The following is a 95,723-nucleotide window of genomic DNA, read 5'->3' on the forward strand; positions in this document are numbered from 1 at the left end:
TCCTCCCGGAAGTAAAAAGATTGTCAATGACGGAATTGTTTTGCAGATATCCAAAAGCTGTTTTTTTACTTTTTTCTTTTCTTTGGCATCCAAATCTCTGGTTGTAGAATAAGCCAAAAGTACCATCAATTCTTTGCTCTGAACAATTTCTTTTACTAGTCGGTTTTTGTTTCTGATAATCAGTTTTACAACTGTATGTGTCATTTGGTCATAAAAATGCTTTACCGGATTTGAATAATTGAAATACGGGATTTTCTTTTTATGAGTTGTAATGAATGTGTTGGTCGTTTCAATGCTTTTTGTAACAAAATCATCCGAAGTATTCATCATCGAACCTAACGAATACAAGAAATAAGCTTCTTCATTTTCTACGACACCATCACTCCATAAAGCCATTCCGGCCATATCGATTAAATAATAGTGCTCTAGCGTATTACTGAAATAATCCAAAGATAACGTTTCGAGAGTTTCAACAGTAACTTTTGAAAATTTAGAATAACGAATAGAAGCTTCAAAAAGTTTAATCAATAAATCGTCGTGCTGTGATTTGACTGTTTTTGTTTTTAATGCAAGCCCTACAATTCCTAAAACGGTTTCTTCAATACGTTTTAAATATTTTTCAGGAATTGAGCCGTGTTCCAAATATTGCCTAAAAGCCAAAACATCAATAAACAATAAAGCATTGGTAACTAAATGCGAAAAGTTTTTGCTAATGATGCTGTCATTAGTTTGGACTCTTTGATCGATTATGTTTTCTAATGAAAGGGAAGGAGTGTCTTTTGGAAGCAAAATTTTAAACAAATTAAATCCTTCTGGATTCATTTGGTTGTAGAATTTTAAAGCTTCGGAAATAAAATTGTTTGGTTCAGAATTTCTTTTTTCTAAACAAAAAACATGATATAATGTATTAAGTAGCGCTACTTTAGAAATTTCGGTTTTAAACCAGCCTTTTATCGGAATTGGGATTTGCGAATCAATAGAAATGATATGACCGTAAATGAAACCAGTTTCTCTTACTTTATAGTAAAAAGAATCTGTTGTTTCAAAAGGAATAGCTTCTGAAAATTTTTGTTCGCTAAAAAACTTATCTATCCAGCCTGGTGCCGATGCGTTGATCATTAACTTTAATTTGAAAATGCAAAGCTAATTTTTTTTCTTGTTTTAGGATTCATTTAAAATGAAATAACCACTAGATTTTGTGAAAAAATAGTGGTTATTGCAATTTTTTATTATTTGATGATTCCTGCACAAGCAACTCTACCACCTGCATTTCCAGTAGGTTGAGTGGTGAAGTCATCTGTTCCTTGGTGCACGATCAAACCTTTTCCTAAAACATCTTTGGTAGCATCGCCACAACCCACGCACCATTCGTCTGTAGTCAAAGTTATTGTTCCGTTCCCTTTTGCATCTGCAGTAAAGTTCCCGATATCGCCTTTATGGTATTCGCCAACTCCCCATTTTCCATGTTTTTTGAAAGTTGGATTCCAGTGTCCTCCAGCTGAGCTTCCATCAGCAGCAGAACAATCTGATTTTTCATGAATGTGGATTGCGTGAACGCCAGGCTGTAATCCTGCAACTTTTGCAACAAAGGTCACTTTTCCATTTTTCTCCGTAAAAGTTGCAGTTCCGCTAACGGTACTGTTGCTTTTTGGCTCCAAATTTACAGTCAAAGTTTTGGCGTCATTTGATTTTGTATTGGTCTTACAGCCAATGATTAAGGCAGTAATTATAGCGAAAGAAACAATTGCTTTTTTCATATAAGAGGCATTTAAATTAATAATTAAGTAAATTTAACATAAAAAAGCCGATATAATTTACTCTAAAAGTTAAATAAATCTAAAACTATTCAGCGTAAATTAATGACAGTTTGCACTGAGAACAAAAAATATTGCTTAATTTCGTATAGGTTTTTAACGAAAAATTTCCCAAGTCTCGTTTTATAATTCATTAATTTTTAATGCTTAACGTTATGATGAAGAATTTTTTTACGCTTGTTTTCTTTGCTGCTATACTAATTTCATGCAAATGCCAAAAAACAGATTCGGTTTCTAAACTTGATGGAAACTGGGAACTCAATTACATTACTGGTCCCCGAATAACTTTTGATGGTTTGTATCCAAATAAAAAGCCTACAATCAATTTTAGTACGAAAGAAAATCAGGTTTCAGGAAACAACAGTTGCAACTCTTTTACAGGAAAATTAGTTGTTGACGGAAATAAAATTGATTTTACACAACCAATGGCAGTCACAAAAATGATGTGTATGGATGGGCAAGGCGAGCAAGTATTTATGAGTACGCTTTCAAAAATCACATCTTACGATGTTACCGATGACGGAAAAACTTTGAATTTTATTTCTGGAGATATTGCCATGATGCGATTTACCAAAAAATAAAACCATTTTATTTTAACTCTTAAATTTATATTTTATGCCAGTTAAATTACCCATTTTATTAGTGTTATCCTGTTTCTTGAGTTTTTCTGTTTTAGCACAGGAAAAATCCAAAAAAGAACTTAAAGCAGAACGCGAATTGCAAAAACAAAAAGAAATTGAAGCCTTAATTGATTCTAAAAATTTTGTTTTTGAAGCCCAAAAAGCTACTCCGCAAGGAGGAAGACTTTTAAATCTAGATTACAATACTTATTTTTTGAAATTCAATGAAACAAAAACAACCTGCGACCTTCCATTTTTTGGACGCGCTTACAATGTAGCTTATGGAGGCGATGGCGGAATTAAATTCGAAGGAGTTCCTGAAAATATCAAAATAGATAAAAGCAAAAAAAAGGTTATTGTGAAAGCTACCGTAAAAGGCAAAGATGATGTTTTCGATCTTTTGTTTACTATTTTTTCTGATGGAGGAGCTTCTTTAGCGATCAGCAGTAACAATAGGGCTCCAATTTCTTATGATGGTGAAGTGCATCCACCTAAAACTGATGAAATTAAAAAGTAAGAGTTATAATTTAACGGTTTCGCCAATTCTTTAATTTATGCCAAAAAAATACTGTTCTGTTTTTCCGAAAAAAATCTTCTATACAGCACTTTTTTTATTTACAATTATAAGCTATGGCCAAGATTTGGAACCAAGAGCTTATGCTAATGTGCCCAAAAAACTAAATGTAGCAGCGATTGGATATGTCTTCATGGATGGAAATGTTGTTACTGAACCCTCTTTACCCATTTCCGATTTTAAAATTCAGAGTCATAATATTGCGGCGAGTTATATTAGAACTTTTGGTTTGGCAAATAAGTTGGCGCGTATTCAAGTTTCGCTTCCGTTTACTTTCATGGATGGTTCTGCTTTAGTTGCCGGCGATATGGTGACGGGTTCAAGAACTGGTTTTGCAGATACAAAAGTGCGCTTTGGTGTGAATTTATTAGGTTCTCCTGCCCTTGATAAAAGTGAATTTAGGTCTTTTCAGCAAAAAACGATTTTAGGGGTCAGTTTGGTAACTTCAATTCCAACAGGGAGATATTACGATGATAAGCGAGTTAATATTGGCACAAACCGTTGGGGAATAAAACCCGAAATAGGTATTTCGAAACGATTCGCACATGTATATGCAGAAGCTTATGGAGGAGTTTGGTTTTACACTGATAATAGTGATTTTTTAGGAAAAAAAATGGAACAAAAGCCTACGTACAGTTTGCAGGCACATGCTAGTTATTATTTTAAAAATCAAATGTGGATTGGTTTTAATACAACTTGGTTTTTTGGCGGAAAAACAATAATTGATGGTGTTCCTGAAGCTAGCCAAATTGATAATTGGAGGGTAGGAGGTACATTTTCGACGCCAATTGCAAAAGGGCAATCTATTCGATTTCAATATCATGTTGGGGCTTTTACCAATAACGGACTGGATTATTATGCCTTATCAGCAGTGTATCAATATTCCTTTTTTTAGAAGACAACTTAATGGAAAGTCTAAAATCAATATAATTTAAGAGTGCATAATTTTTTAAAAACAAATTAAAAATCAAAACTATGAAAAAGTTAAGTCTTATTTTTATTATGGCCATTGCCACGTTTTCAGTTCATGCGCAGTCTTCATTCAAGGAAGATGTAGAGGTATTGCAAAGTCTTTACGGAAAATCTAAAAGTGATTTAGTAAAACAATATATGAATTTGTCGGATACTCAAGCTGCAGCATTTACTAAAGTTTATGATAATTACGAAACAGAGCGAAAAGCTTTAGGCCAAACAAAATTTCAGCTTATTAATGATTATGCGGCAAATTATGCAACTTTGACAGATGCCAAAGCAGATGAATTGGCAAAAGGGACTCTGAAAAATCATATCGCTTACGAGAAATTATATGAAAAGACATATAATCAAGCGAAGAAAGCAATTGGTGCTATAAATGCAGCAAAGTTTATTCAGCTTGAAGTTTATTTGCAGACTATTATCAGAAGCGAAATTTTAGAAGCAATTCCGTTTATCGGAGAATTGGATAAAACAAAGGTTCAATAAAGGATCTCTAAATAATCTTCTTAAATAAAAAAAAACGGCAGCTATTTTGAATAACTGCCGTTTTTTTAAATTATTTTGTTTTTATGACTTCGTAAATAGCATTAACCATTCCGTCACGCGTTTTATCTAAAGTCAGTTCCCAAAACATAATGCCTCCCAGTTTTTTTTGTTTTGCATATTCTGATTTGGCTTTTATCGATTTAAGATCATCAGATGTTGCAAAAGTTTTGGTTTGTGCATTGTACCAGTAAGGAGCTTTTGCTTTATCATCCCAGAAATATTTCCAACCATTAGCTTCTGTATAAGTTGTATCAAAGTTTTTAAAATCAACTCCTTGTGTGTGTTCTCCAGCTTGATACAAACCGTTATTGATATTTTCTACATTTTTCCATGTTCTGGTGTAAAAAGCACCTCCTATAACTAATTTTTCCGCTGGAACTCCTTGTTTTATTAAATAAGTAACCGCTCTGTCTGTTGATTCTTCTTTCGGATTTGTGCTGTATAATGGTGTATGATGCCCAGTAACTTTAGAATATCCGTTTACCAAATCGTAGCTCATAATATTAATGCGATTTACGTATGGTGCTACGCCTTTCCAGTCTATTGATTCATCCAAACATTTTTGAAAACCTCCCGCAGCAAAACTTAGCTCGTATTTTTTTCCTAATGTTGAACGCAAAATTTTAAGAAGATCGGTAAAATTTGGTTTATCAGCAGCTTGATACAAATGCCCTGGAAGACCTTCTATTGAAGGGTATTCCCAATCCAAATCTAATCCATCAACTTTAAAATAATCACTTACTTCTTTTACTGATTTTGCAAATTTCAAACGACCTTCTGGAGTTGAAAAAGCAGCTGAACAAGGTTCACAGCCTCCCCATCCACCAAGTGAAAGGACAATTTTTAGTTGCGGATTTTTTGCTTTTAATGCAACTAAATGTTTAATTGTTAAAGAATCTTTAGGAGAATCGACGCCTAATTTCCCATCTCTTAAGTGGCAAAAGCTGAATATAATTTGGTCTAATTTATTGACTTCGTACTGATCAATAAGATTAGAATCGCCTGTGTAATAAGCGATAATGTCCAGTTTTTTGTTTTTCTGCGCGAATGAATTTGTGGATAGCACCAGAAAAAATAAAATTGTAATTAGGTTAAGTTGTTTCATATTTTAGTTTTTTAGAATGCTAAATATACTGGAATGTATTTAATATTCAACTATACTAAATCGTTTTAATTTGAATTTTAACGAATTATTTGCAAATCACTGCAAAAATATTGCGTTTTTCAAGCTCTTTCTTTCAGATGAAAACAAAAAAATAAACCCGCACAGTTTCGGACTTGTGCGGGTTTATAACAAATTAAAAGCTAAAAACTATCTTTATATTAGAAGCAGTAAGTATCTTCTGCTACTAATTTTGCTGCGATTTTTTCTCTAAGCGCCACAACATTTGGCAGGTTAGTATATTTAGTGAAACGTTTAAGTCCCATTAACATCATGCGTTGCTCATCACCTTCAGCGAAAGAAGCGATTCCTTCTTTTCCTCTTAAGTTTACAATATCTACAGCTTTGTATAAGTATAATTTTGCCATAGCGATTTGCTCTTGAACTTTATCTTCGCCTTGAGCTTTTGCTAATTTTTCAGTTCTCAAAATAGTACTTTCAGCCATGTAGATTTCAATCAGGATATCAGAAGCTGCCATTAATAATTGTTGATGAGCATCTAATTCTGGACCGTATTTTTGAACAGCGCTTCCCGCAACCATCAAGAATACTTTCTTAAGGTTAGCAATAATTCCTTTTTCTTCAGAGAATAATTCAGAGAAATCTGGAGTGTCAAAAGATGGAATTCCCATTAATTCTTCTTGAACTTTCATTGCTGGTCCAAGCAAATCAACGTGTCCTTTCATTGCTTTTTTGATCAACATACCTACAGAAAGCATTCTGTTGATTTCGTTCGTTCCTTCGTAAATACGAGCGATACGAGCATCTCTCCAAGCACTTTCCATTGGAGTATCTTCAGAGAATCCCATTCCACCAAAAATCTGAATTCCTTCGTCAGAACAAGATTGAACGTCTTCAGAAACGGCTACTTTCAAGATAGAACACTCGATAGCATATTCTTCAACACCTTTCAATTCTGCTTCTTGGTGACTTGTTCCTTCTGCTTCACGAGCTGCGATTCTGTCTTCGATATCTTTTGCAGCGCGGTAAGAAGCACTTTCTCCAGCGTAAGCATTAGTTGCCATTTCAGCTAATTTAGCACGGATAGCGCCAAAAGATGAAATAGAAGTATTGAACTGAATTCTTTCGTTAGCATATTTTACAGCGCCAGAAGTAACTCTTCTTTGAGCATCAAGACATGCTGCAGCCAATTTAATACGACCAACGTTTAAAGCATTCATTGCAATTTTGAAACCGTTTCCTCTTTCAGATAACATGTTTTCAACTGGAACTTTCGTTTCGTTGAAGAAAACCTGACGAGTAGAAGAAGCACGGATTCCTAATTTATGCTCTTCTTCATTCATAGAAATTCCGTTTGCTGGATCGTTTTCTACGATGAAACCTGTAATATTTTTATCATCTCCAATACGAGCAAAAACGATGAAAACGCTGCAGAAACCTGCATTCGAAATCCACATTTTTTGTCCTGTGATAGAGTAGTATTTTCCATCTTCCGATAAAACCGCTTTAGTTTTTCCTGAGTTAGCATCAGATCCTGCGCCTGGTTCAGTTAAGCAATAAGCTCCAAACCATTCTCCAGAAGCTAATAACGGAACGTATTTTTTCTTTTGTTCTTCAGTACCGTAAAGTGTAATTGGCATAGTTCCAATTCCTGTATGTGCACCAAAAGCAGTTGAGAACGAACCTGTTGCTCCAGAAATGTAGTCACAAACCAACATTGTAGAAACAAATCCCATTCCTAATCCGCCGTATTCTTCCGGAACTGCAACTCCTAGAAGTCCAAGTTCACCTGCTTTACGCATAGATGATTCTGTATACGCATAATCTTTTTTCTCAAAACGATCTTTGTGCGCCCATAATTCTTTGTCAACGAACTCTTTTACAGAGTCACGCATCATTAACTGCTCTTCAGAGAAATCTTCTGGTGTGAAGATGTCCTCGCATTTTGTTTCTTTAACTAAAAACTGACCACCACGAGTCACGTTTTTTTGGATTGTATCTGCCATTTTGTTTTTGTTTTTATAAAAGATGAAAGAAGCAAGAAGCAAGATTTTTAATCTAACTTATTTATGAAGCCTGTGGTCATCTTTTGAAATTCAATTATTTTGTTTTCTATTTCTTCTGTTTTTGTCTTGGATAGATAGTCATTTTGAAAAGCTATCAGTAATTGTGTTTGTAATTCAAATGACGAACCTAAACTAATATTCAAATAATGCTGAAAGTGATTATTTCTTCTGTTAGAGCCTTCAGCAATATTAGAAGGCATTGAAACAGAACATCTATTCATTTGACTTGTCAAACTATAGGTTTCTGATTTTGGAAAAGATGCAGTTAGTTTATAGATATCATTAGTGATTTCCATAGCTAAAATCCAAATTTTCAAATTCTTAAAATTGTGTCTCATGTTTTTTGAGGCAAGATAAGAAGAAAAAATAAAAGTAAGTTTTTTACTACTTTCAGAAATCTTGTTTTCAGAACATTTTCATCCCAAAATTAAGTCTTGCTTCTTGCTTCTTTCCTCTCAAAAAACTACAACACCTCGTAAATCCCCGCAGAACCTTGTCCAGTTCCAACACACATCGAAACTATTCCGTATTTATTACCTCTACGTTTCATCTCATCAAATAACTGAACAGAAAGTTTAGCTCCTGTACATCCTAGAGGGTGACCTAAAGCGATCGCTCCTCCGTTTACGTTTACGATTTCTGGGTTAATGTTTAACTCGCGAGTAACTGCTAAAGCTTGTGAAGCAAAAGCCTCGTTTAACTCAATTAAATCAATATCGTTTAATGTTAATCCCGCTTGTTTCAAGGCTTTCGGAATTGCTTTTACAGGTCCGATACCCATAATTCTTGGCTCAACACCAGAAGAAGCAAAATTTACTAATCTGGCAATTGGCTCAAGATTTAATTCTTTAACCATGTCCTCACTCATGATTAAAACGAATGCTGCACCGTCGCTCATTTGAGAAGAGTTACCAGCAGTTACGCTTCCGTCAGCAGCAAAAACGGGTCTTAAACCTGCTAAAGCTTCTTTAGAAGTTCCTGCTCTTGGTCCTTCGTCTTTGTTAACAACGTATGATTTTGTTTCTTTTTTACCATTTTCATTGATGAAAGTCTGCTCAACAGTAATTGGAACTATTTGTTTGTCAAATTTTCCTTCTGCCTGTGCTTTTAAGGCTTTCATATGAGAGTTGTACGCAAACTCATCCTGATCTTCTCTAGAGATTTTGTATTGGTTAGCCACCGCTTCAGCAGTTAAACCCATTCCCCAGTAGTAATCTTCGTGACCTGCAGCCGCAACTTTATAATCTGGAGTTGGTTTGTAACCTCCCATCGGAATATAACTCATACTTTCTGCACCACCGGCAATGATACAATCTGCCATTCCTGATTGGATTTTAGCAGTCGCCATTCCGATAGTTTCTAATCCAGATGCGCAGTAACGGTTAACTGTAACACCAGGAACGTCTTCTACTTTTAATCCCATCAAAGAGATTAAACGTCCAACGTTAAGACCTTGTTCTGCCTCTGGCATGGCATTTCCTACCATAACGTCGTCGATACGTTTTTTATCGAAATTAGGCAGTTCGTCCATCATAAACTGAATGGTTTCTGCAGCTAATTCATCAGGTCTTTTAAATCTAAAAACACCTTTTGGAGCTTTTCCAACTGCTGTTCTATATGCTTTTACTATATATGCTGTTTTCATTTGTTTTTGTTTTTTTAAGATTTAGAGAAGCAAGAGCCAAGAGAAAAGACAAAACTTTGTTTTGAAATCTTGCTTCTTGCATCTTTCTTCTACTTTTCTAGTTACGAAGCGGTTTTCCTTTAGTCAACATGTATTGAATTCTCTCTAAAGTCTTACGCTCTGTACATAAACTCAAGAAAGCTTCACGTTCGATATCTAATAAATATTGTTCAGATACTAAAGTAGCTTCAGATAAATCACCACCAGCCATTACATAAGCCAGTTTGTTAGCGATTTTCTTGTCGTGCTCAGAAATGTATTTTCCAGCCTGCATTTGGTCAGTTCCAACTAAGAACATACCCAAAGCTTGTTTTCCTAGAACTTTAATATCATTTCTTCTGATTGGCTGAGTATAACCTGCTTCTGCCATTAACAATGCATGTTTTTTAGCTTCAGCAATCTGACGATCTTTGTTTACTACAATAATGTCTTTTCCATGTTGAAGAAGTCCAGTGTCAAAAGCTTCATAACCAGAAGTTGAAACTTTAGCCATTGCGATTGTCAAGAAATACTCTTGAAGAACATTCAATTCCACGTCGTTTTTGCGGAATAAATCTGAAGCTCTTAAAGTCATTTCTTTAGAACCACCACCACCAGGGATAACTCCAACACCAAATTCAACTAGTCCCATGTACGTTTCTGCAGCAGCAACCACTTTATCAGCGTGTAAGCTCATTTCGCATCCACCGCCGAAAGTCATTCCGTGAGGCGCTACTACAACTGGAATAGAAGAATAACGAACACGCATCATAGTGTCTTGGAACAGTTTAATTGCCATGTTCAATTCGTCATATTCCTGCTCAACCGCCATCATGAAAATCATTCCGATATTAGCTCCAACAGAGAAATTAGCTGCTTGATTACCAATAACTAAACCTTGATATTCTTTTTCAGATAAGTCGATTGCTTTATTGATAGCTTGTAGAACGTCGCCACCAATTGTATTCATTTTAGATTGGAATTCTAAGTTCAAGATTCCGTCTCCTAAATCCTGAATGATTGCACCACTATTGCTCCAAACTTTTTTACTTTCGCGAATGTTGTTTAGAATAATGAATGAATCTTGTCCAGGAACTTTTACTTGTGATTTTGTCGGAATGTTATAGAAATAAGTCGCTCCTTCTTTTACAGTATAGAAACTGTCGCTTCCAGAAGCCAACATTTCAGTAACCCATGCAGCAGGCGCTAAACCTTCTGCTTTCATGATTTCAATTCCTTTGGCAACACCAATGGCATCCCAGATTTCGAATGGACCATTTTCCCATCCAAAACCAGCTTTCATGGCATCGTCAATTTTATATAATTCGTCTGAGATTTCAGGAACTCTGTTTGAAACATAAGCAAACATTCCGGCGAAACTCTTACGGTAGAATTCTCCCGCTTTATCTGTTCCTTTTACTAAAACTTTAAAACGATTGATTGGTTTATCGATAGTTTTTGTTAGTTCAAGAGTAGCAAAATTTGCTTTTTTTGCAGCGCGGTATTCTAATGTATTTAAGTCTAAAGAAAGAATATCTTTATCTACTTTTTTGTAGAAACCTTGTCCAGTTTTGCTTCCTAACCAATTATTTTCCATCATTTTGTTGATGAAATCAGGAAGTTTGAACAATTCGTGTTGTTCGTCATTTGGGCAGTTTTCGTAAATACCATTAGCAACGTGTACCAAAGTATCCAATCCAACAACGTCAACCGTACGGAAAGTAGCCGATTTTGGACGACCAATTACTGGACCAGTCAATTTATCAACTTCTTCGATTGTTAATCCCATTTCTTTAACCAAGTGGAATAAACTTTGGATTCCGTAAATACCAATTCTGTTTCCAATAAACGCCGGAGTATCTTTAGCAACAACCGAAGTTTTTCCTAAGAATTTAGATCCGTATTCGTTTAAGAAATCCAATACTTCAATTGAAGTTTTTGGACCAGGAATAATTTCAAATAATTTTAAGTAACGCGCAGGGTTAAAAAAGTGAGTTCCGCAGAAGTGCTGTTGGAAATCTTCGCTTCTTCCTTCACTCATAAAGTGAATTGGAATACCAGAAGTGTTTGAAGTAACTAAAGTTCCAGGTTTACGGAATTTCTCGATTTGTTCAAAAACCAATTTTTTGATATCCAAACGCTCTACAACAACCTCAATAATCCAATCAACATTGGCAATTTTTGCCATATCATCAGTCGTATTTCCGGTTGTAATTCGGTTTGCGAATTTCTGACTGTAAATAGGAGATGGTTTTGATTTCAATGAATTCGCTAAGTGCTCATTTACAACTCTGTTGCGAACAGCTTTGCTTTCAAGAGTTAAACCTTTTTTAGCTTCAGCGTCGGTCAGTTCGCGAGGTACAATGTCCAGAAGTAAAACTTCGACACCAATGTTAGCAAAATGACAAGCTATACCTGAACCCATAATTCCGGATCCAATTACAGCAACTTTTTTAATTGTGCGTTTCATATTAGTTATTATTTGTTTTTTTACAGAATTTGGACAACCAAAATTGATTATTTTTCTTCTGCGTTTTCTGTTTGATTAAATATGTTTTTATCCTGAATTAATTCGTTGATGATTTCAGCAACTTCGATAAAATGATTCAGTTTTTCATCCGAAACATGTTTTCTTACTGATTCATTAAATTTCAGAACTGTATTTTTAGATAAATCTCTTTTTTCTTTTCCAAATTCGGTCAGATAGATCAAAACGCCACGACCGTCACTTGGGTTTTTTTTGCGAACGATTAAACCTTTTTCTTCCATAGATTTTAAAGTTCTGGTCAAGCTCGTTGCTTCCATGCCCATTCTTGGACCTAAAGCGGTTGATGGCGTTCCTTCTTCTTTGTCCATACTTAAAAGTGCAAATCCGGTGGCCATTGTTGCGTCGTATTTAGCCGCTTCTTCGTTATACATTCTTGAAACAGCTTGCCATGTCGCTCTCAAAATATAATCTATCGTTTTGTCTTTCATAGGTAACTATATCGATTTCAAATATAATTAAAAAATACTATGCATGCATATTATTTTTAAATAAATTTTTGGTTAATTAAAAAATGTCTTTGGTTTTCAGTGTTTTGTGGTTAAATTTTAACTGAAATATACTATTCTTTTTTGAGATTTTAACATTTTAGATACTTTAAAAATAGGTTTCTCATTTTTAAAATAGCTTTATTTCGGTTTTCTGTAATGAATTACGGATTTAATTCTGATTTATTTTCTGTTTCGTATTTATTAAGTGCCTTTTGCAGAATCCTTTTCATCGTATTTCTCAAGTTTTCGGGTCGTAGTACTTCGATTCCGTCTCCAAAGCCTAAGAGAATGCGCTCCATTTCGTAATTAGGCAAAAGAAAAATATGTATAATAATGCTTTGATCTTCATTTTTCTTAATTAAGCGCTGTGATGAGTGCAACGGTTTTGTAAGTACATAAGGAGCGTTTTTGGCATCAACCCAAAGCTCAATCCGCCTTGGCTGTAAACCTGAATTGACCGTAACGCCAATTACATTCTTATAATAGGTATCGGCATCAAAATCTTCTTCTATATAAGGAAGGCTGAAATCGTAGTCAATTGAAATGATTCTGTCCAAAGCCAAATTGGTTATAGGCTGTGAGGCTTTTTTCTTTCCAATCAAAAACCAGCGATTATTAAACTCCTTTAATATAAAAGGATGAAAATGAAATTTGGTTTCTTCTCGCGATTTAAACGATTTATAGGTAATTATCAAAACCATCTTTTTAATAATCGCCTGATAAATTTCATCTAAATAATGAAGCCCTTTTAGGTTTTCGTTTTTATCCAAATAAATAACAGGTTTGGTATGTGATTTCTCAGCGTAGATTTTATCTTCCAAACGCTGCAGAATATCCGATACATCATTAAATAAAGAGAAATCTTTAAACTGTTTCAGCATCGAAACCGTTTCGGTTAAAACATTCATATCGGTTTCCGTCAGCGGAATATCGGTTATCGAAAAATCTTCGTCTTCATATTTATAATACTTTTTATCGTAAACCACAATTGGTGCATTATAACCCAGCTTTTCACTACGCATCAACTGAATATCCATTTGGATCGTTCGTTTACTTATCGGATTTTGTCGTCCTTCATATTCAAATAAAGCCTCTGAACATTCTTCTATTAAATCTTCGAGTGTCCATTGCCGGTATTTATTCTGAAGGCATTTATCGATTGTCTTGTACCTAATTAAGGCGTTTTTGTTTTGTGACATTGCTGTATGTGTTTTTTGCTTGCAAAGTCGCAAAGTTTTTTAATTCAATGATTATTAAGATTTGTTTCACGCAGATTAAAAATGATTTAGGCAGATTCAGCAGATTATTTTAAAAATAAAATCTTTTTAGATCTGCTCAAATCTGTAAAATCTGCGTGAAACAAAAAACTTTGCGCCTTAGCGTCTTTGCGAGATTCAATTTTTAGCTTAATAACTTTATTTCTCTTTCAATATTAGTTCGGGCTTTTTCTTCATACAAACCTCTAAATTCATCAGTCTGAAAAATAAATTCATTCTCCAAAAAATGCTTTAACGCTTTGGCGCGTCCGGGTTTGTATAGAAAATCAGGATAAATGCGGTATTCTTTTCTAATTTGTTCAAAATAGATTTTATAATCTTCCCAATCTTTAGCGAGGATTTTCAAATCAAAGTCTATTAACCAATTAATGTCTTCAATTTCATTTTGTTGATGTTGTTGTGTAGCGCAGATTGCGTCAAAAACCAAGTGACGATCAAATTCCGAAAACCCGACAGGTTTTAAAAACCTGTCGGGTTTAACATCTGTAAAAATAGACAAAGCATATTCGGCACTTTTAAGTTCGTTATCTTTTTTGGAAGCCGAATACACAAAATCATGATAGAAAATAGAAAATAATATTTCGTCAGGATTTTGAAGTTCGTCTTTATAAATTTCAAAACTTTCAATCATTTCTTTTAAATGCGTGAGATTGTGATAATGCCTTGATTTTTTGGAATATGCCTTTTCTAAATCCAGCCAGTTTTGCTGAATTTCATTTGCTGAAAAGCCAATATTAGAGAGTAATTCAGAATATATTTTTTCTAAATTCATGTTGTTTTTTACTCAAATTTAAAATTCTTTTTTTACTGCGCAAAATAATTGCGTAGTGGTTTTGAAATCTTTGCTCAAGAAATAAAACAATAACCATTGTCTAATTTTAAAAACCAGAAATTATGAAATTTAATTTTTTAGCAAAAGAGAAAAACAATATAGTTAATCACGAAAATGCACCGGCTTTTTCTTTAACATCAGAATACGAATTATATGCAGCAGTTGTAACAACAAGCTTAAGCGCTTCATTTTATGAAAAAGATACAACTCGTTTAGAGCGAATAAAAAACTTGATTAAAAAATGTAATCCAGTATTTGTGGCAAAATTGGCAGTTTATGCACGTAACGAAATGCACATGCGTTCAGTGCCATTAGTTTTGATTGTAGAATTGGCTAAAATTTATTCTGGCGATTCATTAATCAGTAAAATGATAATCAATGTAATTCAGCGTGCAGATGAAATCGCAGAATTATTGGCTTATTATCAAATGGCAAACGAACGTAATGGCGTTAAGAAATTAAACCGTTTATCAAAACAAATCCAAAAAGGTTTAGCGGTTTCATTCAATAAATTTGACGAATACCAATTCGCAAAATACAATCGCGATGGTGCTGTAAAATTAAAAGATGCTTTGTTTTTGGTTCACCCAAAAGCAAAAGACGAAGCACAACAAGCCATTTTTAATAAAGTTGTGAGTAACACTTTGCAAACGCCATATACTTGGGAAACTGAATTGTCGCAATTAGGTCAGATCAAGTTTTACAACGAATTTGAAAAACAAAAAGCATTTACTCAAAAATGGGAAGAATTGATTGATAGCGGTAAAGTAGGTTACATGGCTTTGTTGCGTAACTTACGAAATATCTTAGAAGCGAATGTTTCTGGTTTTCATATCCAAAAAGTATGCGATTATCTTTCTAACGAAAAAGCAGTCGCAAACTCAAAACAATTGCCATTCCGATTTTTAGCCGCTTATCGTGAAGTGAAAGATTTGAATTTCAAATACACTTCAATGGTTTTAGATGCCTTAGAAGATGCTGTTATGGCAAGTTCGCAAAACATAAAAGGTTTTGATGTAAACACATCGGTCGTAATTGCTTGTGACGTTTCGGGTTCGATGCAACAGCCAATTTCACCAAAAAGTAAAGTATTGCTTTATGATATTGGTTTGATGTTGGGTATGTTGATGCAAAGCCGTTGTAAAAATGTGGTAAGCGGTATGTTTGGTGATCGTTGGAAAATAATCAATATGCCAAAACGAAGCATATTGGCCAACGTCAACGAATATTACAAACGCGAAGGTGAAGTAGGTTACGCTACAAACGGTCATTTGGTTTTGGAAGATTTAATTGCCCGAAAAGAAATTGTAGATAAAGTAATGTTGTTTACCGATGTTCAAATGTGGAATAATGCTTACACAAAAGACTCATTTGCAAATTCATGGAATCGATATAAAAGTATCGCTCCGAATGCAAAATTGTATTTGTTTGATTTAGCGGGTTACGGTCAGTCGCCAATAAACATCGAAAAAAACGATGTATATTTAATAGCCGGTTGGTCAGATAAAGTGTTTGATGTTTTGAATGCTTTAGAGGATAAAAACAGCGCTTTGAATTACATTAACCGAATAGAATTGTAAATTTTAATCTACTGCGCAAAATAATTGCGCAGTATGATTTGAATATTTGTAAAAGAAATAAGTTCATTGAAAATAAGAATAAAAAGCAAGTGTCGTAGATAAGTGTTACTTCGCTGTTAACGACGTGGTCGCGGGTTCGAGCCCCGCCACTTCCGCAAGAAAAAAAATATAAAAGGAAGTGTAGCTCAGTGGTAGAGCACGTAAATTTCACTTATCGTTTGTTGCCTTGTTTTAAAAATAAAAAAGAATGTCGTAAATGAGAGTTACTTCGTCACCATTTAGGGGAGGAATAGCGAAGTTGTAAAATCAGCAAGGTTATCCAGTTCGACTCTGGCAAGACAAGCCCCGTTTCTCTTATTGCTTTTTACTTCTTTTTAAAAACTGAAAAATGTCGTGTATAAGAGTTACTTCGTTTAGGTTGAATATTAACTCTTATAAATTATTACTTTTTCAAAAAATAAGATGCCGTCTATAAAGCGCTACTTCGCGGCATGATAATATTAGGTTCGAATCCTAAAAGTCGCTTATAGAATATTGCTCTTAAAAAAAAGAGTGTCGTCAGGAAATGGTTACTTCGTTCCAAGAAAATTAAACCATTCCTAAGTGTTACCTCTTTTAAAATTAAAAAATGAATGTTGAACATCATATAAATAAAATTAAACACAAAGTTTGTCATTTCGACTGAAAGGAGAAATCACACGCGGGATTCGACAAAGATTGGCGACGTTCTGTGCGGAGTTTCTAGTGTGATTTCTCCTTTCAGTCGAAATGACAAAAAAAAAGAGAAAATCATTTTAATCCTCATAATCTGTGACTTAAAAAGAAAAACCTTTGCGCCTTTGTCACTTTGAACCTATGCCCCTTAAAAAAGAGAAAAAATGAAAACACAAATAAACGGTACAGATATATTAGAATTAGGATTCCCAGAAGGAAAAATAATTGGGATTGCCTTAAAAATAAACAGCAAAAGAAACGGATTCACAAGAGACGAAATGATCACAAATTTCAAAAACGTCTTAGAAACTCCAGAGAATTATATAGACGATAAAATCTTCAGCAAACTGGCTGTGGCTTTAATTGAAAAATCGAATGAAAAACCAGAAGATTTCATTGCTTTAAATCAAAATCCGAATGCGTATTCGGCTTACGGATTGGATCATATCGAAGACGGAGCCAGAAAACAAATGGAAGTCGCCATGAAACTGTCTGTTACGGTTGCCGGAGCTTTAATGCCTGACGCGCACCAAGGTTACGGATTACCGATTGGCGGAGTTCTAGCCACAAAAAATGCCATTATTCCGTATGGCGTTGGAGTTGATATTGGATGTAGAATGGCGTTGTCGGTTTATGATATTCCAGAAGATTTTTACTTTGAAAACGAAGCTAAATTCAAAAGGGAATTAATTGCGAATTCTATTTTTGGAGCGGGTCACGGATTTCACGGTCAGTACAAATCAGATCATGCGGTTTTGGAGAACGAAGCGTTCAATATGAATCCATTTGTGAAGAATTTGAAAGATAAAGCCTGGTCGCAATTAGGATCTTCGGGTGGTGGAAATCACTTTGTCGAATTCGGAATCATGGAATTTGCCCAAGACGATGCGGTTCTAAATATTCCAAAAGGAAAATATGTCGCTTTGTTAACGCATTCTGGTTCACGCGGAATGGGTGCAACAATTGCCGGACATTATACCAAAATTGCCAAAGACGAATGCAAACTTCCTGAAGTCGCCAAAAACTTAGCGTATTTAGATATGAATTCACAATTGGGGCAAGAATACTGGCTGGCGATGAATTTGGCGGGAGATTACGCTTCGGCTTGTCACGAGATTATCCATAACAAAATGGAACGCGCTCTAGGTGCGACGATTTTAGCGAAAGTCGAAAACCACCATAATTTCGCTTGGAAAGAAATCTGGAACGGCGAAGAAGTGATCGTACATAGAAAAGGAGCAACCCCAGCCGGAAAAGGCGTTATGGGAATTATTCCGGGAAGTATGACTGCACCGGGATTTTTGGTGAGAGGAAAAGGCGAGGAGAACGCCATTAATTCGGCTTCGCATGGAGCAGGAAGACAAATGAGCAGAACTCAAGCCATAAAAAACATCACCCAAACCGAAATGAAATCGATCCTGAGCCATCATGGCGTTACACTTATCGGAGCAGGTCTTGACGAAGCTCCAATGGCGTATAAAGATATCAATCAGGTGATGGAAGCGCAACAGGATTTAGTGGATGTTGTAGCGAAGTTTACGCCGAAATTAGTTAGAATGGCGGATGACGGGAGCCGAGAAGATTAGTTTCTTTAGAGGTTCAAAGTGACAGAGGGACAAAGGTTCAAAGGTTTTTCCGCATTTTATGTCATTTCGAGGAACGAGACTCGAGCGATAGTGAACAGGCGAAGCAAATCACACGTGGGATTCGACAAAGATTGGCGACATTCTTTGCAGAGTTTCTAGTGCGATTTCTCCCTTAGGTCGAAATGACAAACTTTGTCCCTTTGTCCCTCTGAACCTTTGCAACTAAAAAAAAAACAAACAAAAAGACTCAAAGAGAAGAAACCTTTGTCCCTCTGTCCCTTTGAGCCTTTGTAACTTTAAAAATATGAATTACATAGATATCGGAATTAATTTAACCAACAAACAATTCCAAAACGACATAGACGATGTCGTACAAGACGCGCTCGACGCCGACGTATCGCAAATGATACTCACCGGCACCAGCGTACGAAATAGTGAAGAATCTGCTAAGATCGCGAGGCAGTATCCGGGCGTGTTGTACGCTACGGCGGGCATACATCCGCATGATGCAAAGAGTTTTGATACGCAGAGCATTTCGAAACTCAGGAAATTATTAGAACTGAAACAAGTCGTTTCGGTTGGCGAATGCGGACTCGATTTTGATCGTGATTTTTCGCCCCGAAACAAACAGGAAGAATGTTATAAAGCCCAATTAGAACTGGCGATTGAAGTACAGAAACCTTTGTTTTTGCACGAAAGAAGCGCTTTTAATTCTTTTATGAATATTACCAAAGACTATTTACCGCAATTGCCAAAAGCCGTTGTGCATTGTTTTACGGGAACGTTGCAAGAAGCCAAAACCTATCTCGATAACGGATTTTATCTGGGTTTTACGGGAGCAATTTCCGATGCTAAGCGTTTTAGCCATTTAAAAGAAGTCATTCAGTACGTACCGCTCGACCGAATGATGATTGAAACCGATGCGCCGTTTATGCTTCCTAAAAATGTCCCGAACAGCCTTTTAAAGAAATACCACGAACGCCGTTGCGAACCTGCTTTTCTGCCGTATGTAGCCGGAACAATTGCACAGTTTAAAGGAATTACTTTAGCTAAAGTGGCGGAGGAAACCACAAGGAATTCTAAAAGCTTTTTTGGGATTTAGATTTGTTTTCCTAAAAGGTTTTTTTTAAACGGGTTAGGTATTTATTAGCTTTAAAATCACGTGTTATTACTTGGTTTTAAGCTTTTTTGTTTAATTACATTTGAAACTATCATGAAAGAAAAAATACTAGAAAAATTAAAACAAATAGAACTAGAAAAAGATGTAGAGATACTTTTTGCCGTAGAATCAGGAAGTCGTGCTTGGGGATTTGCTTCTCCAGACAGCGATTATGATATTCGATTTATATATAAACACAAACTTGATTATTATTTATCACTTTGGGAAAAACCAGATGTAATAGAATTCATGACCGAAGAAGATCTTGACGGTTCTGGCTGGGACGTACGGAAATCCGTAAGGTTGTTAGCAAAATCTAATGCACCTTTGATCGAGTGGTTGTTTTCGCCAATTGTATATTTTCAAAATGATGATTTTGTAAAACAAATGCAAGACTTAGCCGTAGAATGTTTCTCGTCAATAGCGGTTTTACATCACTATTTAGGAACAACAAAAAATTTTATGGAAGTATGTGAAATGAAAGAAGTAAAATTAAAGAGTTATTTCTATGCTTTGCGAACTGCCTTAGCCGGAAAATGGATTATTGAAAAGAATACTTTTCCACCAGTTGCTTTTGCCGATTTATTACCAATTGCACCGAAAAACATACAGGAGAAAATAAAAGAATTACAACAAATAAAGGCTAGCCAAGATGAAAAATACCTGCACCCAAAAGAAGTTTTGATAACTGATTTTTTATCTGAAACGATAAAATTTAATCAGGAAAATGCAAGTAAATTAGAAAGCGGGAAGAAGTTGAGTGAGGAGTTGGATTTGTTTTTTAGAAGATACATTCAGGAATAATTAATTTACACGAAATTGAAAAATGAAACAAAATGTAATTCCTCTATTTTATAATAAAGAGCCCTTGTCATTTATAAATGATTTTGAAAAAATTAAGAAAGGGATGTTTATAAAATTAAACTCTTCCTTAGATGCTATTGATGACGTAGAATTATCATGTGACAAAAAAGAATTTAGAGTTGAGTTTAATTTTAATAAATTTTATAAAGGAGAAAAAAATTTCGGAATAGGTAAACAAATCGAAAGGGTAAAATTTAATTATGGAGAGAAAACAATTGTTTTCAAAAGTCTTTATATTGATAGATTTTCAAATGAAAATTTAGAAGGTTCAATTAAGCAATTGTATAGTGAGGGATTTTCACGATCCAAGAAGCAATATTTTAAATTGGTAATACCTTATTCTAACTCATTGAATATGCATTTTCAAATAGAAAGTATATTATTTTCAAATGATTCTGGAACCAATTCAAGTTTAGGTACCAAGATTAAATTAGATAACGAAGAAATTTTTATTTTAATAGATAAAGATAAGTTCAAAAATAGCTGTGTAATAATTGAATCAACGAAAAAACAAACTTTTGATGAGTTCAATAATAAAACTTTTTCTATTAGAACTGCTCTTGGTTATGTGACGGGGTATTTTCCTGGAAACAAAGGTTACTTTTTTTCATATTCAAATCAAAAGAGAGAAAAATTTGGCGGTTTTTATTTTTCAACTTTAAGAGAGGATATTAAAACAATAATGAATCCAATTAATACCAATGCATATGCTAGGTTATATGAAAGACCTAAACAGGCTGAAAAGTATTATAAATCAGGAATATTAAAAAAACTTGAAATAAAAAGTTTTTCTATTTTGTGCAATAAACTATTAAATGATGATAATTTTTTAGCAACCATTCTATTAATTATTGAATCTACGGATGCTAGTCTCATTTTTCGACCAGGTGGATATTCAATTGCTTTAGAAACTTTGTCTGATATTATAATTGGAAATGAAAAAGTAAAAATTGCTCCTATAAGTTCTAAAAAAGATTTTAAGGAACTAAGAAATGAACTTATTGAAGTTTTAAATAAACATTCAAACAAAGAGTCTTTTGAGGATGTAAATACTTTGAAAGTAAGAATAGAAAATCTTAATCAAATAACAAATTTAGAAAGCCTAAAAAAGCCGTTTTCTATTTTAAATATTAATTTATTGGATGAAGATATCAAAGTAATTAAATCTAGAAATGACTTTTTGCATGGAAGAGTACCTGATTTCAAAAATGCAGGAGAAAATCGTTCCATAGAATTAAAAGATTATGATTTATTTTATGCGAGTGTGAGGTTATATACTTTGTTAAATGTTTTGATCTTTAAAATGATTGGTTTCGATAATTATGTTTTGAATTACCCTAAAATTTATGAAAAGAATACAAAATATAAAGTAAAAGAAGCTTGCTATAGAAAAGTTTAGAAAGATAAAAAATGTTTTAAAGAAAGAATAAATGACGATCCAAAACCTAAAATCCCAAAACTTAATTCTTTTCGAAGTCATTTCGGGAAGTAAATCCTTTGGGTTAAATACACCAACATCAGATACGGATATTAAAGGTGTTTATTATTTGCCAAAAGATAAATTCTTTGGGTTAGATTATATTCCACAGATAAGTAATGAAACCAATGATGAAGTATATTATGAAATTGGTCGTTTTGTTGAATTGTTGTTGAAGAACAATCCAAATATCTTGGAGATTTTGGCTTCGCCTGATGATTGTGTTTTGTACAAACATCCTTTGATGGAATGCTTAAAAACAGAAGATTTTTTATCTAAACTTTGTAAAGATTCTTTTGCAGGTTATGCTGTAACACAGATAAAAAAGGCAAGAGGTTTAAATAAGAAAATTGTAAATCCATTGCCACAGGAAAAGAAAAGTCTTTTGGATTTTTGTTATGTTTTAAAAGGTTACGAAACCGTTTCTTTAGTAGAATTTCTGAAAGAAAATAATTGGAATCAGGAACAAATTGGGTTGGTAAATCTTCCCAATTCAAAAGGAATGTTTGCCATGTTTTATGATGAAAACAACACTTTCGGTTACAAAGGAATTATTAAGAAAGAAAGTTCGAATGAAGTTTCACTTTCATCAATTCCAAAAAATGAAAAGCTGATAGGTTATTTATTCTACAATCAGGATGGTTATTCAAAATATTGTAAAGAATATTCAGAATACTGGAGCTGGATTGAAAAACGAAACGAAGATCGTTACAATACAAATCAGCAACATGGAAAGAATTACGACAGCAAAAATATGATGCATACTATTCGTCTTTTGCAAACCGCAGAACAAATTCTTTCGACAGGAAAATTGAATATTAGAGTTTCAAATCGAGAAGAATTATTAGTAATAAAAGAAGGAAACAAAGAATATGATGATTTAATGGAAATGGCAGATAATTTAATTGTTTCAATTGAAAGTCATTACTTAACTTCAAATCTTCCTAAAAAACCAAATGAGCAAAAGGCAATTCAGACTTTGATTGAAATAAGAGAGCAATTATATCAATAAAAAATGCAAATATCAATTTTATATGTTTTGTTATAAAAATTTTATTTTAATCAAAATTTGTTAAATTATCGCAAAATATACTACATTTGTATCTGTAATTAAAAACAATAAAAAACACAAATGATACTTTCAGTAAACCAAAATTTTGAAACTTTAGCCGGAGATTCTCCAGCTATAAGCTCAGGATGCGTATGTATTTTTGTGAAATTGAAATGTAAGATTTAGAGTCAAACTCATCATAAAACAGAAAAGCGTCCTCATTTTAGGACGCTTTTTTTGTTTAAAATAGTTTTTGCGAGTGTTTTGACTTCGCTCAACATGGCAAAAAGATGTTCAAAATGATAGAAAACCAAACCATAACTAAAAAAAACTAAAAAAATAATTGACCAAATGTTTAATGCGTAATCAAAATAGGAAAATATAGTCTTGGAAAGTAATCTGATGAGCGACAGTCATTTGCTAAAAAGATAAATCTGCACCAGTTTGCGGACAGGGATTTCTTTGCTTTTATTTTTATTTAACTAATTGATAATCAGAAAATTATTCTTAAAAAATATTTGGAAATATGATTTTTTCTATCATATCTTTGCCCAACAAAATTGAAACATAGCGTTTCATAAAACAACAACAACAATTAAAAAAATAAATAAAATGAGTTTTAAATTATACATACACAACGCAGGATTAGTAGCCTCGACTTCAGGTCGTGAATGCTTTTACATGTCGGTGCATCAATATAGGCAATAGGATAGAAATATCGTATTTGTTATGAAGCACCTTTAATCGGGTGCTTTTTTTTTGTCTTAGGGACAAAGGTTCAAAGGAACAAAGGGACAGAGGTAAAAAAACTTAGTGTCTCAGCATCTTAGAACCTCAGAAGCTTAATAAAAAACAATAAAAATTTAAGGATGAATCAAAAAATAGGACTTAGGTCAGACGATAGTAGTCAAACAGATAAAGTGGAATTTAATGAGCCTCCATTTGCCTCGAGCGGAAAAATGGATTTAAAACTTATTAACCTATGGAATGGAAAGGTGAATTTTAGGAAAATTATATATATCATTTAGAGATATTTCTCTGGTAAAGCAATGGTGCTTTTGAACTTGTGTGATATTGGATTTCTTAGAAAAGCCTTCGATTTCCTGAGATTCCCAAGAATTACAAAACCAAAAATACCATGCAAAACAATACATTACAACAATATAAAAACGCAATTAGAAAAAAATACGAAATCGAAAAAGAAGGGAAATACTTTGATTATTTGTACAAGCCTTCTCGTGGAAAACTTCGTGATTTGTGCTGGTTGATTTTCGAAAATAACCCAACAAAAGAGGATTTGAATGTCTTCAGTAATCTTTTGGGCTTAGATTTCGATCATACGAAAAAGAATAAGTTTAAGGAGAAAAAAGATAAGTTCAGACCTATCGAAACGTTCTTCAAAGGCGAAACAGATCCGTCAAACATTGACGCTATCAATATGGCTGCAATTTTGGTTGATTTTGAATTGCGTCCTTTCAAAAAGTTTTACGAAAATTCTAAAACGGAGAAAGCAAAACCAATCAAGCAATTGGAGGTAACTAAAACAGTTTTCGATAAAAAGAACTCTGAAAAAAAGTCTAAGAAAAGAAGTTTCTTTCTAGATTTTAAAAGCTTGTTCTTCTAATGGTTTGCCACAAAGACGCTAAGACACAAAGTTTTTTTTAGCCACAGATTAAAGGATTAAAAGGATTGTTATAAAAAATCTGCTAAATCTGCGAGAAACAAATCTTAGCGTTCCTTTGCGTAAATCTTTGTGCTCTTTGCGGTTAAAAAAACAATTATTTAAAAATTAAAACAATGAAAACAACAGATAAAATTATTATTATCGATTTAGAAGCCACGTGTTGGCAAGGTGCGGTCCCGAAGGGCCAGGAAAATGAAATTATTGAAATTGGTTTGGCTGTATTGGATACAGAAACCGGCGAAATTTCCAAGAATAAAGGAATATTAATAAAGCCACAACGCTCAAGCGTAAGTGAGTTTTGTACCGAATTGACAACCATAACTCAGGATTTGCTGGATAAAAACGGAGTTTCTTTCGAAGAAGCGATTAATGAGTTGATAGACGAATATAATCCAGATTTATATACTTGGGCAAGTTACGGACAATACGATTTGAATATGCTTAAAAAACAGTGTAAATCATTCGGTATTTCATATCCAATGGGAGATGAGCATATTAATGTGAAAACTCATTTTGCCGAGAAATTTGGTTTAGTTAAACCAACTGGAATGAATGGTGCTTTGGCACTGCTTAATATTCCGTTGGAAGGAACGCATCACCGCGGAATTGATGATGCTAAAAACATTGCCAAGATTCTGTACTGGTGTCTAAAAAACTAGAATGGTTTAAATCCACTCTCCAATTGCATTATAATCATCTGGAAGATACGTAAGATATTGAACCATTCGCGGTTTTTTTCCTCTGTTTGGAGTAGCACAGTGTGGAAGTGCTTGATTCCAAATAATAAAATCTCCGGCTTCTCCCGTAATTGGTTTTGGTTGCAATGTCAGCAATGCTTTCTCTCTTGGATTTTCATAGGGTTCTAGTTCGTCAAGCCATTGACCAATTTGGTTATGAAAACCCGGAACACAATGAAATGCACCATCGTCTGGTCCACAATCGGTTAAATAAAGCAATCCCTGCAGGCCAAAAGTTAAAGGTTTTTTTAAACTCATATCCCAATGAAGCGAACTTCCTATAAATTTAAAATTCTCTGTTTCAGGAGGATTGAAGCTTACCTTGTCAATCGTTTTGTAAATTTTAGAGGTTTTATAGAGCTGTTCATATGCTTTTTTAATTCTTGGAGAAAAGCGGTTTTGGTTTAAAGTTTCATGATTAGAAAAATTAAGCATAAGCCCTTTTTGATTTTCATGACGATTGTACCAGCTTTCTTGGTTCTCAGGATCCATTTTCAAATATTCCCAAATGGCTTTTTGTGTGTTTTCGCAAGCTTCTTTTGAGATTGCATTTTTAACTACTACATAACCATTTTGATTCCAGAAGTCAAGATCTTCTTCTGATAAAACATTTTCTGTTAAGTCGTCAGTTTCGGCAACAACCTCTTGCTTTCTGTTATAAATCCATGCTTTGAAAGATTCAAAATCTGGTTTTTCTGAATGTAAAAACTGTAAAGCATCTTCCATGCCAATACCTAACAGATATAAGGCTTTAATTTCGTTGTTCCAGTTTGAATGGCTTAAATCAGCATTTTTAGGGTCAACAGCACATTTCCATAATTGTTCAAGGATTGTCCAAGGCATGGTTTTGTATTTAGGATCAATCAAAAATAATGGATTTATAAATTGATATTCAAAGTAGAAATACCTGTTTTTACTACTAAAAAAGGCTGTCTAAAATTTAGACAGCCTTTTCCTTTGGTTAACTATTTTGGAATTTTAATTATGACCATAGATTTTAGCGTAAAGATCTTTGTAAATTTCTTTAATGATTTTACGTTTTAATTTTAGGGTAGGAGTAAGCTGTCCGCCATCAATCGACCAAACATCTGGAGTAAGTTCAAATCGCTTCACTTGTTCCCAGTGTCCAAATTTCTTGTTGATGCTTTCTACTTCTTCGTCGATACGTTTGATAACGTCTGCATTCTGACTGATTTCTTTGTCAGTACTTCCTAAAGTTATTTTATGGATTTTTGCCCATTCTTTTACAAATTCAAAGTTTGGCTGAATAAAAGCGCCAGGCATTTTTTCGCCTTCACCAATAACCATAATCTGCTCAATAAAACGAGATTGTTTCATGGCATTTTCGATCATTTGCGGCGCAATATATTTACCTCCAGAAGTCTTGAACATTTCTTTTTTACGATCAGTAATTTTCAAGAAACCTTCGTTGTCGATTTCTCCAATATCTCCCGTGTGGAAATATCCGTCTTGTAAAGCTTCAGCAGTTTTTTCTGGATCTTTGTAATAACCTAGCATTACGTTTGGTCCTTTGCAAAGAATTTCTCCGTCTTCGGCAATTTTAACTTCTACATTGCGAATTACTTTTCCAACAGTTCCAATTTTGAAACCTCTGTTTCTTTGATCGTTTACTGCAATTACAGGTGAAGTTTCAGATAATCCGTAACCTTCCATAACTGGAATTTCTGCAGCAGCAAAAACTCTGGTCAAACGTGGCTGTAAAGCAGCACTTCCAGAAACCATTAAATCTAAATTTCCTCCTAAACCTTCTTTCCATTTGCTGAAAATCAGTTTACGGGCAATTTTTAATTGGAATTCATACCAAGCTCCATTTGCTCCGTATGGTTCGTATTTTAAGCCTAAATCAATAGCCCAGAAAAATAGTTTTTTCTTGATGCCAGTCAATTCAGCTCCTTTTGCGTAAATTTTATCGTAAACTTTTTCTAAAAGCCTTGGTACCGCCGTAATTACAGTTGGACGAACTTCTTTTAAGTTATCGCTGATTTTGTCAATTGATTCTCCAAAATAAACCGAAACACCATAGTATTGATAGATGTATAAAATCATTCTTTCAAAAATATGGCAGATAGGCAAGAAGCTCAACGCAGTACTTTTTCCTGGATCAAACGGAATTCTTGGAGCACTGTCCAAAACATTTGAAACAATATTTTTATGCGAAAGCATAACACCTTTAGGTCTTCCTGTTGTCCCAGAAGTATAAATAATGGTTGCTAAATCATCTGTTTGAATACTGTCTTTTCTGGCTTCAACTTCGTTTTGATTGCTTTCGTCTTCTCCTAATAAAAGTAAATCTGTCCAGTGTTTGCAACCTGGAATTTCGTTAAAAGAATAAACCTCTTTTAAAGTCGGTACGTTTGCTTTAATGAGATTTACTTTGTGAAGCACTTCTTCATCAGAAACAAAGCAGTACATACTGCCACTGTGATTCAATATATATTCGTAATCTTCTTCAGAAATTGTTGGGTAAATTGGAACAGTTTGAGCACCAGTTTGTAGAATACCAATGTCCATAATATTCCATTCTGTGCGGTTGTTTGATGTAATCAGGGCGATTTTGTCATCTTTTTGAATGCCCATGCGCAATAATGCTCTCGAAACAGCATTTGCTTTTGCAATATATTCTTGGCTAGATGTTTTTTCCCAGACTCCGTTTTTCTTTGTTGCTAAGGCAACCGGAAGGTTGTAAGTTTCTTGTTGATAATAGGGAAAATCAAAAAGGCGTGTGATTGAAACCATGTTTAATATCTTGAATTTTATCGCAAATTAAATAAAAAATAGGTATAATTTTTAATTTTGTGGAATTTTATGGGAAAATTTATATGGACTCTTAAAAATCAACGAAAACGTTTTCTTTTTTGTAGTAAATTTTCGAAAAAACTAGAAATTATTTAATTAAAAAAATATATTATTTTTTAGAGATTATTGCACATTAAAATCCTCATATTCTTTGACTCTTTCTCCCATCAGAAACATTTTTTTCTTCGCAAAATGAATCGAGAATTGAGAATATACCCATTCTTCACTGTCATTAGGTCTGTACCAAAAAGTGTACGATTTGCTATTGAATCCTTCCTTGAAAACAGGAATTCCCTCTTCTGTACATTCGATTCCCCAGTTAATTTTCTTTTTGCTCAAATCAGGTGCTTGGATAAATCCTGTTCCGTCTGGATTTAATTGGCTAATTGGTTCTTTTTGGCCAATTGGCGCATAAGTTCCAGAAACTGGAAAACCAATCGTGGTTGTAATATAGCGCTCTTTAGAATTATGAGTAATTGTGTTTACTTCAACTTGTGAATACGATTTTGCAGTAAAAAATAATAAGGCAATAATTAATAAACGAATAGCTTTCATTCTATGTAGGATTAAGTGTTTTTGGGATTCTAAAAAATTCTGTGGCAGGAACTTTTGGCGAATATAGTTCAAATTTCAATAAAAAATAAATCCCAATTATAAGAATGATGTTTTTTGTTTATTGACGATCCGGAATTTGTGCTAAACTAAAAATAACCGCAAATTTCACAAATTAGCACAAATTAAATCTTTGAAAAACAGAAATAGCGTTTGCGCAAATTTGTGAAATTTGCGGTTACTTTTTTAGTCCGTTTAGCTGACAGTTTTTTTTAGTTTGTAAAAAGATTACTCAGCTGAAAACTGATTCTCTAATAGTTTTTCTTTAAAATCAGATTTAAAAGTATAAGCAAAAGTGACCATCAAAGCGCGAGTGTCGGATTTATTGGTTCTTTGATTGTAAAAAAGTGCCGTGTTGTTTTTGTAGCCACTTTCAAGTGTATTAAACATATCGGTGACAACCAAACCTAAACGTGCATTTCCTTTTCCTAATTTTTGCTGAAATCCCATATCGACATTATAAACTGGAATACGTTTTCCTTGTGCTGTTGTTAATGCCGAATTATAATTCCCAATAATTTGCAGTTTTCCGCCTTTCCAAGGAACAAAATTATTGATGATTTTTCCATACCAGTTAAAAGCATTTTTTACCACATTTTCTGTCAGATTTGAAGCGTCTATTTTTTGCTCAAAAGCGGTAATACTGATGTTTGCATCATAAAAAGATGCTGGTTTTAAGGTAAAGATAGTTTCTAGGCCGTACGTGATTGTGCTTCCGATATTTTGGGGTTGCAATAAAATTACGCCATTATCCAAAAGTTGAGCATATTGTCTGATGGCATCTGTTGCATTTCTGTAAAAAGCATTTGTAGAAAACGAATAATTCTGCCAATTTTTATTGTAACTCACTTCAGCAATGTGAATAATTTCCGGTTTCAAATACGGATTTCCTCCATGCGGATTCAGGGCATCGGTAATATCAATAAACGGATTCAGATCATCTAAATCTGGACGATTGATTCTTTTGCTGTAATTGAATTTCACAAAAGATTCCGGGTTCAGATTCAATTGCAAATAAGCTGATGGGAAAAATTTCAAATAATTATTGCTGAAACGGTCACTATTGTTTTGCGTTGCGCCTGTATTCGAAACATTTTCTGTTCGCAAACCTAAATTGTATTTCCATTTCGGATTTTCTTTTTCGCCTATATAGGAATTCAACATACCGTAAACGGCATTTATTTGCTCGTTAAATTTAAAAATATTACTCGCTAACGGATTTATGACATATTCACCATTTACAAGATCTGCGCTTTCAAAATCGGAATTAAAAAATCTAAAAGTTCCTTTATAGCCTGTTTCTACAATTGATTTTTCTGAAACAGGAAAAGTATAATTTACGATTGCATTCGAAATATTTTGGTTTTCATAATTATGTGTTCTTTGCCAAAGCACATCGCCAATCTGTTGCTGATATTCGTCGTAATTATAAGTATCAATATCTGTATTTTCTCTATGTTTTCCGAAAGAAGAAGTAATCGATGTATTCAAACTTTTTCTTTCATCATCAAATTTTCGGTCATAAGTAAAAGCAAGTTCTCCTACTTTTGAACGTTCAAGTTCTAAAGAATGTCTTTTGCTGTTAGAGAAAAATGCATTCGTGTTTGTATTTACCTGCGTGTACAAAGTTTCATCGTTATCTTGATTTTCTATATTGCCTAAAGCTTCAAACGAAAAACTGTTTTTGTCATTTGGAGAAAAATCAACATTGAATTTCAAATTCTGCAAACCTTCAGTACGTTGATCACTTCTGTTTTGATGAATATAATGCTCATCGTCAATAAAATAATTCGTTCTGTCCGCATTTATTTTTTTCGTTCGGCCAGCAAAACGGTTGTCGTAACCTAAACCAAAATTCCATTTTTCAGTTTTATGATTTAAAAGCACAGAACTGTTGATTCTGCCTTTCGCACCAAAACCCGCGCCCAAAGCAACTGCACCATTTGTACCGCTTTGATTGTTCTTTTTAAGTTTTATGTTGATGATGCCACTTTCTGCATTCGCGTCATATTTAGCCGTTGGATTACTGATTATTTCAATGCTTTCAATACTGCTCGCCGCAATCTGATCCATGTTGGTAATTGCAGAATTTTTTCCGTTAATCAAAATCATTGGCGATTTTCCTCTTAGGGTAATGCCACCTTCGGCATCAACCGCAACAGTCGGGATACTTTTTAGCATATCGGTAGCCGTTCCGCCAATTTGTGAAATGTTTGAAACAGCATTAAAAATAAATCCTTCGTCGGTTTTCTGGATTTGTTTTTTCTGAGATTTCACCACAACGTCATTTAGTAAATTAGCGTCATTTTGTAATTCGATAGTTCCAAGAGAAATCGGACTTTCAGAAACTTTTATTTTTTGATTGATGGTTTTAAAACCAATTAATTTAAATTGAAGCTGATAATCTCCGGAAGCAATATTTTCTAAAGCAAAATTCCCAGAAACATCCGTCACAGCATAACTAACAGTTTTAGTAGAATCAGATGCTTGTTTTAAAATAACATCAACAAATTCGATAGGAAGCTTTCCATCAGAAATGGTTCCTTTTACAGAAGAAGTTTTTTGACCAAAAGAAAATTGGCAAATAGCAAATAAAGTAAACAGTAGGGATATTTTTTGGATCATATTTTTCATGAGACAAAGATATTTATCCGAATATTTTTACTTGCTTAAGCTGTCTTAAGATACAATTAAATTAATCTTAGAATAGTTTTAAATAGTTTTTTATAGCCACGACCCGAGCGACAGCGAACAGGCGAAGCAATTGCGCGAATTTCCACGAATTAATTATAAATCCACATACAGTTTGTCAATCCGAGAAACGAGGAATCTCCGCAAGTAGCTCCGTAAAGCAATAACTACAATATTTGTCATTTCGACTGAAAGGAGAAATCACACTAGAAACTCCACAACGCATTTCGCCAATCTTTGTCGATTCCCGAGTGTGATTCCTCGTTTCTCGGAATGACAAGATTGTGGGAAACTATCTAAAAATAATTCGTGGAAATTCGTTGCTATCAAAAAAAAACGCCCGATAAATTCGGGCGCTTTTAATAAAAATATATTTCTTAGTTTTTCTCAATCCATTTTCTTGCATTGACAAAAGCTTCGTGCCAAGGCGTAACCTCGTCATTTCTATTTTTTGGATAATGAGCCCAGTTCCATTGGAAAGTAGAACGCTCAATGTGAGGCATCATAACCAAGTGTCTTCCTGTTTTGTCACACATCATTGCTGTGTTATAATCAGAACCGTTAGGGTTTGCAGGATAACCTTCGTATGCATATTTAGAAACAATGTTGTATTGATCTTCTGCATAAGGTAATTTGAATTTACCTTCTCCGTGAGAAACCCAAACTCCTAAAGTACTTCCCGCTAAAGTAGATAACATTACAGAATTGTTTTCCTGAACCGTTACAGAAGTAAAGATACTTTCGTGTTTCTGGCTTTCGTTATGGTGCATTTTTCCGTGAACTTCGTGTTCTGGATTAATCACTTCCAATTCCATAAACAATTGGCATCCGTTACAGATTCCAACAGAAAGCGTGTCTTCTCTTTTGAAGAAATTATCTAAAGCTGTTTTTGCTTTTTCGTTGTATAAGAAAGCTCCAGCCCAACCTTTAGCAGAACCTAAAACGTCAGAGTTAGAGAATCCTCCAACAGCTCCAATAAACTGAATATCTTCAAGTGTTTCACGTCCAGAAATTAAATCCGTCATGTGAACGTCTTTTACGTCGAAACCTGCCAAGTACATAGCATTTGCCATTTCACGCTCAGAATTACTTCCTTTTTCACGAATAATAGCCGCTTTTGGTCGTGGTTTAGAATTGTCGATTTCTGGTTTCTTTCCTGTAAAGTGTGCAGGGAAAGTATAATTTAAAACCTGATTTTTATAGTTTTCAAAACGTGCTTGAGCTCTTCCGTTTTTAGACTGTTTTTGATCTAATAAATAAGAAGTCTCAAACCAAGTATCTCTGTAAGTTGGAATATCCAATTTCCAGTTTCCAACTTCTAAAGATGCTGTAGAAGTTACAGAACCAATTTTGAAGAATTCAACATTATTAGCTTTCAATTTAGCTTCAACAGCTGCATCAGATTTAGCTTGGAATACGATTCCGATGTTTTCTGCGAAAAGGATTTTTAATAAGTCTTTTTCCGCGAAAGTGCTGAAATCAATTTTAGCTCCCAAATTCACATCAGCAAAACACAATTCTAATAAAGTAGTGATTAAACCACCGCTTCCGATATCGTGACCTGCTAAGATTTGGCTTTCGCCGATTAATTCTTGAATTGTGTTGAAAGCATTTTTAAAGAAAGAAGCGTCTTTAATGGTAGAAGTTTCATTTCCAATTGTATTTCTAATTTGTGCAAAAGACGAACCTCCTAATTTGAAATCATCTTGAGACAAATTGATATAATAGATTGAATCTCCGTTTTTCTGTAAAACTGGCTCAACTACTTTTCTAATATCGGTACAGTTTCCAGCCGCAGAAATAATAACCGTTCCAGGCGCAATTACTTCGTCGTTTGGATATTTTTGTTTCATTGAAAGTGAATCTTTTCCTGTCGGAATATTGATTCCTAATTCAATTGCAAATTCTGAACAGCCTTCAACAGCAGCGTATAAACGAGCGTCTTCACCTTCATTTTTACAAGCCCACATCCAGTTTGCTGATAATGAAACTCCTTTTAACTGCTCTTTAATTGGCGCCCAAATTAAGTTTGATAACGATTCTGCAATTGCATTTCTAGATCCCGCAACCGGATCAATCAAAGCTGCGATAGGAGCGTGCCCGATAGAAGTTGCAATACCTTCTTTTCCTAAATAATCCAGAGCCATAACCCCAACATTATTTAAAGGCAATTGTAACGGTCCTGCATTTTGTTGTTTAGCTACTTTTCCTCCAACACAACGGTCAACTTTGTTTGTTAACCAGTCTTTTGAAGCAACAGCTTCTAAACGTAAAACATCTTTTAAATAGCTTTCAAAATCTGCAGCATTGTAAGCAACATCAGCATATTTTCTGTCAACAGTTTTATCTGTCATAACCGTTTTTGGAGAACTTCCGAAGAAATCTTCTAAAGCATAATCCATCGGTTTTGAACCGTTAGTTTTAGATTCGAATGTAAAACGGTGATCTCCCGTTACATCTCCAACTTGATACATTGGCGAACGCTCTCTATCGGCAATTCTTTGTAATGTATCAATATCTTTTTGGCCAATAACCAATCCCATTCTTTCTTGAGATTCGTTACCGATAATTTCTTTTGCAGAAAGTGTTGGATCTCCAACTGGTAATTTGTCTAAATCGATCAAACCTCCAGTTTCTTCCACCAATTCAGAAAGACAGTTTAAGTGTCCACCAGCTCCGTGATCGTGAATAGAAACAATTGGGTTATTGTCGCTTTCTACTAAACCACGAATTGCATTTGCAGCACGTTTTTGCATTTCTGGATTTGAACGCTGAATCGCATTTAACTCAATTCCTGAACCGAAAGCGCCAGTATCTGCAGAAGAAACTGCAGCACCACCCATTCCGATTCTATAATTTTCTCCTCCAAGAATAACGATTTTATCGCCTTCTTGTGGTTTCTTTTTAATTGATTGATCCAGTTTTCCGTATCCAATTCCACCCGCTTGCATGATTACTTTATCGTAACCAATTTTACGGTCGTTTTCTGAATGTTCGAAAGTTAAAACAGAACCTGTAATAAGCGGCTGACCAAATTTATTTCCGAAATCAGAAGCTCCGTTTGAAGCTTTGATCAAAATGTCCATTGGAGTTTGGTACAACCATTTTCTTTCTTCAACTGCATTTTCCCATTTTCTGTCTTCTTTCAAACGAGAGTAAGATGTCATGTAAACCGCAGTTCCTGCTAATGGCAACGATCCTTGACCTCCAGCTAAACGGTCACGAATTTCTCCTCCAGATCCTGTTGCAGCTCCGTTGAAAGGCTCAACTGTTGTTGGGAAATTGTGTGTTTCGGCTTTTAATGAGATAACCGAATCAAATTCTTTTATTTCGTAAAAATCAGGTTTGTCTGCCGATTTTGGTGCAAATTGCTGCACTTTTGGTCCTTTTACAAAAGCAACGTTGTCTTTGTAAGCAGAAACAATATCGTTAGGATTTTCCTGAGATGTTTTTTTGATTAATTTGAAAAGAGATGTTTCTTTTTCTTCACCGTCAATTACAAATGTTCCATTGAAAATTTTATGACGGCAGTGTTCTGAGTTTGCTTGTGAGAAAGCAAAAATCTCAGAATCCGTTAATTTTCTTCCAAGTTTAGTCGAAAGATTGTTTAAGTAATCAACTTCTTCTTCGCTTAAAGCTAAACCTTCCACTTTGTTGTAAGCAGCGATATCATCAATTTCTAAAATTGGTTCTGGCTGAATATTGATAGTGAAGATTTCTTGATCTAATTCGTTGAATTTTTGAGAAAGCATTGGGTCAAAATCAGTAAAATCTTCCGTTGCAGGATGAAATTCCTCGATTCTGATAATGCCAGAAATCCCCATGTTTTGAGTAATTTCTACAGCATTTGTACTCCAAGGTGTAATCATGGTAGCGCGAGGACCAACAAAAAAACCTGTCAATGCAGATTTTTCAATCTTATTCGCGTCGGCAAAAAGCCAGTTTAATTTTGAAATGTCTTGAGCTGAAATTTCGTTTTGCGTTTGTACGGCAAAAACAGTTTTGCTTTGGTTTTCAAAGAAATGGATCATTTGTGTAGTTTGTTGTATTGAGCTGCAAATTTAATGTAAATAAATAGTAAGCGCAAATTTGGAAACGATCTCTTTTCAAAAAAAATGAAATTGCTTTTTTCTTGCATTTTTTCTACCAAAAAGACGCAAAATCAAGAGGTTTCGGTCTTTGATGAAATTTAATGTTTTAGTAAAATTTCTTTTTTGATATGTTCTGTAATATTAAACTTTTAGAAAGGAAAATATCAAAAATGAAACTTTAGATTTTTAGCATTTGCGGAAAAATGATTTTGCAAAATTTACGAAATCTTGAAATGGATGAAAATGACAATTTTTGTAAAAATCATCGTGTCGAGATAAAAAAAAGCGGCAATTAGCCGCTTTTTAGTGAATGAAAAAGTATTTTTAGTTGATAATTATTCTTTTGAATGTTGTTTTTTCACCTTTCACAATTTTGATAAAATAGATTCCTGCTGATAAATTTTGAACAGAAATTTTAGAAGAAGTTGTGTTTTGCTTTTCGAAAACTTTTTGTCCAGAAAACGAAATTATTTCTATTGAATAAGGAGTTGAAAAATCATTTTGGCCCACATTGAAATTCCCATCAGAAGGATTTGGATAAATTACAATTTCATCAGATAGTTCAACAATTTCTTCATCTTCTACAGGCAATGCTTTTTTGCTCGCTAAGTTGTTGCAAGTATCTGTTGTATAAGAATCCCATTGTGCACTTAAATTGAAAGTCGTGCTTGGAGAAGTTACAGTAGATTTTCTTCTTAAAGTTACATCAATAGCAAAATTGGCTGTTCCGCCGTTGAAAGTTCCAATAATATCAATTAAAACACCATTTTTGAATAAGCCTACAGCGTCATTTCCGTTGAAAGTCAATTCGGTTGCAGTTGTTGAAATATTTGCTGCGCTTGTAGAAAAACAAGTAGAAGAGATTGAGCTGTTTACAATTACAAATTTGCTTCCTGTTGCCAAAGTGCCAGTCAATGCTAAACCTGTGCTCCAAGAGCCTGCACCGTTTGTTTGTTTTTTAATGGTATATGCCGATAAATTTACAGAAGCTCCTGTGTTGTTTGCAATCTCCAAAGCCTTATTGTTTCCAGAGCCTTCAATGTATTCAGAGAAAAGAAGATCTGTTGCAGTTCCTGTTCCACTGCTGTTGGTTGTAACCGAAATGGTATTGCTTGATGCAGAAGTATTTCCAGCCGCATCTTTTGCTTTTACATAAATAGAATATGCTGTGGAAGCTGTCAAGCCCGTAATTGTAGCTGTTGTGCTAGAAACGGTTGTTTTTAAAACACTATTCGCATAAACATCATAACCTGTAACGGCTACATTATCTGAAGAAGCTGTCCATGAAAGCGAAATTGAAGTTGCTGTTTTTGATGTTGAAGCTAAACTCGTTGGTGCAGTTGGTGCCTGAGTATCTCCAGAAGGTGTTCCGCCCCAAATTTGATTTACATATTCTGGATGATCTATAAACGGATTTCGATTGTTTTGTCTTGCATAAACGGCATTGTTTCTAGCGATTTCTCTCGCACTTACAGGATCTTGGGCGTGCCAAGCCAAAAGCATATTCAAAAAAGCAGTTGTGAAAACTTGGTTGCTTGTGCCATTAAACATAGCATAGGAATAACCTGCAACAGTATTTTCGTAACGTGTTGCAAAATAGAAATACATTCGGGCAATATCACCTTTAAAATCATTGATTGGTTCGAAAACGGTTCCTGTATATCCAGAAACGGCACTTGAACCTAATTTGCTTCCGTTTTGAGAAGTGTATGTAGCCGAACTTACATTTCCGTGTGGATAATTGGAACGGATTCCGTTTACTTTTCCATCTGTTGGCGTAATAAAATGTGCATCGGCAACCATTGGTGATTGTTCGCTAAAAACAGATTGCGGAATAATATGCTCTCTATTATAACAATCGCCTTCTACGGAATAATTGCCACATCGTTGTGTGCTTCCGGTGCCATAATTGTAAGGATCTGTTCCTGATGGATTTTCAGAATACATGTCGAGAACAGTTCCGTCGTTTTCATAAAAATTATCTACGTCTGATGTTTGATAGGTTGTGTACAATCCTGCATATCCGTTGTCGGTATGACCTTTAATAATATTATACAATTGTGTTTTTAAAGTATAACCCGTTCCGGTTGCAGCGCTGTAATATCCAGAAGGAATTTGGGCGAAACCAATTGTGGTAAGAAATAATAACAGTAAAAAGTAGTTTTTTTTCATAAGTAATAGTTTTAAGATTTGGTTTAAAATAAATTTTTAAAAACTTGATTGCTAGATTTTTAAAAAGATATTGTAACAAAACTACTACTTTTTTGAATGTGAAATGTTATGGAAAGTTTAATTTTAGATACATTTTCTTACGAGCTCGCTGATTAAGTTTTTTAATCTCGCAAAGACGCAAAGTCGCCAAGTTTAATCTTTTAAGTAAAAAAGCTTAGCGACTTTGCGTCTTTGCGAGCAAAAATCATTTTGAGTTAAAAAAATCCTTACTTTGGAAAATCCTGACTCTGATAAGCGCCCAAATCTGGTGGAGAAGTTCTCGTAATTCCTAAAATATCTGTCGGAATTATATAGGCCTGATTTCCTTTCGCGAAAGCGGAAGAAGTTTTATCAATATTGAATTTATTCTGCGAAACATTATAAAATTTCGGGTTTTCATTCAAAATGATATTGTTATAATGTTGTGTGTCAGTTTTGAATTGATAATCCGGATTTGTTGTAGAACTGCTGAATTTTAAAAGACAATTATTTAATTGATACACAAACGCTGTGTTTGCATTTTTGCTCAAATTAAATTCGTTTGTATTTGAGCCGTAAATAATGCAATTATTGAAAGTTGCCTGTGTAAGCGGATTTGTTTCTGGCGTTGCCCCAGCCAAACTATTGCTCAAATTAACTGCAAAATGCGAACTGTTTTGCCAATTGTTATTAAAAGTGCAATGCGCAAAACTGTAATTTCCGCCATAAACACAAGACAAACTCGCAACGCCGGCATAATTTATAACTAAATTTTCTCCGTTGATTCGGCCATTTTTTGCTAAAATTCCGTGTTCAACAAAATTATAAAACTGACTATTTTTGATCTGAATCGTATTTGCTGTGTTTCTGATTTCCAAACCTGTAACGGCATTTTTTAATGTCAAATGATTGATGGAATGTGTGCCGCTTTGATTTTCAAGAATAACCGAATTCCATTGTCCAGGAATATCAGAGTAAAGCGATTCTAAACGATCGCCTTCAAAAATAACTTCATTTTCAAGTTTGTCAGTTGTTGAGGTTGTTCCGTTAATCTGAAGCGAAGCATTTTTGGCAACATACAGCCCAGAATTGACATGAAAATAAACTCGTGTACCAGCTTCAAAAGTCACGGTTTTGTTTTCGGGAACTCCGGCGTAACCGTAAATCACATATGGTTTTTGTTTGGTGAAAAGAAGTTCATTTCCGTTTGCAGGATCATTTTCACTCAGATAAAAACCGTCAACATCTTTGCCGTCAATTTTTATTTTTTCTTTTGTTCCGTCAGGATTTTGGTTTGGATATAGAAAAACAGCATCCTGAATTAAAGTAACCAGCGCTACTTTTTGAAGATTGGCGCCACTGTCGAATTCAATTTCATCAGTATATAAAAAATCAGTTGGATTAGCGTCTGTAATATCTGCGGTAGTTTCTATAAAAATGTAAAGACTATCTTTTGCTAAAAGCGTAACATCTTTGAAAATCTTTCCATTGTTGCCGGCCATTCCGTCAACCGTCATGCGGTATTTAGAATTTAAGCCTTTTTTGAGCTGGATAATCGGGATCGAAATGTCGTTTTTACTTTTATTATACACTTTCAATTGATAAGTGCTTGAACCAATGTTTTTAAAAACAGTATCCAAATAAACAGTGTCTTTTGAGAATTTTAAATCTCCGGAACTGGCAACAGTATCAAAGTCAGTTCGACAAGAACTAAATGCTAGAATTATTCCGAAAATAAAAAGTACAAAGTATTGACGCATTTGAATGTTTTTTTTCGCCACGACCCGAGCGACAGCGAACAGGCGAAGCAATTACACAAATTTCCACGAATTAAATTGAAATAAAATTCGTGGAAATTTGTGTAATTCGTGGCGACATAATTTTTAAAATCCTTTTAATCTGTGTAATCTGTGGCTAAAAAAAAGCCAAAGATTGATTTTGATTGTTTTTGTAAAAATAGCAAAAAACTGACAAGTTCATAAATGATTTTTAATTTTAGAATCTGATTTTTCGATTTGTGTCTTATCTTTCTTTAATTTTACGTTTTTAAAGTTTATTTTAATGAATTATACAAAAGAGCAGATTTTGGCGCGCTGTAATGAGTTTTCTAAAAATACATTAATGGAAACGCTGAAAATAGAATATATCGACGCCGGAGAAGATTTTTTAACTGCAAAAATGCCTGTAAATCCAAGTGTTCATCAACCAATGGGATTATTGCACGGAGGTGCTTCTGTAGCTTTGGCAGAAAGTGTTGGAAGTGCAGCTTCTTTCTTTTTTATTAATCCGAAAGAGCAGGAGGTGAGAGGCATCGAAATCTCGGCAAATCATCTAAAAAGTATTCGTGAAGGCTATGTTTTCGGAACAGCCAGAATTATTCACAAAGGAAGAAGCCTTCATCTTTGGGAAATTAAAATTACCGATGAAGAAGGGAACTTGGTTTCGCTTTGCAAATTGACGAATATGGTTTTGGATAGAAAGAAAAGTGAATAAATTATGAATGCATTTTTCTTAAAAATTAAAAATCATAAAGAGCAAAATTTGCCTTTTGTGCTTTATTCCAAACCCAATACAACAAACTATGTTGGGATTTTACAACAAAACAATGTTTTAAATACCGTTTCAGATTATAGTGAAAAAGGGTTTGTTTTTGCTTCTTTTGATGAAAAACAATTAATCCTGATTCCTGAAAACGAATCGGAAATTATTACTGCTGAAAAAGAACCGACTTTATTTGATCCAATAGAAATTGACGACATGAATTTTGATTCTGAAGCTAAATTTCAATATGAATATTTAGTAGCTCAGGGAATTCAAGCGATCAAAAATGAGGAATTCAAAAAAGTAGTTTTATCACGAAGTGAAGAAGTGCCTTTGTCTGAATTTGATTTCATCGAAACGTTTCAGCATCTGGCTCAGCTATATCCAGCGACTTTTTGTTATTGTTTTTTTCATCCAAAAATTGGACTTTGGATGGGGGCAACGCCGGAGAAACTTTTAAAAGCAAACGGAAATGTTTTTGAAACAATGGCTTTGGCGGGAACGCAGAAAGATAATCAGCAAACTGAAATTGTCTGGCAACAAAAAGAAAAAGACGAACAGCAATTTGTGACTGATTTTATTGTGAAAAGACTCCGAGAATTTACGGCTTCGGTGGTAGTTTCTGAACCTTATAGTTTGAAAGCTGGGTCGATTTGGCATATTAAAACGGATATTTCGGGTGTTTTAAAAGACAACTCAACTTTAGAAGAAGTTATTGATACACTTCATCCAACGCCAGCCGTTTGCGGACTTCCAAAAAAGAAATCGAAAGCATTTATTTTAGAAAACGAAAATTATGATAGAACTTTCTATACTGGTTTTCTAGGCGAACTGAACAGCACTTTTGCAGAAAATAAGGCAAGTTCTGATTTATTTGTAAATTTACGATGCATGCAGATTCAAGAAAATAAAGCGATTTTGTATATGGGATGCGGCGTCACAAAAGAAAGTGTTCCTGAAAAAGAATGGGAAGAAAGCGTCAATAAATCAATGACGATGAAAAGAGTCTTGAGAGTTATGAGTTATGAGTTATGAGTTTTCAGTCGCAGTCACAGTTTGCAGTTACTGAGACTGAATACTGTGACTGCGACTAAACCTGAAACCTGAAACAAAACAAACAAAAAGAAAAAATGAAATTAGACATATTAGCCTTTGGTGCACATCCAGACGACGTAGAATTAGGTTGCGCTGGAACAATTTTAAAAGAAGTTTCCCTTGGGAAAAAAGTTGGTATTGTCGATTTGACTCGTGGCGAATTAGGAACGCGCGGTACGGCAGAAATTAGAGATCAGGAAGCAAAAGATGCGGCAAAGATTTTAGGAGTTCTTGTACGTGAAAATCTGGCAATGCGTGATGGATTTTTTGTTAATGATGAAAAACATCAGTTAGAAGTCATTAAAATGATTCGTAAATATAAACCCGAAATCGTATTGTGTAATGCAATCGATGATCGCCATATCGATCACGGGAAAGGGAGCAAATTAGTTTCTGATGCGTGCTTTTTATCAGGTTTAATGAAAATTGAAACTTCGATCGATGGCGAGCCACAAGAAGCTTGGCGACCAAAAGTAGTTTATCACTATATTCAATGGAAAAATATCACTCCAGATTTCGTTGTAGACATTACAGGATTCGAAGAAAAGAAAGTTGAAGCGATTATGGCTTATAAAACCCAATTTTATGATCCAAATTCAAGTGAACCTGCAACACCTATTACGAGCAAAAACTTCTTTGAAAGCTTGAATTATCGTGCGCAAGATTTAGGAAGACTTGTTGGAAAAGATTTTGCTGAAGGTTTTACAGTTGAAAGATGTTTGGCAGTCAATAGTTTAGAAAATTTGATATAATTTTTATGAAAATTTTTCATTTTTTTCTTTGTAGAACTCAACCTTTGTTCTATATTTGCACTCGCTAAGCAAAAATGGTGGTTGTAGCTCAGCTGGTTAGAGTAGCGGTTTGTGGTGCCGCGGGTCGCCGGTTCGAACCCGGTCAGCCACCCAGATTTAAAGCCTTGAAGAAATTCAAGGCTTTTTTTGTGCTTTTTTTTAAACCATATAAGCAATGTAAGGTCATTTTAGATTAAGTCTGAGTATTGCTAAGATTAAAGAGTATAAAACTTAGATCGAAAAAACGAATATTACAATATAACCCGCGGTTTCAATCGCGGGGACACTAGGGATTGGGAAATATTGTGATATGCTTTATGTTTCCAGCGGTTTAAACCGCTGGCTATGTTTTCTAATATGTCTTATAATTGATTTTTTTAAATATAGACAAAATCTAAAATAACCTTATATCACTTATATAGTTCAAAAAAATAAAAAAAAGCATGATGGTTACATCATGCTTTCTTGCGGTTATTATATTTGGTTTATGTATTATTGAATTTCCTCAAAGGTTGTACCTTGCTTAATATCTCCAGTTTTAAAACCCTTTTTAAACCAGTACATTCTTTGTTCAGACGATCCATGCGTAAAGGAATCTGGAACGACGTGTCCCTGCATTTTGCTTTGAATTGCATCATCACCTACAGCATTTGCTGCACTCAATGCCTCGTCAATGTCCCCAGTTTCAAGTTCTTGCTGGTGATCATGAGCCCAAACTCCCGCGTAAAAGTCAGCTTGAAGTTCTAAAGCAACAGAGAGTTTATTTGCTTCTGCCTCGCTTTTTCCTTCTTGCGCCTCACGCATTTTTGCCGAAGTGCCAAGTAAGGTTTGGACGTGATGACCAATTTCATGCGCAATAACGTATGCAATGGCAAAGTCGCCTCCTTTGGCGCCAAACTTATTTTTAAGTTCTTCAAAGAACCCCAAATCCATATAAACTTTTTGGTCTCCGGGACAATAAAAGGGACCCGATGCAGATGATGCTCCACCACAGGCTGTTTGAACAGAACCTCTAAAAAGGACTAATTTTGGATTTTTGTATGTCATTCCATGTTCCTCAAAAATTTTGTTCCAAGTATCTTCATTGTATGCAAGCATTGTTCTTACAAAATTCCCCATTTCCTCATCTTCCTTGCTTAACGGTGCTGCTGCTTCTGTTTGCTGCTGTCCACCTTGCATTTGTTCTAAAACTGGTGCTATTTGTTTGCCAGTTTCGCCACCAAAAACGTTCAATAACAAAATAATGATTCCGATAACTCCTCCGCCAATAGCGACTTTTCCGCCAGATATACCTCTTCGGTCTTCTACATTATCACTTTGTCTTCTACCTTGCCATTTCATAAGTATGCTAGATTTAAACTTATTATGTTTTTATTAATACGAATTTATATATTTTTCAGCAATATTGAGGCAGTAAGGCCTATTAAGTTTTGAATTATTTTAGCCATTTTCGCAATGCTTCTTCTACAGTGCCTCTAATAATAGGTTTTGAAATATAATCGTTCATTCCGGCAGCGATGCATTTATTTTTTTCTTCTTTTTCTGCACCTGCTGTTACAGCAATGATTGGAATGTTTTTGCCAATTTCTGTAATTCGTATGGCTTTTGTCGCTTCATAGCCATTCATGATTGGCATTTGAATGTCCATGAAAACTAAATCTGGATTGATATTTTCGATTTGTTTTACGGCTTCGTAGCCATTTTCGCATTCAAAAATAATTGAATTCATATTTAGATTTTTGACAATGGTTTTCAAAAGAAGCATGTTTACTTTATTGTCTTCAACAATCAAAATGGTTATTTTCCTGACATTTGAATTGTAACTCAGTACATATTCGGGCTCATGTCCGTTTGATAGCGCTTTTAGTTTCTCGCTTACTGTATTTTCGCTCGTTTTCAAATTCAAATCAAAATAAAAGGTACTTCCTTCGTCGATCTTGCTTTTCAGCTGTAAACGACTTTCCATTAACGCTAATAATTGATTTGAAATTGTAAGTCCCAATCCTGTTCCTCCAAATTTTCTCGTTGTTGAGCTATCTTCTTGCGAAAATGCTTTGAAAATTTTCTTCTGATTTTTTTCCAATATTCCAATTCCGGTATCAATAACCGAAAAACGAATCAGATATTGATCGTCGTATTTTTGGTCGAGTACTGAAACATTTAGTTTGATGGATCCTTCATTGGTAAATTTCACAGCATTTGACAGCAGATTGATCAAAATTTGTTTTAAACGAACAATGTCGGTCCAGATGTATTTTGGTACATTAGGATCAACGTTTAATTCCAATAGAAGGTTTTTTTGATTTGATTCATATATAATCAAATCGAATATTTGCCCCAGAATTTTTTGAAGATCATATAAATCAATATAAAGCTCCAATTTTCCAGCTTCAATTTTTGAGAAATCAAGAATGTCATTAATAATCTCAAGCAACGAATGCGCTGATTGATTAATGGTTGTCATGTATTTTTCCTGAATTTCTTCGAGATTGGTTTTCATCAACAAATGCGTAAATCCAATGATTCCATTTAATGGAGTTCGGATTTCATGGGACATATTAGCCAAGAAATCAGATTTTGACTTGTTTGCGGCTTCGGCAAGTTCTTTTGCTTTGATTGCGTCTTCACTTTCTTTGATTTTAGCCTGATTTCGATGTCGGTCTAAAGCCGATGAAATATTATTGGCCAAAGTTTGGTAGATGTAAATTTCATCATCAGTCCATCTTCGTTCTTTTGTGCAATCATCAAAACCAATAAAGCCAGAAAAGACATCATTTGAAAATAATGGAAGAATTAAAATTGATTTAATATCATTTGCAACGAGCAATTTCTTGAAAAATGTTTCTTCAAGGTTTTTAGTCAGCATGCTTAAGACCCTTTTGCTTTGCGAATGAAAAATAATTTCTTTCAGATTTTCGTCTGTGAATTTTTGAAGTTCTGTTATTTGGTGAACAACGCCTTCTCTTGACCATTTATATTGCTGGCTAATGGTGTTGGTTTCAAAATCTTTTTCATAATAAAAAATATGATCTGCTTTTGAGGCCCTTCCAATAATATCATAGGTTTCCTGAAACATTTTTTGCGGTCCTTTGCTCGATAAAAACTTTTCTGTACAAAGCGCCATTGCCGAAAGCAAATCGGTTTTCAGTTCTAGTTTTTTCTCGGCCTTGAGCCTCATTTGTGAAGAAATTGCGAGTGAAATTACATCAGAGATGGTTCTGGCATAATTGATATCTTCATTGTCCCATTCTCTTTTTTCGCCTGTACTTTCAAAACAAGCAACTCCTGCCAATTGTCCGTTAAGGAAAATTGGAACGTCAAGCATTGATTTTATTTTGTTTTTTGTGAAATAAACTTCCTGAAATTCTGAAGTCTCTAATTTGTCAAAAACATCAGGAGCATTTATAATGGCTTTGTTTTTAAGCGTTTCAAAATAGATTGGATAAGATTCTTTATCGAGAATATTTTTGTCGCTTAAAGTCTGATTGTCTCGACTAAATAAATTTTTGCAAGTAATTACGTCATTAGAAAATCTCCAAAAACTAACTCTGTTGGCATTTGACACTAAAGCAGCCTCTTTGATTATATAATCAATTACGGTTTGCATATTGTCGTAATCGGTAAAGTTTGTTGTTGAAAGTTTTTTTGTCGAATTGTTATAAGATTCGATTTTTTCTAAACGTCTTTTTTTCTCATTTTCGACATTTTTTAATTCGGTAATATCTCGCGCAATTCCCGCAAAACCAATTGTTGTTCCTAAATCATTTTTGCGCACAATAACTTTTTGAGAAATCCATAATTCCTCTCCGTTTTTCTTCAAAATCGGAATTTCTATTGTAGGATAATTAAGCTCGTTTTTCTCTAAATTCTCATAAAAATCAACAGCATTTCGAATGTAATCTTCATGTATGAAATTCGAATAATGCTGCATCATAACTTCGCTTTCGGTATATCCTAAAATCGAATAGCCAAATTCATTGATGAAAGTAAAATGACCATTGCGGCTGATTTCAAAAATAATGTCGGTAGCGGTCTGAATAAGGTTTTTGTATTGGTCCTGAACAATAATTTGTTCAGTAACGTCTTGGCCGATGCTAATAATCAGATTTTTAGAAAACTTTTTGTCTTTCCACTGAATGTACTTGTACTCGCCGTTTTTGCTTTTTAATTTTCGGATATATAACTTATTGTCGATATAATTTTTGTAATAATTATCCTTGTTGAATTCTGAATCTTCGGTGACTTTCCAAAATTCCAGCGCCATGACATCATCAGGATGATAGCCTAAAATTGAGGTGATTGTTTCGCTGCAAAACAATAGTTCTCCATTTTCGTTTGTTGCAATTGTAAGCGAATTTCCTTTATGAACAATTTCGTTGGTAAATCTGTAATTGTCTTTATTGTTTTGTAAAACAGCATATTTTACTTGGTTTATGATAAAAATAACGATGCTGAAATTGATCAACAATACCGATGATTTTATTGGAATTAATTGAAAAACAACGGTTGTGATCAAATAAAGAAAAGTTAGGCCAACAAAAGCCCAATATATTTTTATAGGTTTTAATACGCTGTAGGAAAAGAAAAAAGATATTAAAAAAGTAAGAATAGGCAAAACATCATCTGGAAGATTAATGATATTGTGCATTACATAAGCAATGTAAAAAAAGAAAGAAACAATAAATATGTTCTGAATTCGGTCGCGAAAATATTTGATTTTATCAGTAAGGACATAAATAGCCAAAACACTGAAACCGATAATTAAGTTTATAATCAAGAGGCTTTTCGGCCTTATCTTGAAAATTTCATTGATAATCTCGATAACAATAACAGCGATTCCAAAAAAGAGAATGTATAGTTGGTATTCTTTAGTAAGTGTTTCAGTCTCTTTTTTCTTCTCAATAAAATAACCAATTCTAGCTTTGATTCTGAAAAACTGATAAACTAAGATTCCTAAAAAAGCAAATAGGGAGAATCCTAAAACAATAAGTTTAGGATTATTATAGAAAATGACTTCCGGGCTGAAAACAAACCAGTTTGTTATAATTGATTTCAGGGTATTGCCAATAAAAGCAATTCCTGAATTCAATGTACTATAATAAAAACTGTAGTTTTCTACCATAAATTTGGGAATGTACGGTTTAGTTAATAGCATTTTGTGATTTTCTGAAAGAGTAGGTCAGGCTCTTTTTTGTTCAGAAATTCAATTTCATATTTGATCCGATTGACCAATAGAGTCAATTGAATCTTGTTCTTGCTCCATGTCAAAAATGGAATAATATGTTGCGTAATTCAAAGACGTATTAAAAACGTATGTAAATAGAAAACCTATACCGCAAGCAAACACACCAACAATTGAGCCTACGATTCCGATAATAAATACACCGAAAATTAATAAAGGATTTTTAGCTACTAGTGTAATGCTTCCTTTAATTGCATCGATTGCGTTTAAATTTCCAAACACAATCAACGGAACAGCAAAATACATGAAAAAGTTTATAGCTATAGAAACTGCTACGCCAATGAATACAAAGCCAGCAATTTCGAATGTGTTGGCAATTGCATTATTGATTGCTGTGATAATTAAAGTTGAAACAAATAATGGAGCAAAATAAGGTGTTTTGTAATAACTGAACATGAATGAAGCTTTGAATTCATTGTTTTTGTCAGCAGCATCGGCCATTTTGAAGAAACCAGCGCTAAATGGTGCAAGAACAGCGCTTAAAAGTGATACTCCAACAGTAGAAATTAATGCTTCATCTAAAGTCAATTTAGTAGGTTTTAAGCTCTCTTGCACTATTTTTGGCACATGTTCAAAACCATAAATGTTTCCTAAAACCAGTACTGCTGCAATTGCTGCTATAAATGAAAAAACTAGTAGAATAAGTGCTGAATAAAGTGTTATTTTTTTAAAGTTTTCGAAAGCGTGGTCAAAGACAGTAGAAAAATCTATGGTATAGCCATTTTTTTTAATGTTCTCGATTTTGGCAAGTGTAGATTTCATTTTGATATGGAATTGTTTGTATTTTTAGAATTTACGGTCATTTTTGAAACGTAAATATAGTATTTTTAATCAATTACATATGATATTCTACAAAATTAACAGAGACATTTTTTTGATATTTAAAGCCAATCTAATAAACGTTTAAGCGACGTCAGTTTATCCTTATAAGGAGCATATCGCATAGGAAGATCAAGCCAGTTTGCTTTTTTTACTACAGCCTTGTGATGCGAGAAAATATCAAAGCTTAATTGGCCGTGATATGCACCGATGCCGCTATGGCCGACACCGCCAAAAGGAAGTCTTTTATTAGAGAAATGAACTACTGTATCGTTAATGCATCCGCCTCCAAATGAGTAGTTTGTAATTAGTTTTTTTGCAAAATTGTTATTTTCGCTGAAAACATAGAATGCCAAAGGTTTTTCATATCGACTAACAACGTTTTCAATATCGGCCTCGCTTTCATAAGTGAGAATCGGTAAAATTGGTCCGAAAATTTCTTCTCTCATTACAGGGCTATCTAATGCTGGGTCTTCGATTAAAGTAGGAGATATGTATAATTTTTCGGCATCAGTTTCTCCACCAAAAATCACCTTTTCTCGTTCTATCATACTGTCCAGACGCAACCAATTTTTAGTATTTATGATTCGCGCAAAATCAGGCGATTTGTCTATCTTTTTTCCGTATGCATTTAAGATCTCGTCAATTAAAAAACTAACAAAATTGACTTTCATATTTTTTTGAATCAGAATATAATCTGGTGCAATGCAAGTTTGTCCGGCATTAATGAATTTTCCCCAAACGATTCGTTTTGCGGCTAATTTCAAATTAGCGGTTTCATCAATAATACACGGATTTTTTCCTCCCAATTCTAATGTGACCGGCGTCAGATTTTCGGCAGCCGCTTTTGCTATAATTTTTCCAACGGAAACACTTCCGGTAAAAAAAATATAATCCCAACGTTTTGCGAGCAGTTTGTTTGATGCTTCAATACCACCTTCTACAACTTCAACATGTTTGACATGGAATGTTTTGGAAATGATTTTGGAAATAATTGCTGAAGTATGAGGTGTGAGTTCTGATGGTTTTAAAACGACTCTATTTCCTGCTGCAACCGCGGCAATCAAAGGGCATAATGCCAATTGAAATGGATAATTCCAAGGAGCAATGACTAGAACTTTTCCGTAAGGTTCTTTGTAGATATAATCAGTAGATGGGAAATTGAGAAGTGATGGAAGAATATTTTTGGGTTTTGCCCACGAATAAATGTTTTTGATCGTATCTTTTAGTTCCGAAATGACATAATTGGTTTCAGTTAAAACAGCTTCAAATTCGGGTTTTTTAAAATCATCGTATAAAGCTTGAACAATCAAATCTTCGCTTTTTTGAATGTTGTATAACAACTTTTTAAGCGTTTCTTTTCTGTATCCGATGTCGTTTTTGTAGTCCATTTTATGATCAGCTTGTTTTTTATGTCTATGCAAGTTAATCGATAAAATTTAAAAAATTAACAATTATATCATAAAAAATTATACCGCGTTCCAAATTGTTTCGTCTGGAGTTGGTGCTATAATCGTGATGTTTTCTTTTGAAACGGGATGTATAAAAACCAGTTTTCTGGCGTGAAGATGAATCCCTCCATCAGGATTGCTGCGATCTGCACCATATTTCAAATCGCCTTTTATTGGAGAACCAATTGCGGCTAATTGCGCTCTGATTTGGTGATGACGACCTGTATGAAGATTGATTTCAAGAGCAGTATAATTTTGAAGCTCTTTAATAATTTTGTAGTCCAGACTTGCGAGTTTGCTATCAGGGACTTCTTTTAAATGGGCTTTAGAAGTATTGTTTTTTTCGTTTCTTTTTAAATAATGAACCAATTTGGCACTAGCTTCTAAAGGTTTATTTTTTACAACCGCCCAATATGTTTTTTTAGTTTCACGATTACTAAAAAGTTCGTTCATTCGAGATAGAGCTTTGCTAGTTCTGGCAAAAACAACAATTCCGGTAGTTGGCCTATCCAAACGATGAATGACACCCAAAAAAACATCACCAGGTTTGTTGTATTTGGCTTTAATGTATTCCTTCACAACATCAGACAAAGGTTTATCCCCAGTTTTATCTCCCTGCACAATATCACCCACACGTTTGTTGATCACAATAATGTGATTATCTTCATGAAGGATTTGGAGATTGTTTTTATCTGAAATAATTTTCATTTTAAGTTGAAATTTAGATTGAGAAAGTTTGGCTAAAGCCTTCCACTAGCCTTAAAAATGAACCTCCAGCTAAAGCTGGAGGCAATTGAGTTTTAACTTTTATTTTTGAGCTCTTTGAACCTTTGTTACTTTGAACCTTTGTGCCTAAAATCTTAGTACCTTAGCAACTTAGCGTCTTAGTATCTTAGAAAATTAATATTGTTCTTTCTCGTTAGGGAAATCTTTTGACTTCACGTCAGCGGCATATTGACCAATAGCTTTCGTCATTGATTCATAAAGATTCAAGTAACGGCGCAAGAAACGCGGGCTGAATTCATTGTTCATACCTAACATGTCATGAATTACTAAAACTTGTCCGTCAACACCGCCTCCTGCACCAATCCCGATAACAGGAATTGAAATGCTGTCAGCTACTTTTTTGGCAAGTTCAGCTGGAATTTTTTCAAGAACTACAGCAAAACATCCTACTTTTTCAAGCATTTTAGCATCTTCAATTAATTTTTCAGCTTCTTCTTCTTCTTTAGCTCTTACAGTGTAAGTTCCAAATTTATAAATCGACTGAGGAGTCAATCCCAAATGTCCCATAACAGGAATTCCGGCGTTTAATATCTTTTTGATTGATTCTTTGATTTCTTTTCCGCCTTCTAATTTTACAGCATGTCCGCCACTTTCTTTCATAATTCTGATAGAAGAACGCAAAGCTTCTTTAGGATCAGATTGATAACTTCCAAAAGGCAAATCTACCACAACTAAAGCTCTCTCGACAGCGCGAACAACAGATGAAGCATGATAAATCATCTGGTCTAAAGTGATTGGCAAAGTTGTTTCGTGTCCCGCCATCACATTTGAAGCAGAATCTCCTACTAAAATGACATCGACACCTGCAGTATCAACAATTTTAGCCATTGTGTAATCATATGCAGTAAGCATAGAGATTTTCTCTCCATTGCTTTTCATTTCAATCAACGATTTGGTAGTGATTCTTTTATAATCTTTTTTAGCAACTGACATTATGAGTAAGTTTTAGTTTTTTTAATTATTTTAAAAGTTATTTATGCTTTTAAAACGTGAATTTTAGTTTGCAAAATTAAGTAATAAATTCTAACAATCGGCCATATTTACCGCAATTGCCAATCCGCCTTCAGAGGTTTCTTTGTATTTGGAATTCATATCTTTTGCTGTTTCCCACATCGTATTGATTACTTTGTCTAATGGAACTTTAGCATTTTTAGAATCGGTTTCAAGAGCTAATTCTGCAGCATTTATGGCTTTTATGGCGCCCATTGTATTTCTTTCAATACATGGAATTTGAACTAAACCACCAATTGGATCACAAGTTAACCCCAGGTGATGTTCCATCGCAATTTCGGCAGCCATTAAAACCTGCGCAGGAGTTCCGCCCATTAATTCGCAAAGCGCCGCCGCTGCCATTGATGAAGAGACACCAATTTCAGCCTGACAACCTCCCATTGCAGCAGAAATTGTAGAACCTTTTTTGAAGATACTTCCAATTTCTCCGGCAACCATCAAAAATTGTTTGATTTCTTTTTCGCCCGCATTGTGGTTTTCGATTACCATATAATACATTAAAACTGCTGGAATTACGCCGGCACTTCCGTTTGTTGGTGCAGTAACTACACGCCCTAAAGAAGCATTTACTTCATTAACCGCCAATGCAAAACAGCTAACCCATTTCAAAATTTGACGGAATTTAACTTCGGTTTTTCTAATTTCTTCCAACCAAGATTGCGGATCTGTATAATTGGATAACCCGATTAAATTTTGGTGCATATCAAAAGCTCTTCTGCGCACATGAAGTCCGCCAGGCAGGATTCCTTCAGAATGGCAACCAATGTACATGCATTCCAACATGGTATTCCAAATGCGCATCAATTCAGAATGAATTTCATTTTCAGAACGCATTGATTTTTCGTTTTCATAAACAATCTCAGAAATCGATTTGTTTTCAGAAACCGTATAATTTAAAAGCTCAACAGCATTTTGAATTGGGAAAGGAAAAGCGCATTTGATAACTTCTTTAATTTTGGCATTTTCGCGTTCTTCTTTCACCACAAAACCACCGCCAATAGAATAAAAAGTCGATTCATATTCGGAATCATCATTTTTATAGGCCGTAAATTTCAATCCATTAGCATGAAAAGGCAAGAATTCTTTGTTGAAAACAATGTCTTGAAGAAAATAAAACGGAATTATATATTGATTAGCCAAAATAATTTCGTTTTTGTCTTCAATCTTTTTGATAATTCCAGCAATATCTTCAACCGGAATATATTCAGGATCTTGGCCACTCAAACCGAGCATTACGGCCAAATCTGTGGCATGACCCTTTCCTGTTAAGGAAAGCGAGCCATACAAATCGACTTTTACGCGCTTGATTTGGTCTAAAATAGATTCGTTTTTTAGCTCTTCCAAAAAACGTTCTGCGGCTCTCCAAGGACCCAAAGTATGTGAGGATGAAGGTCCAACACCAATTTTAAGCATATCAAAAACAGAGATACATTCTTCCATTGTTACAGTTTTGTTATTACAAAGATAATTGAATAATGCAACGATAGTTATATTTTGATCGTTAATCTTGCGCTTTTGTTAAAAATGGTATTAAATTTTAATAATTTGGCAACAAAATAAATTTAATTGTTTAATATGCAGTTTGCGTAGAAAGTTGGCTATTTTTCGGTATTTTTGTGGAGAGCCTTTCATTAAAACCGCTTATTTATTTGGTATAATTACGAAATCACTTCAAGGGATTTTATTTTAATTATAAAAAAATGTCTTTTTACGATTACAATACCACAAAGCATAAAATTACAATATGATAGAATTTTTCAGGCATTTTTTACACGAATTCGAATTACCGCTCACGAATCCAGTATTGATTTTTTCTTTAATACTTTTTATAATTCTGCTTTCGCCGATTTTATTAAAAAAAATCAATATTCCTGGAATCATCGGATTGATTATTTCTGGAGTTATTATTGGGCCACATGGTTTGCATCTTTTAGAAAAAAACTCGGCAGTTACTTTATTTTCAACGATCGGGCTTTTGTACATCATGTTTATTGCTGGACTTGAACTCGATATGAATGAATTCAAAGCGAATCGAAACAAGAGTTTGTTATTTGGATTTTTCACTTTTATAATTCCGCTTTCCATAGGTTTTCCAGTTTGTTATTATTTGTTGCATTATGAATTTAATGCCAGTTTTTTAACGGCAAGCATGTTTGCAACGCATACTTTGGTTGCTTACCCAATTGTAAGCAAATTAGGGATTGCTAAAAATCAGGCTGTTGCAATAACCGTTGGAGGAACAATTTTGACGGATACTGCTGTTTTGATTATTTTGGCCGTTATTATGGGAAGCAGTCAAGGGAGCTTAAATCAAGCTTTTTGGATAAAATTGACAGTTTCATTGGCTATTTTTTCGGCAATTATGTTTTTGGTTATCCCAAGAATTGCCAAATGGTTTTTCAAGAAACTAGAAAGTGAGAAACATGCACATTATATCTTTGTTCTTTCGGTGGTTTTCTTTGCGGCCTTTTTGGCCGAAGTAGCAGGAGTAGAGCCTATTATTGGTGCATTCGTTGCGGGTTTGGCATTAAATCCTTTGATTCCGCATTCATCTGCTTTGATGAACCGAATTGAATTTATTGGTAACTCATTGTTTATTCCTTTTTTCCTAATTTCTGTTGGAATGTTGGTTGATGTAAGCGTAATTTTAAGCGGACCAACAGCTTTAATTGTAGCGGCAACTTTGAGTGTTGTGGCTATTTTTGGAAAATGGGCGGCAGCCTTTTTTACACAAATTGTTTTTAGATATACCAAAACCGAAAGACAATTGATTTTTGGATTAAGCAGTGCGCATGCGGCGGCAACTTTGGCTGTAATTTTGGTTGGTTACAAAGCAAAAATTCTAGATGAAAATATTCTAAACGGAACTATTATTCTGATTTTGATTACTTGTATTGTGGCTTCTTTTGCAACTGAAAAAGCGGCTAAAAAAATTGCGATTTGTGAAGAAGAAATCTCGCACGAAGATGCCGAACATGGTCAAATTTTAGACGAACATATTTTGATTCCATTAGCAAAAACGTCAGCTACAGCAAGTTTGCTGGATTTTGCACTTTTGATTAAAGACAAAAAATCAGCTAATCCGGTGACTTTATTGACTATTGTTCCAAATAACGATCAAGCCGAAAAAAATATTCTGAAGTATAAAAAAGCAGTTGATAAATTTGTTATTCAAGGATCTGCCTCAGAAGTGAAAATTAATACGATTGCCAGAATCGACCATAATCCGGCGAGTGGAATTGCTAGAACTTCTAAAGAAATCATGTCGGATATTGTCATTATTGGCTGGCCGAAAAAAACGGGATTCTTGGATAAAATTTTTGGCGAAAACGTTGATTCCATTATCAATAATGTGGATAAAAGCTTATTCATTTGCCGATTTCCAACTAATTTTATTGAAGAAAAAAGACTGGTTTTTATTTGTCCGCCATTTTCTGAAAGAGGAATTGGCTTCCATCTTTTATTACAGAAAATTTGTAGATTATCTCAAGAATTAAGTATTCCGATTGTACTTTATGCCGATTACAAAACGCACCAAGCCATTCAGGCAATTGCGAATAATTTGAGATTGAATGCAAAACTTGGCTTTAAAAGCGTAATGGAATGGGACAGTTTCGAATCAATTTCAGATGAAATAAAACCAACTGATTTCATTGTTTTCAATTTATCTAGAAAAGGTTCGGTTTCGTATCAATCTATTTTTGACAGACTTCCTCAAAAATTTGATAAATTCTTTGAAGACAATAATATTCTTTTGGTTTATCCGCAAGACGATCGTAAAGAAAGCTCAATGGATGCCTATGAAGATTTTACAGCAACACCTTTAACCAAAGGTCTTGAAGCTATTGAACAGATTGGTCGCGGTTTGGGAAGCATTTTGAAAAAAGGATAAAAACAGTAATTAAATGAACCACAATATAAAATCAATTCGTCCCTTTATTGGAGCTAAAAATTTCGAAGTTTCAAGAAGTTTTTATCGTGATTTAGGATTTGAAGAAGGAATCTTAGGATCTAATTTTTCTGTTTTTAAAAGCGGCGAATTTGCATTTTATCTTCAAGATTATTATGCAAAAGAATGGATTGAAAATACTATGATTTTTCTTGAGGTTGATGATACAGAACGATACTACAACGAACTTTTAGCTTTAAATCTTCCCGAAAAATACGAAGGTGTAAAACTAACTCCGATAAAATATTTAGATTGGGGAAGTGAATGTTTTCTGCATGATCCTTCTGGAGTTCTGTGGCATTTTGGGAAATTTAAATAAGAACATTATCTCAAACCAAAATTTCCCAAAACTCGGGTAGTACTTTTACGTTGATACCAATCATTATAAACAAGCTCTAGGTTTTTTACATCAAGTTCTCCAAAATCAAAATCGCGAAATTTATCTGCAATTTCAATTAATTTTTTTGGATTTTGAAGCGGTTCCTGAAAACGCATAACAGTTGAATGCGCGGTAGAAATTGTATATCTGCTGTCTATAGTTTGTTGCAATTCAGAGTTTTTAAAGTTCTCACGAAGTTTATTTCTTAAATTATCCAAAGTTTCATCTGTTGGAAAACCTTGAATCATAAGAGCAGAAGGCGAAGCCGTAATGCCTTTAAAATGAATTTTGATTTTATCTGCATCGACCATGCTTTTGCAGATGAGCTGAATATAATCGTTTGGAGAAATCTGATTTAATTGAAATTCCTCCGAACAAGAAATAATCGACATTACAGTAATATGAATATCTGAATCTGGATAAAAATATTGTTCGGGTTCAGCTTCTTTCAATTCCTTTAAAAAAAGCTTGATATTGGCTTTTATTTCATCATTTGGACGAATAAGCAAGGTGATTCCAAATCGAGAATCTGACTCGTTTTTGAGTTCTGAATCGATTGAATATTTTCCCGCCGAAATTGCTTCGGCAGCTGTTTTATAAAGTTGATTGTAATGTTCAGTTAAATTCATTGTTCTATTATTGTGCTTCAAAAATCGATTTTAATTGTTGCTGTAAATCGTGTTTATTGTTTTCTCCACTGCCTTTCCATTTTCCAATAATAATTCCATTTTTGTCAATTAAAACTTTATGCGGAATACCATTAACAAAATAATCTTTATCGACGGTACTTTGATTTTCTAAAATAGAAATATGTTTCCAGGATTCGATTTTTTCTTTGGCAATCGCATTTTTCCAAAGATCGGATTTTTCATCTTTAGTAATACTAATAATTTCTAAACCTTGTTGCTGATACTTCTTATATAATTCTTTAACATATGGCAATTCTTCTCTGCAAGGAGCACACCAGCTGGCCCAAAAATCAATCAAGATGTATTTTTTGCTTTTAAAATCGGCAAGGGAAATAGTTTTGTTATTGATATCTTTTAAACTAAAATTGGGAGCAATGCTTCCCACTTTGCTTTGTTTAAAATAGTGTAGTTTCTCGGCCATTTCTTTTCCCTCTTCTGAATTTTTAATTTCGGGAGAAAAGTTTTGGAAAACCTCTACGAAAGTGTCATAAAAGTTCATTCCCACAAAACGGCCTACCGAAATTCTAATTAGATGCAAGGCTCTTTGTGAATTAGGATGTTTTCGGGCAAAATCAAAATCAAGTTTTAATTCATTAATGCCATTCTGATCCAATGCATTCCATAATGTATCTAAACGTATAGTAAGCTGGTTTCGTTTAACGGAATCTTTTTCTGATTCTATTTCTAAATTTACTTTTTTCATTAAGTTTGAAATGGAATCGTGAATTATTTTTGTTGGTTTATGCAATTCCATAATTTCTTTTTCAATTGAAGCTTCGTCTTGCGCACTACAAAAACAGCTTATAAGAAAGATAGAAATGATAAAAAGAAAATTTATTTTTTTCATGGAATATGCTTTGTTAATGAAGAAATTGATTTTATCTAGAGCTATTTCTTTTTTGCTTTTTCAAGATTTTCTTTTACTCTGAATTTTACAATTCGGGTAATCAAATCATAAGGCATTTTGTCTTTTAACGGAAACTGGACAGAACCTTTGCCTGATTTATATTTTGAAAGTTCAGCTTTAAATTCTTCATGTCCGCTTGGCAAAGCATAAAGGCCAATATGATTTTTAAAGGCCGCAAAATAAACTACAATTCCGTTTTGCTCAAAAGCTGGCATTGAATAACTAATTTTCTCTTTGGCTTCTGGTGCCGCTTTTTGAATCGTCATTCTCACTTTCTCTAAAATTTCCTGAACATCGTTTGGAAATCCACCAATGTACTCGTCGATATTTTCGGGTTTTTTAACTTCCATGATTTTTTTAGTTTCAGGTTTCAAGTTTCAGGTTGCTGAACTTGTACTACGATCAAAACATATCTGTTATTTTAACGCAAAGTGCGCTAAGTATTTTTAATTGCTGGAGTAAGCAGAATCTATATTAAGTTCGCAAAGCTTTGTCTACCATTTTTCTGCACAAAGCTTTGTGGGCTTTTCACTTTAGTGATTCTCAAAAAACCTTGCGTTCTTCGCGTAAATCTTTGTGACCTTTTGCGGTTAAAATACTATCAGGCAAGGCCTTTCGGGAATCTATCTAGAACTAAATTCAGCTTTAAATTATGTTCTAAATACGCTTTTGCTCCTGCTAATACCAAAGTGAAACCTTCAGTAGAATTACGAACCTGATCAATTATTTTGTCAGCATCGCCTTTTAAGCCCGAATTTGTAATGCTCACAAAGGTCTCATTTTCATTCAGCGGACTAAAAATCCATTCAACTAAAGTGATTTCGTCTGGATTTCCCCATTCAATCACAATTTTTTTATTTTCCTGCAATACTAATGTAGTGACCGTCAATGAAAAACCATACATTTCCCAAGTCCACTCGGTTTTTTGGTTTTCTTCTAATTTTCCGGAGCCTTTTGTAAACCAAAATTTACGAGTAATTTCCGGATCTATAAAAGCCTGAAAAACTTCTGAAACAGGTTTCCTGATCAGCATTTCGGCTTTTGCAAATTTGTTGTTTTCTGTTTTCATTTTATTGAAAGTTAGAAGTTATAAGTTGTAGGTTATGAGTTTTGGGCAAATGTAAATATAACTCATTTTTTTTACTTCTAACGCTTTACAAATAACCCTTAACATTCAACTCATAACTCTTTCTTGTCAATCCATTTTCCGACTGTAGGCGGTATATAATTTCTCATTTTTTCTAGTAAATCATCGATATTGTCACTAACCAAAAGCATTTTTTGATTGACGTCTTTCAGCAAGCCTTTTTCAACCATTGTTTCTGTCAATTCAATTAACGAATCATAAAACCCGTTTGTATTTAAAATTGCAATTGGTTTTTTATGAAGTCCTAATTGTGCCCAAGTCAGCATTTCAAAAAGCTCTTCTAATGTTCCAAAACCGCCCGGGAGAGCGATTACACCATCGCATAAATCGTTCATTTTAGTTTTTCGTTCATGCATGCTTTCCACTACAATTAATTCGGTCAAGCCTAAATGTGCAATTTCTTTAGATCTAAGGAAATTTGGAAGAACGCCAATTACGCTTCCGTTTTCGCTCAATGCGCCATCCGCGACAGCGCCCATTAAACCTACATTTGCACCTCCGTAAACTAAACCTATATTTTGTTTGGCTAAAGTTTTTCCTAGCAGTTCTGCTTGTTCTCTAAATATTTCATCAATGCCAAAACTGGATCCGCAGAAAACGGTTATATTTTTCATTTTTTCTATTTTTTTATTCTGTAAACAAAATTGTGACGAGAAGGTTCGTTATAATAAGCCACATGGATTTCGTCTATTTTTTCGGCGCCTAATTTTTCAATTGCTTTTTGTGAGCGGAAATTTTCTGCTCCAATATGAAACTGAACTTTTTCTACAAATTGAAAAGCGTAATCGAGCATCATTTTTTTTACTTGAGTATTGAAACCAGTTCCCCAAAATTTTCTTCCATAAAAAGTATATCCTATAAAAATGCTATTGTTTTCAGGATCGTATTCATAAAATCGTGTACTGCCAGCAATTTCATTTGTGGTTTTATCCAAAATGACAAAAGCGCCTTTGCTTTCCATCGCACCTTCAAAAAAGTTTTGGAAAACTGCTCTTTCATAACGGTTTTTATTGGGATGTTGTTCCCAAACCAAAGGATCTGAGGCAACTGCATAAAGTTCTTCAAAATGATTTTCTTCGAGCGGAATCAATTTTATGATTTCATTTTCCAAGAAATTGGGCTGTAAATCGAAATTATTTGCTGACATAATTTTTATTGCGTTAGTTTTTTTGGGAAAATTAATCGTGAAGTTTGTCATTTCGACGAAGGAGAAATCACACTAGAAATTCCGCAAAGTTAATAATCAATCTTTGTCGATATCCGAGTGTGATTTCTCCTTCGTCGAAATGACAAAAAGATCTAGATTATCTATAAAAGCTTAATAAATAACATTTAAATCCGTTTAATTTGAACACACGAAACATTTTCCATTTTTATTTCTTTCCCTACTTTTTTTAGCAATCCGGTTTTTGGATTTCTTTTAAAAACAACCACATTTCCGGTATTAACATTTGAAGCAACTAAAAATTTTCCGCTTTCATCGATGGCAAAAACTCTCGGATGTTTTCCTAAAGTGGATTGATAACCAATGTTTTTTAAAAGCCCATTTTCGTCAATTGTGAAAATGGCAATGTTGTTTTCTTTTCCTCGGTTTGTGGCGTAAAGAAATTTTCCGTCAGGAGAAATATGAATATCTGAACTTTCAAAACCTTCTTTTATTTTATCAGAATGCGTGGCAATACGTTGGATTTTATTCAAAACCCCGTTTTCGTATTTGTAAACGCTTATTTGGCCCGCCATTTCTTCAATGCAATAACCAAATTTTTGATTCGGATGAAAAGTAAAATGTCTCGGGCCAGCTTCTAAATCAGTCTTTGTGAAAGGATTTTTAGTTTCAATTAAAGGCTTTTCCTGATTGGCATCAAATGCATAGCAACGAATTTTATCGGCACCTAAATCGGGTAAAAACAAATAATCAAATTGAGGTGAAAATACAGCTGAATGCACGTGTGAACGGGTTTGTCTTTCTTTATGTGTGCTTCCGTCCAGATATTGAAAGTTTTGCGCAATCGAGTCAATTTTGCCGTTTTCTAAAATTGGAAAAACAGAAACACTTCCTTCTGTATAATTGGCATTGGCAATCCATTTTCCGCTTTTATGTACTGTCACATAAACCGGATTTTCGCCACCGCTTCTTTGGCTGTTTAAAAAAGTCAGACTTTTGTTTTTAGGATCAAACTCAAAACTGCTGATGCTTCCTGCATTTGGTGTTTTGGTATCGGTACAGGCATACACATATTTTCCATTTGGAGAAACCGTCAAATAGGAAGGATTTATAATGTTTTTTGCAGAAGCTGTTTTAGTTAATTTTCCATTGATGGTATCTAATTGATAAATTTGAATGGCTTCTGCCGATTTATCGCGATTATAAGAACCCAGAAAAACATAGGTATTTTGTGCAAAAAGGTTAAAAGTTGCCAGAAAAGCAACGATAAAAAGGTTAGTTTTTAGTTTCAATTTTTTGTTTTTTTTTTTGATATTATTTTTTTGAATCGAGTGGAAATCTAAAGCCAAACACAGGAAGTTCTCCCTGCATAAAATCCAGAATTTCATCTCTTTTAAAACCTATGTTTTCATACATTCCCCAAGCAGTTTTCATTGCCAAAGTAGAATGAATAATGACTTGTTTTCTTTGAGACTCTTTTGCTTTTTTGATGCATTCTAAAGTCAAAAGTTTTCCAATTCCTTTTCCTCTTGCATTAGAATCAACTCCTAGAAGACGAAATCCAGCTGAATCTTTTTCCTGAGTTGCGATTCCGCCAGAGCCGTAGTATTGCATATCATTAAAATAAACTACTGCTCCTGAAATGGTATTATTTTCATCAAGAGCCACTAAAAGTTCTGTTTCTGGATATTGGGTAAAATTGCCAATATTGGCTAACATTTTATAATAATTTGGCTGTTCATCTTGTTTAGGAAAACCTTCCAAAGCCGAATAAACGCGAATTAAAAGTTCTCCGATTTCCTCAAATTCTGAAGGGTTTGCGTTTCGTATGATATAATTGTTCATGTTTTTGTTTCAAGTTTGCAATTATCAATTAATTAACCCCTTCCCACCATTGTTGAAATTGCTGGTTTTCATTTTTTAATTCGACGATTTCACCAATTTTAGGTGTAATTAACGGAATCGGATTTTCAGACAAACTGTTTAATTCGGTTACTTTTTTTAAAGGTTCATCCCAAGCGTGAAGTGCCAATGCAAATTTTGAAGAATGAACAGGAAAGACTCTTTTGGCTTTCAAATCTTTCATCGCTTTAATTACATCTTCCGGCAAATTATGGATGTATTTCCAAGCCGGATTGTATTGGCCATTATCAATAAGCACAATATCAAAAGGGCCAAATTTCTCGCCAATTGCTGCATAATGTGAATCGTAGCCACTATCGCCTCCCAGATACATTTTAAAATCTTTGGTTTCTAAAACAAAAGACGTCCAAAGTGTATTGCAACGTTTGATGCTTCTACCCGAAAAATGTCTTGAAGGAGTGGTATAAAGCGTTAAATTTTGATCGAGTTCTATTTTTTCATGCCAGTCTTTTTCGATAATAATTTCAGAAGGAAATTTCCAAAATTCAAAATGTGAGCCCACTCCAAGAGCCGTAATAACCTTTTTGATTTTTGGCTTTAGTGCCATAATTGTCGCATAATCCAAATGATCATAATGATCGTGGGTCATCAATAAATAATCAATTTCTGGGATATCATCAGCGGTATAAATATCGGTTCCTTTAAATGCTTTTGTGGTGCCATAAATAGGCGAGGCGTTGCCACTAAAAACAGGATCAATCAAGAAACGTTTTCCTTCAAGCTGAATATAATATGACGAATGCCCAAACCAAACCAAGATATCTTGATCTAACGGAATTTCATGCAAATTGGTTTTTATTGACGGAATACTATCAGTAGGGCTTTTGCGATCTACTTTCTTGAAGAAAAATTCTTTTAGAACATCAAAATAGCCATAACCTTCAGCAAGTTCTGGTGTGAAACTTTCGTTTTCGAATTTTCCGTTTTTGTATTGAGGCGATTTTTGGATTAAAGCTAGTCTTTCACCAAATGGCCTTTTTCCGAATCTAGGATGGTATGCAAAATAAATTGCAACGGCTATTAAAAGAAGAAATAAAGTGAGGCTCATATTTTTTAATTTGAAGGGTATAAATTTTGGGTGTATTGCATGGAAAGTAGAATGATATTTTTTAATATTTCAACATCAATATCAGCCAGTTTTTTGACATAAATACATGCTTTTGAAGAAGTATGTTTGCCTAGTTTAGATAAGAGTTCTTCTCTTTTGTCTTCAGGCAGATAAAAATATACGGTCATGGCTGCTTTTCTTGGAGAAAAACCTGCTAATGGCGCATCACCTTCGTGGCCGCTGTCATATTTATAATGATAACTTCCAAAACCAATAATACTCGGACCCCACATTTTTGGTTCAAAACCAGTTAATTCCTGTATTATTGAAAGAAGTTGAAAAGCGTCTTTTCTTTTCTGCTCATTTTCGACAGCATTTATAAAATCAGTAACACTGTTTGTGGTTTCGGTGGTTTTATTGACAGCCATTTGCGTTTATTTTTTAATTAATAAATCACTTTTGAAAAGAATATTCTTTATTTTAAATTCAGATATGTAAAACAAATTAGAATCGTCATTCATTTGATTTTCAATCGCAATAAAACTGATGTCACTTTCAGGAAAGTATAAATTTACTGAAGAAAACCCGTCACCCAAACCTGTGTGTCCAAGATATTTAACTGGTTCTTTTTCAACAATTCTAATTCCGTAACCGTAACCTTCTTTTTCTTTTCCAAATAAATTATGTTGCGAAAGTGTTGTGTATTTCAACATTTTCTGATAAGATGCAGGTTTTAAAATTTTTCCTTTATGAAGATTATTGTTCCAAATAGCTAAATCAGTTACAGTCGAAATAATGCCGTCTGCTCCAAGGCTTTCTGGCGTAATATAATCGTCGTGAGTGATTTCAAAAGTGTTATTCTTATTGATATAACCAGAAACTAAATTTTGATTTTTACCCTTAGAATAGACATAGGTGTTTTTCATTTTTAGTTTCGAAAAAAGCGCGGTAGCCACTTCAGTATAACTTTTTTTGGTACTAAATTCTACGATTTTCCCTAGAAGACTGAAATTTAAATTTCCGTATTTAAACTGAGTTCCGGGTTTAAATGCCAATGGTTTGTCTAAACCGACAATTCCGTGAGTATGATTTAAAAGCTGATGAACCGTTACAGAATCTGCCCAAGTTTGTTTTAATTCAGGTAAATAATTTTTGATTGGAGAATTGAGATCTATTTTACCCTTTTCAACTTCCAATAAAATCAAAACTGCCGTTATCTGTTTGCTGTTTGACATGATTTCAAATTGGCTGTCTAATTTCAAAGGTTTTTTGGTCTCAAAATTCGAAAAACCTTTTACTTTAGAATACAATGTTTTTCCGTTTTTTGAAATCAAAATTGCACCATTAAAAATGGGAGAATTGGTATTTTTTATTAAACTGTCAATTTTAGCAGAATAATTATCTTCTTTTTGAGCGAAGGAATTACAGCTCAAAAAAAGAAAAATTAAAGACAATATTGAAAGTGTTTTGGATAAAAAGGTCATTTTTAGGCTTTTGTATTTTTTAGTTTTCGGTCTCTGGAAATAATTTATAATTAACAATTCACCATTAACAATTAGTTAAAACATTCCATTTTCATTAATAGTTTCTTTTGGAACAGGCTGACCTAAATCCCAAAGTTCAATTATTTTATCATGCTTAAATTTTAAAATATGAACTACGGCAAAGCCAATATCTTTTGAATTTTGTTTTAAATGCGAATGCACGGCAACAAAATTGTCGTCTTCTAAAATATGATGAATTTTGAAAATCTTATTCGGATTTGTTCTTGCAGATTCTTCCATTGCAAGCATTAAGGTATCGGCATCACCCTTAAAATAAGCATTGTGATGTTTGAATTTTTTGCCAACATGCAAACGAAATGCTTCGTGCGAATGTCCGTTTGCGGCAAGTTTTAGGAAGTCCCGAGCAATTTCTTTCTTAGTCATGATTTTTAAATATAAAAGACAACTAAGTTAAGAAATTTGAAGCTACATTGAGGGGAAAAAAAGTCCGGATTTTGCTTATTTTTTATAAATCTTCGGGTTTGATTTGAGAAATGTCAACGCCTAATTTTTCTAATTCTGTTTGGCCAATTTCTGTTATGTAGAAATGTTTGTCTGTTGGAGTTTTCTTAGCAATCCATCCTTTTTCGGCAAAAGTTTCAACTAGCAACTGACCGAGTTTTCCACCAATATGTGAGTAACATATTTTAGCGGGAATTTTTTTAGAGGATTCGTCACTCATTTTTTTGAATCTTTCCTTTATGACAAAGTAATTTCAGTGCCAGATACGCCATTGGAATATAAGCGAAAACTAAATCTACAATCGTAAACCAAACTGGCGACGGCAAAGAACAAACGCTAACAATACCTCCAAATAAAAAGAATGCGCCAATAAGCAGCGCAAGTTTCTTTTTGTGATTAAAAGCCAATAATGCTGTCGTGATTGCACCAACGAATGTTCCGATAGCATGTGCTAAAAAAGGAAAAAGGTAATGTTTGGCTTCAAACAAATGCATTGTTGATTTTAAACTTTCCATTGTGGAGTTGTCGGCACCTTCTGGAAGCGGAATAATAGAACCACTTAATAAAATTATACTCATATTGACAATACTTCCAATAACGATTCCGGCAAGGACAGCCAGAGTATTTCTTACTATGGGGTTCATATAATTAGGATTTTTAGAATCACTAATTTATAAAATTATTTTGAAGATAACCTTTTTTCGTTTTCAGTTTGTGGTTTTCCTGTTGCATTTGGTTCCCCTTTTCCGGTTTCAATTAGTTTTTTAAGACTATTTTGAATGTAATTTGTCCAAGCACCTCTGCAAATTTCAAAGCATTCATATTCAGAGGTTAAACCAAAATGAGTGAATTTTAGCTCGGTTTTCCCATCTTTCTCAGTGATTTCAAAAGTTGGTTTAGTTCCCGTCCATTCCGTTTTGTCTTCGGTGAATTTAAAATAGTTCTCTTCAACCAGCCAAACGATTTTCTGATTCGGAATAACTTCAATTAATTTTACTTTACAGCGATGAACATCCTCATAATGATAATCAAATTCATCATTGAGCTTGGCTGTATTTCCTTCTATTTCTTCAGACCACCAGTCTCGGACATTTGTAACAGCACTAAAAACTGCCGCTGGTGATTGATCTACTTTTATGGTTGTGGTAAAATCTGTAGTACTCATTTTAAATAATTTAAAGGTTTGTATTACAAATTTACGTTCTAATAATCAATTTGTTAGGGTGCGTAAGAGACAAAAGAAAGGGGAGTTTCAGACATGTTTTGTAAATTTATTTAAACTGGACTGAAGTCCAGCTCTACAATATCATTTGTTCCTTCGGAACTATAAAAGAGCCTTTGGCTCGATCCATATTGTAGGGCCGGACTTCAGTCCGGTTTTACGGTTGTTTGTGTTCAATGATTTTTAGCCTTTTCTGAAAAGACCAATCAATAAATTGATGATATAAATTGATGTTGCAATAAAAAGAATCAATAAAAGTTCAATTACTAAAGTGATATTAATTGATTCAGAATCATCAAAATATTCATAGGTACGATTGTTAAGATGTAATTTTTCGTAGATAACAATTATCCAATACAAAATAAAACTACCAATCAAAATAGCTGAATGAACTAAGGTTAATAATTTTACAAGATTTTTTTTTAATATTTTTTGAATGAACCAATATCCAACGCCATTAAGAAGTAAGATGTAAACAAGACAATGGCAAAATGATAGTTAGCAATAACAAAATAAGTATCATGAATATTTATGTCTAATGTTGAATTTGGATAATTCGTTTGAATTAATGCAATTAATAAAACGAATAAAGAAACAATCCAGAATAAATGGTAAACTTTTATTTTTTGAAGATTCATAAAATGGTTAGGCTTATAAATATATAATCTGTGTCAATCCGCTAAAATCTGCAAAATCTGCGTGCAATCTAAGCAAAATATTTTTTAATCGTTTCTACAGTTTCTTCAATCAATAAAAAATGCCCTTCCATAACCTTTTCCAATTCCAATGTTCCGCCCAAAATCAGCATTTCTTTGTTTTCAAAACGTTTTCCAAGTCGGTCTTCGAGCATGATTTTTTCCATGCTTTGGGCAATTCCAATTTCATTCAAAAAATCATTTGGATGTCCGGCAGTGCAAATTGCAATTCCATGCGGAATAATTTTCATTTTCGGAAAGGATTCGGTTTGTCCATAGGCATATCCAACCGAATAAACACGATCAAACCAGCCTTTTAGTTTTGAAGGACAATCGCTCCACCAAACAGGATACAGGAAAATAATGCAATCTGCATTTTCGATTTTTTTTTGTTCAGTTAAAACATCTTCAGAAATAGGAAGATCAAGTTTCGCAAAACCTTCTCTTTCATATTCTTCTTCTGATATATCGCTGACGAAATTTGAAGCATATAAATCTGAAATTTCGAGATTCCAATTCTGTTTTAAGATAACCGATTTCAATCTTTCCAAAACCTGAAAAGTATAGGATTTTTTACTTGGATGCGCGTAAACAATTAGAATATTCATTGGGATTTGTTTATTTCAAAAGTTAATAAAGCAATTAATATTAAGATGATTTTAGATTATATAAAGTTAATTCTTATTTTTATCCAACTGCAAACCATTTCCAATTATGACAAAAAACTTTTATGCTGTAGTATTGTTTATAACAGCTTCAGTTTCTGCTTTGGCGCAATTAAAATCGCCTTCAGAGTTTATTCCAAACTATGGGAAACAAATAAGTTACTACCATCAAGTCGAGGATTATTTTAAATATCTGACTGAAAATTCGACTTTAATAAAAAAACAGCAATACGGATTAACAAACGAACAACGCGATCTGAATTTATATTTCATTTCGGATGCTGAAAACTTGAAAAATCTGGAGCAAATTCGTTTGAACAATTTGGCTTCAATTGGACTTTCAGATTCGAAATTGGCTGCGGCACAAGATAAAATTATCGTTTGGTTGAGTTTCAATGTTCACGGAAATGAGTTTGCCGGAACCGAAAGCGCTTTGACAGTTGCATACGAACTTTTGAATCCAACAAACGAAGAAACCAAGAAATGGCTCAAAAATACCATCGTAATTCTGGATCCATGTATCAATCCAGATGGATATTCACGTTATGGAAATTGGCTTAGAGAAATTTCAGGAAAGAAAAACCATCCAGGTTTGTACGATAGAGAACACATGGAAGAATGGCCGGGCGGAAGATACAATCACTACCTTTTTGATTTGAATCGCGATTGGGCGTGGCAAACACAAGTTGAATCGCAACAGCGCATAAAAGTATACAACCAATGGATGCCTCAAGTGCATACAGATGTACATGAAATGAGCTATAATTCGCCATACTTTTTCCCGCCAGCGGCAGAGCCTTTGCATGAATTTATAGAGCAATATCAAAAGGATTTTTATGACGTTTTAGGGAAAAATATTTCACAGAAATTCGACAAGCAAAACTGGATGTACAATACCAGAGAACGATTTGATTTGTTTTATCCAAGTTATGGCGATACTTATCCAACTTATAATGGAGCAGTTGGTTTGACATTGGAACAAGGCGGAATAGGAGCAGGACGCGAAGTGACGATGGAAAATGGCACAAACGTAACTATAAAAGATCGTTTGACGCATCATGCCACAGCAGTATTGACGGTTGTAGAAAGTGCAGCTTCGCAAAAAGAGGTGCTGTTGAAAGGTTTTAGAGATTTTCATGCAAATGCCCGCAAAAAAGCAAAAGGCGTTTACAATACTTACGTTCTAAAAAACAATGCAAAATTGGAGCAACTGACTGAAATGCTGAAAAAAAATGACATTGAATTCAGTTATGCCGATGCTTCTGCAAGTGCTTCAGGATTTCATTATCAAAACAAAAAAAGTGAAAGTTTCAAGATCGAGCCAAACGATTTAATCATAAAAGCAGATCAGCCGAGATCTGTTTTGGCGCAGGTATTATTTGAACCAAACCAAAAACTCAACGACAGTTTATCGTATGATATCACAGCTTGGGCATTGCCTCTAGCATACGGAGTTGAAGGTTATGCCGTAAAAAATGCGATCGCTGTTAAAACAAAATCTCAAATCGAAATTGCGAAAAAAGACATTCCGGCAAGTGTTTATGCTTTTTATGTGCCTTGGAATAGCAGAATTTCAGCTCAGGTGCTTTCGCTATTGCATCAAGCAAATGTAAAAGTACGATCAGCAATGAAAAAAGCAGTTTTTGGCACTTTGACAATCGAGCCGGGAGGATTAATCATTAGCCGAGCTGATAATCCAAAAATCGCCGATTTTGAAAAAACAGTTAGCGAAATCATTAAGATAAAATCGGATTACAGTTTTATTACAACCGGATTTTCAACCAATTCAAAAGATATTGGTGGAGAAAATTTTGTTCTTTTAAAAGCGCCAAAAATCTTAATGCTTTCAGGAAAAGGAATTGTTTCGACTGAATTTGGTGCCAATTGGCATTATCTGGATGAAGTTGTAAAATATCCAGTGAGTATTGTCGAAACTTCAAATTTCAACCGAGTGAAATTGTACAATTACAATACTTTGATACTTTCTGACGGCTCTTATGATTTCTCAGAGGATCAGAAAAAACAAATCGATGAGTGGATTAAAAATGGCGGAAAAGTAATTGCCATGAGCAGTGCAATTTCATTATTTCAAGATCGCGAAGGTTATGCTTTAAGTATGTTTGCGAGCAAAGAAGACAAGGAAAAATCAGAAAAAGAAGAAAAGGAAGTCGAGCTTAAAAAACGCTTTTTAGACTTTGAAGGATCTGAACGAAGAGAAATTTCAGGAACAATTCCGGGTGCGATTATCGAGAATAAATTGGATAAAACCTATCCAATGGCATTTGGTTTAGGAAATACGTATTACAGTTTAAAAACCAATGAAAGATCATTTTCGCTTTTAAAAAATGCCATTAATGTTGCTTATATTCCTAAAAACTTTTTGAGTTATGGTTTTGTTGGAAACGACATCAAGAAAAAACTGCCTGAAACCGTAACTTTTGCAGTTGATAAAAGAGGCGACGGAAGTGTAATTTACATGATGGATAATCCGCTTTTCAGAGGTTTTTGGGAAAACGGAATACTTTTATTCAGCAATTCATTGTTTTTAGTCAACTAATAAAAAATGCTCTTCAGGAATTATTCAGAAGAGCATTTTTTTATTTTGAAGCAGAAATTTTTGTTTTCATAAGAATGTTTTGTCCCGCTGTCCGCTATATTCCCGATTAACAAAAACTACGGCTAAAAAGCCTTGTTTTTCTAAATCGGGAGATGCCGCTTCCATCGGGGCTAGACGATATTTCTTTGTTTTCAAAAGAACTAAAAAACGAAATTTTATTGTTTTACAAAAAACAAATCAGAACCATCAACATACGATTTTCCTAAAATCATTTCTCCTTGAGGTGAAACAGAATAAGTCCATTTAGAACCATCTATGATGACTAATTGAATTTTTGATTCGCCGACAGTAGGGCCACCAGATAAATAATCGAGTTTGTATTCGTATTGATGCTGTTCTTTTTGCCCATTTATATTAATAGTTAAGTTAGACATTCCATCAAATGTGTAAACAATATTTTTATCTAAATAATCAGTGATAGTTTCTTTGTTTGGATCCTCGGCAGTTGCAAAAACATGATTTCGTGTTTTTACTAATTTCCAGCTTCCAATTACTGGATTAGCTTTGTCATCATCATTGGAACAGCTTGTAAAAGCCAAAAGAATAAAAATAATTGGTAGAATTTTTTTCATAATCTTTATTTTACTTTTTCATATTTTGAAATGAAACAGTCATTGCATTCTTCGCTTAAAGTCATTTTATTGCCAGTTACAATAAAAGATCGATTAGCATAATATACTTGAGTTAGGTCTTCTTTATCAATTACAATCATTTTTTTATTTCCACCATAAATTGATTTTTTTGTTGCGATATGATACTTTAGCTTTTGGGTTAGCTGGCCATCTGTATACGTGCTTACATGAGTGTCAGAGAATTCAAGTTCTTCTTTTCGATTCAAAGCAGCAGGAGTAACACCCTGAAAACCTCCAGTTGAAGAAACCCACAGCCAGCGTCCTTTTAACGCAGTTGGATTATCATAAATTTTATCATCACCACTGCATGAATTCAAAATGATGAAAGCAAAAAGCAAAAAATATTTTTTCATTGGTTCAAATTTATATTGGTTGATATAAAGATGATGTTTTTGTTAAAAGGTTGCGTTACAGTGTTTTTAATTCTTTTGTTTTAGTTCTTTCAATAGCAATTTTCTTCCTTCCAAAATCATTCTGAAACCATAAGAAATTGTAGCAAAAGCACAGCCTAAACTTACAATTACGTTTGCAAAATTTATTGTTGTTATTTTTCGTGTGATCAAGCAAATACCTAGAAAAGCAAACAAAGAAGTCCATGTTCCCATATAAAGATCAAAAGTTCTTTTGAATATTTTGCCTAGCGGAAAAAAATGCAGACCGACAATCAAAACAAAAAAGCAGATAAATAATTCATCATGATTGATATTCATCAAAATGTTTTTTGCTGCCAAAATTCCTAAACCTTCGAGACCAAAAATGATTAAAAACCATTTTTCATTTTTCTTTTCTTCCTCTGTTTTTTCGACTGTGCTTTCAGGCAGGCTTTTTTGCGCTTTTGAAAACTTCATATAAAAAAACAAAAAACTCATAATGATTATGCCTAGAAGAACGCCCACAAGACGGGAATCTTTATTCTCGAGATAATATTCTGCAATAAAAGCCCAAATCGAAGTATTTATGATCATAAAAAACAAACCTCCAATGGGTTTGTCGATATCTTTTTTAGTTAAGGTGCTCATTTTTTGGTTTTATTAATTTCTTTTAGAAGTTTTAACTTAAAACAACTGCTGGAGTTGGATCATTTTCTTTGATTCTTAATCTGCATTTTTTCTCAATATCATAAACATTGTCAATTCCGGTTAAGTAAATAATATCCGGAACAAATTTATCGGGTTGGTTTTTTCTGCTTTCCATTTTTCCAGTTCGCAATTCAAATTCGATTTCGCCAAAGTTATTTTTAGCTTTAATTTTTATGCTTCCTGTAAATTGTTCCCAATCCGTACTAATCGTTTTGCCATTTTGAAATTGTATCAGTCTAGTTTCTGTTCCAACAAAATAGCCACCATTTTGAAATATGCCATAAATTGAGCGTATTGTTACATATATTCCAGCCAGTACAAGCAGAATAATAATGCCACCCGGAAAGATCAATTCACCTAAATCATCTAAACTTGCGGTTACCGGCGATCCATTAGCCTCAAAATGAACTTCTTCATTTTGAAATAAAGGCCCAAAAAAAGCATTTACAAAAAGACTCATAAAAGCTAACATCAGTATTCCAATAAGTAATTCGCCTAATTTTTTTTTAAGTGGATGTTTTCGCTGTGCTTTTAATGCAAAATCTATTGTTTCATTTTCAATTTGTTTTTTCAGATCAATTGGTAATTCGGTTAAATTCATTTTTGGTAAATTGTAGTTTGGTTTTAATTTATGTTTTCGTTCAATTCAAATAGAATATAGGTTCCGTGTTCTGACATTCCTTTTTCTTTTTCAACAAATCCTTTTCGTTTATAAAAATCAACGGCTTTGCTGTTTTTTTCAAGGCATTTTAATGTCAGGGGAAATGTTGTTTTTCTGGTAGCCACTTTCAGCAATTCAGTTCCAATGTTTTTTCCTTGATGTTCTCGGGCAACGTATAAATGATGAATAAAATTATTAGGCATCCATATTGAAATAAATCCAACGGGAATGTTATCGATAAGTGCGGTTAAGATAAGTTCGCCTTGTGTCAATTTTTCAAAATCATCTAATTGAAATTCAGATGGATCGAGCCACGAAAAAGTGTTTTTTCGTTCCTCTAAAAATAATCTTTTCAAAGGGCCGTAGTCATTTTTTCTGATTTCAGTTATGGTCATTCAACTTGGAGATTTTACTTCAATGATTTAGCTTCATTTTCCAGCATTTTTTCAATATTGAAATATACGCCATCAACATTGTATTTTCCTTTTTCAAAACTAAGATAATCGCAGTTTCCAACTAATGATTGTCCTTTCGATTCGAGTTCAAAAAGATGCAGCATCACATATTCATGATCAACCAACAAAACATGAAATCCTGTTTCGCATTTTTTTCCATCTCCAGAAGAAAGAATGGCGTTCATGATGTTGTGAAATTTATACGAAGTTATTTTGGCAGATTCGTCATCTCCTTTCAAATGATAGATGTATGCCAGATAATTTAGTTGTTGAAGATCAAAAGGAAAATCAGCGAGCGTATGATTGGCTAGTTTAATGATTTCGTCATAATCTGCGGTTTCTAGCTTTTCTTTATTGTAATATTCGCGAAGCTTTTTTTCGTCGGGAGATCTCCAGAAAGCGTTATATTTTGGCTGAAAAACATATCCAAAGTATAAATGTCTGAATTCATCCTGCGTCATAAGCGTATCATTTTTGGTTAATCGATCCATCAAATTCGGATAATAAAATGCCGATTTTTTATCTGTAATATTTTTTTCGATTTGTTTGTAATCTGGAGCTTTGAAATCAAGTTCTTGCGCAAAAGCGCTGATTCCGAAACTAAAAAGCAAGAGTAGGAGAATTTGTTTTAGCATGGTTAGAAAGTTTTTTGGTTATATTAGAAATAGTTATTTTTCTTTGGTATCAATAATCCATTTTCCTTGTTCTTTTGCAATATCGATTAATTTTTGACCGTGTTCTGTCATTAAATTTTGTGCAATAAGTCTTTCTGCTCTTTCAATATTTGGCTTGCTCCATTTGCTCGTTTTCGGATTTCGATGCGAAAAAGTCAGGTAATAACTTTCGGCATCACGTTTTTTGCAAAGGCTATCGATCCAGCCAAAACATAACGCTTCTTCTGTAGCTTCTATTAAATTGATGCTTGGCGTTTTGCTTTTTTTGTGATACAAAATAAGCCAAACCGATTTTTCAATTTGGCAGTTTGCGTCAAGCCAATTGCGCCAATCTTGTCTGGTTGGCGCATAAACGGCTAATTTCCCATCTTTAGTTTCCATAATTTTTAATTTACTTTATAAAGATAAAATCACCTATTGACAACCGTATGTCAGTAGTAAAAATAAGATTAAAAAACTGAAAATTAAAGTGTTATTTGTTTAAAAGATTTATTTATAATCCCATTTGTTTTCTTAAATCAATATTTAAGCTGTATTGTTCTTCAATAGGAATTATTTTTCGGGATACTTTGTTGATGTCGCTTCCTTCTTGTGTCCATAAAAACGGATAAAAATTGAAAACCTGATCACCTTTTAATCCGGCAACTTCATCTTTCCATTTTTCCCATCTGCTTCCTTCGTAATAATTGTCTAAATCGTTGTTGAAGCAAAAATCCAAAAATTGAGGATAATTAATGCCTAGAGGCTCAAATTCTAAATTGTCAGGAGAGAAATAATATACTTTGCCAACATCAGTTCCAAGTGCGCCACCGTTTAAAATGTAAAAGCCACCCAAAGCATCATCAGCAATTAATAAGTAACCTGGAACTTCTCCAAATTCTTTAAAAGTTTTTCCTTTGTTCCAATCTGGAAGATTGCGATTGAGTTTTGCGCTTCCAGAACCTAGAATTCTGATCCAGCCATTGTCTACTAAAATACCGCCGGTTTTGTAAATAACAGCGCCCATTGTTGTTTTTGTGCTTATTTGGGTGTGATACAAAGCGTCATTTGCTTTTTGCGAATCAACAGGAAGGATTTCTATTTTGTTTTTTGCAGTTCCTGCAATTTCTTTGACTGATTTCCAGCCTGAATCATTTTTGTCGATGAGTTCGTTTAACGGTAGCATTTTTGTTTGTGAAAAACTTGTAGAGGTAATAATAATAAAGGCGATTAGGGGTAAAAATTTCATTTTGAGTTGTAGTTGTTTTTGGGTTGTTATTTGAGTCGAAGCAAGACTCCTTTTCGTTTGACAATGTTTTTATAATCCCACTGAATTTCTGTGCTTTTTCCGAGCCATCTTTTTAGGTCTTTTTTGTTTATTTGATCTGCATTTGTGTAACGTATTTCGGCAGCTTTAAACGAGCCTTCGTTTTTCAGTTTTTCTTCTTCAAAAGTTTGTCCGCTCCAGAAAAGTAATCTAACCGAATCTTTCAGCTTGCTGTAGCCCACAATCGGATTTCCTTCTAAAAACCAAACCGGATGGGCATGCCAGATTTTGTTTTCTGAATTTGGCAGGTTTTCATCAATTATCAACGCTAACTGGTCGCAAATTTCTTTGTCAGAGCTGCTTTGTGAATCATTATAATCTTGAATAGTTGTATTCATAATTAATTTAGATTTTAGTAAACACAATCTTTCTGAATGCCTTAACTGAAATTAGATATTAAAAATTAAAAATCATTTCTGTATGTGCTAAATTAAGCTTTTTAATACAAAAAAATCCGATCTGTTTTCACAAATCGGATTTTATAAATTGAAAATTATATATAACTCCGTAAAGATATTTGAATCTTTACATTGTATATTTTACAAGTGAATTACTTCGCCGTAAGCGTCAGCAACAGCTTCCATAACAGCCTCGCTCATAGTTGGGTGAGGGTGGATTGATTTTAAGATTTCGTGACCAGTTGTTTCTAATTTACGAGCTACAACTGCTTCAGCAATCATATCTGTAACACCAGCACCAATCATGTGGCATCCTAACCATTCTCCGTATTTAGCATCAAATATTACTTTTACGAATCCGTCAGCATTTCCAGCAGCTTTAGCTTTTCCAGAAGCTGAGAATGGGAATTTACCAATTTTTAATTCGTAACCTTTTTCTTTAGCTTGTTTTTCAGTTAAACCAACAGAAGCGATTTCTGGAGTTGCATAAGTACAACCAGGAACGTTTCCGTAATCGATTGGGTCTACGTGCAAACCGGCGATTTTTTCAACACAGTTGATTCCTTCAGCAGAAGCAACGTGCGCTAAAGCTTGACCTGGAGTAACGTCTCCAATTGCGTAGTATCCAGGAATATTAGTTGCGTTGTAAGCATTAACTAAGATTTTATCTCTGTCAACAGCGATTCCAACTTCTTCTAATCCAATGTTTTCGATGTTTGTTTTGATTCCAACTGCAGAAAGTACGATATCTGCTTCTAGAACTTCTTCACCTTTTGCAGTTTTAACGAAAGCCTTAACTCCAGCACCTGTTGTATCGATACGCTCAACAGAAGAGTTAGTCATTACTTTAATTCCAGATTTTTTCAAAGAACGCTCAAATTGTTTTGAGATATCCTCGTCTTCAACAGGAACTACATTTGGCATAAATTCTACGATAGTTACATCTGTTCCCATAGAGTTATAGAAATGAGCGAACTCAACTCCAATTGCTCCAGAACCAACAATAATCATAGATTTTGGCTGAGTTGGCAATGTCATTGCTTGACGGTAACCAATTACTTTTACACCATCTTGAGGCAAGTTTGGCAATTCGCGAGAACGAGCACCAGTTGCGATGATAATGTGATCAGCGCTATATTCAGTAACTTTATTGTCTTTGTCTGTAACGTCAAGTTTTTTTCCTGGTTTTAGTTTTCCAAAACCTTCAATAACGTCAATTTTGTTTTTTTTCATTAAGAATTGAACACCTTTGCTCATTCCTTCTGCAACACCACGGCTACGTTGAATAACAGCAGGGAAATCTTTATCGAATTCAGAAACTTTCAATCCGTAATCAGAAGCGTGTTTAAGGTAATCAAAAACCTGAGCTGATTTCAATAATGCTTTTGTTGGGATACAGCCCCAGTTCAAACATACACCACCTAGATTTTCTTTTTCAACTACAGCTGTTTTAAAGCCTAATTGTGAAGCTCTAATTGCTGTTACATAGCCACCAGGACCACTTCCTAAAACAATAACGTCGTATTTCATTTTTTTGGTTTTTAGTATTTATTACCGAAAAGGAGCATAATATTTCCGAAACTCATTTTTCGATTTTCTTTTTTGTTATTTGTGATTGCGAATTTAAGGATTTATTTTAAAAAATAGTAAGTTGTAAAAAGGTAAAATGTGAAAATGTGAAAAAGTAAGATCTAAATTGAAAGAGATTTAAAAAATAAAAGGTAAAATGTGAAATTTTGATTCAAATAATCTAACATTTCGCATTTTACCTTTCCTATTTTGCTTTTCACCTTTCGGTTGAAAATTAAACCTTTACGTGTCCCCAGTTTTCACCACTTGCAATTCTGCGGATCTGCATTTCGCTTACGCCGAATTGTTTAGCGATCATTTTCAAGCGTGTTTTTTGTTCAGGTCTAGCCAATATTTTCTTGATCAGCATCACTTTTGTAGTTGTCAGTTTTCTTCCGTCTGCTTTTAGATTGTGTTCGATCAGGTTCTTTTTGGCCTGAATTACACGTGGGCTTTTGCGGCTGTGCGCCATCATTTCTTGTTTTGTAGCCCAACGCAAATTGCTTACGTCATCATTGCTTCTGTTGTAATCTAAATGAAGAACATAAGTTTGATCTTCGGATTGCTTTGGAATAAAATATTGGGCAACTAATTTGTATAGAAAAAGATATTTGTTGACAATTTTGTCATCTTTTTTTACCTTGAATCGGAAGGTTGGATAACCGTCGCTTAGACCACCTTTGAGGATTCTGCCGTTTTCAATTTCGTCGGTAAAACTGATTAAACGACCTCGATTTGAAATGGCGTATTTAAGTTGTAATGAGGCATTTATTTCTATTTCTTTGAACTGTTCTTCTGGATAAAATCTATTTTGTGGCATTTTCTTTTACATTTGATTTCTATAATCTCAAAGGTAAATAATAAACCAAAATCGAAGTGTTAAAGCCTTAGTGCTCAGGTGCAGTTTTATGATTTCTATAACGCTGATTTAACGTTTAGAAATGTTTTTTTAGCATTTTGAACCTTAATTTGCTACCGAAAATTGCGAATCATACAAGTTTTTGTAATATCCGTCGGTTTTGTTGAGCAATTCTTGATGCGTTCCTTCTTCAACAATAAGACCTTTGTCCATGACTACAATTTTATCGGCATTTACAATTGTTGCCAATCGGTGCGCAATGATAATTGAGGTTCTGCCCTTGGTAATCGTTTCAGTTGCACGCTGAATCAATTCTTCAGAATAAGTATCAATAGATGAGGTTGCTTCATCCAAAATCAAAATACTTGGATTGCTTACATATGAACGCAAAAATGCGATTAATTGACGTTGTCCAGAAGACAGCATTACGCCGCGTTCTTTTACATCAAAATCATAATTATCTGGCAAGCTCATAATGAAATCGTGTACGCCAATTTTTTTCGCTGCTTCGAGTACTTTTTCGCGCGTTATTTCTGGATTGTGTAAAGTGATGTTGTTGTAAATTGTATCGGCAAACAAAAAGACATCTTGCAAAACCACAGCAATTTGTTTTCTTAAAGAAGCTAAGGTATAGTTTTCAATATTATGTCCGTCGATATAAATTGTTCCACTATTAATTTCATAGAAACGATTCAATAAATTAATAATAGTCGATTTTCCTGCTCCAGTTGAACCAACAATTGCAATTGTTTGTCCCGAATCAACAGATAAATCAATTCCTTTGATAACTTCTTCTTCGGGAATGTAACTAAAACGAACCTCTTTGAATTCGATGCTTCCACTAAAAACTGGAGCTTCGATTGTGCCTGTATCCTGAATATGATCTTGAGTGTCAATAATATCAAAAACACGATTGGCGGCAATCATTCCTAATTGCATTTCGTTGAATTTATCAGCAATCTGACGCAACGGATTAAAGAGCATTCCAATAAACATGGTATATGAGAATAAATCTCCAAAAGTGGTGAAATGATCGCCATTTAAAATTTTAAACCCGCCAAAAACAACAACTAATCCTAGAGTTATCGAAGAAATAATATCGGCAATTGGGAAAAATATTGAGTTGTATAAAATGGTTTTGATCCAAGCAACTCTATGTTTGTCGTTGATTTCTCTAAATTTTTCAGCCTCGATTTTTTCTCGGTTAAAAAGTTGTACAATCTTCATTCCTGTTACACGTTCTTGAACAAAAGAATTCATATTGGCAATCTGAGTACGAACTTCTTCAAAAGCAACCTGCATTTTACGCTGAAAAATTCGGGTAACATATACCAGAATTGGCATTGCTACGACCACAATCCAAGTCAGTTTCCAGTTCATATAAAACATAAAAAGCAAAACGACCAGCATTTTCATCAAATCACTGATAATCATAAAAAGACCTTGGCTGAAAATACGAGCAATCGATTCAATATCTGAAACAGATCTGGTAACTAATTGTCCAACCGGAACTAAATCAAAATATTTCATTCTGAAACTTAAAATATGCTTGAAAAGTTTGGTACGAATGTCTTTTACGATATCCTGACCAAGCCAGTTGGCCCAATACACAAAGTAGAATTGAGAAAAAACTTCCATCAAAAGTACAAGCCCCATCAGGATTATATACATCAATAAACCATACTTGTCGTGTGTTTTGATATAACCATCAACCGTTTGTTTTAGCAAATAGGGACGAAGCGCCGCAAAGATTGACAGCGAAATAGCAAAAACAATCACGCCATAATAGCGCCATTTATAAGGTTTAGTATATTTTAAAATTCTTTTGAATAAGCCGGTATCAAATGCTTTTGCTTTCATTTATTTTTTTAATGCTTTAAGCTTTAAGCTTTAGGCTATAAGCTGTTAGCAATAAGCAGTAGGAATAAGCTTAAAGCTTATTGCCTAATGCCTAAAGCTATATATAATCGTAATCTATTTTGGTCAAATATAAACCATGAGCCGGAACCGAAAATCCTGCTTTTTCTCTGCTCTTGCTGGCAATGATATTTTCAAAATCAGTCAGCGTAATTTTATGAAGACCAATGTTGATTAATGTGCCCACAATTGCCCGAACCATATTTCGTAAAAATCGGTTGGCCGAAATTGTAAAAATCAGTTTATTATTTTCATTTTTCCAATATGCCTCAAAAACCGTGCAATCAAAAGTGTTTACATCTGTATTGACTTTTGAAAAGCATTGAAAATCGGTATGCTTTAATAAAATTTCCGCAGCTTCATTCATCAAAGCTACATCTAATTTTTGACTTACATACCAGCTGAGTTCCTGCAAAAACGGATTTTTAACAGTATTGATATGATATTCATATGTACGTTTTGTTGCGTCAAATCTACAATGTGCGTGATCATGAACCAATATAATATCAAAAATTGCAATATCTTTTGGCAAAAATGAATTTAGTTTATGGACCAACACAGGAACATCTAACGGATTTTCAACATCAAAATGGCCGTACATTTCTGTAGCATGAACTCCAGTGTCCGTACGCCCGGCACCCATAACATTTATAGGTGTGTTTAATAAAACCGAAAGCGATTTGTTTAAAGTTTCCTGAACAGAAGGTGCGTTTGGCTGAAATTGCCAGCCATTATAAGGTGTTCCGTTGTATGCAAATCGAATAAAATATCTCACTGTAGAGGTTCAAAGGTTCAGAGTGGCAAAGGTACGAAAAAAAGTTGCTAAGGTTCTAAGATGCTAAGATGCTAAGTTTTTCTTTTTTTTTGGGGCAAAGTTGCAAAGGCACAAAGTTGCAAAGGTTTTTCATGTTGTTTAATTGTAGAGGTGCACTTCAACGCTTCTACTATCAGATTGGGAAAATTTCAAATCGTTCTAAAAAATGCATTGAATTAAAAATCCGAAAACAAAACCTAAAGGCCTTAGATTCTCAGAACCTTAGAACCTATGTTAAAATCCTTTAAAACCCAAAATGCGAATCATAGTTTGTTCAGCTAAAAATCGTGTCAAAAATTGACAATTCCAACGATGTAATTAATGATGAATTTTAACATTTTTAGGCAGAATTTTCTAAATGTTAATTTTTAAAATTTTTCATTTTAACAGATCATATTTCTCCTATGTTTGTATGACTAAATATCAAAAACTATGAATGAAATTACTTCTTATTGGTGGATAATTTTAATTTTATTTGCCTTTCTTTTTTACAAATTTATTTTACGTGTTTTCTTCGGAATGGTAATTGTTCCAGAAGATAAAATTGGTCTTGTGACTAAAAAATTCGTTTTGTTTGGTGCCGACAAATCTTTGCCAGATGGACGTATTATCGCTACAAAAGGGGAGGCTGGTTATCAAGCACAAACGCTTGCTCCAGGTTTATATTGGGGAATGTGGATCTGGCAGTATTCAATAGATATGACTGGATTTACTATTATTCCAGAAGGAAAAATCGGATTGGTTTTAAGTAAAGATGGGAAAGAGATTCCAACCGGAAGAATCTTGGCCAGAAGGGTAGAAAGCGACAATTTTCAAGATGCTACGGCTTTCTTAAACAATGGCGGACAAAAGGGGCGTCAAACTGCTTTTATCACAACAGGATCGTATCGTATTAATACATTTTTATTTGAGATTGTAATTGCTGAGCAAATCAAGATTTTCGAAAATATGATTGGTATTGTTACGGCTCTTGATGGAGAACCAATTCCGCAAGGGCAAATTGCGGGTAAATTTGTAAATGATCACAACAACTTCCAAGATTTTGACAAGTTTTTGGAACAAGGCGGAAATCGTGGTTTGCAACCTCAGGTGATGCTAGCAGGTTCTTATTATATCAATACCTGGGGAGTTCAAATTGAGCAAAATCCAATGACGGATGTGCCGATTGGTTACGTAGGTGTTGTGATTTCATATATTGGCGAAGATGGCCAAGATGTTACCGGAGATACTTTCAAGCACGGAAATATTGTTTCAAAAGGACAAAGAGGGGTTTGGATGGAACCTTTCGGGCCAGGAAAATATGCGTTGAATAAATACACGACTAAGTTAGAAGCGGTTCCAACAACAAACTTGGTTTTAAACTGGGCGAATGCAAGAAGCGAATCGCATGATTTAGATAAAAATCTTTCTACGATTACGGTTCGTTCAAAAGACGGTTTCCCATTTAATTTAGACGTGGCACAAATCATTCACGTTCCGGCAGCTGAAGCGCCAAAAGTAATTGCGCGTTTTGGAAGCATGAACAACTTGGTTTCTCAGGTTTTGGAACCTACAATTGGTAACTATTTCAGAAACTCAGCTCAAGACAGTGATGTAATTTCGTTCTTGACAACCAGAAAAGAGCGTCAGGAATCGGCTAAAAATCATATTAAGTTAGTTCTTGATGAATACAACGTAAATGCGGTTGATACTTTGATTGGAGACATTGTGCCTCCTGATTCTTTGATGAAAACTTTGACAGACAGAAAGTTGGCCGAAGAAGAGCAAAAAACATATCAAACACAAAGAATGGCGCAAGAGCAACGCCAAGGTATGGAAAAAGAAACTGCAATTGCAGATATGCAGAAAGAAATTGTTCGTGCTTCGCAAAGTGTTGAAATTGCACAAAGAACAGCTGATGCGACAGTGAAAAAAGCAGAAGGAGATGCTACAAGTTTAAAGCTGAATGTAAATGCAGAAGCAGAAGCTACAAAAATGCGTGCGAGTGCAGAAGCAGAGGCTACGAAAGCGAGGGCAGGAGCACAGGCAGAAGCGACAAGATTAAATGCTAGCGCCGAAGCTGAAAAAATCTCAAAAACAGGTTTGGCCGAAGCTGAGAAAATTATGGCGATTGGTAAATCAACTGCAGAAGCTTACCAGCTTCAAGTTAGTGCGATGGGTGGAGACAACTTTACTCGTTATAAAGTAACTGAAGAAATTGGTAAAGGAAATATCAAAGTAATTCCAGATGTACTGATCTCAGGAAATGGTGGTTCTGATGGTTCTATCAGTGGTTTGTTAGGCATGAAGCTTATGGAAATGATGGACACAAAAGATTCTAAAAATCCTAAAAAGCAATAATTGTTTGTTTGCTTGAATATTATAAATCCGATTTGCGAAAGCAAATCGGATTTTTTATTGGTAGCTTAGCAACTTAGTGTCTTAGTGCCTTAGCACCTTAGCATCTTTTAAGAAACCTTAGTATCTTAGCAACTTAGAATCTTAGCCTCTTAAAATGAAAAAAATCCTTCTCCTTTCAGATACTCATAGTCATATTGATGATACTATTTTAAAATATGTAGCACAAGCCGATGAAGTTTGGCACGCTGGGGATATTGGAGATTTGAACGTAACTGATACGATTAAAAAGCTGAAGCCTTTAAGGGCTGTTTATGGAAATATAGACGATGCAAAAGCACGACTAGAATTTCCGTTAAACAACAGATTTATGTGTGAGAATGTGTCGGTTTGGATTACACATATTGGTGGTTATCCCGGGAAATACAATCCGAATGTTAGGGAAGAAATGACTTTAAATCCGCCAAAATTGTTTATTTGTGGGCATTCGCACATTTTAAAAGTCATGTTTGATAAAAAGAATAATTTGTTGCACATGAATCCAGGTGCGGCAGGAAAAAGCGGTTTTCATCAAATGCGAACCATGCTTCGGTTTGTGATTGATTATGATAAAATAAAAGATTTGGAGATTATTGAAATTGGCAAAAAATAATGTTTCTAATGTAGCAACGGAATTTTTATTTTAATTGTAGTGCCTTGATTTGCTTTTGAAATAACTTCAAAATTTCCTTTGAATTTTTTGACTCGAGCTCTTATTCGGTTTAATCCAAAACCTTCAGTTCCATTTGTTTTTTTTGTATTAAAACCTATTCCGTCGTCTTTTATTTTGATGGTGAAATTGTTTTGATTTTCATTTAAAAATATTTCGGCTTTGGTTGCATTGCTGTGTTTTATGATATTGCTGAAAAGTTCTGAAACTATAAAATAAATTTTCATTTCGAATTTCTCTGTATATCTTTTGCTAGTTGAAATTTTGCTCGAAAAGACAAAATCAATCGTAGTGTTCGAGTTTCTTTCGCATAAATCTTCCAGTGCGTAAAGTAAGCCAAATCGGACCAAAAGACTCGGGACAAGATCATGTGAAATATCACGCAAGAGATCATGTGCTTCGGTTAAAATTGCTTTTGTTTTCTTGATTTCTTCAGATTCAATTTTGTTTTGTGCAGTAAAGGTATTCAAGTGTAATCCGGCCGAGGATAATAAGGAATTTACATTATCGTGAAGGAATGAGGCAATTTTTTTGCGCTCAATTTCTTGGCTGTCAATTCCTGAATTAATTACATTCAGCAAGATTTTTTGCTTGATATCTTTTCGTCTTATTTTTTGCTTCAATTTATTGTTTTGGTAGAAAAAATAAAACAGAAAAAATAAAATAATAATTAGAACAATAGTCAAGCTTACTACTTTTTTGTTTTTTAATTGTTCTATTTCTTGCAATTTGGCGTTATCTGCGTTTGAATGCTGTAATTGTGGAATACTTTCTTTTGGAAATTTGTTTTGTCGGCCATAAAGAAGATTTCCATTAATAGCATTAATAATTAAAAGCAAGATTATGATTTTTAAAAGACGCATGATGAAAGTGGCTAAAACTGATTTTTCATTTAAAGAATCACGGATTAATCAAATTGTGTTTTAAAGCATATTTAACTAGGCCAATCGTGTTTTTTATCTGTAACTTTTTCATAATATTTTTGCGATGTGTTTCAACGGTATTTATGCTTATAAAAAGTCTTTCGCTTATTTCTTTCCCACTGTATTCAAGGGATATTAGAGTGACTATTTCGATTTCTCGCGCACTTAATATCGGATTTTCGACATAAAGGTTTTTGTTTAGCTTCGGATTATTTTGAGTAAAGCTGTTGAAGATTTTTTCTCGCACAGCATCGCTAAAATATTCCTGCCCTTGGTAAACCGCATGAATTGCCTCAATGATGTTTTCGCCGGCACATTTTTTTGTCAAATATCCTTTTGCATTAAGTTTCATGACTTCTTTAATGATTTTTAAATCGTCATAACTAGAAAGGATTATGATTTTGCATTGGTTTTTTTGTTCATGAAATTCCTGGAGAACTTTAATGCCGTCTTTTTCAGGCATGCTGATATCAAGAATTAAAATTTCGGCATTATTTTGAATGACATCATTGTAAACGGTGCTTCCATCTAACGAACTACCGACAACTTCGAAATTTTCAACGGTATTAAGTAAATTGGTTAAGCCATCAATAAGTACTTGATGATCATCGGCAAGATGAATCCTTATTTTGGGTCTCATGATTATTTGAATTTGAAAACACAAAATTACCCCGAAAATGAGCTAAAGGATGTGCTCTTTAAGCTTGATTTGTAATAATATAGGGCATAAAAAAAAACCCGAATAAAATTCGGGTTCTTCTTCGCACAAAAAATTAAGTTTATAGGTTTATCTCAAACGATCTACAGATTTTACAAGATCTTCGTCCTTTTTGATGGCCTTATTAGCTAAAACTAATAACACGATAGCAACAATTGGAAGAAACATCCCAATACCTTTCTCAGGAGCAGCAGTAGCCGTTCCTCCAGATAAATTTAGTGATCGATATACAAATAATCCTAATAAAATTAAATTTAATATGATGTTCAGTCTGTTCATCACAAACTGATTTTGTCTCTTTTTAAATGATATAATACTGATAATCGTAAGCATTGTGCTTAATCCTAACAATATCGTGTAAACCTGATCTTGCATAAAGAAGAAAGGTTTGCCGTTTGATGACCAAAGCGGTATAAAAAACATTAAAACCCCTGTAATTACAAAGGTAAGAATTAAATATACGGTTTGAATTCGTTGTAACATAACTTGAAATTGTTTTACAAAAATATATTTTCTTTTTCTAAAATACTATTGTATGATTAAAATTTATTCGTATTATTGCATCAAAATACCGTAAGCACTTCATACTGCGGTCAATTGAAATAATTTGTCTACCTACTTTTTACAGTATTTCCTTTAAAATAATTAAATTCATAGAACATTCATGTTTGATATTTCTGCATTAAAAGAAATGAAGCTTTCTGAGCTTCAAGAAATAGCTAAGTTGGCTAAAACTATAAAGTTTAATGGTGTTAAAAAAGAAACATTAATCACTCAGATTTTAGCGCATCAAGAAGCGACTACAGCGCCGCCAGCAACTCCTGTGGCTGAAAAGGACACTGCAGATGAAAAACCAAAAAGAGCAAGGATAACTCCTGCTAAAAAAGCAGCAGCTCCTAAAAATGCTCCAGTTTTAGAATTTGATAAAGTGGAGGAAACTACAGAGAAAAAAGAAACTCCTGTAGCGGTGAAACCCAAAAATCAGCCTGCTCCGAAAAATCAACCAGCTGACAAAGCTCAGGAAAGTACTGAAGAAAAACCTGTTGCAGAGAAAAAGGAACCTAAAATTGTAAAATTTAATAAATCTGCATACGAGAAGAAGGTAGCATTGCAAAAGGAAAAAGAAGCAGTTAAAACCGCTGAAAAAGAGGTGATTGCCGAAGAAAGTGCTGAAGTTCCTGTTGCAGCAGAAAAAACAGAAACTGCGCCTCAAGCCAAAAAGATAAATCCGAATCAAAATAAAAATCAAAACCAAAACCCTAACCAAAATCCGAATCAGAATCCAAACCAAAATGGGAATGGCAACGGAAATGGGAATAACGGAAATCAAAATCCAAATCATAAAAATAAAAAGAATAATAACTTCAGAGATTCTGACTTTGAGTTTGACGGAATTATTGAAAGCGAAGGCGTTCTTGAAATGATGCCAGACGGTTACGGATTTTTACGTTCATCAGATTATAATTATTTAGCTTCTCCAGATGATATTTATTTATCAACTTCACAAATCAGATTATTTGGTTTGAAAACTGGAGATACAGTAAAAGGAGTGGTTCGTCCTCCTAAAGAAGGCGAAAAGTTTTTCCCTTTAGTTCGTGTACTTAAAATCAATGGTCACGATCCGCAAGTTGTGCGTGATAGAGTTTCTTTTGAACATTTGACGCCTGTTTTCCCTTCTGAAAAATTCAAATTAGCCGAGAAAGGCAGTTCGATATCAACCCGTATTATTGATTTGTTTTCTCCAATAGGAAAAGGACAACGTGGAATGATCGTTGCACAGCCTAAAACGGGTAAAACAATGCTTCTTAAAGATATTGCAAATGCAATTGCTGCAAACCATCCTGAGGTTTATTTGATTGTTCTTTTGATTGATGAGCGACCTGAAGAGGTTACTGATATGCAAAGAAGTGTTCGTGGAGAAGTTATCGCTTCTACTTTCGATAGAGAGCCTCAAGAACACGTGAAAATTGCGAATATCGTTCTTGAAAAATCAAAACGTTTAGTAGAATGTGGACATGATGTTGTGATTCTTTTGGATTCAATTACACGTTTGGCAAGAGCTTACAACACAGTGCAGCCAGCTTCTGGAAAAGTATTAAGTGGAGGTGTTGATGCGAATGCATTGCAGAAACCAAAACGTTTCTTTGGAGCAGCTAGAAATGTTGAAAATGGTGGTTCATTAAGTATCATCGCAACTGCGTTGACAGAAACTGGTTCTAAAATGGATGAGGTTATCTTTGAAGAATTTAAAGGAACTGGTAATATGGAATTACAATTAGATCGTAAGATAGCTAATAAACGTATTTTCCCTGCAATCGATCTTACATCATCAAGCACACGTCGTGACGATTTGTTGTTAGATGAAAAAACATTGCAAAGAATGTGGATCATGCGCAAATATCTATCAGATATGAACCCAGTGGAATCTATGGATTTTGTGAACGACCGCTTCAAGAAAACAAGAAACAACGAAGAGTTTTTGATTTCTATGAATGACTAGGCAAGGGGCAAAGGTTCAAAGGCTCAAAGTAACAAAGTTTTTTTGTCTTTGAGTTTTTTAATAAACAAAAAGGGATGAGTTAAACTCATCCCTTTTTGTTTATTAAATATAAGTTTAAAACCTTTGTTACTTTGAGCCTTTGTCCCTTTGCAACTATTTTTTATCAACTACCGGTCTATTTTCTCTATTAGCTAAATCCCAAGCAACTACAAAAGCCAATTGAGCTCTTTTTGCTAAAGCATCATATTCAATTTTTTCTGGGGTATCGTCTTTTCCGTGGTAATCGGCGTGAACTCCATTGAAGAAGAAAACAGATGGAATGCCGTGTTTTGCAAAGTTGTAGTGGTCAGAACGCTCATAAAAATGATTAGGATCTTTAGGATCGTTGAATTTGAAATCCAAGTTCATTTTTACGTATTTGTCGTTTTGAGCAACAACAGTATTGTGCAATTCGCTTGATAATCTGTCCGCACCAATTACATATACATAATTGTTTGTATTTGTATGCTCAACATCGCGACGACCAATCATATCAATGTTGATGTCTGTGATTGTATTAGCAATTGGGAACAATGGGTTTTCAGAATAAAAACGAGATCCGTGCAAACCGTGCTCTTCACCTGTTACGTGAAGGAATAAAATAGAACGTTTTGGTCCGTGTCCTTCTTTTTTAGCTTTAGCAAATGCCTTAGCAATTTCCATAACAGCAACAGTTCCTGAACCATCGTCGTCGGCTCCGTTGTATACTTCTCCGTCTTTAATTCCTACGTGGTCATAATGAGCAGAAATAACTAAAACTTCGTCTGGTTTTTCTGATCCCTCAATATACGCCCAAATGTTTTCTGAATCTGGCAAATTTTCATTACGTCTTGCATTTAAAAATGATGCCGGAATATGCTGATAGTAATCAGTTGCTCCTTTTGGGAACGAAATTTTATTTTTTTTGTATTGCTCAATCATGTAAAGCCCCGCTTTCTTTTGTCCTTTTGAACCAGTTTCGCGACCTTCCATTTCATCAGAAGCAACAACATAAAGCATTTTTTTTAAGTCTTTTGCCGTGATCGAATTCATGTATTTTGTTGGGTCTGAGTTGTCTTTTGAAGCAACAGACTGTGCATTTTTACATGAAAACGCCGAAGCAATTAATAACAGAATTACAATTTTTTTCATTTTGGGTTAGTGTAAATTAATGAATATGTATAAAACATAGAATATCAGTAAAAATAGAATAAAAAGCGAATTTATAACAAAGAGAATTGCACTTTTAACAAATGAAACAAATCGGCTTTCACCATAAAATCGGTGGTGCGCTGGATAAAAATAGTAACACATCCAAACAATTCCAACAAAGTTTATGAGGTTTGTAACCACTGAAATTGGGCCATTTCCTTCAAATATTCCAGCGATTTTGTTGACAATGAATAAAATGAGGAATATTAAGAGCAAAAACGAAAAATAATGAAGCGTGAAAATTCCGTGATCAAAATAATACCATTTTTTCTTGCTATGGAAAATCCACAGGAAAAAGGCAAAAAAGGGCATTATAATAAATAGGATTTTCGGAATATTATGAATGAAGGATTCTATAAATTTCGTTATAATTTCTTTTTTGGTATTGTTTTCAGTAACATGCACTGCCTTCTCATAAACCCAATATTCAAAATCAGAAAGTTTTTCATCTTCTTTTCCATATTTTTGAATGGAGTCGATTTCTTTCATCGACTTTAATTCAAAATATGATTTTTTCATTGTTTTTTCATTGAACTTTTCACTGAATTTATCGTATCCTTTCTTAGTCTGCGAAATGATTTCTGATGAATCTTCTTTTTCCTTTTTATTGAGTTCTTCGGTTACCTTACTTGGAAACATCGCAATCAATAAGAAAGTAATAAAGCTGATGAAAATATAAAGACGAACCGGTGCCAGATATGATAGTCTTTTTCCAGAAAGATATTCTTTAGTTAAAGTGGAAGGCTTTACGAGCAAGTTTTTGATTGTTTTCCAAAAGGCATTTTCATAATGCGTTAAATCTTCAAAAAAATGAACAAATAAATGATGGAAAGTTTTGCGTGTATCGCTGTTTTCCTGTCCGCAATTTGGACAAAACTTTTGCTCGACTACATGCCTGCAGTTTAGGCATGTCTTGTCATCTCTAATTTTGTTATGTGACATTGATTTTATTTAGTTGATTTGGTGTTTTTTGGGTTAGTTTCAAGACTTATTTTTTCAGCACTTCATTCAGGAAAAGCAACAAATGATCAAAAGATCTTTTTGCTGCTATAGCATTATAAGCAGCACCTTTTGAATTGTCATTTCCAGCTTCAGGATTTGTAAATGAGTGAACGGAGTTTGCGTAATAAATCATTTGCCAATCTGCTTTTGAGTCACGCATTTCTTGTTGAAAAGCAGCAATTTCTTCTTTTGGAACAAATGGATCATCAGCGCCATGGCATACTAAAACCTTAGCTGTAATAGGTTCTGTAGATCTTTTGGAATCTTTGCCTAAACCTCCATGAAAAGAAACAACTCCTTTTACATTCAAATGGCCACGTGCAGCTTCAAGAACTCCAGTTCCGCCAAAACAATAACCAATAACCACGATATTGTCGGCATTTGCCCCAGATTTGATTAATTCCTGTAATGCAGCATTAATTCTTTTTTGATAAGCTTCGAAATTGGTTTTGTAGAAACCTGCTTGTTTTCCGGCTTCAGAAGTGTTTTTAGGATAGTTGCCTTCGCCATAAATATCGGCGATAAAAACATGGTAGCCTAGTTTTGATAAATCTTCGGCATATTTTTTAGAAGCGGTGTCGATTCCAAGCCAGGCTGGAAGCAGCAAAATTCCTGGATTGTTACTGCTTTTTTTAGCAGCTTTTATAGATAAGCCGTTTAATGCCTGATCTCCGTCGTAATATTTTACGGATTTTAGTTGTGCGCTTATAGTGTTAGAAAACAGAATAGTAGCAAAGATAAAAAGAAGTGAATTTTTCATTTGTTTTACAATTTTAAACAAATATCAGAAATATTCTCTTATAAAAAAACCTCGAAAGAAAGTTCTTCCAAGGTTTGTGAAAAGCGTTTTTCGGGCCGAATTATTCTCCCGGATGATAGGTTTTTTCGGCATTTTTTATGACATCTTCTTTGTAGAACAAAACATCTTTGAATTGTCCTTTTTGATACATTTGGGCTTGATCAGTAAAATGTTTTGAGTTTACGTCGCCACTATTTCCGCCAGCTAATAATGATTTTGCTTTTATTTTTGGACCAAATTCAACTGCACAAATAAAACTGTTTCCATTATAGCCATAACGTTTTTTAGAATTGTTTTGATAACTGCTTTTGAAAGAAGGCAAGCTTCCCCAAGAGCCAGGACCATAGCCAATTGGCAAACTTGGTTTATTGTCGTCATATTTTAAATCAATATCGCCATTAGTACGTTGAAAACGGTTGATTTCGCCCCAAGCTACTTGCCAAGTTCCAAATTTTGTTTCTAATTCTTTTAATACGGTCTGCAATTGCGGAATCATTTGATCAACTGTTGCATTTTTTGCAAAATTCTTCGTGTTTTCGACTTGATCTTTTTCGCCTTCGTCAACATAAGATTTCAAAATAATTGGGTTTAATTTATAAGCCCATTCTACGGCTAATGTTGTTGCAACAGAATTTTCTTTGGCATAATAATCCCAATATTTCAGTATTGAAATTGGCTCTTTCAATGCAACATATTCTGGTGATTGTACATTTATGTTTTTTTCAAAAACATTCACTAAACTCGGAATCAATATTTCGAAAATTGATAATTTAGAATCATAACCGTCAGCGATTACTTTGTCTAAAGTGTATTTGTTGCCTTTGCTGAAAATTCGGACTGCATTAATTCCTCTAAAATTTTCGCCATCCGGCGCCATGTACGGAATATAATCAGCTTTTTTTGGACTGTTTTCTCCAGCAACCGTGAAAGGAGTGGAGTTGCAATTTTGAAGCCAGCCATTTACTGGATTGTAAATATGAACAGTCTCATTTACATCGTGAAGTCCTTTCCATTGCGTTGCAGAAGTTGAGCCATCAACAACTTTTGCCCAGTTTAATTTTTTATCTCGAATCGGAATAAAATTTCCGTGCCAATATGCAATGTTTCCCTTACTATCTGCATAAACAGTATTGTTTGATGTATTGGCTTTTAAGTCCATTGCCTTTTTGTAATCCTCAAAACTCTTTGATTTTGTTCGCACCCAACTCTGAATCAAACTTGTCATCGATCTATTATTTGATTTTAAGCTGATCCATTTTCCATCTCTTTTGGCCATAATCGGGCCGTTGTTGGTAAAATAGGTCTTGAATTTTTTCGGAATCAATTTTCCATTTTCGGTATAATTGATTGTGATTTCTTTTTCGATTACAGGCAAAAGCTTGTTGTCAAATTCATAAAACAATTTTCCTTTTTTGTCAATGATTTTTTCGGCATACATATCGGCAACGTCCACATTTGATGAGGTATGCATCCAGCCGCAGTTTTCGTTGAAACCTTGATAAATAAAGAATTGCCCCCAAGTAACTGCGCCGTAAACATTCAAGCCTTCTTCGCTCGTAATTTGAACTTCTGGTCTGAAATAAAAGGTTGTATGCGGGTTTATGTAAAGAATCGCATTCCCGTCAGCGGTTTTTGATGGAGCAAATGCAAATCCGTTTGAGCCGGTTTGCACGTATTTTTCTCTTTCTACATAAGCCACTTTATCATTATTTCCAGAATAAAAAGCTTTTAATTCGGCAGTCGAAAGATCTGCAGTGCTAATTGCGCCAATACTTCCGTCCGTCCAAAGCAACGGAAACCATGGCTCAAAATGTGTCAATAAAGCAGGTTTTACTTCTGGATGTTTGTATAAATAAAAGTTAATCGCATCTGCATAACTGTTCAAAAGCTTTTTGAGCCATTCTGGTGCTTTCTTGTAATCGGATTTAGCTTCGTTTACGTCGATTAAGAGTTTGATTTCTAAATCATTATATAAAACTGATTGTCCTTTTATTTCAGAAAGGCGTCCAAGTTTTTCAATATAATTCATTTCGATTCTTTTGAAATCGTCTTCACATTGCGCATACAATAATCCAAAAACGGCATCGGCATCTGTTTTTCCGTAAACATGCGGAATTCCCCAATTATCTCGAATTATAGTAACTTTTTTGGCAAGATTTTCTAATCGGACGATTTCTTTTGCGTTGCTATTTTGTGCCGAAATTTGAAAAGTCACACAAATGAAAAAGAAGGATTTTATTATTTTAGAATAGAAATGCATGATTATTTGATGTTAAATTTTTGACCGGGAGTATAAATGCTCATTTGTAAATTCTCGATCGATATAAGATTGTTTTTACTTGATTTTTTAATGCCTTTTGGTTTACGAACCACAATAACTTCGCTTTCTCCAGCAACTTCAACTTCATTATTTCGAACGATAATTGCAGTGGCTTCATCAATTCCGATTCCGGTTAAATTTGGAAATTCAACTAAAGCAGAAATTAATCTGTTGTAACGGTTTCTTTTTAAAAAATGCTGATCAATAACGGCAGTTTTCAATAATCCCAAACCTTCAGAAGTTTCCAGATTATCATATCGAATATTGTCAAAAGTTCCCGAATATTCTTTTTCTAATTTCTGATTTCCAGTAATCATTTTTTCGGACATAACGGCTGCTCCGGCGCTGGTTCCAGAAATTGTGCTTCCGTTTTCATAAGCTTTTTGAATCGCCGTTTTGATTGGGGTACTATGAACCACAGACATGAAACGGCTTTGATCGCCTCCGCTAATAAAAATCAGTTTTGCTTTTTGAACAGAATCTGTTAGTTTTTTATTTTGAGCAGTTTCTTTATTGAAATTTAGCATTACAATTGGATTCTGTGTCAATTTTACCATTTGTGTTTTAAAGAAAATAAAGGAGCTGTCGGGTTCTTCGCTTGACATCGGCAAAACCACGATGTAATCTTTTTTTCCTAATTCGGCTACAGCCAAAACTTGTTTCATCAATGCATCAGAACGATCGCCTCCTCCAATGATGAATAATTTTCCTTTTGGATTTTGTGCTTGCATGAAAAAGCTTGTCAATAACAATAACGCCGAAATTGATTTTTGGAAAGAAAATTTAAAAAGAAATTGGTTTTTCATAGTTATTCGGTTTAGTTATTCGGATTTTCTAAAAATTTTAAAAGAGAAGAATTGACAATAAATAAAACATCATGTATTTTGTCAAAATCTACTTTTGAAGCTTTATCATTTGGCGTATGGTAATCATCGTGAAAACCACTGAAAAACGTCATAATTGGAATTCCTTTTGCAGTAAATGATGCGTAATCGCTTCCTGAATGTCCGTTTGTTTCCCATAAATCTAAACTAAACGGATTTTGAAGTTTCGAATTGATTTCAGTGGACATTTTTCTCAGATTTTCATCTTCTTTTTGAGTTCCGATGCTTAAAATTCGGTGTAATTTATCTTCTGGTGCACTTCTGGAAATCATATCCATATTGATCGCCAACAGTATTTTTTGTTTGCTGAAATCAAAATTCTGAACAAAATATTCACTTCCCAAAAGCCCCATTTCCTCGGCAGTCCATGAAGCAAAAAGTAAATTATAATTAGGTTTTGTTTTAGATTCCGACCATTTTTTTGCCAAAGCCAGCATTCCTGAAGTTCCCGAAGCGTTGTCATCGGCACCGTTGTAAATCGAATCATTTTTAACGCCTAAATGATCGTAATGTGCGCCAACGATAATAGTTTTTGTGGTGTCTTTTCCAGAAAGCATGCCTAAAACATTTGCAACTGGAAAAGTTTTAGACTCTAATTCTATCGAAAAATTGACTTTTACTTTTTGTAATGAAGTTGATGTGAGGCCGTTTTTTGATGGAATGCTAATTTTTGAAAAAAGATTTTCAGCCGTCGTTCTATGAATTTTGAATACAGGTATTGAAGTTGTAATTGGGTTTTCTAAAGAATGAAAAACCTCATTTTGTGTAGTTTTTGGAGATTTAAAATACTCGTGAGTTTCAATAACAATTAAAGCAATTGCGCCTTTACTGATGGCAGTTTTTAATTTGGTTTCTTCCAAATCATTTTCTTCAGGAAATATTTTCTTGAATTTTTTATAAGTTGCAGAAGTGCTGTCCTTATCGTTTGGAAATCCGCTTAAAACTACAACAACTTTATTTTTTACATTGCGTTTTTTGTAATCGTCATAGTTTTCTTTTGGCAAACTCAGTCCATAACCTGCAAAAATCACTTCAATTTCTTTTTTATTAATAGAAGTTGAAGTTGGAATAGTTTGAAAATCTTTTTCTGAAGAAAGGGAAATGGTTTCCTGATTTCCTTTTTTGAACTCTAGAGTTGTGTTTTTTATGCTATGTTCTTGAATTTTAAAGGTTTGATAATAACTTTTGATTTTAGCGAAAGATTTTAGATTGTAAGCATACATTTTAGATGCAATATAATCAGCAGCCATAAAACCGCCTTTTTGATTGGCTTTTCGACCTTGCATCGAATCCGAAGCTAAAATAGTTAGTGCTTCAGAAAAATCACTTTTTGAAGGATTTGGCACTGAAATCTGCGAAAACAGCATTGATTTACAGCAAAAAAGAGTAAACAAAAGCAGAATTCGTAAATGCATTTTTTTAGTTTAAAAGTTTATTAAAACGAAATGTTTCTTTTGAAAGCACAGCCTAATTCTATAATAGAATCAGTTTTGGCAATTCCGGGAATGTTGTCGATTTTTTCGTAAAGGATTTTTCGCATGTGTTCGTGATTCTTCGCGACAATTTTTATGTAAAGCGTAAAAGAACCTGTAACATAATAGCATTCTGTAATTTCAGGAATTTTTTTCATTTCTTCGATAATTCGATCAGAATCAGAATCTTTATTTAATGTAATTCCGGTGAAAGAAGCCCAGTCAAAGCCAATGTTTTTTTCTTGAATTATTGGTTTGATACCACCAATAACACCTTGTTCGATCATTCGGTTTACGCGCTGATGCACCATTGTGTTTGAAATTTTTAAATTGGTTGCAATGGCAGAAAAAGCCATTCTTCCATCTTTTTCTAATTCTTTCAGTATTTTAATATCGAATTCGTCTAAAATATCCATTCTTCGTATTTTATTATTTAGTCCCTACGGGACATTTTTATTATTAATTGTTTTTCTACCGATATCGAACCCCTATCGGGGTTTTAAATCAATCTTTTACAATCCTATCTCGTTAGAGATGG

The 95,723-nt window shown here is 34.1% G+C and carries 86 protein-coding genes and 1 tRNA gene (1 of these 87 cut by a window edge); 22 read left to right on the forward strand and 65 right to left on the reverse strand.

The annotated features are described in order from the left end of the window. Positions 1-1,119, reverse strand: partial view of an LETM1-related biofilm-associated protein gene (locus tag EYY60_RS13910; RefSeq protein ID WP_132989914.1) — the 5' portion only. 84 nt of this gene lie to the left of the window's left edge; only the first 1,119 of its 1,203 coding nucleotides appear in the window; it begins with the start codon at positions 1,117-1,119; its stop codon lies beyond the left edge, outside the window. Positions 1,120-1,229: 110 nt separating this feature from the next. Further along, positions 1,230-1,757 carry a superoxide dismutase family protein gene (locus EYY60_RS13915; RefSeq protein WP_132989915.1) on the reverse strand — a complete coding sequence of 176 codons (528 nt, stop codon included), beginning with the start codon at positions 1,755-1,757 and terminating at the stop codon, positions 1,230-1,232. 212 nt (positions 1,758-1,969) lie between these two features. On the opposite strand from EYY60_RS13915, the gene EYY60_RS13920 reads away from it, so the two are divergent. From EYY60_RS13920 to EYY60_RS13935, 4 genes are all read left to right on the forward strand, one after another. Next, complete coding sequence (locus EYY60_RS13920) at positions 1,970-2,395, forward strand: META domain-containing protein (protein WP_132989916.1); 426 nt, start codon at positions 1,970-1,972, stop codon at positions 2,393-2,395. Positions 2,396-2,429: 34 nt separating this feature from the next. Continuing rightward, entirely contained in the window at positions 2,430-2,951 is a 522-nt protein-coding gene (locus EYY60_RS13925; RefSeq protein ID WP_132989917.1) for a DUF4251 domain-containing protein, read from the forward strand. A 37-nt stretch (positions 2,952-2,988) separates the two neighbouring features. Further along, positions 2,989-3,903 (forward strand): transporter, encoded by a 915-nt coding sequence (locus EYY60_RS13930; protein WP_132989918.1) that lies wholly within the window; start codon positions 2,989-2,991, stop codon positions 3,901-3,903. An 80-nt stretch (positions 3,904-3,983) separates the two neighbouring features. Beyond that, the gene (locus tag EYY60_RS13935) at positions 3,984-4,469 is read left to right on the forward strand and encodes a hypothetical protein (protein WP_132989919.1); all 486 of its coding nucleotides are present in this window, start codon (positions 3,984-3,986) and stop codon (positions 4,467-4,469) included. Between the two features lie 70 nt (positions 4,470-4,539). On the opposite strand, the gene EYY60_RS13940 is transcribed toward EYY60_RS13935, so the two are convergent. The 8 genes from EYY60_RS13940 to EYY60_RS13975 form a co-directional block, all read right to left on the reverse strand. Beyond that, positions 4,540-5,634, reverse strand: coding sequence for a glycoside hydrolase family 18 protein (locus EYY60_RS13940; protein ID WP_132989920.1), 1,095 nt, complete (start codon positions 5,632-5,634; stop codon positions 4,540-4,542). Between the two features lie 218 nt (positions 5,635-5,852). Beyond that, complete coding sequence (locus EYY60_RS13945) at positions 5,853-7,658, reverse strand: acyl-CoA dehydrogenase family protein (protein ID WP_132989921.1); 1,806 nt, start codon at positions 7,656-7,658, stop codon at positions 5,853-5,855. Between the two features lie 47 nt (positions 7,659-7,705). Further along, positions 7,706-8,056, reverse strand: a complete 351-nt coding sequence (locus tag EYY60_RS13950) for a four helix bundle protein (protein ID WP_132989922.1) — start codon at positions 8,054-8,056, stop codon at positions 7,706-7,708. A 125-nt stretch (positions 8,057-8,181) separates the two neighbouring features. Beyond that, the gene (locus EYY60_RS13955) at positions 8,182-9,363 is read right to left on the reverse strand and encodes a thiolase family protein (RefSeq protein WP_132989923.1); all 1,182 of its coding nucleotides are present in this window, start codon (positions 9,361-9,363) and stop codon (positions 8,182-8,184) included. Between the two features lie 97 nt (positions 9,364-9,460). Next, on the reverse strand, positions 9,461-11,851 hold the full coding sequence (locus EYY60_RS13960) for a 3-hydroxyacyl-CoA dehydrogenase/enoyl-CoA hydratase family protein (RefSeq protein WP_132989924.1): 2,391 nt from the start codon (positions 11,849-11,851) through the stop codon (positions 9,461-9,463). Between the two features lie 47 nt (positions 11,852-11,898). Continuing rightward, the gene (locus EYY60_RS13965) at positions 11,899-12,357 is read right to left on the reverse strand and encodes a MarR family winged helix-turn-helix transcriptional regulator (RefSeq protein ID WP_132989925.1); all 459 of its coding nucleotides are present in this window, start codon (positions 12,355-12,357) and stop codon (positions 11,899-11,901) included. A gap of 221 nt (positions 12,358-12,578) precedes the next feature. After that, positions 12,579-13,616, reverse strand: a complete 1,038-nt coding sequence (locus tag EYY60_RS13970) for a helix-turn-helix transcriptional regulator (protein WP_132989926.1) — start codon at positions 13,614-13,616, stop codon at positions 12,579-12,581. A gap of 202 nt (positions 13,617-13,818) precedes the next feature. Continuing rightward, the gene (locus EYY60_RS13975; protein WP_132989927.1) at positions 13,819-14,466 is read right to left on the reverse strand and encodes an HD domain-containing protein; all 648 of its coding nucleotides are present in this window, start codon (positions 14,464-14,466) and stop codon (positions 13,819-13,821) included. A 122-nt stretch (positions 14,467-14,588) separates the two neighbouring features. On the opposite strand from EYY60_RS13975, the gene EYY60_RS13980 reads away from it, so the two are divergent. The 8 genes from EYY60_RS13980 (at position 14,589) to EYY60_RS14020 (ending at position 25,300) form a co-directional block, all read left to right on the forward strand. After that, a complete protein-coding gene (locus tag EYY60_RS13980) occupies positions 14,589-16,106 on the forward strand; it encodes a TROVE domain-containing protein (protein WP_132989928.1) in 1,518 nt (505 codons plus the stop codon). Between the two features lie 878 nt (positions 16,107-16,984). Beyond that, the gene (locus EYY60_RS13990; protein ID WP_132989929.1) at positions 16,985-18,406 is read left to right on the forward strand and encodes an RtcB family protein; all 1,422 of its coding nucleotides are present in this window, start codon (positions 16,985-16,987) and stop codon (positions 18,404-18,406) included. 304 nt (positions 18,407-18,710) lie between these two features. Next, entirely contained in the window at positions 18,711-19,508 is a 798-nt protein-coding gene (locus EYY60_RS13995) for a TatD family hydrolase (protein ID WP_132989930.1), read from the forward strand. 111 nt (positions 19,509-19,619) lie between these two features. Next, positions 19,620-20,369: a nucleotidyltransferase domain-containing protein gene (locus EYY60_RS14000; protein ID WP_132989931.1), complete on the forward strand. Its 750-nt coding sequence runs from the start codon at positions 19,620-19,622 to the stop codon at positions 20,367-20,369. Between the two features lie 22 nt (positions 20,370-20,391). Further along, positions 20,392-21,828 (forward strand): hypothetical protein, encoded by a 1,437-nt coding sequence (locus tag EYY60_RS14005; RefSeq protein ID WP_132989932.1) that lies wholly within the window; start codon positions 20,392-20,394, stop codon positions 21,826-21,828. A 31-nt stretch (positions 21,829-21,859) separates the two neighbouring features. Then, on the forward strand, positions 21,860-22,918 hold the full coding sequence (locus EYY60_RS14010) for a nucleotidyltransferase domain-containing protein (RefSeq protein ID WP_132989933.1): 1,059 nt from the start codon (positions 21,860-21,862) through the stop codon (positions 22,916-22,918). Positions 22,919-24,095: 1,177 nt separating this feature from the next. Beyond that, positions 24,096-24,581: a hypothetical protein gene (locus EYY60_RS14015; RefSeq protein WP_132989934.1), complete on the forward strand. Its 486-nt coding sequence runs from the start codon at positions 24,096-24,098 to the stop codon at positions 24,579-24,581. Between the two features lie 173 nt (positions 24,582-24,754). Continuing rightward, positions 24,755-25,300 carry a 3'-5' exonuclease gene (locus tag EYY60_RS14020; RefSeq protein WP_132989935.1) on the forward strand — a complete coding sequence of 182 codons (546 nt, stop codon included), beginning with the start codon at positions 24,755-24,757 and terminating at the stop codon, positions 25,298-25,300. Between the two features lie 6 nt (positions 25,301-25,306). Here the strand turns inward: EYY60_RS14020 and EYY60_RS14025 are convergent, their stop codons facing one another. The 7 genes from EYY60_RS14025 to EYY60_RS14055 form a co-directional block, all read right to left on the reverse strand. After that, positions 25,307-26,221 (reverse strand): phytanoyl-CoA dioxygenase family protein, encoded by a 915-nt coding sequence (locus tag EYY60_RS14025; protein ID WP_132989936.1) that lies wholly within the window; start codon positions 26,219-26,221, stop codon positions 25,307-25,309. 135 nt (positions 26,222-26,356) lie between these two features. After that, positions 26,357-28,135 carry an AMP-dependent synthetase/ligase gene (locus tag EYY60_RS14030; protein WP_132989937.1) on the reverse strand — a complete coding sequence of 593 codons (1,779 nt, stop codon included), beginning with the start codon at positions 28,133-28,135 and terminating at the stop codon, positions 26,357-26,359. Between the two features lie 183 nt (positions 28,136-28,318). Next, positions 28,319-28,750 carry a hypothetical protein gene (locus tag EYY60_RS14035; RefSeq protein ID WP_132989938.1) on the reverse strand — a complete coding sequence of 144 codons (432 nt, stop codon included), beginning with the start codon at positions 28,748-28,750 and terminating at the stop codon, positions 28,319-28,321. Between the two features lie 285 nt (positions 28,751-29,035). Beyond that, positions 29,036-31,441, reverse strand: coding sequence for a TonB-dependent receptor domain-containing protein (locus EYY60_RS14040; RefSeq protein ID WP_132989939.1), 2,406 nt, complete (start codon positions 31,439-31,441; stop codon positions 29,036-29,038). A 434-nt stretch (positions 31,442-31,875) separates the two neighbouring features. After that, the gene (gene purL, locus EYY60_RS14045) at positions 31,876-35,529 is read right to left on the reverse strand and encodes a phosphoribosylformylglycinamidine synthase (RefSeq protein ID WP_132989940.1); all 3,654 of its coding nucleotides are present in this window, start codon (positions 35,527-35,529) and stop codon (positions 31,876-31,878) included. A gap of 384 nt (positions 35,530-35,913) precedes the next feature. Beyond that, the gene (locus EYY60_RS14050; RefSeq protein ID WP_132989941.1) at positions 35,914-37,761 is read right to left on the reverse strand and encodes an endonuclease; all 1,848 of its coding nucleotides are present in this window, start codon (positions 37,759-37,761) and stop codon (positions 35,914-35,916) included. A gap of 266 nt (positions 37,762-38,027) precedes the next feature. Continuing rightward, positions 38,028-39,539 (reverse strand): hypothetical protein, encoded by a 1,512-nt coding sequence (locus EYY60_RS14055; RefSeq protein ID WP_132989942.1) that lies wholly within the window; start codon positions 39,537-39,539, stop codon positions 38,028-38,030. Between the two features lie 301 nt (positions 39,540-39,840). Here EYY60_RS14055 and EYY60_RS14060 point away from each other — a divergent pair, with 301 nt between their 5' ends. The 4 genes from EYY60_RS14060 (at position 39,841) to EYY60_RS14075 (ending at position 42,318) form a co-directional block, all read left to right on the forward strand. Then, positions 39,841-40,272 carry a PaaI family thioesterase gene (locus EYY60_RS14060; protein ID WP_012026684.1) on the forward strand — a complete coding sequence of 144 codons (432 nt, stop codon included), beginning with the start codon at positions 39,841-39,843 and terminating at the stop codon, positions 40,270-40,272. A 3-nt stretch (positions 40,273-40,275) separates the two neighbouring features. After that, positions 40,276-41,355 carry a chorismate-binding protein gene (locus tag EYY60_RS14065; protein ID WP_132989943.1) on the forward strand — a complete coding sequence of 360 codons (1,080 nt, stop codon included), beginning with the start codon at positions 40,276-40,278 and terminating at the stop codon, positions 41,353-41,355. Positions 41,356-41,450: 95 nt separating this feature from the next. Beyond that, positions 41,451-42,167 (forward strand): bacillithiol biosynthesis deacetylase BshB1, encoded by a 717-nt coding sequence (gene bshB1, locus EYY60_RS14070; protein WP_132989944.1) that lies wholly within the window; start codon positions 41,451-41,453, stop codon positions 42,165-42,167. Between the two features lie 77 nt (positions 42,168-42,244). Continuing rightward, positions 42,245-42,318 (forward strand) — tRNA-His (locus tag EYY60_RS14075). Between the two features lie 380 nt (positions 42,319-42,698). Here the strand turns inward: EYY60_RS14075 and ypfJ are convergent. From ypfJ to EYY60_RS14110, 7 genes are all read right to left on the reverse strand, one after another. Next, positions 42,699-43,547, reverse strand: coding sequence for a KPN_02809 family neutral zinc metallopeptidase (gene ypfJ / locus EYY60_RS14080; RefSeq protein ID WP_132989945.1), 849 nt, complete (start codon positions 43,545-43,547; stop codon positions 42,699-42,701). A gap of 94 nt (positions 43,548-43,641) precedes the next feature. Beyond that, on the reverse strand, positions 43,642-47,328 hold the full coding sequence (locus EYY60_RS14085; protein ID WP_132989946.1) for a response regulator: 3,687 nt from the start codon (positions 47,326-47,328) through the stop codon (positions 43,642-43,644). Positions 47,329-47,415: 87 nt separating this feature from the next. Next, on the reverse strand, positions 47,416-48,210 hold the full coding sequence (locus EYY60_RS14090; protein ID WP_132989947.1) for a DUF2189 domain-containing protein: 795 nt from the start codon (positions 48,208-48,210) through the stop codon (positions 47,416-47,418). Positions 48,211-48,329: 119 nt separating this feature from the next. Beyond that, positions 48,330-49,658: an aldehyde dehydrogenase gene (locus EYY60_RS14095; RefSeq protein ID WP_132989948.1), complete on the reverse strand. Its 1,329-nt coding sequence runs from the start codon at positions 49,656-49,658 to the stop codon at positions 48,330-48,332. Between the two features lie 78 nt (positions 49,659-49,736). Then, positions 49,737-50,426 carry an RluA family pseudouridine synthase gene (locus EYY60_RS14100; protein ID WP_132989949.1) on the reverse strand — a complete coding sequence of 230 codons (690 nt, stop codon included), beginning with the start codon at positions 50,424-50,426 and terminating at the stop codon, positions 49,737-49,739. A 192-nt stretch (positions 50,427-50,618) separates the two neighbouring features. Continuing rightward, positions 50,619-51,437, reverse strand: coding sequence for a 3-methyl-2-oxobutanoate hydroxymethyltransferase (panB, locus tag EYY60_RS14105; protein WP_132989950.1), 819 nt, complete (start codon positions 51,435-51,437; stop codon positions 50,619-50,621). Positions 51,438-51,527: 90 nt separating this feature from the next. After that, positions 51,528-52,955 (reverse strand): L-serine ammonia-lyase, encoded by a 1,428-nt coding sequence (locus tag EYY60_RS14110; RefSeq protein ID WP_132989951.1) that lies wholly within the window; start codon positions 52,953-52,955, stop codon positions 51,528-51,530. A gap of 304 nt (positions 52,956-53,259) precedes the next feature. Between EYY60_RS14110 and EYY60_RS14115 the strand changes: the two genes are divergently transcribed. Further along, complete coding sequence (locus EYY60_RS14115) at positions 53,260-55,407, forward strand: cation:proton antiporter (protein WP_132989952.1); 2,148 nt, start codon at positions 53,260-53,262, stop codon at positions 55,405-55,407. A gap of 13 nt (positions 55,408-55,420) precedes the next feature. Beyond that, positions 55,421-55,783 carry a VOC family protein gene (locus EYY60_RS14120; protein ID WP_132989953.1) on the forward strand — a complete coding sequence of 121 codons (363 nt, stop codon included), beginning with the start codon at positions 55,421-55,423 and terminating at the stop codon, positions 55,781-55,783. Between the two features lie 5 nt (positions 55,784-55,788). On the opposite strand, the gene EYY60_RS14125 is transcribed toward EYY60_RS14120, so the two are convergent. From EYY60_RS14125 to EYY60_RS14205, 18 genes are all read right to left on the reverse strand, one after another. Next, entirely contained in the window at positions 55,789-56,472 is a 684-nt protein-coding gene (locus EYY60_RS14125) for a 2'-5' RNA ligase family protein (RefSeq protein WP_132989954.1), read from the reverse strand. Positions 56,473-56,479: 7 nt separating this feature from the next. Beyond that, positions 56,480-57,379, reverse strand: coding sequence for a TlpA family protein disulfide reductase (locus tag EYY60_RS14130; protein ID WP_132989955.1), 900 nt, complete (start codon positions 57,377-57,379; stop codon positions 56,480-56,482). A 41-nt stretch (positions 57,380-57,420) separates the two neighbouring features. Continuing rightward, on the reverse strand, positions 57,421-57,789 hold the full coding sequence (locus EYY60_RS14135) for an iron chaperone (protein ID WP_132989956.1): 369 nt from the start codon (positions 57,787-57,789) through the stop codon (positions 57,421-57,423). A 251-nt stretch (positions 57,790-58,040) separates the two neighbouring features. Then, entirely contained in the window at positions 58,041-58,508 is a 468-nt protein-coding gene (locus EYY60_RS14140) for an SRPBCC family protein (RefSeq protein WP_132989957.1), read from the reverse strand. A 110-nt stretch (positions 58,509-58,618) separates the two neighbouring features. Then, on the reverse strand, positions 58,619-59,200 hold the full coding sequence (locus EYY60_RS14145) for an LOG family protein (RefSeq protein ID WP_132989958.1): 582 nt from the start codon (positions 59,198-59,200) through the stop codon (positions 58,619-58,621). Positions 59,201-59,205: 5 nt separating this feature from the next. Further along, the gene (locus EYY60_RS14150; protein ID WP_132989959.1) at positions 59,206-59,733 is read right to left on the reverse strand and encodes a GNAT family N-acetyltransferase; all 528 of its coding nucleotides are present in this window, start codon (positions 59,731-59,733) and stop codon (positions 59,206-59,208) included. 185 nt (positions 59,734-59,918) lie between these two features. Then, positions 59,919-61,043 carry a lactonase family protein gene (locus EYY60_RS14155; protein WP_235832332.1) on the reverse strand — a complete coding sequence of 375 codons (1,125 nt, stop codon included), beginning with the start codon at positions 61,041-61,043 and terminating at the stop codon, positions 59,919-59,921. A gap of 22 nt (positions 61,044-61,065) precedes the next feature. Then, the gene (locus EYY60_RS14160) at positions 61,066-61,596 is read right to left on the reverse strand and encodes a GNAT family N-acetyltransferase (protein ID WP_132989961.1); all 531 of its coding nucleotides are present in this window, start codon (positions 61,594-61,596) and stop codon (positions 61,066-61,068) included. A 28-nt stretch (positions 61,597-61,624) separates the two neighbouring features. Continuing rightward, a complete protein-coding gene (locus EYY60_RS14165; RefSeq protein ID WP_132989962.1) occupies positions 61,625-62,722 on the reverse strand; it encodes an MBL fold metallo-hydrolase in 1,098 nt (365 codons plus the stop codon). A 5-nt stretch (positions 62,723-62,727) separates the two neighbouring features. Then, positions 62,728-63,150, reverse strand: coding sequence for a DUF1801 domain-containing protein (locus tag EYY60_RS14170; protein WP_132989963.1), 423 nt, complete (start codon positions 63,148-63,150; stop codon positions 62,728-62,730). A 6-nt stretch (positions 63,151-63,156) separates the two neighbouring features. Beyond that, on the reverse strand, positions 63,157-64,206 hold the full coding sequence (locus tag EYY60_RS14175; protein WP_132989964.1) for a serine hydrolase domain-containing protein: 1,050 nt from the start codon (positions 64,204-64,206) through the stop codon (positions 63,157-63,159). Between the two features lie 75 nt (positions 64,207-64,281). Then, a complete protein-coding gene (locus tag EYY60_RS14180) occupies positions 64,282-64,650 on the reverse strand; it encodes a nuclear transport factor 2 family protein (protein WP_132989965.1) in 369 nt (122 codons plus the stop codon). A gap of 82 nt (positions 64,651-64,732) precedes the next feature. Beyond that, positions 64,733-64,948: an ArsR family transcriptional regulator gene (locus EYY60_RS14185; protein WP_132989966.1), complete on the reverse strand. Its 216-nt coding sequence runs from the start codon at positions 64,946-64,948 to the stop codon at positions 64,733-64,735. After that, positions 64,941-65,372 carry a hypothetical protein gene (locus EYY60_RS14190; RefSeq protein WP_132989967.1) on the reverse strand — a complete coding sequence of 144 codons (432 nt, stop codon included), beginning with the start codon at positions 65,370-65,372 and terminating at the stop codon, positions 64,941-64,943. Before EYY60_RS14190 ends, EYY60_RS14185 begins: the two co-directional genes overlap by 8 nt. Before the next feature lie 35 nt (positions 65,373-65,407). Then, a complete protein-coding gene (locus tag EYY60_RS14195) occupies positions 65,408-65,893 on the reverse strand; it encodes an SRPBCC family protein (protein ID WP_132989968.1) in 486 nt (161 codons plus the stop codon). 240 nt (positions 65,894-66,133) lie between these two features. Next, positions 66,134-66,310, reverse strand: a complete 177-nt coding sequence (locus EYY60_RS22290) for a hypothetical protein (protein ID WP_162847887.1) — start codon at positions 66,308-66,310, stop codon at positions 66,134-66,136. A 62-nt stretch (positions 66,311-66,372) separates the two neighbouring features. Then, positions 66,373-66,588, reverse strand: coding sequence for a hypothetical protein (locus EYY60_RS14200; RefSeq protein ID WP_132989969.1), 216 nt, complete (start codon positions 66,586-66,588; stop codon positions 66,373-66,375). A gap of 68 nt (positions 66,589-66,656) precedes the next feature. Next, positions 66,657-67,253 (reverse strand): NAD(P)H-dependent oxidoreductase, encoded by a 597-nt coding sequence (locus EYY60_RS14205; RefSeq protein ID WP_132989970.1) that lies wholly within the window; start codon positions 67,251-67,253, stop codon positions 66,657-66,659. A gap of 106 nt (positions 67,254-67,359) precedes the next feature. Between EYY60_RS14205 and EYY60_RS14210 the strand changes: the two genes are divergently transcribed. After that, on the forward strand, positions 67,360-69,867 hold the full coding sequence (locus tag EYY60_RS14210) for a M14 family zinc carboxypeptidase (protein ID WP_132989971.1): 2,508 nt from the start codon (positions 67,360-67,362) through the stop codon (positions 69,865-69,867). A gap of 215 nt (positions 69,868-70,082) precedes the next feature. Here EYY60_RS14210 and EYY60_RS14215 read toward each other — a convergent pair whose 3' ends face one another. The 13 genes from EYY60_RS14215 to truA all read right to left on the reverse strand — a co-directional run bounded on the left by EYY60_RS14215 (position 70,083) and on the right by truA (position 80,252). Next, positions 70,083-70,499: a hypothetical protein gene (locus EYY60_RS14215; protein WP_132989972.1), complete on the reverse strand. Its 417-nt coding sequence runs from the start codon at positions 70,497-70,499 to the stop codon at positions 70,083-70,085. A 5-nt stretch (positions 70,500-70,504) separates the two neighbouring features. Continuing rightward, a complete protein-coding gene (locus EYY60_RS14220; RefSeq protein ID WP_132989973.1) occupies positions 70,505-70,912 on the reverse strand; it encodes a hypothetical protein in 408 nt (135 codons plus the stop codon). A gap of 66 nt (positions 70,913-70,978) precedes the next feature. Then, the gene (locus EYY60_RS14225; protein WP_132989974.1) at positions 70,979-71,578 is read right to left on the reverse strand and encodes a hypothetical protein; all 600 of its coding nucleotides are present in this window, start codon (positions 71,576-71,578) and stop codon (positions 70,979-70,981) included. Positions 71,579-71,609: 31 nt separating this feature from the next. Beyond that, complete coding sequence (locus EYY60_RS14230; protein ID WP_132989975.1) at positions 71,610-72,239, reverse strand: hypothetical protein; 630 nt, start codon at positions 72,237-72,239, stop codon at positions 71,610-71,612. 23 nt (positions 72,240-72,262) lie between these two features. Beyond that, on the reverse strand, positions 72,263-72,694 hold the full coding sequence (locus tag EYY60_RS14235; protein WP_132989976.1) for a GNAT family N-acetyltransferase: 432 nt from the start codon (positions 72,692-72,694) through the stop codon (positions 72,263-72,265). A 14-nt stretch (positions 72,695-72,708) separates the two neighbouring features. Continuing rightward, positions 72,709-73,389 carry a DUF4919 domain-containing protein gene (locus EYY60_RS14240; protein ID WP_132989977.1) on the reverse strand — a complete coding sequence of 227 codons (681 nt, stop codon included), beginning with the start codon at positions 73,387-73,389 and terminating at the stop codon, positions 72,709-72,711. Between the two features lie 33 nt (positions 73,390-73,422). Continuing rightward, a complete protein-coding gene (locus EYY60_RS14245; protein ID WP_132989978.1) occupies positions 73,423-73,809 on the reverse strand; it encodes a YdeI/OmpD-associated family protein in 387 nt (128 codons plus the stop codon). Between the two features lie 112 nt (positions 73,810-73,921). Further along, positions 73,922-74,656 carry a DUF2625 domain-containing protein gene (locus EYY60_RS14250; protein ID WP_208749477.1) on the reverse strand — a complete coding sequence of 245 codons (735 nt, stop codon included), beginning with the start codon at positions 74,654-74,656 and terminating at the stop codon, positions 73,922-73,924. 26 nt (positions 74,657-74,682) lie between these two features. Continuing rightward, complete coding sequence (locus EYY60_RS14255) at positions 74,683-75,072, reverse strand: DUF1801 domain-containing protein (RefSeq protein ID WP_132989980.1); 390 nt, start codon at positions 75,070-75,072, stop codon at positions 74,683-74,685. A gap of 201 nt (positions 75,073-75,273) precedes the next feature. After that, positions 75,274-76,662, reverse strand: a complete 1,389-nt coding sequence (lpdA, locus tag EYY60_RS14260; protein ID WP_132989981.1) for a dihydrolipoyl dehydrogenase — start codon at positions 76,660-76,662, stop codon at positions 75,274-75,276. A gap of 274 nt (positions 76,663-76,936) precedes the next feature. Continuing rightward, positions 76,937-77,521 (reverse strand): NUMOD4 domain-containing protein, encoded by a 585-nt coding sequence (locus EYY60_RS14265; protein ID WP_132989982.1) that lies wholly within the window; start codon positions 77,519-77,521, stop codon positions 76,937-76,939. 144 nt (positions 77,522-77,665) lie between these two features. After that, positions 77,666-79,420 (reverse strand): ABC transporter ATP-binding protein, encoded by a 1,755-nt coding sequence (locus EYY60_RS14270; protein ID WP_132989983.1) that lies wholly within the window; start codon positions 79,418-79,420, stop codon positions 77,666-77,668. A gap of 97 nt (positions 79,421-79,517) precedes the next feature. Continuing rightward, entirely contained in the window at positions 79,518-80,252 is a 735-nt protein-coding gene (gene truA, locus EYY60_RS14275; RefSeq protein ID WP_132989984.1) for a tRNA pseudouridine(38-40) synthase TruA, read from the reverse strand. Positions 80,253-80,723: 471 nt separating this feature from the next. Between truA and EYY60_RS14280 the strand changes: the two genes are divergently transcribed. Continuing rightward, positions 80,724-82,631 carry an SPFH domain-containing protein gene (locus tag EYY60_RS14280; RefSeq protein WP_132989985.1) on the forward strand — a complete coding sequence of 636 codons (1,908 nt, stop codon included), beginning with the start codon at positions 80,724-80,726 and terminating at the stop codon, positions 82,629-82,631. A gap of 154 nt (positions 82,632-82,785) precedes the next feature. Continuing rightward, complete coding sequence (locus tag EYY60_RS14285) at positions 82,786-83,280, forward strand: metallophosphoesterase family protein (RefSeq protein ID WP_132989986.1); 495 nt, start codon at positions 82,786-82,788, stop codon at positions 83,278-83,280. 5 nt (positions 83,281-83,285) lie between these two features. Here EYY60_RS14285 and EYY60_RS14290 read toward each other — a convergent pair whose 3' ends face one another. The 3 genes from EYY60_RS14290 to EYY60_RS14300 form a co-directional block, all read right to left on the reverse strand. After that, complete coding sequence (locus EYY60_RS14290) at positions 83,286-84,176, reverse strand: sensor histidine kinase (RefSeq protein ID WP_235832333.1); 891 nt, start codon at positions 84,174-84,176, stop codon at positions 83,286-83,288. A gap of 61 nt (positions 84,177-84,237) precedes the next feature. Beyond that, complete coding sequence (locus EYY60_RS14295) at positions 84,238-84,900, reverse strand: response regulator (RefSeq protein ID WP_132989988.1); 663 nt, start codon at positions 84,898-84,900, stop codon at positions 84,238-84,240. A 147-nt stretch (positions 84,901-85,047) separates the two neighbouring features. Next, the gene (locus EYY60_RS14300) at positions 85,048-85,461 is read right to left on the reverse strand and encodes a DUF4293 domain-containing protein (protein ID WP_132989989.1); all 414 of its coding nucleotides are present in this window, start codon (positions 85,459-85,461) and stop codon (positions 85,048-85,050) included. Positions 85,462-85,642: 181 nt separating this feature from the next. Here EYY60_RS14300 and rho point away from each other — a divergent pair, with 181 nt between their 5' ends. After that, complete coding sequence (gene rho / locus EYY60_RS14305; protein ID WP_132989990.1) at positions 85,643-87,478, forward strand: transcription termination factor Rho; 1,836 nt, start codon at positions 85,643-85,645, stop codon at positions 87,476-87,478. Positions 87,479-87,631: 153 nt separating this feature from the next. Here rho and EYY60_RS14310 read toward each other — a convergent pair whose 3' ends face one another. The 7 genes from EYY60_RS14310 to EYY60_RS14340 all read right to left on the reverse strand — a co-directional run bounded on the left by EYY60_RS14310 (position 87,632) and on the right by EYY60_RS14340 (position 95,601). Next, positions 87,632-88,648: a M28 family peptidase gene (locus EYY60_RS14310; RefSeq protein ID WP_132989991.1), complete on the reverse strand. Its 1,017-nt coding sequence runs from the start codon at positions 88,646-88,648 to the stop codon at positions 87,632-87,634. Positions 88,649-88,654: 6 nt separating this feature from the next. After that, a complete protein-coding gene (locus EYY60_RS14315) occupies positions 88,655-89,650 on the reverse strand; it encodes a DUF3667 domain-containing protein (protein ID WP_132989992.1) in 996 nt (331 codons plus the stop codon). A 46-nt stretch (positions 89,651-89,696) separates the two neighbouring features. Continuing rightward, positions 89,697-90,470 carry a dienelactone hydrolase family protein gene (locus EYY60_RS14320; RefSeq protein ID WP_132989993.1) on the reverse strand — a complete coding sequence of 258 codons (774 nt, stop codon included), beginning with the start codon at positions 90,468-90,470 and terminating at the stop codon, positions 89,697-89,699. Between the two features lie 100 nt (positions 90,471-90,570). Then, entirely contained in the window at positions 90,571-92,769 is a 2,199-nt protein-coding gene (locus EYY60_RS14325; protein ID WP_132989994.1) for a penicillin acylase family protein, read from the reverse strand. 2 nt (positions 92,770-92,771) lie between these two features. Next, positions 92,772-93,635 carry a cyanophycinase gene (locus EYY60_RS14330; RefSeq protein WP_132989995.1) on the reverse strand — a complete coding sequence of 288 codons (864 nt, stop codon included), beginning with the start codon at positions 93,633-93,635 and terminating at the stop codon, positions 92,772-92,774. A gap of 11 nt (positions 93,636-93,646) precedes the next feature. Then, the gene (locus tag EYY60_RS14335) at positions 93,647-95,128 is read right to left on the reverse strand and encodes a M20/M25/M40 family metallo-hydrolase (RefSeq protein WP_132989996.1); all 1,482 of its coding nucleotides are present in this window, start codon (positions 95,126-95,128) and stop codon (positions 93,647-93,649) included. A gap of 20 nt (positions 95,129-95,148) precedes the next feature. Beyond that, positions 95,149-95,601, reverse strand: a complete 453-nt coding sequence (locus EYY60_RS14340) for an Lrp/AsnC family transcriptional regulator (protein WP_132989997.1) — start codon at positions 95,599-95,601, stop codon at positions 95,149-95,151. Between the last annotated feature and the right edge of the window lie 122 nt (positions 95,602-95,723).

This window comes from Flavobacterium zhairuonense, from assembly GCF_004352915.1.
GTDB lineage: Bacteria > Bacteroidota > Bacteroidia > Flavobacteriales > Flavobacteriaceae > Flavobacterium > Flavobacterium zhairuonense.

Excerpts from the sequence above, each read along its gene's own strand:
- EYY60_RS13915 (WP_132989915.1), bottom strand. The coding sequence starts at position 1,757 with ATGAAAAAAGCAATTGTTTCTTTCGCTATAATTACTGCCTTAATCATT.
- EYY60_RS13920 (WP_132989916.1), top strand. The coding sequence starts at position 1,970 with ATGATGAAGAATTTTTTTACGCTTGTTTTCTTTGCTGCTATACTAATT.
- EYY60_RS13925 (WP_132989917.1), top strand. The coding sequence starts at position 2,430 with ATGCCAGTTAAATTACCCATTTTATTAGTGTTATCCTGTTTCTTGAGT.
- EYY60_RS13930 (WP_132989918.1), top strand. The coding sequence starts at position 2,989 with ATGCCAAAAAAATACTGTTCTGTTTTTCCGAAAAAAATCTTCTATACA.
- EYY60_RS13935 (WP_132989919.1), top strand. The coding sequence starts at position 3,984 with ATGAAAAAGTTAAGTCTTATTTTTATTATGGCCATTGCCACGTTTTCA.
- EYY60_RS13940 (WP_132989920.1), bottom strand. The coding sequence starts at position 5,634 with ATGAAACAACTTAACCTAATTACAATTTTATTTTTTCTGGTGCTATCC.
- EYY60_RS13945 (WP_132989921.1), bottom strand. The coding sequence starts at position 7,658 with ATGGCAGATACAATCCAAAAAAACGTGACTCGTGGTGGTCAGTTTTTA.
- EYY60_RS13950 (WP_132989922.1), bottom strand. The coding sequence starts at position 8,056 with ATGAGACACAATTTTAAGAATTTGAAAATTTGGATTTTAGCTATGGAA.
- EYY60_RS13955 (WP_132989923.1), bottom strand. The coding sequence starts at position 9,363 with ATGAAAACAGCATATATAGTAAAAGCATATAGAACAGCAGTTGGAAAA.
- EYY60_RS13960 (WP_132989924.1), bottom strand. The coding sequence starts at position 11,851 with ATGAAACGCACAATTAAAAAAGTTGCTGTAATTGGATCCGGAATTATG.
- EYY60_RS13965 (WP_132989925.1), bottom strand. The coding sequence starts at position 12,357 with ATGAAAGACAAAACGATAGATTATATTTTGAGAGCGACATGGCAAGCT.
- EYY60_RS13970 (WP_132989926.1), bottom strand. The coding sequence starts at position 13,616 with ATGTCACAAAACAAAAACGCCTTAATTAGGTACAAGACAATCGATAAA.
- EYY60_RS13975 (WP_132989927.1), bottom strand. The coding sequence starts at position 14,466 with ATGAATTTAGAAAAAATATATTCTGAATTACTCTCTAATATTGGCTTT.
- EYY60_RS13980 (WP_132989928.1), top strand. The coding sequence starts at position 14,589 with ATGAAATTTAATTTTTTAGCAAAAGAGAAAAACAATATAGTTAATCAC.
- EYY60_RS13990 (WP_132989929.1), top strand. The coding sequence starts at position 16,985 with ATGAAAACACAAATAAACGGTACAGATATATTAGAATTAGGATTCCCA.
- EYY60_RS13995 (WP_132989930.1), top strand. The coding sequence starts at position 18,711 with ATGAATTACATAGATATCGGAATTAATTTAACCAACAAACAATTCCAA.
- EYY60_RS14000 (WP_132989931.1), top strand. The coding sequence starts at position 19,620 with ATGAAAGAAAAAATACTAGAAAAATTAAAACAAATAGAACTAGAAAAA.
- EYY60_RS14005 (WP_132989932.1), top strand. The coding sequence starts at position 20,392 with ATGAAACAAAATGTAATTCCTCTATTTTATAATAAAGAGCCCTTGTCA.
- EYY60_RS14010 (WP_132989933.1), top strand. The coding sequence starts at position 21,860 with ATGACGATCCAAAACCTAAAATCCCAAAACTTAATTCTTTTCGAAGTC.
- EYY60_RS14015 (WP_132989934.1), top strand. The coding sequence starts at position 24,096 with ATGCAAAACAATACATTACAACAATATAAAAACGCAATTAGAAAAAAA.
- EYY60_RS14020 (WP_132989935.1), top strand. The coding sequence starts at position 24,755 with ATGAAAACAACAGATAAAATTATTATTATCGATTTAGAAGCCACGTGT.
- EYY60_RS14025 (WP_132989936.1), bottom strand. The coding sequence starts at position 26,221 with ATGCCTTGGACAATCCTTGAACAATTATGGAAATGTGCTGTTGACCCT.
- EYY60_RS14030 (WP_132989937.1), bottom strand. The coding sequence starts at position 28,135 with ATGGTTTCAATCACACGCCTTTTTGATTTTCCCTATTATCAACAAGAA.
- EYY60_RS14035 (WP_132989938.1), bottom strand. The coding sequence starts at position 28,750 with ATGAAAGCTATTCGTTTATTAATTATTGCCTTATTATTTTTTACTGCA.
- EYY60_RS14040 (WP_132989939.1), bottom strand. The coding sequence starts at position 31,441 with ATGAAAAATATGATCCAAAAAATATCCCTACTGTTTACTTTATTTGCT.
- purL (WP_132989940.1), bottom strand. The coding sequence starts at position 35,529 with ATGATCCATTTCTTTGAAAACCAAAGCAAAACTGTTTTTGCCGTACAA.
- EYY60_RS14050 (WP_132989941.1), bottom strand. The coding sequence starts at position 37,761 with ATGAAAAAAAACTACTTTTTACTGTTATTATTTCTTACCACAATTGGT.
- EYY60_RS14055 (WP_132989942.1), bottom strand. The coding sequence starts at position 39,539 with ATGCGTCAATACTTTGTACTTTTTATTTTCGGAATAATTCTAGCATTT.
- EYY60_RS14060 (WP_012026684.1), top strand. The coding sequence starts at position 39,841 with ATGAATTATACAAAAGAGCAGATTTTGGCGCGCTGTAATGAGTTTTCT.
- EYY60_RS14065 (WP_132989943.1), top strand. The coding sequence starts at position 40,276 with ATGAATGCATTTTTCTTAAAAATTAAAAATCATAAAGAGCAAAATTTG.
- bshB1 (WP_132989944.1), top strand. The coding sequence starts at position 41,451 with ATGAAATTAGACATATTAGCCTTTGGTGCACATCCAGACGACGTAGAA.
- ypfJ (WP_132989945.1), bottom strand. The coding sequence starts at position 43,547 with ATGAAATGGCAAGGTAGAAGACAAAGTGATAATGTAGAAGACCGAAGA.
- EYY60_RS14085 (WP_132989946.1), bottom strand. The coding sequence starts at position 47,328 with ATGGTAGAAAACTACAGTTTTTATTATAGTACATTGAATTCAGGAATT.
- EYY60_RS14090 (WP_132989947.1), bottom strand. The coding sequence starts at position 48,210 with ATGAAATCTACACTTGCCAAAATCGAGAACATTAAAAAAAATGGCTAT.
- EYY60_RS14095 (WP_132989948.1), bottom strand. The coding sequence starts at position 49,658 with ATGGACTACAAAAACGACATCGGATACAGAAAAGAAACGCTTAAAAAG.
- EYY60_RS14100 (WP_132989949.1), bottom strand. The coding sequence starts at position 50,426 with ATGAAAATTATTTCAGATAAAAACAATCTCCAAATCCTTCATGAAGAT.
- panB (WP_132989950.1), bottom strand. The coding sequence starts at position 51,437 with ATGTCAGTTGCTAAAAAAGATTATAAAAGAATCACTACCAAATCGTTG.
- EYY60_RS14110 (WP_132989951.1), bottom strand. The coding sequence starts at position 52,955 with ATGGAAGAATGTATCTCTGTTTTTGATATGCTTAAAATTGGTGTTGGA.
- EYY60_RS14115 (WP_132989952.1), top strand. The coding sequence starts at position 53,260 with ATGATAGAATTTTTCAGGCATTTTTTACACGAATTCGAATTACCGCTC.
- EYY60_RS14120 (WP_132989953.1), top strand. The coding sequence starts at position 55,421 with ATGAACCACAATATAAAATCAATTCGTCCCTTTATTGGAGCTAAAAAT.
- EYY60_RS14125 (WP_132989954.1), bottom strand. The coding sequence starts at position 56,472 with ATGAATTTAACTGAACATTACAATCAACTTTATAAAACAGCTGCCGAA.
- EYY60_RS14130 (WP_132989955.1), bottom strand. The coding sequence starts at position 57,379 with ATGAAAAAAATAAATTTTCTTTTTATCATTTCTATCTTTCTTATAAGC.
- EYY60_RS14135 (WP_132989956.1), bottom strand. The coding sequence starts at position 57,789 with ATGGAAGTTAAAAAACCCGAAAATATCGACGAGTACATTGGTGGATTT.
- EYY60_RS14140 (WP_132989957.1), bottom strand. The coding sequence starts at position 58,508 with ATGAAAACAGAAAACAACAAATTTGCAAAAGCCGAAATGCTGATCAGG.
- EYY60_RS14145 (WP_132989958.1), bottom strand. The coding sequence starts at position 59,200 with ATGAAAAATATAACCGTTTTCTGCGGATCCAGTTTTGGCATTGATGAA.
- EYY60_RS14150 (WP_132989959.1), bottom strand. The coding sequence starts at position 59,733 with ATGTCAGCAAATAATTTCGATTTACAGCCCAATTTCTTGGAAAATGAA.
- EYY60_RS14160 (WP_132989961.1), bottom strand. The coding sequence starts at position 61,596 with ATGAACAATTATATCATACGAAACGCAAACCCTTCAGAATTTGAGGAA.
- EYY60_RS14165 (WP_132989962.1), bottom strand. The coding sequence starts at position 62,722 with ATGAGCCTCACTTTATTTCTTCTTTTAATAGCCGTTGCAATTTATTTT.
- EYY60_RS14170 (WP_132989963.1), bottom strand. The coding sequence starts at position 63,150 with ATGGCTGTCAATAAAACCACCGAAACCACAAACAGTGTTACTGATTTT.
- EYY60_RS14175 (WP_132989964.1), bottom strand. The coding sequence starts at position 64,206 with ATGACCTTTTTATCCAAAACACTTTCAATATTGTCTTTAATTTTTCTT.
- EYY60_RS14180 (WP_132989965.1), bottom strand. The coding sequence starts at position 64,650 with ATGACTAAGAAAGAAATTGCTCGGGACTTCCTAAAACTTGCCGCAAAC.
- EYY60_RS14185 (WP_132989966.1), bottom strand. The coding sequence starts at position 64,948 with ATGAGTGACGAATCCTCTAAAAAAATTCCCGCTAAAATATGTTACTCA.
- EYY60_RS14190 (WP_132989967.1), bottom strand. The coding sequence starts at position 65,372 with ATGAACCCCATAGTAAGAAATACTCTGGCTGTCCTTGCCGGAATCGTT.
- EYY60_RS14195 (WP_132989968.1), bottom strand. The coding sequence starts at position 65,893 with ATGAGTACTACAGATTTTACCACAACCATAAAAGTAGATCAATCACCA.
- EYY60_RS14200 (WP_132989969.1), bottom strand. The coding sequence starts at position 66,588 with ATGAATCTTCAAAAAATAAAAGTTTACCATTTATTCTGGATTGTTTCT.
- EYY60_RS14205 (WP_132989970.1), bottom strand. The coding sequence starts at position 67,253 with ATGAATATTCTAATTGTTTACGCGCATCCAAGTAAAAAATCCTATACT.
- EYY60_RS14210 (WP_132989971.1), top strand. The coding sequence starts at position 67,360 with ATGACAAAAAACTTTTATGCTGTAGTATTGTTTATAACAGCTTCAGTT.
- EYY60_RS14215 (WP_132989972.1), bottom strand. The coding sequence starts at position 70,499 with ATGAAAAAAATTCTACCAATTATTTTTATTCTTTTGGCTTTTACAAGC.
- EYY60_RS14220 (WP_132989973.1), bottom strand. The coding sequence starts at position 70,912 with ATGAAAAAATATTTTTTGCTTTTTGCTTTCATCATTTTGAATTCATGC.
- EYY60_RS14225 (WP_132989974.1), bottom strand. The coding sequence starts at position 71,578 with ATGAGCACCTTAACTAAAAAAGATATCGACAAACCCATTGGAGGTTTG.
- EYY60_RS14230 (WP_132989975.1), bottom strand. The coding sequence starts at position 72,239 with ATGAATTTAACCGAATTACCAATTGATCTGAAAAAACAAATTGAAAAT.
- EYY60_RS14235 (WP_132989976.1), bottom strand. The coding sequence starts at position 72,694 with ATGACCATAACTGAAATCAGAAAAAATGACTACGGCCCTTTGAAAAGA.
- EYY60_RS14240 (WP_132989977.1), bottom strand. The coding sequence starts at position 73,389 with ATGCTAAAACAAATTCTCCTACTCTTGCTTTTTAGTTTCGGAATCAGC.
- EYY60_RS14245 (WP_132989978.1), bottom strand. The coding sequence starts at position 73,809 with ATGGAAACTAAAGATGGGAAATTAGCCGTTTATGCGCCAACCAGACAA.
- EYY60_RS14250 (WP_208749477.1), bottom strand. The coding sequence starts at position 74,656 with ATGAAATTTTTACCCCTAATCGCCTTTATTATTATTACCTCTACAAGT.
- EYY60_RS14255 (WP_132989980.1), bottom strand. The coding sequence starts at position 75,072 with ATGAATACAACTATTCAAGATTATAATGATTCACAAAGCAGCTCTGAC.
- lpdA (WP_132989981.1), bottom strand. The coding sequence starts at position 76,662 with ATGAAATACGACGTTATTGTTTTAGGAAGTGGTCCTGGTGGCTATGTA.
- EYY60_RS14265 (WP_132989982.1), bottom strand. The coding sequence starts at position 77,521 with ATGCCACAAAATAGATTTTATCCAGAAGAACAGTTCAAAGAAATAGAA.
- EYY60_RS14270 (WP_132989983.1), bottom strand. The coding sequence starts at position 79,420 with ATGAAAGCAAAAGCATTTGATACCGGCTTATTCAAAAGAATTTTAAAA.
- EYY60_RS14280 (WP_132989985.1), top strand. The coding sequence starts at position 80,724 with ATGAATGAAATTACTTCTTATTGGTGGATAATTTTAATTTTATTTGCC.
- EYY60_RS14285 (WP_132989986.1), top strand. The coding sequence starts at position 82,786 with ATGAAAAAAATCCTTCTCCTTTCAGATACTCATAGTCATATTGATGAT.
- EYY60_RS14295 (WP_132989988.1), bottom strand. The coding sequence starts at position 84,900 with ATGAGACCCAAAATAAGGATTCATCTTGCCGATGATCATCAAGTACTT.
- EYY60_RS14300 (WP_132989989.1), bottom strand. The coding sequence starts at position 85,461 with ATGTTACAACGAATTCAAACCGTATATTTAATTCTTACCTTTGTAATT.
- rho (WP_132989990.1), top strand. The coding sequence starts at position 85,643 with ATGTTTGATATTTCTGCATTAAAAGAAATGAAGCTTTCTGAGCTTCAA.
- EYY60_RS14310 (WP_132989991.1), bottom strand. The coding sequence starts at position 88,648 with ATGAAAAAAATTGTAATTCTGTTATTAATTGCTTCGGCGTTTTCATGT.
- EYY60_RS14315 (WP_132989992.1), bottom strand. The coding sequence starts at position 89,650 with ATGTCACATAACAAAATTAGAGATGACAAGACATGCCTAAACTGCAGG.
- EYY60_RS14320 (WP_132989993.1), bottom strand. The coding sequence starts at position 90,470 with ATGAAAAATTCACTTCTTTTTATCTTTGCTACTATTCTGTTTTCTAAC.
- EYY60_RS14325 (WP_132989994.1), bottom strand. The coding sequence starts at position 92,769 with ATGCATTTCTATTCTAAAATAATAAAATCCTTCTTTTTCATTTGTGTG.
- EYY60_RS14330 (WP_132989995.1), bottom strand. The coding sequence starts at position 93,635 with ATGAAAAACCAATTTCTTTTTAAATTTTCTTTCCAAAAATCAATTTCG.
- EYY60_RS14335 (WP_132989996.1), bottom strand. The coding sequence starts at position 95,128 with ATGCATTTACGAATTCTGCTTTTGTTTACTCTTTTTTGCTGTAAATCA.
- EYY60_RS14340 (WP_132989997.1), bottom strand. The coding sequence starts at position 95,601 with ATGGATATTTTAGACGAATTCGATATTAAAATACTGAAAGAATTAGAA.